The following is a 104,336-nucleotide window of genomic DNA, read 5'->3' on the forward strand; positions in this document are numbered from 1 at the left end:
GCCGCGCCCCCCCTCCCCCCCCCCCCGCCCCGGGGCCTGTCCAAGGGCGCTCGGGCGCGCTCGGGTGCTCATTCCGTCCCAGCGGGCGGGCGCCGACAGGCCCGTACCCCCCGGGCGGTTAGGCTCGTGCCGCAAGGCCAATGAGGCCCTGCACTCCACGCGTCACATCCCAGAAGGAGATGCTCGTGCCGTCCATCGACGTCGTCGTAGCCCGGGAAATCCTGGACTCCCGAGGCAACCCCACGGTCGAGGTCGAGGTCGGCCTCGACGACGGCAGCACCGGCCGTGCTGCCGTCCCCTCCGGTGCCTCCACCGGTGCGTTCGAGGCCGTGGAACTCCGTGACGGAGACCCCAAGCGCTACCTGGGCAAGGGGGTCGAGAAGGCCGTCCTCGCGGTCATCGAGCAGCTCGGCCCGGAGCTGGTGGGCTACGACGCCACCGAGCAGCGTCTGATCGACCAGGCCATGATCGATCTGGACGCCACCGAGAACAAGGGCTCGCTGGGCGCCAACGCGATCCTCGGTGTCTCCCTCGCCGTCGCGCACGCCGCCTCCGAGGCCTCCGACCTCCCGCTCTTCCGCTACCTGGGCGGCCCGAACGCGCACCTGCTGCCCGTTCCGATGATGAACATCCTGAACGGTGGCTCGCACGCCGACTCCAATGTGGACATCCAGGAGTTCATGATCGCCCCGATCGGCGCGGAGTCCTTCTCCGAGGCGCTGCGCTGGGGCGCCGAGGTCTACCACACCCTCAAGAAGGTCCTGAAGCAGAAGGGCCTCTCCACCGGCCTGGGCGACGAGGGCGGCTTCGCGCCGAACCTGGAGTCCAACCGCGCCGCGCTCGACCTGATCCTCGAGGCCATCAAGGAAGCCGGTTACGTTCCCGGCCGCGACATCGCGCTCGCGCTCGACGTCGCCGCGTCCGAGTTCTACAAGGACGGCTCGTACGAGTTCGAGGGCAAGTCGCGCTCGGCCGCCGAGATGACCGAGTACTACGAGGAGCTGGTCGCCGCGTACCCGCTCGTCTCCATCGAGGACCCGCTCTTCGAGGACGACTGGGCCGGCTGGAAGGTCATCACGGACAAGCTCGGCTCCAAGGTGCAGATCGTCGGCGACGACCTGTTCGTGACCAACCCGGAGCGGCTGGCGCGCGGTATCGAGGAGGGCTCGGCGAACGCCCTGCTCGTCAAGGTCAACCAGATCGGCTCGCTGACCGAGACCCTGGACGCGGTCGAACTGGCGCAGCGCAACGGCTTCAAGTGCATGATGTCCCACCGGTCCGGCGAGACCGAGGACGTCACGATCGCCGACCTGGCCGTCGCGGTGAACTGCGGCCAGATCAAGACCGGCGCCCCGGCCCGCTCGGACCGCGTCGCCAAGTACAACCAGCTGCTGCGGATCGAGGAGATCCTCGACGACGCGGCGGTGTACGCGGGGCGCAGCGCGTTCCCGCGGTTCCGCTCCGCGTAAGGCCGCACGGCCCGCGCAGGGCTTGCGCTCCGCATGAGCGCCGGCGCGGCGCGGTCGCGGCAGCCGGGGGGCGTCCCGCCGGTGCCCTCCTGCCCGTCCCGTACCGCCCGTCGTCGTACGTCCCCGGCCCCGGTCCCGTACCGTGTCCGGGGACGTACGTACATGACAGGGGAGGCGAGCCATGGCCGGGAACCGGGACCGGTTCTCCACCGCGACCAGGCTGCGGCTGCTCGGCGAGCAGACCGCCGCCCGTGTCTACCGCTCGCAGAACCGCCGCCAGGACCGCCGCTCCCGGCTCACCGGCCGGGCGGCCTTTCTCGCCCTGGTCATGTGCACACTGGTGGTGGCGCTCGCGTATCCGACACGGCAGTTCGTGTCGCAGCGGAACGAGATCGCCGAGCAGGAGCGGCTGACCCGCGAGGCCCGGCAGCGGGTCGAGGAGCTGCGCGACGAGAAGGCGCGGCTGCAGGACGACGCGTACATCCAGCGGCTGGCCCGGGAGCATCTCCACTATGTGATGCCGGGGGAGACCGGATACACCATGATCGACCCGGACGCGGCGCGGAAGCGCCAGGAGGACCGGGAGGCGACGGACCGCCCCTGGTACTCGAATGTCCTGGAGGACGTGGACAACGCGGACCGCCCGGAGCGGTAGCACACTCGTAGCCACGACTCGCAGCCACCACTCGCAGCCACCACTTATGGACGGCACCACTCGTAGACAGTCGGGTCCTTGAGACATCTCAGGACCGGTACGTACGCACAATCGCACGCAGAACCAAGGCAGGCATGGACACCCCTCCCCCGCAGACCGAACGCACCGAACCCACCGAGGCGGACGTCGCCGCGTTCGAGGAACAGCTCGGCCGCCCGCCGCGCGGCCTGCGGGCCATCGCGCACCGCTGCCCCTGCGGGCAGCCGGATGTGGTCGAGACCGCGCCCCGGCTCCCCGACGGCACGCCCTTCCCCACGACGTACTACCTGACCTGCCCGCGCGCCGCCTCGGCCATCGGCACGCTGGAGGCGAACGGCGTCATGAAGGAGATGACCGAGCGCCTCGCGGCCGACCCCGAACTGGCGGCGGCGTACCGCGCGGCGCACGAGGACTATCTGGCGCGCCGTGACGCCATCGAGGTGCTGGAGGGCTTCCCCAGCGCGGGCGGGATGCCGGACCGGGTGAAGTGCCTGCACGTCCTGGTCGGGCACTCGCTGGCGGCGGGGCCCGGGGTGAACCCGCTGGGGGACGAGGCGCTGGCGATGCTGCCGGAGTGGTGGGCGAAGGGGCCGTGCGTGACGCCGTGTGCGGCCTCGGGGGTTTCCCGGCATGGGCAGGAGGAGCGCGCGTGACCCGGGTCGCCGCCGTCGACTGCGGTACGAACTCGATCCGCCTGCTGGTCGCCGACGTCCCCTCCGGTACGGGCGAACGTACGGGCCAACTGACCGATCTCGACCGGCGGATGAGGATCGTCCGGCTCGGCCAGGGCGTGGACAGGACCGGCCGGCTCGCCCCCGAAGCGCTGGAGCGTACCTTCGAGGCCTGTCGTGAGTACGCCGCCGTCATCAAGGAACACGGCGCCGAGCGGGTCCGCTTCGTGGCCACCTCCGCCTCGCGCGACGCCGAGAACCGCGACGAGTTCGTCCACGGGGTCCTGGACATCCTGGGCGTGGAGCCCGAGGTGATCACCGGCGACCAGGAGGCGGAGTTCTCCTTCACCGGCGCCACCAGGGAACTGCCGGGCCGGGACAGCTATCTGGTCGTGGACATCGGCGGCGGCTCGACCGAGTTCGTGGTGGGAGACGACCGGGTACGGGCCGCGCGCTCGGTGGACATCGGCTGCGTACGGCTCACCGAGCGGCACCTCCTGCGGAACGGTGTCATCAGCGATCCGCCCAGCGCGGCCGAGATCGCCGCCATACGCGCGGACATCGACGCGGCCCTCGACCTCGCCGAACGTACGGTCCCCCTGCGGGAACCCCGCACCCTGGTCGGCCTCGCCGGCTCGGTGACCACGGTGGCCGGTATCGCCCTGGGGCTGCGCGCGTACGACCCGGCCGCGATCCATCACGCCCGTATCCCCTACGAGCAGGTCAGGTCCATCACCGATCACCTGCTCACCGCCACCCACGCCGAACGCGCCGCCATCCCCGTCATGCACCCGGGCCGCACCGACGTCATCGGCGCCGGCGCCCTCGTCCTCCTGTCCATCATGGAACGGACGTCCGCCCCGGAAGTCGTCGTCAGCGAACACGACATCCTGGACGGCATCGCCTGGAAGGCCGCGGAGGACGCGCGCTAGCTGCCCGGCCGCGATGAGCCGGGTCGGCTCAGTTGTGCCACAAAATTGTGATACCTTTGCTGCATGGTAGCCCTTAACGAGCATGCCGTGGGTCTGCGGGAGCTGCGCCACAGGACGAGTGAGGTGCTGGCTCGGGTCCGGCACGGCGAGACGGTCGACGTGACCGAGTACGGTCGCCTGGTGGCGCGGATCGTGCCGGTGGAGGAGCGGGAGGCGACGCCGGTGCTGGACCGGCTCGCGGCGGAGGGCAAGGTGCGGGCCGCGGTGCGCCCCGGCTACCGGCCGCGGATGCGGGCGGGTGACGGCACTGACCGGCTGGGTGACGCGCTGGCCGCGTTGCGGGACGAGGAGCCCTGGTGAGTCTCTATTACGTCGACACCTCCGCGGCGCTGAAGCTGCTGGTGGAGGAGAGCCACTCCAAGGCGTTCGCCGAGTTCTACGACAGAGCCACGGGTGCGACATGGGTGAGCTCGACGCTTCTCCGCATCGACGTGATGCGAGCGGTCACAAGGGTGTTCCCGGCCTTGCTGCCCGACGCGCGGGATCTGCTTCTCGCCTTCGACTTCGTCAGCATCGACGACGACATTGTGGACGCGGCGATGAACGAACCGGATCGCATGCTGCGTTCACTGGACGCTGTCCATCTGGCCACCGCCCGGGTGCTCGGGACGGATGTGACGGGCCTGGCGACCTACGACGACCGGTTGGCCGCCGCCGGCAAGGACGCCGGCTTCGAGATCGTCAGCCCGCGCGGCTGACGGGTGCGCGACCTCGTTCCGGGGGTGGCTCGGGCGTTCGCGGCGGGGCCCGGAAGAAAGTTCGTGAAGTTCTTCACAAGGAATTCGATCCTCTTGGGTGCCGTGGGCGATCCATGTGGTCGCTCAAGGGTGTTGGAGGGGCACCGGGGCCTTATACCGGGCGGTTCCGGACTCGTTACGGGCGGATGAACCGGATGGGTGGTTCGGGGGCCCGCGAGGGCGGAGGGCCAGCTCACAAGGGGTGAGCAACGACCGGGCGGGGCGCGTGGTTCCCCGGGGTCGGCATGATGTCGATCACGTGAGCCGCGCAGTGTAGCACCATAGAGCGATGACCTTGTGAAGGGGCTCACGAGCACCCCCTCCGAGGGGGGTGGATACTCGATGGCATGAGCACCACGGAGCGTCCCAGGATCCTCGTTGTAGGCGGTGGGTACGTAGGCCTGTACGCAGCTCGTCGCATTCTGAAGAAGATGCGCTACGGGGAGGCGACCCTCACGGTCGTGGACCCGCGCTCGTACATGACGTACCAGCCCTTCCTCCCCGAAGCCGCCGCCGGCAGCATTTCGCCTCGGCATGTCGTCGTACCGCTGCGACGCGTGCTGCCCAAGGCTGAGGTGCTCACCGGCCGAGTCACCACCATCGACCAGGACCGCAAGGTCGCCACGGTCGCCCCGCTCGTCGGCGAGGCGTACGAGCTGCCCTTCGACTATCTGATCGTGGCGCTCGGCGCGGTCTCCCGTACCTTCCCGATCCCCGGCCTCGCCGAGCAGGGCATCGGTATGAAGGGGATCGAAGAGGCCATCGGGCTGCGCAACCACGTTCTGGAGCAGCTCGACAAGGCCGACTCCACCACCGACGAGGACGTCCGCCGCAAGGCGCTCACCTTCGTCTTCGTGGGCGGCGGCTTCGCCGGCGCGGAGACCGTCGGTGAGGTCGAGGACCTGGCGCGCGACGCGGCCAAGTACTACACCAGCGTCAAGCGCGAGGACATGCGCTTCCTGCTCGTTGATGTCGCCGACAAGATCCTTCCCGAGGTCGGCCCGAAGCTGGGCACCTGGGGCAAGGAGCACCTTGAGAGCCGCGGTGTCGAGGTCTACCTCAAGACCGGTATGGACTCCTGCGTCGACGGCCATGTCGTGCTGAACAACGGCGTGGAGGTCGACTCCAACACCATCGTGTGGACCGCCGGCGTCAAGCCCAACCCGGCGCTCACCCGGTACGGTCTGCCGCTCGGCCCGCGCGGCCATGTCGACACCAGCGAGAAGCTCCAGGTGCGCGGCACCGACTACATCTGGGCCGCCGGCGACAACGCCCAGGTCCCGGACGCCGCCGCCCGCCGGGCCGGGGTCGAGAACGCCTGGTGCCCGCCGAACGCCCAGCACGCCCTGCGCCAGGCCCGTGTCCTCGGCGACAACGTCATCTCCGGTATGCGGGGCTTCCCGCAGAAGGAGTACAGCCACGCCAACAAGGGCGCCGTCGCCGGTCTCGGTCTGCACAAGGGCGTCGCGATGATCGTCATGGGCAAGATGAAGATCAGGCTCCGCGGCCGGCTCGCGTGGTACATGCACCGCACCTACCACGGTCTGGCCATGCCGACCTGGAACCGCAAGATCCGGGTCTTCGCCGACTGGACGCTGGCGATGTTCCTCAAGCGCGAGGTCGTCTCGCTCGGCGCGATGGAGACTCCGCGCGAGGAGTTCTACGAGGCCGCCAAGCCCAACCCGCCGGCCGTCGCCGCCGTCACGCAGACCCCGGAGAAGGCCAAGGCGTCCTGACGCCGGGTCCGGCAACCGCGTACGGCACAACAGCGCGTACGGCACAACAACTGGCATACGAGTACGAGAAGGGCCGCCCGCCATCCGTGGTGCGGGCGGCTTTTCTCGTATCTGCCTCGTGTCCGCCTGGTGTCCGCCTCGAATGTGCCTCGCGTCCGCCTCGTGTCCGCCCGCCGTGGCGGGGGATAAACAGCGCACACCGCCACGAAAGTGTGTGGTGGATGCAGCCATTTTGCCCGCCCATTGCGAGCCGCCGGGACTGCATCCGTACCCGACCGGTGTTTACGTGGTGTTGAGCATGTCCGTATCCGCCACCACGGAGGTGTGCGCCATGGCCGACGCCGCGCTGCGGCTGACCACTCTCGCCGAAGAGTTGCTGGGAGCCCCGCTCCCGGTCCGTATCCGCGCCTGGGACGGCAGCGAATCGGGTCCCCCGGACGCCCCGGCCCTGATCATCCGTAACCGCCGTGCCCTGCGCCGGCTCCTGTGGAAGCCCGGCGAGCTGGGACTCGCCCGCGCCTGGGTGGCCGGTGAGATCGATGTGGACGGCGATCTGTACGCGGTCCTCGACCGGCTCGCCGGGCTCCTCTGGGAGCGGGGCGCCGACGCCAAGGACACGGTCCATCCCGTACGCGACCCCCGGATGCGCGCCGCCGGGGCCGAACTGCTGCGCATCGCGGGACCCTGGCCGCCGCCCGCCCCGCCGGCCGAGGAGGTACGGCGGCGCTCCGGAGCCCTGCACACCAAGCGCCGCGACAGGCAGGCGATCAGCCACCACTACGACGTGGGCAACGACTTCTACGAGCTGGTGCTCGGCCCGTCCATGGTCTACTCGTGCGCCTACTGGGACAACGGCGGCGGCAGCGACGGCGGCAAGGATGCCGACGGCGGCGAGTTCACCCTCGAAGACGCACAGCGCGACAAGCTCGACCTGATCTGCCGCAAGCTCGCACTGACGGAGGGGCAGCGGCTGCTCGACGTGGGCTGCGGCTGGGGCTCCATGGCCATCCACGCCGCCCGCGAGTACGGCGTCCGCGTCACCGGGGTCACGCTCTCCCGGGAACAGGCGACGTACGCGCGCAAGCGCATCGCGGAGGAGGGGCTGGCCGACCTGATCGAGATCCGCGTCCAGGACTACCGGGACGTCAGGGACGGCCCGTACGACGCGATCTCCTCCATCGGCATGGCCGAACACGTCGGCTCCGTCCGCTACCGCGAGTACGCCGACGACCTCTACGCCCTCCTCAAGCCGGGCGGGCGGCTGCTCAACCACCAGATCGCCCGCCGCCCCGAACCGGACGAAGAGGCCTACCGCGTCGACGAGTTCATCGACGCGTACGTCTTCCCCGACGGCGAGCTGGCCCCGCTCGGGCGGACCGTGGCCACGCTGGAGGAGGCGGGCTTCGAGGCCCGCGACGTGGAGTCGATCCGCGAGCACTACGCGCTGACCCTGCGCCGCTGGGTGGCGAACCTGGAGAAGCACTGGGACCGGGCGGTACGGAGCACCTCCCCCGGCCGCGCCCGGGTCTGGCGCCTCTACATGGCCGCGTCGGCGGTCTCCTTCGAGCACAACAGGATCGGCGTCAACCAGATCCTGGCCGTGAAGACCCCGGAGAACGGGGTCTCCGGGATGCCGAGGCGCGCCCGGGTCTGGGGGGCATAGTCCGTGTGTGACACGGCCTAGCAGGAAGGGCCGGAACGGAAGGGCCGGACCCCGTGCGGGGATCCGGCCCTTCGTACGGCACATCACCTACCGGCTGCGCCGTGCCCATCCGTGCCTGTCCGTGCCATCCGTGCCTACTCCGTCTTGATCGCCGTCAGCATGTTCAGCCTCGCGGCGCTGCGCGCCGGCCAGAGCGCGGCCAGCACTCCCACCAGCCCGGCCAGCACCAGGAAGATCCCGATCCGGTCCCACGGGATGACCAGGGCGTACCCCGGGATCGAGTCCTTGAAGGTCTCGCCGATCGCCCAGGCCAGGAAGGACCCGAGCCCCACCCCGATCACCGCGCCGAAGAGCGAGATCACCACGGCCTCCAGCCGGATCATCCGCTTGACCTTGCGGCGGTCCAGGCCGATCGCCCGCAGCATGCCGATCTCCTGCTGCCGCTCGAAGACCGACATCGCCAGGGTGTTGACGACTCCGAGGACGGCGATGATCAGGGCCATGCCCAGCAGGCCGTACAAGATGTTCAGCGCGGTGTTGATGAAGCCGCCGAAGGTGTTCCTGATGTCCTGCTGGTCGTTGAAAACGATGCCCGGGTTGTCGCCCAGCGCGTCCACCAGCGCCTGCTCATGGGCGGCGCTCGCGCCCCCGTCCATCTTCACCCAGATCTCGGGTATGTGCGGCTTGGTCTCGTGCGGGGTGATCAGGTCGCGGGAGATCAGCAGCGGCGACAGGAACTCGTTCGCCTGGTAGACCGCGCCGACCTTCAGCCGCGCGGACTTGCCGTCGACGTAGGTCACTTCGACGGTGTCGCCGGGGTTCCAGCCGTTGGACTCGGCGGTCTTGTCGGCGACCGCGATCGCGCCCTCCTTCAGGGAGTCCAGCGAACCGGAGAGACCGTTGAAGGCAAAGACCTGCTCGATGTCGCCGGGGGTGACCGCGGAGGCGGCGCTGAACTGCCCCTTGATCTCCAGTGAGGTGGCCTGCTGCGGGGAGAGCGCGGTCACGCCGGGGACCTTCTCCAGCGCGGTCAGCGCCGACTGGTCCAACGGGCCGCCGCTCGCCATGGTGACCATGTAGTCGGCCCTGATGTTGTCCGTGGTCATCTTGTCCACGGCCTGGCCGATGGTGACACCGATCACGGTGAGACCGGTGACCAGGGTGAGCCCGATGGCCAGTGCGGAGGCGGTGGCTCCGGTACGGCGCGGATTGCGGACCGCGTTCTGCCCCGCCAGCTTGCCGGCGACCCCGAACACCCGGTGCAGCAGCGGCCGTACGAGCGCGATCACCGGCCGTGAGAGCAGCGGGATCAGCACGATGACACCGATCATCGTCAGGAACGCGCCGCCGCCGATCAGCAGCCGGCCGTCGTCGGCGCCCGCCGCCGCGCCCCCGATGATCAGGGCCGCGCCGAGCAGAGTGAGCACCCCGCCGATGGAGTTCCGTACGACCAGCGACCGGGTGGTGGCCACCGCGTGCACACTGCTCATCGCCGCCACCGGCGGGATCTTCGCGGCCCTGCGGGCGGGCAGCCAGGCCGCGATCAGGGTGATCAGCACACCGACCGCGAAGGCCGCGCCGACCGCGGTCGGCGAGACCACCAGCGGACCTGCGGGCATCCGCGCGCCGAACGCGCCCAACGCGGACCGCAGTCCGGTCGCCAGACCGAGACCGAGCAGGAAGCCGACCGCCGAGGCGATCGCGCCGACGACCGCCGCCTCGGCCAGCACCGAGCGCTTGACCTGGCGGCGGGAGGCGCCGACGGCGCGCAGCAGCGCCAGCTCCTTGGTGCGCTGGGCGACCAGCATGGTGAAGGTGTTGGAGATCAGGAACACCCCGACGAACAGGGCGATGGCGGCGAAGGCGAGCAGCATCTGATTGAGGGCGGAGAGCCCCGACTCGATGTCCGCGGCCTGCTGGTCGGCGAGCTGCTTGCCGGTCTGCGCCTCGGCGTTGTCGCCGAGCAGGCCCTTGACCTGGCTCAGGATCGCGCTGTCGGAGGCGCCGGGCGCCGCGGCGACCGTGGCGTCCATGAAGTAGCCGGGCTCCAGATAGAGCTTCTGGGCGACGGCGGTGTCGAAGAGTACGAGGCTGCCGCCCGCGTTGACCGCGCCGTCCTCGGTGGTGAAGATGCCGGCGAGGGTGAACTCCTGTACCGGACCGTTGGTGGCGACACGCACCCGGTCGCCGACCTTGTACTCGCCCGTCGCGGCCGTGGCCTTGTCGAGCGCGATCTGGTCGTCGCGGACGGGGCCCGAGCCGGTGGTGAAGGTGTACGCGGGGTCCTTGCCGTCCGCGCCGGGCGCGAAGTTGCCACCGGTGGTGGCCCAGCCGTTGCCGATGAGCTTGCCGTCCGGGTCGGCGACCCCGGCGAAGCCGTCGACACGGCCGGTGACCGAGGCGACGCCCTCGACGGCGCCGATCTTCTTCAGCGTCTGCTCGCTGAGGCCGGGGCTCTTCTTCTCCCCGCCCTTCTTCTCGCCGTTGACGGGGCGTCTGCCGTTGTCGCGGCTGTCGTGCGACGAGACGGCGACGGCGACGTCCTTGTAGCTCTTGGCCGACTGGTTGCGGAAGGCGTTGCCGATGGTGTCGGTGAAGACCAGGGTGCCGGAGACGAAGGCCACGCCGAGCATGACGGCGAGCACGGTCATCAGCAGTCTGGCCTTGTGCGCGAGCACAGTGCGCAGGGCGGTACGGAACATGGTGGGAGTCCTGGTGGAATGGGCCGGGCGAGTGAGGTACGGGAGAGCGCGCGGGTGTGGGGCGCGGGCGGCCGGTACGGGTGCGCGGGTACGGATACGGGGCGGGGGCCGTGGGTGCTACGGGCGTGCGGGTGCCGTGGGTGGAAGGTGCCGGGTGATCCGGCGTCAGCTCGTACGGCCCTTGGCGTCGAAGGCCTTCATCCGGTCTAGTACGCCCTCGGCGCTCGGGTGCAGCATCTCGTCGACTATCTGGCCGTCGGCGAGGAAGATCACCCGGTCCGAGTAGGAGGCGGCGACCGGGTCGTGGGTCACCACGACGACCGTCTGCCCCAGCTCCCGTACCGAGTTGCGCAGGAAGCCCAGCACCTCGGCGCCGGCCCGCGAGTCCAGATTGCCGGTCGGTTCGTCGCCGAAGATGATCTCCGGCTGGGAGGCCAGCGCGCGGGCGACGGCCACACGCTGCTGCTGACCGCCGGAGAGCTGGGTGGGCCGGTGACTGAGCCGGTCGGCGAGACCGATCATCGCGATCACCTGGTCGAGCCACTGCTTGTCCGGCTTGCGGCCGGCTATGTCCATCGGAAGCGTGATGTTCTCCAGAGCCGTCAGCGTCGGCAGCAGATTGAACGCCTGGAAGATGAAGCCGATCTTGTCCCGGCGCAACTGGGTGAGCTGCTTGTCCTTGAGCGTGGACAGTTCGGTGTCACCGAGCCGTACGGACCCGCTGCTGAAGCTGTCGAGACCGGCGACGCAGTGCATCAGGGTGGACTTGCCGGAGCCCGAAGGCCCCATGATCGCGGTGAATTCACCCTGGACGAAGTCCACGGTGACCCGGTCGAGGGCGACCACCTGGGTCTCGCCCTGTCCATAGACCTTCGACAGCTCGGAGGCGCGCGCGGCCACCGCGGTGGCGCGGTGGGCGATCGGGGTGGTGGTCACGGGGGAACTCTCCTGTCGGATGCGCTGTGGGAACGTCTCCATCCTCTTGGGCGCCGGAGCGCGAGTCGTCCGTCCCGATGCCCGTTCCCGGGGCCCTCTTGGGTCTGACCGCCGGGCGCCGCCCTCCTCCTGCGGTATGACACAGCCCCTGAGACGCCTTCACCCGGAGTTGGAGGCCCACTGCGGGGCCGGCGGGGACCGATGGAGGACCCACGGAGGACCCGCGAAGGACCCGCAGTGAACCCGCGACTGTGCCAAATGAGTGACCGGGCGGCGACTTTTCGTCATTCCTGCGGGCAGGAGGACGAGATGACCACCCGCGCCCGGCATGTGCGGATGGCTCCGTACGTGCCCTGACGCACCCTCAGACGTCAATAAAATAAGACAACATCGGGTTGCCGCTCGGCTGTTCGAGTGGTGTGTCCCGATAGGCTCATGTGCCAACGCGGCGTCGCGCGTGCCCGGATGGTGGAATGCAGACACGGCGAGCTTAAACCTCGCTGCCCCTCGGGGGCGTACCGGTTCAAGTCCGGTTCCGGGCACATCACACGCGAAACGGTCGGCGGTGTTGGACGGTCAGCGCTCGGTGGGGATCCGCTCCAACCAGCGCAGTAGCGCCATCATGATCCGTCCCTTGCCCGACATGCTCTTGAGCATGTACAGCGCGTCCTCGTTGTTCGGTTCCTCGGACAGCAATCGGCGCAGGAGCCGGATGCCGGCCTTCCTGTCCCCGTCGTGCCAGTACCAGTGGGCGAGTTCGATCTGGGTTCCCGCGTGCCATGGATCGAGCCCCAGTGCGATGTCGAACGATTCGCGCGCGGTGTCCCACCGGTCGAGCATCCGGGCCGCGGTGCCGCGGATCATGTGCGCCTCGGGGTCGTCGGGGCCGAGCCGGACCGCGCGGCCGGCCACTTGGAAGGCCTCGTACGGGCGTCCGTGGTACGCCAGCCAATGGGACAGGCTGACATGGGCCCGCACGTCGTCAGGGTCCAGCCGTACGGTCTCACGGGCGGCCGCCACGGCCTCGTCGAGCCGGCCGAGGTGCCCGAAAGCCTGGGCCCGCTGCCACCAGGAGCAGGGATGCTCGGGGTCGAGGCGGAGTACCTCGGCGGCTGCCTCAAGGGTGCTTTCGTAGTCACGGCATTCGAGGTGACAGCGTGCCAGCATGCATCTGGCGCCCACGTCGTCAGGTTGCGCCGCGAGCAGTCTCGCCAGCTCCGCCCGTGCCCGGTCGGCACGGCCGCTGTCGACGAGAAGTTCTATCCGTTCGAGCTGCACGAGGCGACATCCTAGGCAGACGCATCAGCCGCCGGACGGGCTGAGGCTGCCGATGAAGCCCCACCGTTGGCCCCACCGCCGTTGGAGTGAGGCGTCGCACCCGTGTGACGTCACGATCCCGGAAAGATCCTCCCCCAGCACTAGGGCGTACCCTTTGCGTCCCTATTACTCTTGTGGCAAGGCCGCGCAGGGTGGCCATGGAGGAGTGAGATGAGGAGCAGTAACCCGGTCTTCTCGCGACGGGGCTTCAGCCGCGACAACGGTCACGCGGGCTTCAACGCGGCGCCGGCCGGGGGCCCCGCCGTAGGAACGAACCCGTACGCGACCAACCCCTACGCGACCAACCCGTACGCCCCGCAGCAGGGCGCTCCGTACGGTGCGGGGCCGCAGGCGCCCGCGCGCACCGACGTCATGACGATCGACGACGTCGTGACCCGTACCGGCATGTCGCTGGGCACGGTCGTCCTCACGGCGGTTCTCTCGTGGGTCCTTCTGCCGGTCGACGAGGCCAACCTCGGCAAGTCGTACGGCATCGCGATCGGCGCCGCCCTGATCGCGATGGTCCTCTCGCTGGTCCAGTCCTTCAAGCGCCGGCCGACTCCGGCGCTGATTCTCGCGTACGCCGCCTTCGAGGGCGTCTTCCTCGGCGTCATCAGCAGCGCGGTGAGCACGTACATCTCGCCGGGCGTGGTGGTCCAGGCGGTCATGGGCACGATGGCGGTCTTCGCCGGTGTGCTCTTCGCGTACAAGATGCGCTGGATCCGGGTCACCCGCCGCTTCTACGGCTTCGTGATGGCCGCAGCCATGGGCTTCCTGCTCCTGATGGCCGTCAACCTGCTGTTCACCGTCTTCGGCGGCGGTGACGGCCTCGGCTTCCGCAGCGGCGGTCTGGGCATCATCTTCGGCATCATCGGAATCATCCTCGGCGCGTGCTTCCTGGCGCTCGACTTCAAGCAGGTCGAGGACGGCATCGCGTACGGCGCTCCGCGCGAGGAGTCCTGGCTGGCGGCCTTCGGCCTCACGCTGACCCTGGTGTGGATCTACCTGGAGATGCTGCGGGTCCTGTCGATCCTGCAAGGCAACGACTGACGCGGCAACAGGGCAAAGCAGTAAGCGCAAAGGGAAGGGGTCCGTGGGCGACAAGCCCGCGGACCCCTTCCGCTTTGTATCTGTTTGTATTCGTTGACTGGCCGGTCGGTTCAGAGCAGGCGGCGGGCCGCCCGCCTCAGGTCGTACTCATGGACGATCGCCTTCGCGTGCCCATAGGCGAGATTGTGCTCGCTCCTCAGCCAGCTCACCTTCTCCTCGAAACGGACGAGGGCGGGGCCTTCCTCGACGGCGCGCAGCCAGTCGGAGATCTCACGACCGGTGCAGTGAGGGATGCGGGAGAGCATATTGCGATGGGTTTCTTCGGAGAAGACAAGGGACATCGGCGCCTCCGGACGCTCTGCGCGTACTGGTCCTTAACGCCACCGTGCCCGAGCATTGGCCTGTTGGCAACAGTCCCGTAGCCGTTGGCGGCACCGGTCCCGGTCCGGCGGGCGGGCGCGTAGGGTCTGCGGCGTGCTCGATACAACGTCGCTGACGGCCGCCGTGGACCGATTCGCCGACCGGCTGCGGGCCGCTCCGCAGAGCCGGCTCCGGCGCGGGGCGGCGGCCGAGGCACTGGCTCTGGCCAGGGAACTGTCCGTACGCGCCCAGCGGCTGGACGCCCCCGGCGAGGAGCCGCGGATCATGCCGGACGCGGGGGTGTTCGCGGTCGCGGACCAGCTCACGGTCGCGGCGGAGGATCTGGCCGAGGCACTGCGGACGGCCCCGTCCGTGGGGGAACTGGACGAGGCCGTACGGTCGGTCGAGCGGGTGGCCCGCCGTGTGACGCTCTGACAGCGGGCCGCGAACGACAGCGGGTCGCGGGCCGCGAGCTGTGCACTCGTGCGGGTGATGGTTACAGCGAGGCGATGACGCGGTCCGCGAGGACGTAGACGTGCTCGCCGGCCCCCTCGCCGCTCCCGCCGTCGGCGTGCGGGTCCGGGTCCGAACCGCCGCCGTACGAGAACGTCAGGGTGTACGCGCCGGAGACACCCGATCCGCCCAGCAGGTACGGGGCGTCGCCCGCGCGCACCGCCTCGGCGAGCCGTTCGGCGGTCTCGCGGTGGCCCGGGGTCATACAGAGCGTCGTACCGTCCGCGAACACATAGACGTCGAGCGTGCCCAGCGGGCCCGGCCGTACATCGGCGAGCGCGGTACGGGTCTCCGCCAGCTCTTCGAGCCGGGTGATGGTGCGCTCATGGTCGGTGACGACGGGCGTCTGCACCGGTACGAAGTCGGGGTGCGAGGGGTGCCTGCGCCGGGCGGCGGCCAGCTCCGGCGAGTCCTCCGTGAACTCGCCGGCCTCGCCGACACCACCGGACCCGCCCACACCGCTCACCTCATTGATCTCGCTGACCTCATTGATCTCACTGCTGATCCCGCTGAGGTCCGGGTAGCCGGTGAACTCGTCGAGCGCCTCGGCGGCTTCGAGATCCAGGGACTCAAGACCCACGAAGTCCATCTGGCGCGGTACGTAGAACGGCCCGTCCTCGGCGCCCAGACCGCCGAGCCCGCCCAGCAGCGAGGGGGTGTCCGCGGCGTCCCGGGCCTCCTGCGCGGCCCAGAAGGCGCGCGCCTCGGCCAGCTCGCGCTCGCGCTCCTCGGCGAGGGCCTCGGCGACGGCGGTGCGTATGGCGTCGGTATGGGTGGCATGACTGGCGCTTCTGGCCTGCGGTACGGCGCCGGTGAGGCCGCCCGGGTTCGCCGCGGCCAGTTCGCCACGCAGGGCGCTGACCTGCCTGCGCAGCCCGTGGGCGGCGTGCAGAGCGGCGACACCCACGGCTGTGGCGGCGGCTGTGGTCAGCAGCAGGGCAAGAGACATGGCGCTCACTGACTACTCCCGTTCCGATCGATACCCCCGACTTCCTACCTCAGCTTGTCGTGGGCGGGATCCCACTGTCAGTGCATTACGTCACGAAATGGACAGGTCTTTGGGCCTGCTGATTAGCCTCATTGTGGCGCTGACCTGGACAAACAAATCTCCCCCGGGACTAGGTCACATCCTGGGGGAGATTCAGTCACGACTGGGGATCGGTGGGGGTTATCCATCCGATTCCGGACGGAGCGGCTACTCTCCGCGACGGCGGCGCCGATTTGGGGGCTTCTGGGCTGCCCTTCGGCTCCCGGTCCGGGGGCCGTCCGTCACCTGCTTTCGCTGCTCGTCTCGCTGCTCGGCTCGGCGGTCAGCTCAGGCGCTCGATGACCATGGCCATGCCCTGGCCGCCGCCGACGCACATGGTCTCCAGGCCGAACTGCTTGTCGTGGAACTGGAGGCTGTTGATCAGCGTGCCGGTGATCCGGGCGCCCGTCATGCCGAAGGGGTGGCCGACGGCGATGGCCCCGCCGTTGACGTTCAGCTTCTCCAGCGGGATGTCCAGGTCCCGGTAGGAGGGGATCACCTGGGCCGCGAAGGCCTCGTTGATCTCGACCAGATCGATGTCGCCGATGGTCAGCCCGGCGCGCGAGAGCGCCTGCCGGGACGCCTCGACCGGTCCGTACCCCATGATCTCCGGCGACAGGGCGGTGACCCCGGTGGAGACGATCCGGGCCAGCGGGGTCAGCCCCAGCTCGCGGGCCTTGGTGTCGGACATGATCACGAGGGCGGCGGCGCCGTCGTTGAGCGGGCAGCAGTTGCCGGCCGTGACCAGACCGTCGGGGCGGAAGACCGGCTTGAGGCCCTGTACGCCCTCCATGGTGACGCCGGGGCGCGGTCCGTCGTCCTTCGCGACGACCGTGCCGTCCGGCGTTGTCACGGGCGTGATCTCCCGCTCCCAGAAGCCGTTCTTGAGGGCCTCCTCGGCGAGGTTCTGGGACCGTACGCCGAACTCGTCCATCTCCCGGCGGGTGATGCCCTTGTACCGGGCCAGGTTCTCGGCGGTCTGGCCCATCGCGATGTACGCGTCGGGGATCAGCCCGTCCTCGCGCGGGTCGTGCCAGTCCGCGCCCTCGCTCTGCGCGACGGCGGCGGTACGGGCCTCGGCGTCGGCGAAGAGCGGGTTGTGGGTACCGGGCATACCGTCCGAGCTGCCGTTGATCTGGCGGGAGACCATCTCGACCCCGGCCGAGATGAAGACGTCGCCCTCGCCGGCCTTGATCGCGTGCAGCGCCATCCGGGACGTCTGGAGGGAGGAGGAGCAGTAGCGGGTGATGGTGCAGCCGGGGAGGTGGTCCATTCCGAGCTGTACGGCGACGATCCGGCCCAGATTGTGCCCCTGCTCGCCACCGGGCAGACCGCAGCCGAGCATCAGATCGTCGATGTCACGCGGGTCCAGCCCGGGGACCTTGGCGAGCGCGGCCTCGATGATCGTGGCGGTGAGATCGTCGGGCCGCAGCTCCTTGAGCGACCCCTTGAAGGCCCGGCCGATGGGGGAGCGGGCAGCAGAAACGATCACGGCTTCGGGCATCACGGCTCCTGAAGGAGAGAGGGCGGGGCTGAGGTGGAAGTTACCGGCCCGTAGCCCGGGGGTCACCGGGCGGGGCGTGTGATGAGGACCTCTTCACTGAGCGCTTGCTCAGGGGGCGCGGCCTCATACCTCCCGCGGCACCTGGCTCGGTTCCGTCGGGGTTGCCTCCGTGGGGGTGGGGAGGTGGCGGCGTCTGCGGTGGCGGAGCAGGGCCCAGGGGGCGCGGGCCGCCGTCACCTCCGTACCGGCTTCGGAGGCCGCCGCCGAGGCCGCCTGTGCCACCGGCAGCATGTCCTCGTCGCGCGCCGCGTCCAGGCGGTCCGACTCCGGCCAGACGCCCAGCACCGCGCAGAGCGTGGGCAGGACGGCCATCGCGGCGGTCGCGTACCCCTCCGCCGAGGGGTGGTAGTTGTCCGGGCCGAACAGCTCCCGCGGGTTCGCCGCGAACTCCGGCCCCAGCAGATCGCCCAGCGAGACCGTACGCCCGCCCTGCTCGACCGCCACGATCGTCTGCGCCGCGGCGAGCTGGCGGCTCACCCGGCGCGCCAGCCAGCGCAGCGGCTGGTACACCGGCTCGATCGTGCCGAGATCCGGGCAGGTGCCGACCACCACCTCAGCGCCGGCCGTGCGCAGCCGCCGTACCGCCGCCGCGAGATACCGCACCGAACGCGTCGCCGGCATCCGGTGCGTCACATCGTTCGCGCCGACGATGATCACGCAGACGTCCGGGACCCGTGCCGAGTCCGACAGAAGCTGGGTCACCTGGCGGTCCAGATCGTCGGACTGGGCGCCGGGGAGGGCCACGTTCCGCAGGTCCACGGGCCGTTCCGCGACCGCCGCGAGCCCCGAGGCGAGCAGCGCCCCCGGGGTCTGGCCCGCGCGCCGTACGCCCTGTCCCGCCGCCGTGGAGTCGCCGAGCATCCCCATCCGCAGCGGCTCGGAGTGCCCGTACGCCAGTCCGTACCACCCGTCGCCGCTCGGCGGTACGGGTGCCACCCCGCCGCCCACCGACCGCTTCGCCAGTTGCAGCTCCGCCAGCACCACTCCGACGCCCGCCGCTCCCAGCAGGCCGATGCCGCCCCCGCCGTAGGCCGCGCCCGCGGCGATCCGCCGTGCCACCCTCGCCCTCGACACAGTCCGAGTCACCTCCTCCTCGCCGTGCGCACACGTTCGTACGCACGCACTGACCGCTGCACTGAGCACCGTGCGACTGAGTACCGCGCGCTCGCCGTGCACACGCGCTCGTACGCACTCGCCGTACGTACGAGTATGGGTACGTACGCACACCAGCTAACTGCCCCGTAAGGACTGCCGCCCAATCTCGCCCGCGTACGCATACCCTGGCCGGACCATCACGGAGACCCCGGAGACTACGGTGCAATTCCACGACTCGATGATCAGTCTGGTTGGCAATACCCCCCTGCTGAAGCTGACCAGCGTGACCGCAGGCATTCAGGCGACCGTCCTTGCCAAGGTCGAGTACTTCAACCCCGGCGGCTCGGTCAAGGACCGGATCGCGCTGCGCATGATCGAAGCCGCCGAGGAGAGCGGTGAACTGCGGCCCGGCGGCACGATCGTCGAGCCGACGAGCGGCAACACCGGCGTCGGCCTCGCCATCGTGGCCCAGCGCAAGGGCTACAAATGCGTGTTCGTGTGCCCCGACAAGGTCTCCACGGACAAGATCAACGTACTGCGGGCGTACGGCGCCGAGGTCGTGGTCTGCCCGACGGCGGTCGACCCCGAGCACCCCGACTCGTACTACAACGTCTCCGACCGGCTGGTCCGGGAGACTCCGGGCGCCTGGAAGCCCGACCAGTACAGCAACCCGAACAACCCGCGCTCGCACTACGAGACGACCGGTCCCGAGCTGTGGACGCAGACGGACGGGCGGATCACCCACTTCGTCGCGGGCGTCGGTACGGGCGGCACGATCACCGGCACCGGCCGCTACCTCAAGGAGGTCAGTGACGGGCGCGTACGGATCGTGGGCGCCGACCCCGAGGGGTCGGTCTACTCCGGCGGCTCCGGGCGGCCCTATCTGGTCGAGGGGGTCGGCGAGGACTTCTGGCCGACCGCGTACGACCGTACGGTCACGGACGAGATCGTCGCCGTGTCCGACAAGGACTCCTTCCAGATGACCCGGCGGCTGGCCAAGGAGGAGGGCCTGCTCGTCGGCGGCTCCTGCGGAATGGCGGTCGTGGCGGCGCTGCGGGTCGCGGAGGGGCTCGGCCCGGACGACGTGGTGGTCGTCCTGCTGCCGGACAGCGGCCGCGGCTATCTCAGCAAGATCTTCAACGACGAGTGGATGAACGACTACGGCTTCCTGGACCAGGACGGCGGCGCGGCCAGCGTCGGCGATGTCCTGCGGCACAAGGAGGGCGCCATTCCGACGCTTCTCCATATGCACCCGGAGGAGACGGTCGGGCAGGCGATCGAGGTGCTGCGGGAGTACGGCGTGTCGCAGATGCCGATCGTGAAGCCGGGGGCCGGGCATCCGGATGTGATGGCCGCGGAGGTCATCGGGTCGGTGGTGGAGCGGGATCTGCTGGACGCGCTCTTCACCCAGCGGGCGTCGCTCGGTGACCCGCTGGAGAAGCACATGTCCTCGCCGCTGGCGCAGGTCGGCTCGGGCGAGCCGGTGGCGGATCTGATGGCGGCGCTGAGCGGTTCCGACGGCGCGGACGCGGCGATCGTCCTGGTGGAGGGGAAGCCGACAGGGGTTGTGAGCAGGCAGGATCTGCTGGCGTATCTGTCCAAGGCCTGATCTCGCCGGTTGCGTGGCGGGTGGTGCAATGGGCGGTGGCGCGTATCCGCGAAAGTGGTACGAGCGCGACACGTCCGCGCAGCACCCGCTTAACACGCGTCCTGCACAGTAGTGGTTGTCGGCGTCAAGGACCTCCGGAGCGGCTCCCGGACCTCCATGGACGCCCGGACACGAACACCGGCCCTGACCCGGACCGTGTCCCTCGCGGGGACCGCCGTCGTCCCGCCCCCCGGTAACGGGGGTGCGGCGGTCCCCGCGACTATCTCTTTTGTGCCCCCTCTTCTGGGTCCCCCCTTGTGCTCACTCTTCGTGCTCACTCTTCCCAGTCGGAGGAGCGGCGGCGCTTGCCGAATATCCAGGGCAGGCCGCGGGAGGCATGGACGGCATTGACGCCGAAGATGCCGAGCCAGCAGACGACCAGGCCCTCGATGTCGGCGTTCACCGCGGCGATGGCGGAGAGCGGGATGGCGAGGATCAGCGAGATCACGCCGAACCCGAAGCGCTCCCCGAACCCCTCGCCACTGCCGGGCTTGCCGGTGCCCCGGGCGGCGGCCATCTGCCGCTCGGCCATCTCACGCCGGACACGGCGGTCGACCGTACCGTCCAGGCGCTGTTCGATCTTCTCCAGGAACGACTCGACGAGCGCGGGCTCATACTCGGCCCCCAGCTCATGACGCGCCCGGAGGGTCGCGTCGAGTTCCTTCTTCAGCTCAGGGTCGCGGGCTTCCATACCCGCCACGGTACGAACACGGTCGCCCGGGGGTCATTGGGGCTAACCCCCCACTTCCCCTCGGGCTCCCACCAGCCCGGCGCGGGCGCGGGCCGCACTCGCCCGCCGGTCACTTCTTGGTGAGGCCGTGGGTGGTGGCCCAGGTGTGGGCTGCGTCTTCGGGGTCTTTTTTGTCTTTGTCGACCTGGCGGTTGAGTTCGGTGAGGGCTTCTGTGGTGAGGGTGTTGCCCAGGCGGGCGAGGGCCTTGCGGACGGTGGGGTCGGCTTTGCGGTCGGCTATGAGGGGGACGATGTGCTGGCCCGGGACCAGGTTCTTGGGGTCGGCGAGGACCACCCAGCCTTCGGTGGCGATGTCGGTGTCCGTGGTGAAGAGGTTGGCGACGTCGACGTCGCCCTTCTTGAGGGCCGCCTTGACCAGGGGGCCCGAGGAGTCCAGCGACTTGAACTCCTTGAACTCCACTCCGTACACGTCCTTGAGCCCGACCACGCCGACCACCCGGGTCTTGACCTCCGGCGCGGCGCCGATGATCAGTTGGCCGTTGCGCTTCTTGAGGTCGGCCAGGGTGGTGAGGCCGTACCTGTCGGCGGTCTCGCGGGTGACGGCAAAGGCGTCGGAGTCCTCGGCCTGGCCGTACGGGAGGACCTGGAGGCCGGGCGGGAGGGCGATGGCGAGGGCGTTCTGCATCTCGCCCTCCTCCGTCGCGGTCGCCTTCGGGTCGAGGTAGTGGAGCAGCGCGCCCTGGTACTCGGGGAGCAGGTCGATGTCACCGCCCTTGAGCGCGGGGATGAGGATCTCGCGGGTGCCGAGATTGGGGCGGACGGTCGTCTTCACGCCGGCGGCTTCGAGGACGGCCGCGTAGAGGAAGCCCAGGATCTGGTTCTCGGTGAAGTTGGCCGTGCCGATCGTGACGCCGCCCGCGCTGGAGCCGGCCGCGCCGCCGGTGCCGGTGTTCTGGCCGTCCAGGGACGTGATGCCGCTGCTGCACGCGGCCAGTACGGGTACGGAGGCCGCGGCGAACATGCCGGCCAGGACCGCCCGGCGAGTTGTCGGTGAGTTCTGTGGGTTCGGTGAGGTCATCGGAGTCGTCTCCCTGGGAGGCGGTACGAGCGGCGGCGGACAGGGGCCTACGCGGCGGTGCGGTGGCGGAACAGGACGCGCTGAAGGCCCGACAGCGCCAGGTCCAGTACGACGGCGACGACCGCCACCAGCACCGCCCCGCCCAGCACCTGGACGAGATCGCGCTGGGCCAGGCCGTCGAAGACGTACCGTCCGAGCCCGCCGAAACTGACGTACGCGGCGATGGTCGCCGTCGCCACCACCTGGATCAGCGCCAGCCGCAGCCCGGTCATGATCAGCGGCAGCGCGAGCGGGATCTCGACCCGGAACAGCACCTGGTGGCCGCGCATGCCCTGGCCGCGCGCGGCGTCCCGTACCTCCGGATCGACGGCGGACATCCCCGCGTACGTATTGGTCACGATGGACGGGACGGCGAGGGCGACCAGCGCCACGTACACCGGCGTCATGGACAGACCGCTGGCCAGGAAGACCAGCACGACCAGGCCGACCGTGGGCAGGGCCCGCCCGAACGAGGCGAGGTTGATGGCGAGGAACGCGCCCCGGCCCGTGTGCCCGATCAGCAGGCCCAGCGGCAGCGCGATCGCCGCGGCGATCAGGGTCGCGAGGAGGGAGTACTGGAGGTGTTCGGCGAGGCGGTGCCCGATGCCGTCGGGGCCCGTCCACTGTTCGCCGGACACCAGCCAGGCGCCCAGGTCCTTGAAGAGTTCGTACATGGTGTGTCAGGCCCTTCCGCGCGCGAGGCGCCACTGCCGGGGCTGCCCGGTCCCCCGGTCCTGCCTGGGCTTTCTCCGCCAAGGGGTGAGCACGTACTGCACCGCCACCAGCAGCGTGTCCGCGACCAGCGCGAGCAGCAGGGTCAGCACCACGCCCACCGCCACCGGGGTCGGGAAGTCCCGCTGGAAGCCGTCGGTGAAGAGCTGCCCGAGGCCGCCGTCACCGATGTACGTGGCGACGCTGACCAGCGAGATCGACATGACGGTCGCGATCCGTACCCCCGCCATGATCACCGGGAGCGCCAGCGGGAGTTCGACGGTGAGGAGCGTACGCAGCGGTCCTGTGCCCATGGCGACGGCGGCCTCACGGGCCTTGGCCGGTACGGAGTCGAGCCCTTCGACCGTGTTACGGAGCAGCACGACCAGCGTGTAGATGGTCAGGCCGATGACGGTGGTGGTCCTGGTCAGCCCCGAGACCGGCAGCAGGAGCACGAAGACGGCGATGGACGGGATCGTGAACAGGACGTTGGAGAGTCCGAGGAGAAAGCCGCGCAGGGGGCGGACGCGGTGGGCGAGCACGGCGAGGGGGAGGGAGATCAGCAGACCGAGGAGCACGGCGGTGAGGGCGGCCTGGAGGTGGGAGAGGGCGAGGGTGGTGAGATCGCCCGCGTGATCGGATATCCAGCCCCATTCGATGGTCATGGGGTCCCGCCCGCGGTCGCGGCGGCGCTGGTGCCGGCACTCGCGTCCGCGCCGGCGACGGCGTTCGCGCCCAGGGGCGCGGCTGCCTTCGCCGCCTCCCGGTGGCTGCGCCCCGCGTACTCGTGGATCGTCTCGCGCGCGGTCACCCCCGTCAGGACGCCCTCGGCGTCGACGCGCACGATCAGGCCCGTCGGCGACGCGATCGACTCGTTCAGCGCCGCGAGCAGCGAGTCCGTGTCACGCAGCGGCCGCACCGGCACCGGCACCTCCGGGCCGCCCGGCTCCGGGCCGAGCCAGCCGAGCGGTTCGTTCGCCGCCGACACCACCAGATACGGCCCGCCGTCCGCCCGCGGCGCCGGCTCGCCCTCCCGTACCACCTGCGCCCGCTCCACCGGCACCTCCGCCAGCGTCGTCAGCGACAGCAGCTTCAGCTCCCGCTCCGCGCCGAGGAAGTCCGCGACGAAACCGTCCGCCGGACGGGCCAGCAGCTCCGCGGGCGAGGCGCACTGGACGAGATGCCCGCCCGTACGGAACACCGCGATCCGGTCGCCGAGCCGTACCGCCTCGTCGATGTCGTGCGTGACAAAGGCGATGGTCTTGTTCAGCTCCTTCTGGAGGCGCAGCAGTTCGTCCTGGAGCTGGGTCCGTACGACCGGGTCCACCGCGCCGAACGGCTCGTCCATCAGCAGCACCGGCGGATCCGCCGCCAGCGCCCTGGCCACCCCGACCCGCTGCTGCTGGCCGCCCGAGAGCTGGTGCGGGTAGCGCTTGCCCGCCTCCGCCGTCAGCCCGACCGTCTCCAGCAGCTCCGCCGCTCTCGTACGGGCCTTCCTGCGGCCCCAGCCCAGCAGCAGCGGCACGGTCGCGATGTTGTCGAGGACCGTGCGGTGCGGGAAGAGCCCCGACTGCTGGATGACATAGCCGATACCGCGCCGCAGCTCGGCGGCGTCCTGCTCCAGGACGTCCCGGCCACCCAGCAGGACGGTGCCCGAGGTGGGCTCGACCATCCGGTTGATCATGCGGAGCGTGGTGGTCTTACCGCATCCGGAGGAACCGACCAGGACGGTGATCCCGCCCTCCGGCAACTCCAGGTCGAGGTTGTGAACCGCCGTGGTGCCGTTGGGGAAGCGTTTGCTCACCGCGTCGAATCTGATCATCAGTCGTCCCTTGCCCGGCCTGCATATAGTCATGCAGAGTTCTTGGTGGCTGAATAGATTGTCAATGCCCCGAGGTAAATCACTCGTTACTGATGGTCGCGGGGTGAGACGTAACGTCCGGAATGGAGGCGTTCGCGCATGATGTCGTCCCACATGGTGGACCCGTCGGGTGGGCACGCACCGGCCCCTGGGCATGTACCGGCCCCGGCAGGCACCTCCCTCGTCGTTCTGGACGGACAGAGCCTCCCGGTCGCCGATGTGGTCCGGCTGGCGGACGGCGCCGCCCGTCCCGTACCCGGCACCGAGGCGATGAAGCGCGTCGAGCAGAGCTGGCACGCCGCCCGCGAGCTGGCGGGCTCGGGCCGGGTGTACGGGCGCTCCACCGGCGTCGGCGCCAACCGCACCGAGGCCGTGCCCACCGAGGCCGCCGCCGACCACGGGCTGCGGCTGCTGCGCAGCCATGCCGGCGCCATCGGCGAGCCGCTGCCCGCCCGGCAGGTCCGCGCCATGCTCGCCGTCCGCGCCAACCAGCTCCTGGCAGGGGGTGCCGGACTGCGCCCGACCGTCGTCACCGCGCTGTGCGACGCGCTGGAGTCCGGCGCGTACCCGGTCGTCAACGAGTACGGCTCGGTCGGTACGGGCGACATCGCGGCCCTCGCGCAGATGGGTCTCGCGCTCGTCGGGGAGCATCCCTGGGAGCAGGCGTGGACGGCCCCCGGCCGGGCGGAGGGGCTCGCGCCCGCCGGCGGTGGTGACCGGGCCCCGGCGCCCCAGCCGCTCGACAACAATGACGCCCTCGCACTGATCAGCAGCAACGCCCTGACCCTCGGTCAGTCCGCCCTCGCCCTGCACGAGCTGCGCGGCCTCGTGGCCGCCACCGAACTGGTCGCCGCGCTCTCCCTGCTGGCCGTCGACGGCTCGTACGAGGCGTACGCGGAGCCCGTGCACGCCGCGCGCCGCCACCCCGGTTCGTACGCCGTCGCCGCCGACATGCGGCGCTACCTCGGCGCCCCCGAGCGGCCCGGGCCGCCGCTGGGCCGGATCCAGGACCCGTACGGTTTCCGCTGTGTGCCGCAGATACACGGCCCCGCGCGCGACGCCGCCGACGCGCTGGAGCGCACGCTCTCCGTCGAGATCAACTCGGCCGCCGAGAACCCGCTGATCTGTCCGGGCACGGAGGCGGACCCGGTGCCCGCCGCGTACCACCACGGCGGTTTCTATCTCGCCCAACTCGCCCTGGCGCTGGACCACTTCAGGCTTTCGCTGGTGCAGACCGCGCGGCTGTCCACCTCCCGGCTCTCCGCGCTCAACGAGCCGGCCTTCACCCGGCTGCGGCCCTTCCTCGCCGACGCCGAGCCCGCCAGTTCCGGTGTGATGATCCTGGAATACGCGGCCGGGGCCGCCCTCGGTGATCTGCGGGCGTACTCGGCGCCCGCCTCGCTGGGCCACGCGGTACTGTCCCGGGGCGTGGAGGAGCAGGCCAGCTTCGCCTCGCTGGCGGCGCGTCAGACGCTGCGGGCGGGGAGCGCGTACCGGCTGGTCGTCGGCTGCGAACTCGTCGCCGCCGTACGGGCCCTGCGCCAGCGCGGACTCCGTCCCGAGGCCGGGCTGCCGGCCGGGCGGGCCTTCGCGCTGGCCGAGACCGTACTCGACGAGGAGGTCGGCGACCGTCCGCTGACCGATGATGTGACGGCGGCGGCCGCGCTGCTGGACCGGTTCACGGAACTGGCCGCCGAGTCCGCGCGTACGGATTCCGTGCGTGCGGATTCCCCGCGTACGAGTACGGCCACCGCATGAGCACCGCCACCCGTATGAGCATCGACTGAGCAACGACCGGACAGAGCCGCCCGCATGAGTACCGCCACCCGCATGAGTACCGACCAGACCGACCGGACAGGTCAGACAAGGGGGATCGCATGAGCGACAGCCCTGCCGCCCGACTTCAGCAGCTCTTCGAGGGCCACCGGCTGACCCCCACCCAGCGGCGCATCGCGCACAGCATGGTGCGGCGGGCCGGGGACGCGCCGTTCCTGTCCAGCGTCGAACTGGCCGAACTGGCCGGAGTCAGCCAGCCCTCCGTCACCCGCTTCGCGGTCGCCCTCGGCTTCGACGGCTACCCGGCCCTGCGCAGGCATCTGCGCGAGGTCGCGCCGGGCGCCCCGACGCCGGGCGAGGCCGACCGCAACGAATACCAGCAGGCCGTACGCGGGGAGATCGAGAATCTGCGGCAGCTCGCCGATCTGCTCGCCGACCCCGGTCCCGTCGAACGGGCCGGCCGGCTCCTCGCCGCCTCCCGCCCGCTGCCGGTGCTCGGGCTGCGCGCGGCGTCCTCGCAGGCGCGCGGCTTCGCGTACTTCGCGGCCAAGGTCCATCCGGACGTACGGCTGCTCGACGAGGGCGGCACGATGCTCGCCGACCGGATCGACGGCGCGCGCGGCGCGGGCGCGAGCACCCTGCTCTGCTTCGCGCTGCCGCGCCATCCCAAGGAGGTCGTGGACGCGCTGGCGTACGCCCGGGCGGCCGGGCTGACGGTGGTGACGGTCGCCGACTCGGCCTTCGCGCCCGTCGCCAAGCACAGCGACCTGCTGATCCCCGCGGCCGTCGGCACCGGGCTCGCCTTCGACACGGCGTGCGCGCCGATGCTGCTGGGGCGGGTGCTGCTGGAGGCGATGTGCGACGGGCTGCCGGAGGCGCAGGCGCGGCTGGAGGAGTTCGACGCGCGGGCGGCGGCGCGGGGGCTGTTCGCGGAGTAGCCGGTTCGCGTGGTTCACCGGTTCTTCTGGTTCACGGGGTGGCCGGTGGTTCATGAGGTGGCCGGTGGTTCACGGGGTGGCCGGGCCGGTTCCGTGCGTGGCCGGGCCGGTTCCGCGCGTTCCCTCGATCTCGCCGACTTCTGCCGTTCTCAGGAAATGTTCAGAGAACGTCATTAATCTGCCCGCCAAACTCACCGGTACGGGCCGGTACGAGTCTCCAGGCATTTCCAGGTATCAGGAGGCGGGCAGTGGGGCGTGGAGGGCAGTCTCTGGCACGCGTGGCAGTGATCGTACGGGCCGGTGCGGTCCCCTTGTGGTGGCTCGGGGTGCTGGCCGCCGCCTTGGGCGTGCTGCTGCCCGGGCTGACCGGCCGCAGGATCGGTGTCTACGCGGGGGCCGCGCTCTTCGTGGTGTGCGCTGTCGCCGTCGCGCTCGTACGCCGCGGCCGGTACACCGCGTGGGAGGAGCGCGCCGAGCGGGCCGGTACGTACGACTTCCTCCAGGACCGTGCCGTGACCGCGCGGAACTGGCGGCGGGCGCAACGCTGGTGGCTGCTGGGTGCTTTCCTGGCCGCCGTCGCGAGTTCGCTGGCGCTGCCCGCCGCCGGGGGCCTCGCCCTGGCGGGCGCGGGTGCCGGGCTCTGGCTCAAGGCCGGCTGGCTGGGGCGGCGCGAGCGCCGTGAGGACCAGTTGCTGTGGGTACGGACCGACTGGGCCGGTACGGGCGCGCCGGCCGGCAAGCGCGTGAAGGGCTACCGGACGACGGGCGTCGGCGCGGGCGACGCGGCCCCGGGCGGCGCGCGCCGCCGCTGAGGCGTTTTATAGGTCTTATACGTCTGACCGGCTGTAAAGCAGTGCGTCCGCGTACGCGCCGCCCGACTCCCCGACGATCTCGTCGGCCGTCTGCGCTGCTCGTACGGTCATGAAGCGCACCGCGCCCGGCTCCGGCTCGCCGCTGTCCGGCTCCTTGTCGCCGTCCGGCGGCAGGACCGTGAAGCCGTGAACGCCGGGCCTGGCAAGGCTGTTGTAGGCGTAGTGGTTGGTGAAGTAGTACGCCCCGGTGTCCAGCGCGGCGACGAGATCGCCCTGCTCCAGCAGCGGCAGCGGGCGGTTCTCGGCCAGCAGGTCGCCCGCGAAACAGGCCGGGCCCGCGATGTCCTGTGCGACGTCGGGCCCCGGCTTGGGCCGTCCCTCCGCGTCGTACGCGGCGATCCGCAGCGGCCAGGACACGGGGTTGTACACCGTACGGGTCGCGATCTGCGAGCCCGCGTGCGTGACCGCGATGGGACGGCCCCCGGCGGACTTGGCGTACTCGACCCGCGCGAGGACCGTGCCGTGCTTGGCGAGCAGGGAGCGGCCGAACTCGGTCACCAGCCCGTACCGCCCGTCCAGCAGCCCGGGGACGGTGTCCTTGAGGAGCCGGGCGTACTCCGCGTACGTCGGCGTCGCCTCGTCGGAGGCGTAGTTGACCGGGAGGCCGCCGCCGATGTCGATTGTGTCGATCTGCCGCCGCCCGGCCGCCGCGTTGATCTCCTCGGCCAGGCCGTATACCTCCCGTACGCCCCGGACCATCAGCTCCAGCGGCAGACCCTGCGAGCCGGAGTGGGTGTGCAGCCGGGTCATCCAGGGGCGGTCGAGATACGCCCGTACGACCCAGGCGCGGGCGCCCTCGTCGCGCAGCGCGACTCCGAACTTCGAGGTCGCGGTCGCGGTGGACAGCGCGCCGATCGCACCGCCCCCGATCTGTGGATTGACCCGCAGCCCGAACGGCGAGGCGGCCGGTCCCCGGCCGACCAGGGCGTCGATACGGTCCAGCTCCTGCGGATTGTCGGCGTTGACGGCGATCCCGAGGGCGATGGCCTCGCGCAGCTCGGCGGTGGTCTTGGCGGGGGAGTCCAGGACGATGCGCCCGGCCCGGATGCCCGCCGCGCGAGCGAGCGCCAGCTCGCCGGGGCTGGCGACCTCGGCGCCGATGCCCTCCGCGTCCAGCAGGCGCAGCACGGGCACGAGCGCGGTCGCCTTCACTGCGAAGGCGTGCAGGACCGGGGTGCCGGGCGGGGTGACCTCGTCGAAGGCGGCCCGGAGCGCGGCGGCGGACAAGCGGATTCCGGCCACATCGAGCAGCGCCACGACCGGCTCGGCCTCGCCGACCAGCCCCTGCGCCACGGCGGCCCGTACGGCCAGGTCCCGGCGCGCGGACGCGCTCGTACGGGCATCCGCGCCGGTACGGGCGTCCCCGCCGTGTCGTGTGCCGTGATCGGCCTTCCGGCTGTTGTGCTCGACCGAGGTCATGGGCTCCAGCCAATCATCCGGCGGGCGGCCGCGCACTGGTTGACTACATCTATTCATCCGGACAGGATGTGAATAGATTGGCCAACATTCGAGAGCACATCGAGGAGGCGACATCGCCATGTCGGGACCCCGCCCCGTACGGGCACCGCGCGGTACGGAACTGAGCGCCCTGGGATGGCAGCAGGAAGCCGCCCTCCGCATGCTTCAGAACAATCTCGACCCCGAGGTCGCCGAACACCCCGACAGACTCGTCGTCTACGGAGGCACCGGCAAGGCCGCCCGCGACTGGCGTTCCTTCGACGCCATGGTCCGTACGCTGCGCACGCTCAAGCAGGACGAGACGATGCTCGTCCAGTCCGGCCGTCCGGTGGGCGTGATGCAGACCCACGAGTGGGCGCCGCGGGTGCTGCTCGCCAACTCCAATCTGGTCGGTGACTGGGCGAACTGGGAGGAGTTCCGGCGCCTCGAAGCCCTGGGGCTCACCATGTACGGGCAGATGACGGCCGGGTCCTGGATCTACATCGGCACCCAGGGCATCCTCCAGGGCACCTATGAGACCTTCGCCGCCGTCGCCGCCAAGCTGCACGCGAGCGGCAGGGGCGGGACCGACGGGACGCTCGCGGGGACGATCACCCTCACCGCCGGGCTGGGCGGGATGGGCGGCGCCCAGCCGCTGGCCGTGACCATGAACGGCGGGGTCGCGATCTGTATCGACTGCGACCCGCGCGCCATCGAGCGCCGTATCGGGCACCGCTATCTCGATGTGAAGGCCGACAGCCTGGCGCACGCCCTCCAGCTCGCGACCGAGGCGCGCGACGCGCGCCGGCCGCTCTCGATCGGCCTGCTCGGCAACGCGGCGGAGCTGCTGCCCCGGATGCTCGCCGAGGGCGCTCCCGTCGACATCGTCACCGACCAGACCTCGGCCCATGACCCGCTGGCGTATCTGCCGCTCGGTGTCGACTTCGACGACATGGCCTCGTACGCGGCCTCGAAGCCCGCCGACTTCACCCGGCGCGCCCGGGAGTCGATGGCCCGGCATGTCGAGGCGATGGTCGGCTTCATGGACGCGGGCGCCGAGGTCTTCGACTACGGCAACTCGATCCGCGGCGAGGCCCAACTCGCGGGATACGACCGGGCCTTCGCCTTCCCCGGCTTCGTACCCGCCTATATCCGGCCGCTGTTTTGCGAGGGCAAGGGGCCGTTCCGCTGGGCGGCGCTGTCCGGCGAGGCGTCCGACATCCACAAGACCGACAAGGCGATCCTCGATCTCTTCCCGGAGAACGAGTCGCTGCGCCGCTGGATCACCATGGCGGGCGAGCGCGTCCACTTCCAGGGACTGCCCGCCCGGATCTGCTGGCTCGGCTACGGCGAGCGCGACAAGGCGGGCGAGCGCTTCAACGACATGGTCGCCTCCGGCGAACTCGCCGCTCCGGTTGTCATCGGCCGCGACCACCTCGACTGCGGCTCGGTCGCCTCCCCGTACCGCGAGACCGAGGCGATGCTCGACGGCTCCGACGCGATCGCCGACTGGCCCCTGCTCAACGCCATGGTCAATGTCGCCTCCGGCGCCTCCTGGGTCTCCCTCCACCACGGCGGGGGCGTCGGGATGGGCCGCTCGATCCACGCGGGCCAGGTCACGGTCGCGGACGGTACGCGGCTCGCGGGCGAGAAGATCCGCCGCGTCCTCACCAACGACCCGGGCATGGGCGTCATCCGCCATGTCGACGCGGGCTACGACCTCGCGGAATCGGTCGCCGAGGACCGCGAGGTCCGCATCCCGATGCGCGAGCACGCCACCGCGGCGGGCACGCCCCAGGAAGGCCCGGCGTGACCGCCGGGACCCCGAACGGCACGGCTCCCGCCGCCGGAACGCCCGGCCCGGGGCCGGGCGCCCAGGGCGTGGCGGCGTCGGGCCCGGTGGCCCCGGGAGCGGCGGCTGCCGGAGCGGGCGTGGCCGCAGTGGGGGCCGGCCGCTCGCCGCGGGGTGATGAGCCGGTGGCACGGGTTTCCTCCTTCCATGAGATGTGGCGCGAACTCGCGCCGCTCGGGCGGGACTCCGGCAGCGGCGGCTACCGGCGTTACGCCTGGACCGGAGCCGATGCCGACTGCCGGGCATGGTTCCGGGCGCAGGCCGAGAGCCGGGGGCTGGGGTACGAGGCCGACCGGAACGGCAATCAGTGGGCCTGGCTCGGCGATCCGCTCGCCGGGGACGCCGTGGTCACCGGCTCGCATCTCGACTCCGTACCGGACGGCGGCGCCTTCGACGGGCCCCTCGGCGTGGTGTCCTCCTTTGCCGCGCTCGATGAACTGCGCCGCAGGGGAGCGCGGTTCACCAAGCCGGTCGCCATCGCCAACTTCGGCGACGAGGAGGGCGCCCGCTTCGGGCTCGCCTGCGTCGGCTCCCGGCTCACCGCCGGACAGCTCACCACTGACCGGGCCCACGAACTGCGCGACGCCGATGGCGTCCCGCTGCCCCGGGCGATGGAGGCCGCGGGATACGACCCGTCCGCCATCGGGCCCGACCCCGAACGGCTCGCCCGTATCGGCGCGTTCGTCGAGCTGCATGTCGAACAGGGCCGCGCCCTCGATCTCTCCGGCGATCCCCTCGGTATCGCGTCAGCGATCTGGCCGCACGGCCGCTGGCGGTTCGACTTCCACGGCGAGGCCAACCACGCGGGCACCACCCGCCTCGCCGACCGCCGCGACCCGATGCTGACATACGCCGAGACCGTCCTCGCGGCCCGTCGTGAGGCCGAACTCGCCGGAGCCGTCGCCACCTTCGGCAAGGTCTCCGTCGAGCCCAACGGTGTCAACGCCATCCCCTCCCTCGTCCGTGGCTGGCTGGACTCCCGCGCCGCCGACCAGTCCGCGCTGGACACCGTGGTCGCCGGGATCGAGGCCGCCGCCCGTGACCACGCCGAGCGGGCCGGTATCGATCTGCGGGTCGTACGCGAGTCCTTCACCCCCGTCGTCGAATTCGAGCACGCCCTGCGGGACGAACTCGGTCGGATCCTGAGCCGGCGCACCGGCGCCCCCGTCCCCGTCCTCGGCACCGGCGCGGGACATGACGCGGGTATTTTGTCCGGCTCCATCCCCACCGCCATGCTGTTCGTACGGAACCCCACCGGCGTCTCGCACTCCCCGGCCGAGTCCGCGGCCGAGGACGACTGCGTGGCCGGGGTCCTGGCACTCGCCGACGTACTGGAAGGACTCGCGTGCACATGACGCACCCGACACCGGCAGCACGAGCGGCGGCACCCAACACCCCCCGGGCGGCGGCCCGGTCCAGGCCCGCGCGGCCGACTGCGGCACCCGGGCGCACCCGGATCACGGTGCCCGGCGAGATCGCCGAGGCCACCCAGGTCACCGGCAGCGCCCCCGACCCCCGCCCGGCCCAGGACCCGTCCGGCGCGCCCGGTGTCACCTACTGGCTGGAACACGCCTGGCTCGACAGCCATGTCGAACCGGGCGTCGCCGTCCGCGTCAACACCGGGAACGGGCGGATCACCGAGGTACGCACCGGTGTCACCGCCCCGCCTCCCGGCGCGGCCGTACTGCGCGGACTGACCGTCCCCGGTCTGGCCAACGCGCACTCCCACGCCTTTCACCGCGCCCTGCGCTCCACCGTCCAGGTCGGCTCCGGCACCTTCTGGACCTGGCGCGATGTCATGTACGGCTTTGCCGCCCGGCTCACCCCGGACTCGTATCACGCGCTCGCCCGCGCCGTGTACGCCGAGATGGCGCTGGCCGGCATCACGGCCGTCGGTGAGTTCCACTATCTGCATCACGCGCCGGACGGCACGCCCTACGCCGACCCGAACGCGATGGGCGAGGCCCTGATCGCCGCGGCCGCCGAGGCCGGGATCCGGATCACGCTCCTCGACACCGCCTATCTCTCCTCCGCCATCACCGAGCGGGCCGGCGGGGCGCCGCCCGAGCGCCACCAGCTCCGCTTCTCCGACGGCACCGCCGACGCCTGGGCCGAGCGGGCCTCCGCGCTCAAGGACAGCGACCATGCCCTGATCGGCGCGGCCATCCATTCCGTACGCGCGGTCCCCGCGGACCAGCTCGCCACCGTCGCCGCATGGGCCGAGGCGCGCCGGGCCCCGCTCCATGTCCATCTCTCCGAGCAGACCGCGGAGAACGAGGCCTGCCTGGCCGCCCACGGCCGCACCCCCGCCCGGCTCCTCGCCGACCATGGTGTCCTGGGCGCCCGCACCACCGGCGTCCACAACACCCATCTCACCGACGAGGACATCGCCCTGCTGGGCACCACCCGCACCGGCACCTGTATGTGCCCCACGACGGAACGCGATCTGGCCGACGGCACCGGTCCAGCGGGCCGCCTCCAGCGCGCGGGCTCGCCGCTGTCGCTGGGCAGCGACAGCCATGCCGTGATCGACCTCCTCGAAGAGGCCCGCGCCATGGAACTCAACGAGCGGCTGCGCTCCCGCACCCGCGGCCACTGGACCGCGGCGGCCCTCCTGCACGCCGCCACGGCCGGCGGTCACGCGGCGCTCGGGCGCCCGGAGGCGGGCCGGATCGAGACCGGCGCGCTCGCGGATCTCGCGACGATCGCGCTGGACTCGGTCAGAACAGCGGGACCACTGCCCCGGCTCGGAGCGGAGACCGCCGTATTCGCCGCCTCCGCGGCGGATGTACGCCACACCATTGTGGGCGGCCGCCATCTCGTACGCGACGGAGTCCACTCCCTCGTCCCCGACGTGCCCGCGGCCCTCGCCACGGCCATCGGAGCCCTGCGCGGCTGACCCTGCCGATACCGCCCGTACCGCAGAGACCGCCCGCGCCGCCGACACCGTCCGTACGCCCCACAGCGCCCGTGACGCGGCTGCCGAAGCCACGGATCCCGAAGCCGCCGGAGGAGAGAACCCCCGCCATGAGCAGCCCCACCACGGCCGACACCCCGGCCGCGACGACCACCGCCATCACCAACATCGCCACACTGGTCACCAACGACCCCTCCCTCGGTGACGGAACCCCCATCGGTCTGATCCAGGACGCGGCCGTCGTCATCGACGGCGACCGCATCGTCTGGGTCGGTGAATCAAGCAAAGCACCCGCCACTGACAATGCCGTCGACGCGGGCGGCCGGGCCGCCGTCCCCGGCTTCGTGGACTCCCACTCCCATCTCGTCTTCGCGGGCGACCGCACCCAGGAGTTCAACGCCCGGATGTCGGGCCGCGCCTACTCCGCGGGCGGCATCCGCACCACCGTCGCCGCCACCCGCGCCGCCACCGACGCCGAGCTGGACGCCAATGTCGCGCGCTATCTCGGCGAGGCGCTCCGCCAGGGCACCACCACCCTGGAGACCAAGTCCGGTTACGGCCTGACCGTCGAGGACGAGGCCCGCGCCCTCCGTATCGCCCGCGAGCGCACCGAGGAGGTCACCTACCTCGGCGCGCACATCGTCCCGCCCGAGTACGCGGACGACCCCGCCGCGTATGTCGCCCTCGTCACCGGCGAGATGCTCGACGCCTGCGCCCCGTACGCCCGTTGGATCGATGTTTTCTGCGAGGAGGGCGCCTTCGACGGCGACCAGGCCCGCGCGATCCTCACCGCGGGCCTGGCCAGGGGGCTGCACCCCCGTGTCCACGCCAACCAGCTCTCCTACGGCCCCGGCGTACGGCTCGCCGTCGAACTCGACGCCGCCTCAGCCGACCACTGCACCCATCTCACCGACGCCGACATCGACGCCCTCGCCCACAGTGGCACCGTGGCCACCCTGCTCCCCGGCGCGGAGTTCTCCACCCGCGCCGCCTGGCCGGACGCCCGCCGGCTGCTCGACGCGGGCGCGACCGTCGCGCTCTCCACCGACTGCAATCCGGGCTCGTCGTTCACCTCGTCCATGCCGTTCTGTATCGCCCTCGCCGTGCGCGACATGGGCATGACCCCGGACGAGGCGGTCTGGTCGGCCACCGCGGGCGGCGCGGCGGCCCTGCGCCGCCAGGACATCGGCCGTATCACCCCCGGCGCCCGCGCCGATGTCGTCCTCCTCGATGCCCCCAGCCATGTCCATCTCGCCTACCGCCCGGGAGTCCCCCTCGTCTCCTCCGTCTGGCAGCGCGGCATCCGTACTCACTGACCCGCCGGCCCACTTGTCCGCTGACGTCGGCCCCACGACCCCGGGACCGGCCCAGCCGGACCGGTGAATTCAAGTCACCCTTTCAACACGGCTACTTCGTCGATCCTCGGCCGCAGCCGCTGCACCGCGCGCGTCTTCGCGTACGGCTTCAGCCGCCGCCGCATCGTTTCGAAGTGCTCGTCTCCGCGTGCCGAGGACACGTGTTCGTAGTCGTCGAGGAACTGCCACCAGCTTCCGCAGGCCGCCTCAAGATGGCCGAGTTCCAACTGGCGCTGGGCCAGTACGGCGAGGAAGTGCACCCTGCCCTGGCGCTCGTTCTTCTGCTGCGCCTTCAACGACTGCTGGAGCGCCGAGATCGACCCCGGCAGGTCCTTGAACTCGTAGAGGACGTGCGACACATGGAACAGATAAGCGGTCTGGTCGTAACCGCCGATCGACTCGCGCCGGTTGTCCGCCTTGGTCAGCGCGGTCTCGGTCTCGCGCAGCCGCGTGAAGGCCTGGCGCTTGTCGCCGACCATCGAGGCGGCATGGGCCTGCTGCCCCGACAGGAACGCCTGAAGGCGCGGCTCCGCCTTCGGTGAGGCCTCGGCCGCCGAGTCGGCGAGTTCCAGGGCGCGTCTCCCGTACCCCAGATTCGACGCCTGGAGGGACATGCCACGCAGGGTGCGGCAGTACGTGACGTGATCCCCGGCGGCGCCGGCCAGTTCGAGCGCCCTGAGGTAGTACCGCTGCCCCAGCCCGTGCGCGCGCTCGTACATCGCCATCCACCCGGTCAGATAGACGAGATCGGACGCGGCGGCCAGCATGTCGTTCCGTACCCCCTCCGCGGCCTCCGCCTTCAGCCAGGGCATCACCGTGTTCACCAGGAAGGCGGCGGCCATCGGGCGTGCGTGACCGCCCCCGAGTTCATCCAGGATGTCGGCGATACGATCCGTCATTGTCCGTACGGCCTGTACCTGCGGGGCGCCGATGCGGACCGTCCGCTTCCCTGGAGCGGCGGGCGGCGGCGTCGCGGCCTGGGCCAGATCGGGGAAGAGCGGGACGACCACGGCGGCCGAAAACAGACCCGCCGCGATCAGGCCACGTCGCGACGGATCCATGTCCGCCCGCCCCATGTCCACAAGCTCTTCAAGGGTGTTGAGACGGGCCTGGTCGGGGCCCGTCGGCGAGGTGTGAACCGACGTTTCTGCAGAGCCGGTTGAAGCTGTTCGACCCGCGGAATGACCCGCCGACGCCACCGCGAGACCGGCTTCCGAGTGGGTCACCGGCCGGTTGAGCTTACGGGCGAACGCCTCCAGTATCAGAGGCCTGACCTGCTCCTTCGGCATGGTGCCGGCGACCCAGTGAGACACCGCGGACTGGTCGTAACGAAGTTCGAGACCAGCTTCCGCCCCCATGCGGTTGATGATCTGTGCGAATTGTGAACGGGACCACTTCGCCTGCTCAAGCAGGCAGGCCAGCCCGGTATTGGGTGTGCGTGAGTTACTCGCCATGCTCTCAACTCCCCCAGTGCGTTCATGGCTTTCATTCTCAGACCTTCTTCCACGGTACTCGTGAAGGCTGATAACGCGGTTTTCTCTTCGTAGACGCCGATCACACGAAGACGGGGGCCAGGGTGACCACAGTGACAGACCACAGAGCCGGCAGCACAGACGAAAACGCGCACACCGAGGCCATGGCCCACGATGCCATCGCCATAACCGTGGCCTTTGACGCGATCGCCTTCGACGCCGACCGCGCCCTGGCCCCCCACCGTCTGATGCCGCCGCCGGAGGAGATCGCCGATCTCACCGACCGGCTCGTCGCCCATGGAGCGCGGCTCGTGGGCGTTGTCAAGACCGTCCCCGAGGCGGAGCACTCGGTACGGGCCAAGGGCGCGCTCAAGGACTGGTACGACCTGACGGAGAGCGGCCCCGGCGACGGGGCGATGGCCAACTGGGTGCACATGCGCGCCATGGCACGGATGTGCCGCACATTCATGGACTATCTGCGTGAGCGCGAAGGGCGAGGCCGACCATGACTCCCGAAGCGAAGCATCAGACCTGGTTCGTCGTCGCGGTCTGCACGCTCGGGCTGACGATCGCGCTGGCCGTGGGGCTGCGGCTATGACATCCGGGGCCAGGGCTGCCGGTGACTATCTGTGCCGTCTATGACTACCCGAGATGAGTACAGTCGGATGAGTACGTGAGCTGACCACCCGAACCGAACTGGGGGCCGACTGCCCCGGGTTCCTGACGCACGACCCCGGACGCGGCTTGTGATGCGGCCCGGGGCGCGGCCCCCTGCCCGGACGGCGCGGCACTGACCGCGCACGGACAACCGGCTGCCGGGTCTATTCGGTGTGACGCCGTCAAGGGAACCTCCTCCCGAACTCTCGAACGAGTGAACGCGTGCTGAATCGCGCATGGAATGACTCGTGCGAGCCGATCCTATGAGCGATCGGCCTGCTTCGGACAGTAGTTGTTCGGCCTTTGGCGAGTGGTCGCCGGACACTATCCCGGAGCGATTTGGGTCGGTACCGTCCTTTCGGTGGGGTTGGGGACCGGGGGGTCGAAATGAGTGAGGCACGCAGTGCCGCGCGCGGCCGGGCGCGCATCCGCATTACCGCGCCGGGGGAGCTGGACGAGACCGAGATCAAGGCCTGGCGCGCGTTACGGTCCATGTCGGGGTCGCCCGCGAGCCCTTTCATGGAACCGGAGTTCGCCTGCGCCGTCGGCCGCGTACGGCCCATGGCGCGCGTGGCCGTCATACGGCAGAGCGGGGACGGATACGGGGACGGGGGCGCGTACGGGAATGGGTACGGCGGTGGGGACGGGAATGGGTACGACGGTGGGGACGGGCAGGGGTACGGCGAGCCCGTCGGCTTCTTCCCTTACGAGACGGGCCCGTTGGGGCAGGGCAGGGCCATCGGCTCAGGGGTGTCCGATGCGCAAGGGGCCGTGTGCCGTGCCGGTCTGGGGCTGTCCGCGCCCGAACTGCTGAAGGCCTGCTCCCTCTCCGCCTGGGAGTTCGACAATCTGGAAGCGGGCCAGGAACTGTTCGTCCCTTCGGCGGCCGAGGAGTTCGAGTCCCCGGTCATCGATGTCCGCGAGGGGTACGAGGCCTATGCGGCGGGGCTGCGCACGAGATCGCCCAAGTTCTTCAGGACGACGGCCGCGAAGGAGCGCAGACTCGGCCGCCAGACGGGCGAGGTCCGCTTCGTCTTCGACGAGCGCGATCCGGCGGCGCTGCGCACGCTCATGGAGTGGAAGTCCGCGCAGTACCGCAGGACGGGGCGGCGTGACCGGTTCGCCAAGGAGTGGATCAGCACGCTCGTACGGCAGTTGGCCGAAACCCGCACGCCGGGCTGCTCGGGGGTGCTCTCCGTGCTGTACGCGGCGGAGCGGCCGGTCGCCGCGCACTTCGGGCTGCGTTCGCGCACGGTACTGGCCTGCTGGTTCCCGGCGTACGACACGGAGTTCGCCAAGTACTCGCCGGGGCTGATCCTGCATCTGCGGATGGCCGAGGCCGCGGCGGAGGCGGGGATAGGCCTGCTCGATCTGGGGCGCGGGGCCGCCGAGTACAAGGACGCGCTCAAGACGGGCGGGCTGCGGGTGTACGAGGGCTCGGTGGCGCGGCCGGGCGCGCGGGCGGCCCTGCACTGGCTGAGCAGGGAGCCGTCCCGCCGGGCGCACAGCTTTGTACGGAACAGGCCGAGGCTGGCGGGCTATGCGCAGCGGACGCTGAACCGGGTGGGTCGGCTGCGCGCGAAGTGACCGGGGGAGTGACCGGGTTACCGGGTGACCGGGTGGAATGAGGGGGGAGTTGATGACGTACACATCCAGCACGGCGCGGACGGTCGGCGGTGCGCGTCGGGGAGCCGGTGCGCGTCGGGGGGTGCGGCGGGAAGTGGCCGAGCTGCCGCCCATCGCCGTCGCCGAACTCGATCTCGACGGACCGGATGGCGAGGTGCTCTCCCTGAGCCCGGCGCCGGGCGGTCCGCCGCTGGGCGCGGGGGACATCTTCGCGCTCGTACGGTTACGGGGCCGGCCGGCCGCCACCGTCCTCGGGCATGTCGGGACGGGGGAGGACCCGGCCGAGGTGCTCGCGGCGGCTTTCCGCGCCCGGAGGAATCCGCCGGGCGCCCCGCCCACGCTGGAGCCGGTGGCCGAGCCGCCCGTACCCGAAGGGCCAGTGGCCGAGCCGCCCGTGTCTGACGAGTCCGCCGCGCCTCCTCGTACCACCGTCGTTGTCGCGACCCGGGAGCGGGCCGGGCAGCTCGGGCGGGCGGTGGACTCGCTGCTCGCGCAGGACCACCCGGACTTTCGCGTCCTTGTCGTCGACAACGCGCCTGTCACCACCGCCACCCACGATCTCGTCGCCTCGCGCTATGCCGACCGGGTCGATTACGTCCGGGAGCCACGGCCCGGACTGGCCGTGGCGCACAACCGCGGGATCGTCGCCGCCGACGCCGACAGCGCGGTCATCGCCTTCACCGATGACGATGTGATCGCCGACCCGCACTGGCTGACCGCACTCACCGCGCCCTTCGCGGCCGACCCCGGGCTCGGCTGTACGACCGGGCTGATCCTGCCCGCCCGGCTGGCCACCACCGCGCAGATCCTGCTGGAGAGCCATGGCGGCTTCGCCAAGGGCTTCGATCCCCGGCTGTACGACCCGGCCAGGCCGCCCGCGGACGAACCGCTCTTCCCGTTCACCGCTGGCAGTTTCGGCTCCGGCGCCAATATGGCGTTTCGGGCGGAGGCACTGCGGGCAGTGGGCGGCTTCGACCCGGCCACCGGCACCGGCACGCCTGCCAGGGGCGGCGACGACCTCTACGCGTTCGTACGGATCCTGGCCGCCGGGCACCGGCTGCGGTACACCCCGGAGGCGCTCGTCTGGCACCACCACCGCGAGACCTGGCAGGACCTGAGGAACCAGGCGTACGGCTACGGCGCCGGGCTGACCGCCTATCTCACCGCGATCCTGGTCCGCCGCCCGGCCCTGCTGCCCGCGTTGCTCGCGAGGCTGCCGCGCGGCCTCGCCCACGCCCGCGCGATCACGGCCCACCGCCCGGACGGGGCACACGATCCAGGCAGGGCCCAGGGAGGCGAGCCGGCCCCCGGGGCCCATGGCGCGCAGACCCATCCCTGGCCGCGCGGCCTCTCCCGGCTGGAGCGCAGAGGGATGCTGTACGGGCCGCTCGGCTACGCGAAGGCACGCGTACGAGTACGCCGCCAGGCACGCGACCAGGCGTACGAAACGCAGGTGCACGAGACCTACGAGGCGCGCGGGACGTACGACGAGATGAACGGTCAGGCGCGCCCGCCGGGACACACCCGGATACGCAGGGGGCGGCCATGAGCGGCACCACACCCGGCTCCGGCTCCGCCCCCAGCCCCATTCCCGTGCTTCTCTATCACGCCGTGATGGACGACCCGCCCGACTGGATCGCCGAATTCACCGTCACGCCGAGGGACTTCGCCGCCCATCTCGATGCCGTGGCCGCCAGCGGCCGTACGCCCGTCACGATCAGCGCCCTCACCGGCCGGGGCACGGCACGTCAGGGCGGGACGCCCCAACCGCCCCTGCCCGCCCGCCCCGTGGTTCTCACCTTCGACGACGGCTTCGCCGATCTCCCCGGCCCCACCGCCGAGGCGCTTGCCGTCCGCTCCCTGCCCGCCACCGCGTATCTGACCACCGGAGCGATCACGCCGGGCCTGACCAGCCTGCTGCCGCCCGGACCGATGATGACGCTCGCGCAGGCTCCGGCGCTGGAGGGGTACGGCATGGAGGTGGGCGCCCACACCGTCACCCATGCCCAGCTCGACACGCTCCCGCCCGCCGCCCTCCACCGTGAACTGCGCGACGCCAAGGCCGCGTTGGAGGACACCCTCGGCCATGAGGTCGCGCATCTCGCCTATCCGCACGGCTACAGCAGCCGTGCCGTACGGAGGGCCGCCGCGCGCGCCGGATACGTCTCCGCCGTCGCCGTACGCCATGCGCACAGCTCGCAGCGGGACGAGCCGTACCGCATCGCCCGGCTGATCGTGCGCCGTACGCACACCGCGGCGGATGTGGAGTCCTGGATGGCGGGCGGTCCCGCGGCGGGCGAGCGGGCGAGGGTCGCGCCCTTCCCCGAATCGCCGCTCACGCTGGGGTGGCGGCTGTACCGGGGCGCGCGGGCGCGGATACGGGGCCCGGAGTTCGCCGGATAGACCGAAACAAACACGTGAAGAGTTCCTATACTTCGCTTCAGGGACAGCGGCGTGACGGCCGTGACCACATCTGTGGGGGGAGTCGCACTGTGCAGCAGCCCGTGCCCGTACCAGAGCTGCGACCCGCGCCCGAACCGCCGCCATCCGTGCCCGAAACCCCGCGCCGCAGCGGTCCCGGCCGGACCGTCGCCGCCCTGTTCCGTCCTCAACTCCTGTTCTCCTGGCTGCCATTGGCGGTCGCCGCTGCCCTGTGGAGCTGGTCCTTACCCCGTATCGACTTCCACGACATGGGGGACTTCGGCCTACTCGACCGCTTCCCGGTCGCCTACTACGCCGCGCTCGCCGCACTCACCGCCGGTTTCCTGGCCGGCCTGCGCCGGGCCGGGACCGCCCCCTGGTGGCCGCTCGCCCACTGCGTCGCCCTGCTCGTGGCGCTCAAGGCGCCGCCCGCCCTGCTGTACGACTCGGTCCGCTACCCCTGGGCGTCCAAGCACGACGCCGTGATCGACCGGCTGCTGGCCGAGGGCACCGTCCATCCGACCGTCGAACTCTCCGGCGGGATGTCCGCGTACGACCAGTGGCCCGGCTTCTTCTCGCTCAACGCCGCACTGGTCCGCTCGTTCGGGCTGGAGGGCGCGGCGGTCTACACCAACTGGGCGCCCGTCGCGTTCGGTCTGCTGCTGATACCGGTCCTGGTGCTGATCTACCGCACCTTCACCGACGACTGGCGTCTGGTGTGGACCGCGGTCTGGATCTTCCAGCTCGCCAACTGGGTGGGGCAGGACTATCTCTCTCCGCAAGGTTTCGCCTACCTCCTCTTTCTGACCGTGTTCGCCGTGGTCGTACGCCATTTCGTCCGGCCGGGATCGGCGCGGCGGCTGCGGGACCGGTCGTATCTGGACCCGGCCGCGGCCTCCGTACCGCCGCCCACCGGGCTACGGCAGCGGGCGGTCTGTGTGGCGGTCCTCGCGCCGCTCATCGCGGCCGTCAACGCCTCGCACCAGCTCACCCCGGTCATGCTCTGTATGACCCTGACGGCGCTCTGCCTCACCCGCCGCTACCGCAATCTCGGGCTGCTCGCGGTCGCCGGGGTCATCATGCTCGTCTGGGATCTGACGATGGGCCGGGTGCTGTTCCTGGAGACGCTGGGCTCGCTGCGGGAGACGGCGGGCGATCTGCTGAGCAACTCCCGCGCCGGGTTCGCTGGCGAACCGACCGGCCCGGGGCCCGAGCTGGTGGGCGACGCCAACATCCTGATGGTGCTGGTGCTCGGCGGACTGGCCGGTACGGCGGTGGTGCTGCGGCGCGCGCTGACCCGGAGCGCGCTGCCGCTGCTGCTGGCCGCCGCCGCGCCCGTACCGCTGTTCGCGGTCAATGACTACGGCGGCGAAATGCTGTTCCGGGTCTATCTGTTCGGGCTGCCCGGTACGGCGTTTTTCGCGGCGGCGGCGCTCGTCCCGGCCGCGGCGGGAACGGGGAAGGCGCGTCGGCCGGCCCGGAAAACCGGCGCGGTGGCACTGCCGGTGGCGCTGGCCGCGCTGCTGGCGGGCTTCCTGCCCTCGTACTACGGCAAGGAGGCGATGCAGTACGCGCCGCCGGTGGAGACCGCGCTGGTGGAACGGGCGTACGACCGGGCCCCGGAGGGCGCGCTGATCCTGGCCACGACCGGGTCCTTCCCCGGCGCGTACCACCGCTACGACCGGTACGAGCGCTGGTTCTTCACGGAGCAGGAGGTGCCGGAGAACCTGAAGATGCTCAAGGACCCGGCCGGTTATCTGACGGAGGGCCTCCCGGACGACCGCCCGGTCTATGTGATCCTCACCCCGGCCCAGGACCGGGCCACGGCCGGCGAGGGCTATCTGCCGGCGGGCGGCTTCGCCCGGCTGCGCGAATCGCTGAAGGCGTCGCCGCGCTTCCGGGTCGTGGAGGAGAGCGAGCACGGACTCGTACTGGAACATGTCCCCCCGGAGGCCGCCCGATGAGCGACGAGACGGAGGCCGCGGTGCCGGACGAGAAGCGGGGGCAGGGCCGGCGGGAGGCACCGGAGCCGAACCGGGCCCGGAATTCCCCCCGCCGGAAAGCAGCGGAGCCGGGCGAGGCTGTCGCAGTGGGCCTCGACCGGTCGTCGCCACGCGTGCGAACACCGCGATCCGTGCGCCTCCGCGCCCGGTTCTGGCCGCGCGTCGGGCTCGCGCTGTCCGGGTGGGGTGCTCTCGCCGTCACCGGCCTGCCCGGGGGTTCGCCTCTTCGCTGGGTCCCCGTCCTGCTCTTCGTCGCCCTCGGGCCCGGGTTCGCCCTGCTGCTGCCCCGGCCGGCCGGTGCGCGGCCGCGGCCCGGTGCGCGGCTGGAGGTTCTCGCGCTGGCCGCGCCCCTGAGTCTCTCGCTCGCCGCCCTCGTCGCGACCGTCCTCTATGTGCTGGCCTTCTTCTCGGTCGCGCTCTTTCTGGGGGCGCTCGCCGCCTTCTCTACGGTGGCGGCCGCGCTGCCCGCCGTACCGTTGCCCGCGAGCGTCGTACCCGGCCCCCGGAAGGACCCATGACCGGGCGGGGGTTCACCTGCCTCGTGCTCGTACTGGTCACCGTGGGCGCCCTGTTCGCCGGGCTCGCGGTCCGGCTCGGCCGGGAGGCGTCGCCGCCGGGCGGGCGGTGCGCGCCGGACGCCGTGCTGGAACCGCCCTGCGGCGCCTGGTGGGGCGCGTACGTCCCGTACGCCGAGAACGGCTCACTCAAGGACGCCGTCCTGGACTTCGAGCAGAAGATCGGCCGCAGACTCGATCTCGTCTACAACTACCACGACATGTCGAACACCCAGCGGGACGGAGTGCTCCTCACCCCCGACGAGCGGGAGCTGGGCCGGGACCGGATGCTGATGCTGGCCTGGGAGTCCACCGTATGGACCGAGCCGCACCACGAGAACTGGACCGAGACCCAGCTCGGCTGGCGCAATGTCGCGGCCGGGACCTTCGACGAGGAGATCATCGATCCGCAGGCCCGCCGGCTCAAGGCGTACGGGAAGCGGGTCTTCCTCTCCTTCGACCAGGAGACCGACTTCCGCACCCCGGACGCGGGCACGCCCGAGGAGTTCATCGCCGCCTACCGCCATGTCCACGACCGCTTCAGGGAACTGGGCGTGGACAACGTCGTGTGGGTGTGGACGGTCTCCGGCTATCTGGGCAACGCCGAGCTGATGAAGTCGCTGTATCCGGGCGACGACTACGTCGACTGGATCGGCATGGACCAGTACAACTACTTCGCCTGCCACGACTCCGAGAACTGGCTGGACTTCGAGCGCAGCCAGCGGCCGTCGTACGACTGGCTGCGCGCCAATATCTCCGACCGGAAGCCCGTCATGCTCGCCGAGTTCAGTACGGCGCCGGACCCGGGCCGGCCCGACCGGCAGCGCGGCTGGTACGAGGAGATCCCGGAGGTCGCGCCGACGCTGCCCCGGGTGCGGGCGCTGGTGCACTGGAACCGGCCGGTGCCGGGCGAGCACTGCGATCTCACGGTGAACAAGGGCCCGGCGCTGGAGGGTTACCGGGAGGCGGGCCGCGCCCCCTACTTCCGTCAGCCCGTCCCCTCGCGCTGAGCGTACGTACGCCGTCGGCGGCGGACGGCGAGGGCAACCGCCGGCACCGCCACCGCACACAGCCCCGCCGACACCGGCAGCGCCACCGCCGCGAACGGGTGCTGCGCCGCCCAGCCCGCCACCGCGAGCCCCCACGCCACGCCCGTGACGACCCGTCCGTCCGTGCCCAGCGCCCAAAGGGCCAGCGCCGCCAGCCCCAGACAGAGCAGTTGCAGCGCGACGGGCAGGGCACGCAGCACCCCGTCCGGACTCGCCGGCCACGCGGCCCGGGCGAGCAGGTCCTCCATGTGCGTGTGCCAGGGACCGGACAGCCGGTCCGGTGGTACGCCCAGGAGTACGGGCGCGGAGTGCAGCGCGGCGAAGGTGACCAGGGGGCCGAGCGCCAGGAGCGCCGGGCCTGCGCGGTCCAGCGAGATGGCCGCGCATTGGACGACGATCAGGAGCAGGACGGCGGCGAGGGTCAACGGGGGCAGCGCGTCGAGGAACTGGACTCCGGTGAGGCGGTCGCGGCCGAGGTCCTGGGCGCGCGCGAGCGGGGACCAGAACAGCCCGGCCGCGATTCCCAGCAGCAGCCACAGCACACTGACCGCGCGGCTCTCGTCCCGGCCCTGGTCAGCGGTCTGAGGGGGCTGAGGAGCCGGGGCCGCCGCCCTGCGCGCCCACTCGGTCCCGTACTCGTCCCGCTGCTTCCGGCGCCCCGCCCTCCGGCGTTCCGTACGGGCAGCACGGCCCGTACGGTGGTGACCGTCCCGTACCGCCGCTCGCAGCCCCGGCGCTGCCACCAGCGCGACCAGCGTCATGGACAGCAGCATCGCCAGCCCGGCGCCGGAGATCCCCGTGGGTCCCAGCAGGAGCAGCGCGCTGCCCAGGACCAGTACGCACATGGCGCCCTGGAGGGCGGCGAGCATGCCCGTACGCCCCTGGACCCGCAGCACCCCGATGTACAGCTCCACGACGACCCGGGGCAGCGTGGCGGCGGCCAGCAGCCGCAGGACGTCCGTGCCGTGGCGCGCGTAGTCGCCGCCGAAGGGCGCGAGGATCTGCGGCGCGAAGACCACCAGGACCAGCACCACCGGCACGAGCAGCACCGTCATCCGGCGCAGTGCCCCGCGGACGCCCTCGGCGAGCCGGTCCGGGCTGTGCGAGGCGTGCGCGGTGAGCGAGGAGGCCATGTTGATGGCCATGAACTCCATCGTGCCGCCGACGGTGTAGGCGGTGTAGAAGAAGGCGTTGTGGGCGGCGTCGAAGCGGACCGCCACCAGCACCGGCAGCAGATTGATCATCGCCAGACTGAACAGCGCCCCGACCGAGTCGCCCGCCAGGAACCGCGCGATGTCGGACGCCCGCGGCGGCTCCCGGTCGCGGTCGGCCGCCGCCTGCCGGGGGATGAGCCGACGGAAGACCAGCCAGCCCAGCGGTACGACGGACAGGGCGATGGCCGCCGCCCAGGAGACGAAGACCCCGAGGACGGGCAGGGCGGTGGCGAAGACGATGAGCAGCAGCAGCTTGCCGATGGAGAACACGGCGTTGCCGACGGGCACCCAGAACGCCTTGCGCAGCCCGGTCAGGACGCCGTCCTGGAGGGTGAGCAGCGCCCAGGCGACGCAGGAGGCGGTGAAGACCAGGCCCGCGGTGACGCCGTCGAGCGGGGCGTAGGACGGGCCCCACAGATCGAGGGTCAGCAGGAACACCACACAGGCGGCGCACACCACCAGCGAGCTGATGGCGTACGCACGCCACACCAGCGGTCCGGTGGCGCGTCCGGCCCGGGGAACATAGCGGACGACCGCGCCGATCATGGTGGTGGCGGTGATCGAGGCGAGCAGCCGCATGGCGGCGATGGCGGCGGAGCCCTGGCCGACCGCCTCGGGCGTGTAGTAGCGGGCGGCGACCAGCCAGAAGCCGAGGCCGAGTGCGGCGGAGACCCCGGTGGAGAGCATCAGGGCGTAGGCGTTACGGAACATCGAGTCGCCGCCGGAGGCCCCGGAGGCCCCGGAGGCCCCGGTGTCCGCCGGTCGGGCGGGCGGTCCCGAGGAGGATCCGGCAGCCGGTCCTGCGGGCGGGCCGGGGTCGGAGTCGGCGCGCGGTCCGGGGGCAGGCGGTCTGGGGCCGGGCCGTCCCTGGCGCGGCTTCCGTAACCGGGCGGTGCTGCCGGTGCCGGCGGTGTCAGCGGTTTCAGCCACCGCCGCCGGGCCCTTCCCCCTCCCCGCCCCTCATATCCGGCGGCTCGGCCCCCAGCGCGGTGAGCACCGGGATCACCCGGTCCGCCAGGCGCGGGTCCACCGGCAGCGCGTGCCGCGCGAAGCGGGCGGCCGGACCCGGCGCGGGCGAAGGATCGGTGAACTCCCCGCCCGCGTAGGCGTCCAGCGGCGGATCGTAAAGATAGCCGGTGGTGATGCGGTGCCGGGCGAGGGCGGCGATCGCCGCGTCACGGTCCTGGACCAGCAGCGGTACCCGGAAGAGCGGCTGTACGGGCCCTCCGCCGGCGGTGGCCGGGGCGCCCCAGGGAGTGGCCAGCAGCTTCTCCGTACCCCGCCGGTGCGCGTCGAGCCGCTCGTCCAGACCGGCGAGGAGCCGTTCCGTACGCGCGAGCCGCACCCGGCCCGGTCTGCGGCGGTAGTCGTGCAGATCGACCCGGATCCAGGGATGCAGCGCCGCGAGCCCGCCGCCGTTCGCGCGAACCGCGCCCGCCGCGCCCCCTTCCGCCACCGCCCGCCTCAGCTCCGCCGGCCGCAGCGGCATCCTGATCTCCGTACGCTCCTGCTGCCCGAGCAGCCGCAGCGTGGCGCGCGCGGCCCGTACCAGCCGCAGTCCGCGGACCCCTGCCTCGGCGTACGGGCGTACCGCGTAGGCGAGTTCGGAGTGCGGCCGGGCCGGTTCGAGCAGGGCGTCCCGGGCCCGCGCCAGCTCCGTACGCAGCCCGGGCCCCGGGTCCGCGACCGCGACGAACCCGCCCGTCCTGGCCCCCACATGCTTGGAGAGGCTGAACACGGACGCGTCGCCGAAGCTGCCGACCGGGCGCCCCGCCACCTCGCTGCCCAGCGCGTGTGCGCCGTCCTCGATCAGCGGGATCCCCAACGCGTCGCACCGGGCGCGCAGTTCGGGCGCCGGATCGGGGTTCCCGTACAGATTGGTGGTCAGTACGGCGGACAGCCCGCGCCATACCGAATCCGGCACCGCGGCCGGGTCGAGGGACCCGTCCCGCTCGTTCACCGGCGCCTGTACGGGACGCAGCCCGGCCGCGAGCACCACAAAGAAGATCACGTCATCGGTGACCGGCGACATGAGGATCCGCCCGCCGCGCGGGCACCAGTGGCGCAACGCCACATACAACCCCAGACGGCATGAGGGCATGTACACACACTCCCGGCCGAGGCGCTCGCGCATCAGTGACTCCAGCGCGGCGTACGGACCATGTGCCGTCTGTGCGGCATGTGTTGAGCGCACACCAAGAGCCATACGGTTCCCCCCTGCCCCGGGCTCAATGTGTCCCATACCGGACGTCCCGTCAATGGGGCGGCGGGAGGCGGCGGGAGGCCGCGCGGCGCGGGCGCGCGGCGGGCGCGGGGCGGCGGGCGGTCCCGGACGGGTGCTACTCCTCCAGCGTCAGGCCCTCTCTGAGCCTGCTCAGGGTGCGGGAGAGCAGTCGGGACACATGCATCTGCGAGATGCCCAGTTCCTCACCGATCTCCGACTGGGTCATATTGGCGACAAAGCGCAAGGACAGGATTTTACGGTCCCGTTGCGGAAGGCACGCGATCATCGGCTTCAGCGACTCGACGTACTCGATGCCTTCGAGACCGTGGTCCTCGTAGCCGATCCGGTCCGTGAGCGCGCCCTCGGTCTCATGCTCCTCGGGCTGCGCGTCCAGCGAACTCGCGGTGTACGCGTTGCTCGCCGCCATCCCCTCGACGACCTCGTCGTGCGAGATACCGAGACGGTCGGCGAGTTCGGTGACGGTCGGCGCGCGGTCAAGCCGCTGGCTCAGCTCGTCGCCGGCCCGTGCCAGATCGAGCCGGAGTTCCTGGAGTCTGCGCGGCACCCGCACCGACCAGGAGGTGTCGCGGAAGAAGCGCTTGATCTCGCCGACGATGGTCGGCATCGCGAAGGTGGGGAATTCGACGCCCCTGCTCAGCTCGAACCGGTCGATGGCCTTGATCAGGCCGATCGTGCCGACCTGGACGATGTCCTCCATCGGTTCGCTGCGGCCGCGGAACCGGGCGGCGGCGAACTTCACCAGGGCGATGTTGAGTTCGACCAGGGTGTTGCGGACGTACGCGTACTCGTGGGTGCCTTCTTCGAGGGACTCCAGCCGGGCGAAGAGGGTCTTGGACAGGGCCCGGGCGTCCATGGCGCGGACCTCGTCGAAGGGCGGGATCTCGGGCAGGTCCTCCAGCCCGGCCGGACCTTCCGGATATTCCGGAGCAGCCGGGTCCACGGGGCTCCGGGCGTCTTCGAGAGCTGTGGCCGGCTGTACGGGGACCTGTGGTGCGGGGAGCTGTGCTGCCGACGGCGCGTGGGGGGTACGCGGTGCGTCGAGCCGGGGTGACATGGTCTCCTCCATCGTTCTCGGCGTGTGGGGGCCGCCGATGGTCGGTCGATCGGATGTGTCTCTCCTGGCCTTCTAGCCCTACCCGCTCCTTCCCGCCGTTGCAAGTGTAAATTGCTTAATTTGTCCGGATTGAGGGGGACTTCGAGTACCGGTGGCCGGATGAAAGGCGTAAAGTTCGAGCGGCGATGGCAGGTGACAGACCCCATCCGTGACCCCCATCCGGCACATCCGACAACGGCGAAGAGGACGGGCATGGACCGCCAGACGGTCGGCAGCACGAACCGGGGCCGGCTCCGCGTCGAGGTCAGGACCGAGGGCCGGAGCGAGGTAGTGGCCGTGGCGGGTGAGCTCGATCACCACACGGCGGAGCTGTTGCGGGCGCCCCTGGACGATGCCCTCGGGCGCGGCCGGGCGCGGCTGGTCATCGACTGTTCTGAGCTGGAGTTCTGTGATTCCACCGGACTCAATGTGCTGCTCGGCGCCCGCCTGAAGGCGGACGCCGCCGGGGGAGGGGTTCATTTGGCCGGCATGCTGCCCGTCGTGGCGCGGGTCTTCGAGATCACCGGCGCGGATGCCGTGTTCACCGTGCATGACACCCTCGAAGACGCTCTGGCCGGCTGAGCCCGGGCCTCTCTTTCTTCCCCCATCGCGACCGGCCGCCGTTCTCCCACGGGAGAAGTGGGTGTTGTCACGATTCGGACGGGCAGAAGATCCCGGGCAGGCCGCACAGGAATCCGCACTCTCTGTAGTGATGTACTTCTCTCTGCGCTGATGTGCAGATGTTTTGATGAACTCGCGAACTGGTGAATCGGTGAGGTGAAGCGCTGATGAGCACCACCCGGCAGCCTCAGCCGGGCGACCTCGGCCCCGAGCCGCGGGAGCGGACGCTCGCGCTCTTCGGTGCCAGTGGTGTCGTCCCGCTGTCGCGCGACTTCACCCGCCAGGCGCTGCACGACTGGGGATGGCTCCCCGCCTCGACCGCGGACCGGCGGGCGGCGGCGGAGGATGTGCTGCTGGTCGTCTCCGAGCTGGTGACCAATGCCTGTCTGCACACCGAGGGGCCCGAGGGGCTGCGGGTGAGCTGTACGGCCAAGGTGCTGCGGCTGGAGGTCACCGACCGCGGTACGGGACAGCCGGCGCCCCGTACCCCGCACCGCGCGGGGCGGCCCGGCGGGCACGGCATGTTCATCGTCCAGCGGCTCTGCCTGGACTGGGGCGTGCTGAGGACTCCCGGCGCGGCGGGCAAGACGGTGTGGGCGGAGCTGGCCGCGCCTCCGGCGTGACGCGCGTATACGCCCCGGTGGGGGCGCGTACGCGAACGTGAACGTGCACAGCCGGGCCGCACCGCGATGCCGGGCCGACGTCGGGGGCTTCACCGCATCGCCGGGGCCGACGCCGGGGGCCTCAGCGCGGCGCTGGGGCAGGCGTGGCGCCCGGCCTCCGCGCCGGCGCCGTGGTCGGCACCGGGCTGAGTGATCCGTACGCCGACCTGCACACCGATTCGTACAGCGACCGGCTCACCGATCCGTACACCGGCCCGTACCGGGATCGTTCCTGGCCGGCTCGGTACGCGCGGCCCGGGGGCGGCCCTCCGCGGACTACCATCACCCCATGACCCGTGTACTGCTCGCCGAGGACGACGCTTCCATCTCGGAGCCGCTGGCCCGTGCCCTGCGTCGGGAGGGTTACGAGGTCGAGGTCCGCGAAGACGGCCCGACCGCGCTGGACGCCGGCCTCCAGGGCGGTGTCGATCTGGTCGTCCTCGACCTGGGCCTGCCCGGTATGGACGGCCTCGAAGTCGCCCGCAGGCTGCGCGCCGAGGGCCACGCCGTACCGATCCTGGTGCTGACCGCCCGCGCCGACGAGGTCGACACGGTGGTCGGCCTGGACGCCGGGGCCGACGACTACGTGACCAAGCCGTTCCGGCTCGCCGAACTGCTCGCGCGGGTACGGGCGCTGCTCCGGCGCGGCGCCGCCGACCCCGTCCCCGCTCCCGCCACCCATGGCGTACGGATCGATGTCGAGTCGCACCGCGCCTGGATGGGCGACGAGGAACTCCAGCTCACCGCCAAGGAGTTCGACCTGCTGCGGGTCCTCGTCCGGGACGCCGGCCGGGTCGTCACCCGTGATCAGCTCATGCGCGAGGTCTGGGACACCACGTGGTGGTCCTCGACCAAGACCCTGGACATGCATATCTCCTGGCTGCGCAAGAAGCTCGGCGACGATGCGGCGAATCCGCGCTACATCGCCACCGTGCGGGGCGTCGGCTTCCGTTTCGAGAAGAGCTGATTCTCGGAGATCCGAGAAGAGCTGACGCCCACGCCCACGGGCCGTCACCGCACCACCCCGCCCGGAGGGCACCATGCGCCGTCGTCTGATCAGCTCCACGCTCGCCGTCGTGCTGGTGGTCATCGCCGTTTTCGGGGTGTCGCTCGTCATCGTCGAGACCCGGACGATCAGCAGCAGCGCCCAGGAGAGCGTGAACTACGAGGCCGGGCGGCTGGTGAGCATCGTCGACAGCCGGCTCCTCGGCGGCGACAGCATCTCCGCCAAGATCCTCTCCGAGCAGATCGACGCGACCCGGTACGCCAGGATCGAGATCCCCGGGCGGGCCCCGGTCGAGATCGGGAAGCGCCCCGTCGGCAGTGTCATCCGCGGCAGGGCCGAGGGCGAGGAGGGCGAGACCGTCGTCGTCGAGGAGGCGCGTTCCACCATCACCCGCGAGGTCGGCAGAACCCTGCTGATCATCGGCGCGGTGGCCCTGCTGGCCGTGGTCGCCGCCATCCTGCTCGCCGTACGGCAGGCCAACAAGCTGGCCTCCCCGCTCACCGATCTCGCGGAGACCGCGGAGCGCCTCGGCTCGGGCGACCCGCGCCCCAGACACCGGCGGTACGCGGTGCCCGAGCTGGACCGGGTCGCCGATGTCCTCGACTCCAGCGCCGAGCGCATCGCGCGGATGCTCACCGCCGAGCGGCGGCTCGCCGCGGACGCCTCGCATCAGCTCCGTACGCCCCTGACCGCGCTGTCCATGCGGCTGGAGGAGATCTCCGCCACCGATGACCTGGACACCGTGAAGGAGGAGGCGATGATCGCGCTGGCCCAGGTGGAGCGGCTGACGGATGTGGTGGAGCGGCTGCTCACCAATGCCCGCGACCCGCGGACCGGCTCGGCCGTCGCCTTCGATCTCGACGAGGTCGTCAAGCAGCAGATCGAGGAGTGGCGCCCGGCCTACCGCAGCGCCGGGCGCGCCATCGTCTGCTCTGGCCGGCAGGGCATGCGGGCCGTCGGCACCCCGGGCGCGGTGGCACAGGTGCTGGCCGCGCTGATCGAGAACTCACTGATGCACGGCGGCGGTACGGTCGCCCTGCGCACCCGGGTCACCGGCAACCAGGCCGTGATCGAGGTGACCGACGAGGGCCCCGGCGTACCGGCCGACCTCGGGGCGCGTATTTTCGAGCGGACCATCAGCGGGCGCAACTCGACCGGGATCGGGCTGGCCGTGGCACGCGATCTGGCGGAGGCGGACGGCGGGCGGCTGGAGCTGCTCCAGCAGCAGCCGCCGGTCTTCGCGCTGTTCCTGAGCCGGGAGGCCGGAGCGCGCAAGGCGCAGAAGGATCAGGACCGCCCGGTCCGCTGAAGGCTGCTGAGGTCCGCTGAGCCAGGGCCGTCCGGTGAGTCAGGACCGCCCGGTCCGCTGACGCGCCAGCGCCCGGTCCCGTGCGTTCCTGGCGTTCGTCACGGACGCGCTCCGCGGTGGAGCGGTGGCCGCCGCCGGCTCCGTACCGGGCAGGGTCCTGAACACCCACGTGCGGTACGACCAGAAACGGAAGAGCGTGGCGACACCGATGCCCAGGAACTTGAACACATTGCTCAGGAGCGGGCTGTCCCAGCCGAATCCGTATGTCGCGGTGTAGAGCACGCCGTTCTCGATCACCAGACCCGCCGCGCTGAACAGCAGGAAGAGCGAAAGCTCCTTCGTACGGCGGTTCTTGTCGCGGTCCCGGTACGTGAAGTAGCGGAAGCCCACGTAGTTGAAGGCGATCGCCACGATCGTCGCCAGGACACTGGCCCGTACCACGGGCAGTTCGGTCGTGTGCCGTACGAGATTGAAGACCAGCAGATTGACCAGCAGGCCCGCGCCGCCCACCGCCCCGAACTTGGCCACCTCGCGTACGAGCCGGTCCAGTCGCACGCGGAGTGCGCCCCGTTCGCTCATATGCCTGCTCAGCCCCGTCCGGTAGACGTCAGTTCCGACCATGCTAACCAGCGCTTCTGAGAGCCGCCTGAGCGACCGTACGTAACGTAAAGCGACGGTACGTGACAGCTTGCAGCGGGTGACGAACGGGCGCTCGTGGCCTGGTGAGGCCCAGTGCGGTCCGGTGCGGTCCGGTGCGGCGGGGGCCGTGGACGCGCTCGCGGTCCGGGTCCGTCGGCTGCGGATACCCTGGGTGCGTGACGTTCCCGGTAGTCGGCATGGTCGGCGGCGGTCAGCTCGCCCGTATGACCCACGAGGCGGGCATCCCCCTCGGCCTCAGATTCAAGCTCCTCAGTGACACCCCCCAGGACTCCGCGGCCCAGGTGGTGAGCGAGGTCGTCATCGGCGACTATCGCGATCTGGACACGCTGCGTGACTTCGCGCGCGGTTGTGACGTGATCACCTTCGATCACGAACATGTCCCGATCGAGCATCTGCGGGCGCTGGAGGCGGATGGCATCCCCGTACGACCGGGTTCCGAGGCGCTGGTGCACGCCCAGGACAAGGGCGTGATGCGCGCCCGTCTCACCGAGCTGGGCGCGCCCTGCCCGCGCCACCGCATCGTCGCCGACCCGGCGGATGTCACGGCCTTCGCGGCCGAGGTGGGCGGCTTCCCGGTGGTCGTCAAGACGGTGCGCGGCGGCTACGACGGCAAGGGCGTCTGGCTCGTACGGTCGGAGAGCGACGCCGAGCAGCCGTTCCGGGCCGGGGTGCCGGTGCTCGCCGAGGAGAAGGTCGACTTCGTACGCGAGCTGGCCGCGAACATCGTCCGCTCCCCGCACGGACAGGCCGTGGCCTATCCGGTCGTCGAGTCGCGGCAGGTCGACGGCGTGTGCGACACGGTCATCGCGCCCGCGCCCGGGCTGCCGGACGAACTGGCGGGCGAGGCCCAGCGGCTCGCGCTGCGCATCGCCGCCGAACTGGGGGTCGTCGGCCATCTCGCGGTGGAGCTGTTCGAGGTCCGCGGCGAGGACGGGACCCCCGGCATCCTCGTCAACGAACTGGCGATGCGCCCGCACAACTCGGGCCACTGGACCCAGGACGGCTCGATCACCTCGCAGTTCGCCAACCATGTACGGGCCGTGCTGGACCTGCCGCTCGGCGATCCGCGTCCGCGCGCGCCCTGGACGGTCATGTGCAACGTCCTCGGCGGCGACTATCCCGATATGTATGCCGCGTATCTGCACTGCATGGCCCGCGACCCGCAGTTGAAGATCCATATGTATGGCAAGGACGTGAAGCCCGGCCGCAAGGTGGGTCATGTCAACACCTACGGCGACGACTTGGACGACGTGCTGGAGCGCGCCCGCCACGCCGCCGGCTACCTCCGAGGAACGATCACAGAATGAGTTCTTCTCTCGCCGGACCTCCGACCGGACCTCCGACCACGGGACCGGCCGGGGAACCGCCGGCCGGGCCGCTCGTCGGCGTCGTCATGGGCTCGGACTCCGACTGGCCCGTCATGGAGGCCGCCGCGAAGGCCCTGCACGAGTTCGAGATCCCGTACGAGGTCGACGTGGTCTCCGCGCACCGGATGCCGCGCGAGATGATCGCGTACGGCGAGGAGGCCGCCGGGCGCGGGCTGAAGGCGATCATCGCGGGTGCGGGCGGCGCGGCACATCTGCCGGGCATGCTGGCCTCGGTGACCACGCTGCCGGTGATCGGCGTTCCCGTACCGCTCAAGTACCTGGACGGGATGGACTCGCTGCTGTCCATCGTGCAGATGCCGGCCGGGGTGCCGGTCGCGGCGGTCTCGGTGGGCGGTGCCCGGAACGCGGGGCTGCTGGCCGCCCGTATCCTCGCGGCCCACGACCCCGAACTGCGGTCCCGGATGCGGGAGTTCCAGCAGGAGCTGAACGACCAGGCGACGGAGAAGGGCAAGCGGCTGCGCGCCAAGGCCGAGGGCGCGGACCACTTCGGATTCGGAAGGTGACGGACGTGAACGCGCAGGACGCCACGCAGTCCCCCGCTGCCTCTTCCCCCGCGGTCTCCTCGGAGTTCCTGGGCGAGGCGATCGCGCTGCTCTCCGAGTTCCCCGTGGTCGACGGCCACAACGATCTGCCGTGGGCGCTGCGCGAGCAGGTCCGCTACGACCTGGACGCCCGCGACCTCGCCCGCGACCAGTCCGCCCGGCTGCACACGGACATCCCCCGGCTGCGGCGCGGCGGTGTGGGCGGCCAGTTCTGGTCCGTGTACGTACGGTCCGACCAGGCCGGCGACGACGCGGTCAGCGCGACGCTCGAACAGATCGATGTCGTCGGGCAGTTGATCGCCCGCTACCCGCGCGATCTGGTCCGCGCGCTGACGGCGGACGACATGGAGGCCGCGCGGCGCGGCGGCAGGATCGCCTCGCTGATGGGCGCCGAGGGCGGCCACTCGATCAACAACTCCCTCGCCACGCTGCGCGCCCTCCACACGCTGGGCGTCCGCTATATGACCCTCACCCACAACGACAATGTGGCGTGGGCGGATTCGGCGACCGACGCGCCGGGTGTGGGCGGGCTCTCCGCCTTCGGGCGTGAGGTGGTCCGCGAGATGAACCGGACCGGCATGCTGGTCGACCTCTCGCATGTCGCCGCGACGACGATGCGGGACGCGCTCGCGGTGACCGAGGCGCCGGTGATCTTCTCGCACTCGTCGGCGCGCGCGGTCTGCGACCACCCGCGCAATGTCCCGGACGATGTGCTGGAGCTGCTGCCCGCGAACGGCGGGGTCGCGATGGTCACCTTCGTACCGAAGTTCATCCTGCCCGCGGCGGTCGACTGGACGCGTGCGGCGGACGAGAACATGGAGTCGCACGGGCTGCACCCCCTGGACACCACGCCCGCGGCGATGAAGATCCACGAGGCCTTCGAGGCGGCCAACCCGCGCCCGGTCGCCACGGCGGCCACGGTCGCGGACCACCTGGACCATATGCGCGCGTGCGCGGGGATCGACCACCTCGGTATCGGCGGCGACTTCGACGGTACGCCCTTCACCCCGAGCGGCCTGGACGATGTCTCGGGCTACCCGAACCTGATCGCGGAGCTTCTGTCACGTAAGTGGTCCACGGCGGATCTGGCCAAGCTGACCTGGCAGAACGCGGTGCGGGCGCTGCGCGGCGCGGAGGACGTGGCGCGCGCGGCACAGTCGGAGCGGGGTCCGTCGAGGGCGACGCTGGAGGAACTGGACGGTGAGGCGGCGGCCTGAGCGGCGGGGTGCGGGGCGCGGCTGTTGGGCGCCCCCCGCACCGGCTTGAGCAGCCATGCGTCGTCATGCGTCGTCAGTCGGTGCAGAGGCAGAACGGGTGCCCCGCCGGGTCCGCGGCCCCTTTTTTTGCCGTTCTTGCACCGTTCGGCCCTGGGGGCCTCTCGGGCTTCGAGCGGCTGCGCCGGACTCCGTCCGCCGGTCCGTGATCCGGCCTCAGTCGGTGCAGAGACAGAACGGGTGTCCCGCCGGGTCCGCGTAGACGCGGAAGGAGCGGGTACGGTTCGCCGCGTCCAGTACGGTCGCGCCGAGGGCCAGCACCTCCTTCTCCGCCGTGTCCAGATCCGTGACGTCCAGATCCAGATGGAACTGCTGCGAGCTGTCCGGCGCGGGCCAGGCCGGGGGTACGAAGCCGGGCGCGAGCTGGAACGCGAGCGTCGTCCCGGCTGTTCCGGTCAGCTCCACCCATTCCTCGCCGTCGTCCTCGATCTCCTTGATCTCGCCGCCCAGCACCTGGGCGTAGAAACGGGCGAGCGCGACGGGGTCGGGGCAGTCCAGGACGACGGTACCGAGCGTGGCGATGGCCATGACGTTCTCCTTCTCGTGTGTGACCGCCCCTGTACGGGACCGCCAGGGGGCGTCACCGCTGGAGGCCGTTACCGCTGGAACGGCTCAACCGGTAACGGTCGTGGTTACTGCATGCTCCCGTACAGGAGGTAACGTCGCAACCATGAATGACAGGCTGTCCGCACCCGGAGGCCTCGCCCTGATCGAGGCCCTGGTGAACACGCTGGACATCGAAACGGGCGTCGACTCCCTCGACACCCCGGACGGCCGCGCCGCCTTCGGCCTGACCGAGCGGGATGCCGCCGGGGCCCGTGAACTCCGTGAGGCCCTGCGTACGGTCTGTCTCGCCCACGCAGGCCACCGCCCGGCGGACCGCTCGACCGCCGACCTGGACCGGCTCCTGGCCGACGCCCCGCTCCGGGTCGCCGTCGACCCCGACGGCGGCGCCGCACTCCGCCCGGCCGCGGCCCGCGACGCGCTGGTGTCCCGGGTCGCGGCGGCGATCGCGGCGGCGGTCGCGGAGGGTACGTGGCTCCGCCTCAAGGCGTGCGAGGCCGAGGACTGCCAGTGGGCGTACTACGACCGCAGCCCGGCGGGGCGTGGCCGCTGGTGCTCGATGTCGGTGTGCGGCGCCCGCGCGAAGATGCGCGCGTACCGCGCGAGAAGGGGCCCGGCCGTCTGAGGGCGCCCGGGCCGCCCCGGCCGCTTGGGGTACGGAGGCGAACCGAGCCCTGAAAAATCACGCCCGGGGGCGGCCCATCGCCCGGTACGTCCAGCCCGCCGCGCGCCAGCGGGCCGGGTCCAGGGCGTTGCGCCCGTCCAGCACCAGGCGGCGCGCCGCCACCTCGCCCAGCGCCGCCGGGTCCAGCTCGCGGAACTCGCGCCACTCGGTCAGATGCAGCACCACGTCCGCGCCGCGCACCGCCTCCACCGCCGAGCCCGCGTACCCCAGCGTCGGGAAGAGCCGCTTCGCGTTCTCCATGCCCTTGGGGTCGTACACCGTCACCTGGCCGCCCTGGAGATGGATCTGCCCGGCGACATTGAGCGCGGGAGAGTCCCGTACATCGTCCGAGTCCGGCTTGAAGGTCGCGCCCAGCACCGCGACCCGCTTGCCGAGGAACGACGAGTCGCCGCCCACCGCCTCGCGCGCCAGCTCCACCATGTCGCGGCGGCGGCGCATATTGATCGAGTCGACCTCGCGCAGGAACGTCAGCGCCTGGTCCGCGCCCAGCTCGCCCGCCCGTGCCATGAACGCCCGGATGTCCTTCGGCAGACAGCCGCCCCCGAAGCCGATCCCCGCGCGCAGGAACTTGCTGCCGATGCGCTCGTCGTACCCGAGCGCCTCCGCCAGCTTCGCCACATCGCCGCCCGCCGCCTCGCAGACCTCCGCCATCGCGTTGATGAACGAGATCTTCGTGGCCAGGAACGAGTTCGCGGAGGTCTTCACCAGCTCGGCGGTCGGGAAGTCCGTCACCACGAACGGCGACCCTTCCCCGACCGGCGTCTCGTACACCTCGCGCAGTATCCGCTCGGCGCGCTCGCTGCGTACGCCCACCACGATGCGGTCCGGGTGCAGGGTGTCCGCCACGGCGAAGCCCTCGCGCAGGAACTCCGGGTTCCACGCCAGCTCCACCTGGCCGCCCGCGGGCGCCAGTTCGGCGATACGGGCCGCCAGCCGCTCGGCGCTGCCCACGGGCACCGTGGACTTGCCGACGACCAGCGCGGGCCTGCCGAGATGCTTGGCGAGGCTGTCGACCGCGGAGTCGACGTACGACATGTCGCAGGCGTACTCGCCGTGCTTCTGGGGGGTGTTCACACAGATGAAGTGCACATCGCCGAACTCCGCGACCTCCGCCCAGTCCTGCGTGAACCGCAGCCGCCCGCTCGACCCCTCGATCCCCGCGACGTGCTTGCGCAGCAGCTCCTCCAGACCCGGCTCGTACATCGGCACCCGGCCCGCCGAGAGCATCTCGATCTTCTCCGGCACCACATCGAGACCGAGGACCTCGAAGCCCAGCTCCGCCATGGCCGCGGCGTGGGTGGCGCCGAGATAACCGGTGCCGATCACTGTGATCTTGAGGGCCATGGGGTGCTCCAGGGGGACGTGGGCGGGGAGTGCGGGCCCGAGCATAGCCGCGCGTAGTGACAGCTCAGCAGGGCACTCGTACCCCATGTTCGAGTGGTGTCGGCAACCATGGTCGAACGGTGTCGGCAAACTCACCTGTACCCGCGGAGGCCGCGCCCCTAAGATTGGGTTACTTAACGGTAGTTAGCATCGTGGGGAGTGGAAGACCGTGGCCGGACCGGCTGATTTCGACCTTTATCGCACGTCCGAAGAGCACGACATGCTCCGTGAGGCCGTGCGCGCGCTCGCCGAGGCGAAGATCGCGCCCCACGCCGCCGCGGTCGACGAGGAGGCCCGCTTCCCGCAGGAGGCGCTCGACGCGCTGGTCGGCTCCGACCTGCACGCCATCCATGTCCCGGAGGAGTACGGCGGGGCCGGCGCCGACGCCCTCGCCACCGTGATCGTGATCGAGGAGGTCGCGCGGGTCTGCGCCTCGTCCTCCCTGATCCCGGCCGTGAACAAGCTCGGCTCGCTGCCCGTGATCCTCTCCGGCGGCGAGGACCTCAAGAAGAGGTATCTGGGGCCGCTGGCCAAGGGCGACGCGATGTTCTCGTACTGCCTCTCCGAGCCGGACGCGGGCTCCGACGCCGCCGGGATGAAGACCCGGGCGGTACGGGACGGCGACCACTACGTCCTCAACGGGGTGAAGCGCTGGATCACCAACGCCGGCGTCTCCGAGTACTACACGGTGATGGCCGTCACCGACCCGGAGAAGCGCTCCAAGGGCATCAGCGCGTTCGTGGTCGAGAAGGGCGACGAGGGTGTCTCCTTCGGCGCCCCGGAGAAGAAGCTCGGCATCAAGGGCTCCCCGACCCGCGAGGTCTACCTCGACAACGTCCGTATCCCCGCCGACCGCCTGATCGGCGCCGAGGGCACCGGCTTCGCCACGGCCATGAAGACCCTCGACCACACCCGCATCACCATCGCCGCCCAGGCCCTCGGCATCGCACAGGGCGCGCTCGACTACGCCAAGGGGTACGTCCAGGAGCGCAAGCAGTTCGGCAAGCCGATCGGCGACTTCCAGGGCGTCCAGTTCATGCTCGCCGACATGGCGATGAAACTGGAAGCGGCCCGCCAACTCACGTACGCCGCCGCAGCCCGCTCCGAACGCACCAGCGCAGGCGCCACCAAGGAAGACCTCACCTTCTTCGGCGCCGCAGCCAAATGCTTCGCCTCCGACGCGGCCATGGAAATCACGACGGACGCGGTCCAACTCCTCGGCGGCTACGGCTACACCCGCGACTACCCGCTCGAACGCATGATGCGCGACGCCAAGATCACCCAGATCTACGAGGGCACGAACCAGATCCAGCGCATAGTGATGGCGCGGAACCTGCCGTAAGGCCGACCGGGCGGGACAACTGCCAGGTCGGAGCCTATATATCCTCGCGGGAAGGCCCCTTGCGATCGATCGCGGGGGCCACGGTCCAGCGTCCTCCAAGGTCGGATCGTACGCAGCGATTCAGTCCGTGCGGGCACAAGAGAAACGCCCTGCCCCATACCCTGACAGTGACGAGCTGTTCAGAGAGGGGCAAGGCCGTGCCATCTGACGCTACCCCGGACCCGTACAACAACCCGATTGCTTTCGGGCAACGGCTGAAGATCCTCCGCACCCGTCGAGGCATGACCCGCGCCCAACTCGGCGGGCTCGTCGGCGACAAGTCCGCCTCCTGGGTGCGCGCGATGGAAGAAGGCCGGCTCCAGACACCGAAGCTGGCGACCTTCCTGCGCCTGGCGGAGATCCTGCGGGTCCGGGACCTCTCCGAACTCACAGGGGACCTCTCCGTGCCCATCGCTCTGTTCACCGGCCCCGGCCACCCACGGCTCGCCGCCGTCAAAGCGGCCGTTGATGCTTTTCCTCTCACAACACGGCGCCAGGCGCCGCCGATCAGCCATATTCAGGTCCGGCTCGCACGCGCCTGGGAGTCACGGCATTCGGCGCCGAACCATCGCGAAGCCGTCGGAGCCCTCCTGCCGGATCTCATCCGGGACGCCCAACTGGCTGTACGGCAGGCCGACAGCGCGGCCGAACGCCGAACCGCGCAAGGCGCGTTGTCCGAGGTGTACAGCCTGAGCCAGTTCTTCGTGGCCTACCAGCCGGACGCGCCGCTGCTGTGGCGCGTTGCCGAGCGCGGCATGGTCGCGGCCCAGGAGTCCGAGGACCCCCATGCGATCGGTGTTGCCGCGTGGCTCACCGCCCAGGCGCACCGGGACTCAGGACCGGGCCACTACGACGCCGCGGACTCCGTCACCAAGGAGGCACTGGAGTTCCTCACACCCTTGCTGCCGGACGCTTCGGACGATGTCCTGGCCATCACCGGTGCCTTGACCTTCGAGGCCGGGTACACGGCTGCACGGCGCCGTGAGACGGGCACGGCGTGGCGCTACTGGGACCAGGCCCGTGTCATGGCCGACCGGCTCCCTCGCGAGTACTTCCATCCCGTCACGAGCTTCTCTCAGGCCATCATGGGCGCTCACGCTGTCACCGTGGCCGTGGAACTGCACTCCGGCGGCGAGTCGGTCCGTCAGGCCACACAGTCCGACGCCGCCACGATCCGGTCCCGGCCGCGCCGCGCCCGCCATCGGATCGAAGAGGCGCGTGGCTACCACCTGGACGGGCAGCCGGACGTGTCGCTGGACATGCTGGCGCGCGCGCACGAAGCCGCCCCCGAAACGATCAAGTACAACGGGTACGCCAAGGCCATCGTCCTTGAGCAGACCGAATCAAAGCTGCCCGCACGGCGTCGGCGCGCCTCTGAACTCGCGGTCAAGCTGGGTCTGCTGTCCGCCTGAGCAAGGGCGCACAATCTGTGCGCCTGCTCCGTGCCGTCCGCTCCTACCGTCGTCGTCAGAGCTGAAGAGCCGCTGACGAAGGGGTAGTTGTGCATGCCGGAACACCGGGACAGCCATCACCCGTTGGCTGCTGTCGTCCAGCAAGGCGCCCTCGAAGGCTGTGCCGGCCGGATGACCTAGCCGAGCAAATTCCGTCCTGGCGGGTCCAGGGCGCCGTCACCTATCTGCCTATCTCCCCACGAAACCCCGGCGACCGCGGACACGGTCCCGGGGCATGGCCAACGCCAGAACCAGAAAGAGCGTCGACATGCCTGAACCTACAGCCAGAACAGCAGCTCCCGACATCGATTGCCTGCCGCTCGACTTCGTCACGATGGGAGACACGGCCCGGAGCGTGATCGACTCGGATGTCCGACTGTCGGACGAGGATCTGGAGATGTACACGCTCCGGCTGCGCGCCCACTTGGCGCTGCTGATTCCGGAGGCGGAGCGGCAGTTCGGACGTCTTGCCCCGGTAGGTGTCGAGGAGGCCCGACAGCGGCTGGACGCCGGGCCCGGGTCGCTCGGGCTCGTGCGGTACGCGCACTGCCTGGCGCGGTCCGTCCTCTCGCTGTGCGCGCGCCTGGGCCATGGCGGGGAGGACCACGATGCCTGAGTCCGGCGGGAGTGTTGTGCTGCGGTGGAGTAGTCATCCGCGGTGTGTGGCTTTGGCGCGGATGGAGTTGCGGAAGGCGTTGGCGGATTGGGGGCTGTCCGGCCTGGAGGATTCCGCCGTTCTGATTCTGTCCGAGCTGCTCAGTAATGCCGGGTTGCATGCCAGGGTCTCGCCGGAGCAGGTCATCGAGACGCACTACTTCCGCAGCTCGGGCGGCTTACGGATCGAGGTGCACGATGGTTCGCCGGAGCGGCCTCGGCCTCGGCCTGCCAACCTGGAGGCGTCGGACGGGCGGGGGTTGCTGTTGGTGGAGGCGCTGGCGGACGCGTGGGGTGTGGCCGACCGCGCCGGGCCGGGGAAGGTGGTTTGGGCGTCACTTTCGGTGCCGGTCGTGCGGCCCAGTGAGAGGGGCTGCTTATGACCGCGCCCGTCGTTCCGTATATCGCCTGTTGGTCCTCGGAGCACCGGCCCCAGGGCACGCTGGTCGTCCGGGGCGGCGGCATCGCGTACGTCGATGAGGGACCGTACGAGCGTGACGACTTCGGCGTGCTCTGGAAACGGGTGGGGCTGAGCCCGGGGAAAGGGCGGCCGGAGTTCGGGAATGTGCACTTCCTGCGGCAGCGGCGGGCCATGCGGAAGCTGCTGTGTCAGATCTGTGGCGGGCCGTCCGACCGTACCGACAACGGCACGTTGTGGGTGGTCGGCGAGGACGCCGACTATCCGGAGTTGAGCAAGCCCGGCTACGTCACCACGCATCCGCCGCTGTGTGTACCGTGCGCCGTTACGTCGGTGGGAGCGTGTCCGCACTTACGTAAGCGCTATGTCGCCTTGCGGGTGCGGACGTTTGTGGTGGCGGGGGTGCATGGTGTCGTGTATCAGCCGGGCGGGGTGTTCCCGGTGATGTGCGACGCGGGCGGGGTCGCGTTCGAGAGCCGGCGGCTCCCCTGGGTGCTCGCGGGGCAACTGATCATGGAGTTCCAGGAGTTCACCATCGTGGATCTGGCAGCGGAACACGCCGCCTACCTGAAGCGAACCTAGGCGCGCAACCACTCCCAGCCCGGGTTCACAGCCCGAGTGATTCCGCCGCGTACAGGCCCCCGACCCCCGTGGCCAAGGTCGCCAGGAGCAGGCGTAGGGCCGTTTCCGGGAGGTGGGGGTGGAGGCGGGCGCCCAGGTAGCCGCCCGCCAGGCCGCCCACGCCGCAGGTGAGGCCCAAGTACCAGTCCGGGGCGATGTCTCCCGGCGTGGTGAGTGCCAGCAGGGCGTACGTGAGGGCCCCTACGACCGAGGTCAGGAAGGTGGCGGCCAGGGCGGCCGGGGCTACCTTTGTCACCGGGACGCCCCGGCCGACCAGCACCGGGCCGAGGAGGGAGCCGCCGCCGATTCCGTAGATCCCGCCGACGATGCCGACGACCAGGGCCAGTGCGACCGTGGCGCGTGCGGACGGTTCGCGGCCCTCGCGGTGGTGGCGGGCCGGGCGAAGGGTATGTATGCCCAGCCACAGGCCCAGGGGCAGCAGCAGAAGCGCCACGAACAGCCGGAAGATCCCCGGGCCCGGCACGGCGTATACGCGGATGACCGCGCCGATCACCACACCCGGGAGCGTGCCGAGCACCAGCAGGCGGGTGAGCGGGCCGCGGAGATGACCGTTCGAGCGGTAGCGCAGCAGGGCGCCCGGCCCGGCCACCACGTTGAAGAGCAGGTTCGTCGGGGTCACCGCCGGGCTCGGCACCCCCAGCACGCTGAGCTGCACCGGCAGCAGAAAGACCGCCCCGGACACTCCGACCGGGGCGGTCACCATCGCTATCAGCAGGCCCGCGGTGAGCCCGAGCAGCCCTGTCGACCAGACCAACTCGGGCCCCTCCTGTGCCGTACGCGCGGAGCCGTACGCGCTGAGCCGTACGCCGGAACTCAGTCGCCCGAGACCGTGACCTTCTCGTCGTTGTTGAGCTGGTTCACCAGTTCCTTGACCTTGGCTTTGTCCCAGACCAGGTTGCCGCCGACGCTGCCCGAGATCGGCATGTTCATGGACTTGCCGTCGCCGCCCGTGACGCCCTTCATCGCGAAGAACATCTGGCCCAGCGACCACAGGGACATGTCCTTGTCCACGATCAGCGTGTCCAGGCCCGCGCCCATGGTCGGGTAGAGCTTGAACGGGTTGAGGATCGTGCCCGGGGTGGCGGTCTGTGAGGCGAGGGCGGCGAGGAACTTCTGCTGGTTCTTCGTACGGTCCAGGTCGCTGTTGGCGAACGCGTACCGGGTCCGTACGAAGGCGAGGGACTGCTCGCCGTTCAGGGTCTGCTTGCCCGCCTGGAAGTCGGCGCCGGACTTCTTGTCCTTGAACGCCTTGGGGATGTCGATCTCCACCCCGCCGATCGCGTCCACGATGTTGGCGAAGCCCGCGAAGCCGATCTCGACGTAGTGGTCGATGTGCAGCCCGGTGTTGTACTCGACGGTACGGACGAGCAGTTCGGGGCCGTCCTCCGCGTACGCCGCGTTGAGCTTGGTCTGCCGGCCGGTGTTCGGGAAGAGCTTGCCGGACTCGGAACCGCGGAACGAGGGGATCGTCACATTCGAGTCGCGCGGCAGCGAGATCAGCGTCGGCCCGTTCGACCCGTCGTGCAGGATCATCATCGAGTCGGTGCGCTTGCCCTCGGCTGAGCCCGTGTGCAGCTTCTTCTTCTCCTCGGCGGACATGCCGTCACGGCTGTCCGAGCCGACGATCAGATAGTTGGTGCCGTCGCCCTCCGCCGGGCGCTCGATGACCTTGGAGAGATCGACCTCGCGCTTGAGCTTGCCGTCGGCCCAGAAGTACGTACCGATGGTGACGCCGAGGAACACCACGACCAGCACCAGCGCGCCGACCTTGATACGGCGGCGCCAGTCCGGGGCGTACCGGGGCCCGGGAGGGCCGCTCGGCGGGGGCGGGGGGCCGCCGCCGTTGCGGCCGCCGCCACCGGGGGGCGAGCCGTACACCTGGCCCGTGTTGTAGCCGCTGTCGTACCCCGGGTCATACCCCTGGTCGTACCCCTGCGACTGCTGCGGGACGCCACGCGGCTGCACATGCGGCATCACACGCGCGCCCTCGGGCTGCGCGCCCGCGCTGCCGCGCCCGTAGCGGTCGCCGCGGCTGCCGCGGTCGCCGGTCCATCCGTCGGGCCAATCATTCATACGGACCAGTGTGCCGGGCAGGGCTGTCGGCCAGACAGGGGAGAGGGGAAATCGGGTCGGGCCTGTTGCCAAGCTGATGCAATGCGAACCGTGTCCTTACCCGGCCACGCTCGTACCCGGCCAGGACCGCGCCAAGGCTCCCGCCTGGCCACGACCGCGCCAAGGTTCCCGCCCGGCCCGTACCCGCCCGGCCCGTACCCGCCCGGCCCGCACCCGGCCCCCGCCAGGCCCGCACCCGCCCGGACCGCGTCCGCCCCGGCTGCCGCTCAGCCGCCGCGCGACCCGCCCAGGGCCCCGCCTGCCCCAGGCCCCTGCCCGGCCGCCGCACAGACGCCGCATAAGGTGGGGCGCATGACAGATCAGGCCACCCGGCCGGAGTCCGGGATACCGGGCAAGCCCACCTCCGCCTCCCGTACCACGCTCAGCCACATCATGACCGCCAGTGACACGAACCTGCTCGGTACGGTGCACGGTGGCGTGATCATGAAGCTCGTGGACGACGCGGCGGGCGCCGTCGCGGGGCGCCACTCCGGCGGCCCCGCGGTGACCGCCTCCATGGACGAGATGGTGTTCCTCGCCCCGGTCCGCGTCGGCGACCTGGTCCACGTACGCGCGCAGTGCAACTGGACCGGGCGCAGCTCGATGGAGATCGGTGTACGGGTCCTCGCCGAGCGCTGGAACGAGTCGACCCCGGCGACCCAGGTCGGCAGCGCCTACCTGGTCTTCGCCGCCGTCGACGCGGACGGCAGGCCCCGGCCCGTACCACCGGTGATCCCGGAGACCGAGCGGGACGAGCGCCGCTACCAGGAGGCCCAGATCCGCCGTACGCACCGGCTGGCCCGCCGCCGCGAGATCCAGGAGCTACGGGAGAAGCGCGCGGCGGAGGGCATCGACGAGTAGGCCCTGGCCCTGTCCACCGTGCCATGGGCGCCCCTCACGGGCACACGACCTCGTCCCCCGTCACCGTCCCGAACTGGTCGTCCTGCCCGTCCTTCGGCGGCTCCCCGGCCCGTACCGGAGTCGCCGGAGCCACCGGGGTCACCGGAGTCACCCCCTTGTAGTCCGTGCCGATCATCACCTTGAGCGTCGGGCCCTGCTGCCGTGCCGGGCGCAGTTCGCTGCCGGGCAGGGCCGCCGCCAGGGACTTCGCCGAGCGGTCCCAGCGCGGGTCGTACAGCACGACCGTCCGCGCCAGATCGCGTTCGTCGGCGTTGAGGGGGGAGCCGGTGGTGGCGAAGCCGGTGGCGCGCAGGGCTTCGTCGGCGCGGCGGCCGAGCCCGTCCTTGCGCGTCGCGTTGTAGACCTGCACCCGGATCTGTTCGGGCGCCACCTCGACCAGCACTGCCTGCCGCCCGTTCCCCTGCTGCCCGCCCCCCGCCGCCGAAGGCACCGGCACCGGCTCCTGCCGGCTCTTCCGGCTGGTCAGCGGTCTGTCCTCGCGCAGCGCCCGGAACAGCGCCTTCGACTTCACCGGATCCCACTTCACCGTCGAGCCCACCCCCTTGACCGCGACCCCGGACCCCTTGCCCGCCAATGGCACCGAGGTGAATTCGGACGATGAGGGTGAAAAGCCGCGCATCGCCTCGTTGAGGGCCAGCATCTGCTCCGTACCGAACCCCGCGTCCGCCCGTACGGAGCTGAGCATCGTCGTGGTGACATCCCGGAACTTCACCGGGTTCAGCAGCACACCGCTGGAGGTGGCCTGGCTGATCAGCGCGGCCAGGAAGCGCTGCTGGCGCCGCATCCTGCCGAGGTCGGCCGCGCCGTCGACATGCCGGGACCGTACGTACTGCAACGCCTGGCCGCCGTTCAGCTTGTGCGTGCCGGGCGTCAGATCGAGGCCGGTGTACGAGTCCTTGAGCGCCTTGGGCGTACAGATCTCCACCCCGCCCAGCGCGTCCACCGTCTTCATGAAGCTCGCGAAGTCGACCTCCAGATAGTGGTTGATCTTCACGCCCGTCATGTGCTCAAGGGTCCTGACCGTCAGATTCGGCCCGCCCTCCGCGTACGCCGCGTTCAGCTTCACCGCGTGCGAGCGGTGCTGCTTGCCGGTGGCGGGGTCGGTGTGCTCGGGCAGCTGCGCGTAACTGTCGCGCGGCACGCTCACCACGCTCGCGCGCTCCCCGTTCTCCGAGAGGTGCACCAGCATGATCGTGTCGGTGCAGTGGCACGGTGCCCCGCCGAGCCGGTAGGCCCGCCGCTCGTCCTGGGTGATCCGGTCGCGGCCGTCGGTGCCGACGAGCAGGAGATTCAGCCCCTGGCCGGCTGCGGGCCGGTTCTTCATGTCCTTGAAGGCGTCGACCCGGCCGATCCCGGTGTCCAGACTGGTCACCACCGCGTGGCCGATCCCGCCGGCCGCCAGCACCAGCACGGAGAGCGTCGTCGCCGCCCGGGTCCCCCAGCGCGGCCGCTCCCGCCGGGGCCCTCCCGCGTCCGGCAGGTTGCGCACCGGCCGGTAGACGGGAGCGGGGACGGCCGGGCGGGGCGGACGGCGGGGGGAGCGGGGCGGGGTGGTCAACGGGGTACACCTCTGCGGCAGTAGGGCAGTAAGCCCATACGATCAGCGCCACCGGGTGCCGCACGGGCGGCGCGCGTCGCTGTCCCCCGTACGCGGTAACGTGGCTGGCCGTACCGCCGTCTCCCGAAGGACCCAGAAGCCTCCATGCCTGCCCAGCCCCCCGCGGTCTCCGTGATCATGCCGGTGCTCAACGAGGAACGTCATCTCAGGAACTCGGTCCGGCACATCCTTGAGCAGGAGTACGAAGGCGAGATGGAGGTGGTGATCGCGCTCGGGCCCTCGACGGACCGTACGGACGAGATCGCCGCCGAGCTGGTACGGGAGACCGCGTCGCACCCGCGCGCCAGCGTCCGTACCGTCCCCAACCCCACCGGCCGCACCCCCGCCGCGCTCAACGCCGCGATCAAGGCGTCCAGGCACCCGGTGGTGGTACGGGTCGACGGCCACGGCATGCTCTCGCCGAACTACATCGCGACGGCGGTACGGCTGCTGGCGGAGACCGGCGCGCAGAACGTCGGCGGGATCATGCACGCCGAGGGCGAGAACGACTGGGAGAGCGCGGTCGCCGCCGCGATGACCTCGAAGATAGGGGTCGGCAATGCGGCGTTCCACACCGGAGGCGAGGCCGGGCCCGCGGAAACCGTGTATCTGGGCGTCTTCCGGCGGGAGGCCCTCGAACAGCAGGGCGGCTACAACGAGGAGTTCATCCGCGCCCAGGACTGGGAGCTGAACTTCCGTATCCGCGAGGCCGGCGGCGGGATCTGGTTCTCGCCCGAGCTGCAGGTGCAGTACCGGCCACGGCCCTCGGTCCGTGCGCTCGCCAAGCAGTACAAGGACTACGGGCGCTGGCGCCATGTCGTCGCCCGCTACCACTCCGGCTCGATCAATCTGCGCTATCTCGCCCCGCCGACGGCCGTCTGCGCGATCGCCGCGGGCATCGTGGTCGGCCTGGTGCTCACCCCCTGGGGGCTGATCGTCCCGGCCGGCTATCTGGCGGCGATCGCCGCGGGCTCGGTGCCCGCGGGCAAGGGGCTGCCGCTGAAGGCCCGGCTCCAGATCCCGGTGGCGCTGGCGACCATGCACATGTCGTGGGGGTACGGCTTCCTGACCAGCCCGCGGTCCCTGGCGAAGAAGGTCATCGCGAGCCGCCGCCCGGCGGTACGGCCCACGGTCGAGGCGTAAGCCCCGTAACACCCCCGTACCGCCGCCCCGTACCCCCGCGGTCAGAAGCGGTACGGCGCGTACACCGGCATGCACTTGTCCTTCTCCGAGCCGTTGAGCGGGTCCGCCGACTTCGGTATCCCGCCCGCCACCGGCTTGGACGCCTTCGGGTACGAGGCGCCTTCGCGCCAGTCCGCGCCCACCACCAGCGTGACACCCGAGACATCCGTCGACCGCTTCACCGAACTCAGCGGGATTCCCAGGGACTTGGCCACCGCCTGCGCGTCCCCCTCCAGATCCGCGCTGGGGAAGGTGACGGACGTACGCTCCTGCGGGCTGGGCGTGGAATCCGCCTGGGCCAGCGTGTAGCCCTTGGCGTTGAGCCGCGCGGCGATGTCGGCGGCGCGGCGCGGCACCGCGCTCTGCTGCTCGCTGCCCGTGCCGTTACGTACGATCACGCCGGTCTCGGCGGGCGGCGCCGCCGGGTCCTTGGAGAGCGGCTCGGCGGGCTCGGCGGTCTTCTTGGCGTCGTCCGGGCCGCCGTTGCTGTCGAAGGCGACATCCTCGCGGAGCATCTCCCAGACCTTGTCGGCGTCGGGCTCCAGGGGTATGAGGTGGTTACGGTCGAGGGGGTCCTCGACGGACGGCATGGTCGTCATGGTGAGCCGGTTCGTCGGCACGCTCTTGAGCTGCATGGCCAGGTCGTACAGCTTCTTGACCGTACCGATCTCCTCGGACACCTCAAGCGACTTGGTCGCCGCCTCCGCGAGACCGGTCAGCCGCATAGTGTCGGTGAAGATGTTCTGCGACTTCAGCTCGCGGATCATCGCGTTCATATACATGTGCTGGGCCTTGGCGCGGCCGAGGTCGCTCTCGAAGGCGTGCCGGGTGCGCAGCCACTGGAGGGCCTGCTTGCCCTGGATCTGATGCGTACCGGCCGTGAGTTTCAGCCCGGAGCCGCCCGGGACGCCGGGCAGCGGCCTGTCCCAGACATTGTTCTCGACGCAGACCTCGACGCCGCCTATCGCGTCGGCCATGCTCACCACACCGGAGAAGTCGATCGTCATCCAGTGGTCGATATAGACGCCGGTCAGCTTCTCCCAGGTGCTGAGAGTGCAGCCGGCGCCGCCGCGCGCCAGGCTCTCGTTGATGATCGCGTTGGTCTTGGGCCAGACCTTGCCGGTCTTGGCGTCCTTGCACTCGGGGATGTCGACGCGGGTGTCGCGCGGGATGCTCACGACCGAGGCGTTCTTCCGGTCGGCGGAGACATGGACCAGCATCTGGACATCGCCGAGGGGCGGGTTGCCCGCGGTGTCCTTGCTGCCGCCGAGCTTGACGTTCTCGGCGGTGGCGCGGCTGTCGGAGCCGATCAGCAGGATGTTGAGGGGGGTCTGGCCGGCGCCGTTGGCGTCGGGCTTCTTGACGCCCGTGGCGCCGTTGCTGCGGTCGCCGCTGCGGATATTGGCGTTGAGGTGCCGGTAGTAGAGATAGCCGGCGCCGGCCGTGCCGAGCAGGAGGAGTACGAGAGCGCCGGCGATCCAGCGGAGTATTCGCCAGGGACCGCGCCTGGAGCGGCGGCGGGCGGAGGCGGCGCGGACGGTCTTGCGCCGGCCGCCCTCGGGCTGGGTGCCGGAGTCTGCGGTGGTGTCCTCGGTGTCCGCCGCCGCGGTGTCACTGGCCGCGCCCTGGGCCGGAACCGCCGGGCCGGCAGCCTCGGGACTCCCGGGACTCCCGGGATTCTCGCGATCCGCCGCGCCGCTCCCGTCGTCCTCGTAAAGACTGTCGTCCCAGCCCAACTCCCGGGGGTGCGGTACGCGTTCGTCCGCACCCTCCCGTCTCACACTGCTCTGACGCACCCAGACCCCCCTTTCTCAGATCGTCCGTACGAGCCGGAATCCCGGCGTCACTTGGCGCAGACCTGCTTGTCGGCTTCCACCTTCTGCACACCCTCCGGCGCCTTCGCCGGTCCGGTGATGGGTATCCCCGCGCCCTTGAAGTCCGCCCCGAGGGTCAGCGTCATCGCCTCAAGCCCCACGGCGTCCTCCGTACCCGGCTTCATGGCCGCGGCGGGCAGCCCCATCATCGCGGCGAGCGCGCGCGCCTGGTCCGCCTGGTTCGGCGCGTACTCCAGGGTCGTCTTGGGCAGGTCGGGGCCGGGGGAGTTGCCCTTGTTGGTGGACTTCGGCACGCCCTCGCTGTTCTGGAGCCAGGCCAGGGTCTCCTGCGCGGAGCCCTGCGGGCCGCCGCCGTTGTACACATCGACGCGTACGTCCTCGGCGGCGGCCTTCGGGCCCTTCAGCAGCGCGGCCTGCTTGCTCTTGGCCGCCGCCTCCTGCTGCTTCACCTCGGTGAGCGACGTGTCGCTCTGCATCATCGCGAACAGCGGCTTCGCCTTGGCCTCGTCGACGACCACCGTGGCCTTGACGATCTCCGCCGGGTTGTCGAGCACCGGCAGTGTGGTGAAGGTGATGTTCTTCGGGTTGACCTTGGCGAGTTCCTTGGCCAGGTCGCTGAGCTTCTGGATGCTGCCGATACCGGTGTCGACGGTGAGAGCCTTCGTCGCGGCCTCCGCCAGACCGAACAGCTTCTGGGGATCCGTGAGGGTGTCGCCGGACGTGATCTTCCGGATCATCGAGCTGAGGAACTGCTGCTGCGTCTCGATCCGGGTGAGGTCGCTCCCGGTGCCGAACGCGTGGCGCGTACGGACGAAGGCGAGGGCCTGCTCGCCCTCGATGGTGTGCGTGCCCTTGCTCAGCTTGAGATGCGACTTCGGGTCGTCGACGTCCTTGGCCACGCACACCTCCACACCGCCGACCGCCGTGGACAGTGTCTTGACCGCGTTGAAGTCGGCCATCATGAAGTGGTCGACGGTCAGCCCGGTGAGTTCCGTGACCGTACGCATCGTGCAGCCCGGGTCCCGGCCGTTCTGGCCGAGGCTGGTGTTGAAGTGCGCCTGCGAGGCGCCTGGGATGACCTCGGTGCCCTCGGCGGTCTTCGTCTCGCAGTCGGGGATGTCCGTGATCAGGTCGCGCGGAATCGACAGCACCGTCGCGTTCGTACGGTCCTTGGAGACATGGAACAGGAGATTGGTGTCGGCGTGGCCGACGCTGCCCGCGTCTCCGTAACCCTCGTTGCCGGCGCCGGTCCGTTTGTCCGTGCCGATCAACAGTATGTTGATGGCCTGGTCCTTCTTGAAGCCGCCGCTGCCCGCGTTCCCGACATCGATCTTCGCGATGTTGCTGTTGAGGTGCTGGTAGTAGGCGTATCCGCCGATGGAACCGGCGATGAGCAGGACCGCCAGCGCGCCGCCGGTCCAGACCAGCACCTTCTTCTTGCCCGACTTCTTCGCCTTGCGCTTGCGCCGGCCGGCCGCGGCGGGCGCGCTGTCGGGCTGGCCCTTGCCCGCGCGGCGGCTGCGCTGCCCGGGTACGTCGGCGCGGGTGCCCGTGCCGGTGGACCTGCTCTCGGTGGCCGTGCTCGTACCCGTACCGGCACCCGTACGCGCGGAACCGTTTCGGGCGGCGCGAGGGGCACCGGTACGTGGCGCCGCACCGCTACGGGGAGTGCCGCCGGCCGGTGTGGCGTTCTCGGCGCTCTCGCGCCGGGCGCCCGCTCTCCGGGCCCCCGGCTGCCCGGCGCCACCGCGTCTGCCGGCGCCTCGTGGGCGGGGGGAGGGCGGCTGCCCTGTGGAGTGGTCCAGTCGCAGTTCGTAGTTACCGGTCTGCGGGTTGAGGACCCACTGGTCGGCGGGGTCGATTTCGTCCGCCTGTCCACGGCTTTGCGCATCCACGGTTGCTTGAATCCTCCGTCGGTGCCACGCGAGGCGCCTCCCCCAAGGCGCTCGGTCTTTCGATCCATCAGTGCACGGCCTCGTGGGCCAAAACACCGGATCGCGTCACACTATCCGCCCGGTTCAGTGTCGAGCGACGCCAGTGACAAATTCCACGATCCTTACAAGCGGGCAATCCACCCAATCTTCATAGACTGAAGGTCTCTCTTTGGGCATCGTTTTACTCACACAGGCTTGCCGCGGCATTTGAGCCCTCGAAAGTGGGGGTGGAGCTGGGACTTGGGGCGGCGGTGGGAGTGGGGCTGTTCCGCTCCGTACCGGTCTCCGTACCGGTCTCCGTGGGGGACGGCGAGGGCGTCGAGACGGACACGGGTTCGTCCTCGCGCAGCCGCTCGAAGAGATTCTTCGCGTCGGGCTCGACGAGTTCGTCGCGATTCGGGTCCGCGCTGTACGGCTGGCGCGGCACCGTCATGAATTGCACCTTTTCAGTCGGTACGCTCTGCATGGAGCGCGCCAGTTCATAAAGGTCTGGCAGGGTGGCGAGACCCGGATCGGTGGTGATGGACTTCGTCGCCGCGTCCAGCACCGGATAGAGCCGGGTCGGATTGAGCAGCACGCCATTGCTCCGCACCTTCTTGAACAGCGCCCCGAGGAAACGTTGCTGCCGCTCCATGCGCTGGGTGTCGCTGCCGTCGCCGATGCCGTGGCGCGCCCGTACGAAGCCGAGCGCCTGCTCGCCGTCCAGGGTCTGCGTACCGGCCGGCAGGCGCAGCAGCGCCTGTACGTCGTCGACCGGCTCCTTGAGGCAGACCTCGACGCCGTCCACCGCGTCCACCACGTCCTTGAAACCTGTGAAGTCGATCACCATGTGGTGATCGACCCGTATGCCCGTCAGCTTCTCGACCGTACGTATGGTGCAGGCGGCGCCACCGAACTGGAACGCCCAGTTGAACTGCGCGAACTGGGCCGTGCTGCGGGTGCCGTCCGGCTTGCGGCAGCTCGGGATGTCCACCATCAGATCGCGGGGCAGGGACACGGCCGTGGCGCTCTGCCGGTCGGCGGCGAGATGCAGCAGGATCGTGGTGTCGGAGCGCTGTGAACCGCCGTCGTCCTGCCCGTACTTGCCGTTGCCCTCGCCTGAGCGGGTGTCCGAGCCGATGAGCAGGATGTTCTTGGCGTCGAGCACGATCGGGGTGGGGCGCTCCTTCTCGTACGTACGCAGCTCGGCGGCGGCGGTGGTGTCGGTCCTTATGTTGCCGTCGAGTTTCTTGTAGAACCACCAGCCCGCACCGGCGGCGGCGAGCACGACGACGGAGGTGCCGAGCGCGGTCCAACGCAGCCAGTGGTGGGTGCGGTTGGGGCGCGATGCGGTGGTCCCGGCATCGTTGTCGTCATCGGCGCCGTCGCCGGTACCGGCCGGTTCGGCCGGCGCTTTGCCAGCACTGTCGGTCACGTCTGCGTCCATCCTTCAAGGCGTCGGCGGCGCGCTGAGCCGCCGGTTGCAGGGGTAGACGGGCGAACATGGCGGTTGGTTGTGCTGCAAGTTCTGTGAGTTGCTGTGAATCGCAGGTATCTCCGGTCATATATGGCGCGGTGACGGTGCGTGTTACGGGGAGGTTCGAGGGTGATGACGGCGGTGTGTTGGCGGTGACGGGGCGTGGTGATGTCGGTGTGTGTTGTGACGGTGACGGTGTGTTTTCCGTCGGTGACGGCTGAGCGCTGATGACCGCTGTCCGCTGTCCGCTACCCGCTGTCCGGTGTACGGCTCGGCCGGCCGCTCAGAGCGCGCGGTGGGTCACCCGCTCGCTCTCGGCGCGCTTTTCGAGTCCGTCGGCCGGGAGCCGGTCGAGGTGGCGGCAGAGTACGGCGGAGGCGCCCGCCGCGAGCGGTGCGTACAGCCCGGCCGACAGTCCGTCCCAACTCCCGTACGAGAGGCCCGACATCAGCCGGGATCCCGCCGTGAGACCGCGCGCGTCGGCGTCCTCGCGCGCCCGCGCGACGAGTTGGGCCGAGGTCAGTTCCGTACCGTCCACGCTCAGCGCGGGCTCGTCCGGGTCCACCGGGGCGTACGGTACGAAACGGTCGCCCTGGCCCGGCACCTCGACCGCGTAGTCGATGAAGCCCTGCGGCGGCTGCGGGAACCGGCCGCCCAGCGGACGCAGCGCGAGTGCCACCCGCTCCCCGCCGCAGGCGCGTGCCGCGTCGAGTGTGTCCGGGCCGCTGACGACGAGATCGGCGCCGGCCGGGTCGCCGCCGATCTCGACGGTCACACCGACCGAGGAGCAGGCGAGCAGCCACACCGCGCTCTGCCAGTGCGCGGGCAGCAGCAGCGCGAGCCGGTCGCCCGGGGCGGCGGCGAGATCGCCCTGGAGGAGGTTCGCGGTCTTGGACACCCAATTGGCGAAGGTGGCGACGGACAATTCGACGCGCTCACCGGTGGCATCGTCGTAGAAGGTGATCAAGGGGCGGGCCGGATCCGTGGCGAGAGCGGATCGCAGCAGGTCGGCGGGGGTGCGGTCGCTGGCATTCATCCGGGAAAGGGTACGCGGCGGCGCGCGGCGGCCACCGCCGTACCGGTGACGCGGTCCACCGGTTGGACCGCCGCGCGCCCGGCTTTCCGGCCGCTCCCCGGCGGGCGGGTACGGCGGCCCGCCCCCAGGATCGGCACATGCGTGCCTACCTCGCCTCCCCGATCGCCCTGACGTACACCGTCACCCTGGCCCTTCCGCTGGCCCTGCCACTGTCCCTGCTGTCGGCGAACGCGGTCGCCGCGGACCGCGCGGCTGCGAGGGCCGCCACGTCGGCGGCGGTGGCGTTACGGCATGACGAGGGGCGGGAGGCCGATGCGGCGGCGTCGCGGACGGCGCTCTCGAATCCTGGGCGTGAATCCGGCGTTGAATCCGGCGCCGAATCCGGCTCCGGTTCCACGCAGTCGCTTCCGCTGGCGGCCTTCGGTTCCGCCGACCGGTTGCCGGCCACCGCCCCCGGCATGGGGCTGGCCCGCCAGGATGTCCAGCCGTTCTCCCTGCTCGGTGTCGTCTGGGACGACGCCGACGCGGAGCTTCAGGGCACCGTCGAGGTGCGTACCCGCGCGGCCGGCACACGCGCCTGGTCCGGCTGGCAGAGTCTGCGGACCCACAACCAGGAGCACGGCGCCGACCCCGGTACGGCGGAGCGCACCGCGGCCCGTGTGCACGGGGCCACCGCGCCGCTCTGGGTGGGGCGTTCGGACGGCGTCGAGGTGCGCGTACGGCAGACGGAACGGCCGGACACGGCAGGACCGTCCCACGAACCGCTGCCGCAGGGCCTGCGGCTGGACCTGGTCGACCCGGGCGACGAGCCCGTACGCCAGGGCCAGGCAGGACCCCCGGCCGAGGGCATCTCCGCCGCGTCCATCCCGACCGAGAGCATCCCCGCGTCCGTCTCCTTCGCGCCCACCTCCGCTGTGTCCGTCTCCGCCGCGTTCGCGAAGCCGTACGTCGGACCCCGCCCCCGGATCGTCACCCGCGGTGGCTGGGGCGCCGACGAGTCGCTGCGCGAGCGGCGGTTCGGCTACAGCGGCACGGTCACGGCGGCCTTCATCCACCACAGCGCGACCGGGAACAACTACACCTGCCGGGAGTCCGCGTCCGTTCTGCGCGGTATCTACCGCTACCACGTCAGAAGCGCCGGCTGGCGCGACTTCGGCTACAACTTCGCCGTCGACAAGTGCGGAACGATCTACGAAGGCCGCGCGGGCGGCGTCGAGAAGCCCGTCCTGGGCGCGCACACGCTCGGCTTCAACAGGAACACGGTCGGCATCGCGGTGCTCGGAACGTACAACGGCACCCAGCCTCCGGCGGCCGCCACGACCGCCGTCGCCAAACTCACCGCGTGGAAGCTGGGCCTCCACGGCATCAACCCACGCGGAAAGGTCACGCTGACGTCCGCGGGCAGCGGCAAGTACAAGAAGGGGACGAGGGTCGGCCTCCACGCCATCGCCGGGCACCGCGACGGAGTCAACACCGACTGCCCGGGAAGCCGGCTGCACGCGAAGCTCGGCACGGCGCGGAACAAGGCGGCGCAGTACCAGGGCCGTTGACCCGGCGGCGTGCCGAAACGCGGCAAACACTGGTCGGTTCCGTGTGCGGACGCCGGTATCCATGTACGTACGGATCCATGTACGCACGAACGCAAGCCGTACGGCGGCCCCAGCGGGAAGCGGAGACGACACGGTGACAGAAGCGATCCTCCTGGTCGGCGGCAAGGGCACCCGGCTGCGGCCGCTCACGGTGCGCACGCCCAAGCCGATGGTGCCCGCGGCGGGCGTGCCGTTCCTGACCCATCAGCTCGCCCGCGCGCGTGAGGCGGGCGTCGAGCACATAGTCCTCGCGACCTCCTACCTGGCCGAGGTGTTCGAACCGTACTTCGGCGACGGTTCGGCGCTCGGCCTGGAGCTGGAGTACGTGACCGAGCGCGAGCCGCTCGGTACGGGCGGGGCCATCCGGAACGTCGCCTCCCGGCTGCGCTCCGGGCCCGGCGACCCCGTACTGATCTTCAACGGCGACATCCTGACCGGCCTGGACATCCGCGCTCTGGTCGGCACCCATACGCGGTCGGGCGCCGACGTCTCCCTCCACCTCACCCGGGTCGAGGACCCGCGGGCGTACGGGCTGGTGCCGACGGACGCGAACGGGCGGGTGACGGCGTTCCTGGAGAAGCCGCAGACGCCGGAGGAGATCGTCACGGACCAGATCAACGCGGGCGCGTATGTCTTCCGGCGCTCGGTGATCGACGCGATTCCGGAGGGGCGGCCGGTGTCGGTGGAGCGCGAGACCTTCCCCGACCTGCTGGCCGCGGGCGCGCATCTCCAGGGCATGGTCGACTCCACGTACTGGCTGGACCTGGGCACCCCGCACGCCTTCGTCCGCGGCTCCGCCGATCTGGTTCTGGGGCGCGCGCCGTCCCCGGCGGTCCCGGGCCGCTGCGGCGAACACCTGATCCTTCCGACGGCCTCGGTGGCCCCGGACGCGAAACTTTCCGCGGGTACGGTGATCGGCCCCGGAGCCGTCATCGGCCCCGGCGCCCGCCTCACCGCCACCGCGGTCCTCCCGGACGCCGTCATCGAACCGGGCGCCCTGATCACCCACTCCCTCATCGGCACCAAGGCCCGCGTGGGCGCCCGCACGATCCTGGCGAACGCGGTGATCGGCGACGGCGCGACGATCGGCGCGGACAACGAACTGCGGGACGGCATCAGAATCTGGTGCGACCGCGTCCTCCCCCCGGCAACGATCAGATTCTCCCCGGACGAGTAGCCGCGCAGCGGAAAACCAGCCCGTCCGGACGGGCCAGAACAAGCCCGTCCGGCGATTGAGGACACAGCACAGCAGCCCGTCCGGCGATTGAGGACAAACCGGGGGCCCGGGGGCCCGCCCCCGGTTTCGGGAAGGGGCGGGTCAGGGGAAAACCCACCGGGTCGTACCCTCGGCGGAGACATTGACCCCGACCCCCAGGACCGGACCCCACCCGTGGCAGGCCGATTCGTACCCCGCCCCGCACACCCGCCCCCGCCCCCGCACCCCACCCCGCCCACACCAGCCCCACCCGCCCCGGTCGCACCACACCGCACCCGCCGCTGGGTACCCCCCACCCCCCACAACCTCGCCCTCGTCCTCGCCCCCCTCCGCCGCGGCCCCGCCGACCCCGCCTTCCGCGCCGTGCCGGACGGCTCGTACCTGCGGGCCGTCCGTACGCCCGCAGGCCCCGGCACCCTCCGGCTCAAGGCCGCCGACGGCGCCGTGGAGGCCGAGGCCTGGGGCCCCGGCGCCGGCTGGACGCTGGAGCAGCTCCCCGACCTGCTCGGCGCCGCGGACGACCCCGACGCCTTCACCCCCCGTCACCGCCTCCTCGCCGAGACCCTCCGCCACCGCCCAGGCCTGCGCCTCTGCCGTACCGGACTCGTACTGGAATCACTGATTCCGTCCGTCCTGGAGCAGAAGGTCACCACCGTCGAGGCGTACCGCGCCTGGCGCACGCTCGTACGGAAGTACGGCGAACCCGCCCCCGGCCCCGCCCTGCCCTCCGGCGAGCGGTTGTACGTGATGCCCGACGCCCGGACCTGGTCGCTGATCCCCTCCTGGGAGTGGCACAAGGCAGGCGTCGACGCCAAACGGTCCGCCACGATCCTGCGCGCCGTCCGCGTCGCCCGCCGTCTGGAGGAGGCCGCGGCCATGGACCCGGTCCAGGCCGCGGCCCGGCTGCAACTGATCCCCGGCATCGGCCCCTGGACCGCCGCGGAGGTCGTCCAGCGCTCGAACGGCGCCCCGGACGCCGTCACCGTCGGCGACCTCCACCTCCCCGGCATCATCGGTCACGCCCTCGCCGGCGACCGGTACGCCGACGACGCGGCGATGCTGGAACTCCTCGCCCCCTACGCGGGCCAGCGCCACCGCGCGACCCGGCTGATCCTGCTGTCGGGCCGCACCCCCGCCCGCCGGACCCCGCGCACCCCGATCAGGAACATCGCCCGTCTGTGAGCGGACAAGTCGCCCTGCCCGCAGGCCGGTTCAGCGCGGTACGGGCTCAGCGGACCTCGATGTACTGCCCCGCGTCCCGCTCCGCCCGCTCCTTCGGCGCCTCCGCCGCATGCCCCACCGCCACCGCGCCCATCGGGTCCCAGTGCGCCGGCAGCGACAGCACGTCCCGTACGACCTCGCGGCAGAACATGGTCGACGAAACCCAGGCGGAGCCCAGCCGTTCGCCCGCCAGCGCCACCAGGAAGTTCTGCACGCCCGCGCCCATGGAGACCGTGAACATCTCGCGCTCCGCGGTGTCGCGGCGCGCGTCTCCGTAGCTGTGCGAACCGTCCATCATCAGGCAAGGAACCACCAAGTACGGCGCCTTGCGCAGCACATCGCCGCGCCGGACGCGCTTGGCGACCGCCTCCTCCGACCTGCCGTCCGCGCGCAGATCGGCGATCCAGGCGTCGCGCATCGCGTCGAGGAGGCGCAGCCGTGACTCCGGCGACTCCAGCAGGACAAAGCGCCACGGCGTCGTGTGGTGCGGCGCCGGAGCCGTGATGGCCGCCGCGACGGCGCGGCGGACCGCGCCGGGGTCGACCGGTTCGCCGGTGAAGTCACGGACGGTACGGCGCTGGGTGACGGCTTCCCGTACCGCCTCGGACGTCCCGAGCCGGAACATGTCGTCCGCCGCGCCCCGCACCAACGCCCGCGCGCCGTCAGCACCATCCGTATCCGCGCCCGCGTCGCCCACGAGATGCGCCAGACCGCTCACCACCGCCACCGGCAGCCCCGCGGCCTTGCCCTTCACCAGGTCGCCCGCGGCGGCCAGTTCATCGGCGAGGGCGACCACCGTCGCGCTCAGCGGATTGCCGTACGCGTCCGTCCCGCCGCGCAGATCGTCCAGCACCCGCACCCCCGCGGCCCCGATCGCCACATCGGTCAGGCCATTGCGCCACGGCCGCCCGAAGGTGTCCGTGACGATCACACCGATGTCCACCCCGAGCGCGTCCCGCAGCCCGTCCCGCAGCGCCCGCGCCGAGGCATCGGAGTCCTCGGGCAGCAACAGCACTGTTCCGGCGGGGGTGTTGGAGGCGTCCACCCCGGCCGCCGCCATCACCAGACCCTGCCGGTTCTCGACGATACGCAGGGGCCCGCGCCGCGCCACGACCCGTACCGTCTCCGCGTCTATCGCCGCCTCGCGGTCCGCCGCCTCGACGATCCTGCCCTCGGCCTTGGAGACGATCTTCGAGGTCACCAGCAGGACATCCCCGTCGGCCAGCCCCGGCTCGGCGGCCGCGATCAGCTTCGCGAGATCGTCCCCGGGCCGCACCTCCGGCAGCCCGGCCAGGGCGCGCACACGGTACGAAGCGACGGCCCCCGGAGCATGGCCCGCGCCCGGGTCCGCCGACCTGCCGGAAGACCCGCCCGAAGCCGAAGCCGAAGCCGAAAACGCAGACGAGGGTGTCGTCATGCCCGTACCTCCTCGGCCAGCTTCAGCGCCTCGCGCGCCATCTCCGCCGCCGCGTCCACATCCGTCATCATCAGCGGCACCGCCCGGCTGCGGATGCCCGCGCTCTCGATCTCCGGCACCGCCCCCGCGTCCACCGTGTCCACGAGCCAGCCGTCGAGCAGCCCCGAGCCGTAGTGCAGCGCGACCGCCGCCGCCGTCGCCTCGACACCGATCGCGGCGAGCACCTTGTCGGCCATCCCGCGCACCGGCGCGTCCCCCACGATCGGCGACAGCCCGACGACCGGCACCCCCGCCTCGGCGATGGCCTCCCGGATCCCCGGAACGGCCAGGATCGTGCCGATGCTCACCACCGGGTTGGACGGCGGGAAGAGAATGACATCGGCGGCGGCGACGGCCTCCAGCACCCCCGGCGCCGGCTTGGCCTGGTCCGCGCCGACCGGCACGACCGCCTTCGCCTCGACGGAGGCCCGCATCCGCACCCAGTACTCCTGGAAGTGCACGGCCTTGCGCTCCCCGTCCACATCGACCGCGACATGCGTCTCGATACGGTCGTCCGACATCGGCAGCAGCCGCACCCCCGGCTGCCAGCGCGCACAGAGCGCCTCGGTGACGGCGCTCAGCGGATAGCCCGCGCCGAGCATCTGCGTGCGGACGATATGGGTGGCGAAGTCCCGGTCGCCGAGGCCGAACCACCCGGGTCCGACGCCGTACGCCGCCAGCTCCGCCTTGACCTGGAACGTCTCGTCCGTACGCCCCCAGCCCTGCTCTTCATTGATGCCACCGCCCAGGGTGTACATCACCGTGTCGAGGTCGGGGCAGACCTTCAGCCCGAACAGATGGATGTCGTCACCGGTGTTGCCGATCACTGTGACGTCCGCGTCAGGCGCGGCCTGCTTGAGGCCACGAAGGAAACGGGCGCCGCCGATACCGCCGGCCAGAACCACAATGCGCATAAAGACAGTCTCTCAGCCGCAGGCTGATCGTTGAGGGGCGGTGGTCGGGCGGCGGGCGGGCCTCTCAGGCGGGTACGACATCCTCCTGGGCCGCCGGGGAGCACAGAGCCGCGTGCATGGGCATCTCGGTCAGACCCGGGTAGTAGATGTGCAGACTCACGGCCGGTTCGATCGAGTCATTGACGACTTCATGCACATACCCGGGCGCGAAGACCCGCTGCGCCCCCGGAGCCAGTGAGCGGCTGCCGCTCCGCGAACGCTCCGTCAGTTCCCCCGCCAGTACGGTCAGTACGCCCGAGGACGGGCCGTGGTCGTGCGAACCGGTGCCCTGGCCGGGCACCCAGGACAGCAGCCACACCTCATATCCGGGTCCGGTGCGCAGCCGGTGGTACCAGCGGCTCGCGGCGTCGTACCGGACGAGCGGCGCCCACCCCGCCCGGTCGGCGGCGAGCGCCCGGGCGAGACCCGCGAACTCGGCAACGGTGGCGGGGTGCTGACGGGCCGGCTGGAGAAGATGCCGGACCTCAAGGAGGTCGCCGGCGATCTGGAGGTCGCTGTCGCTGTTCATGGGTGCGGTGGTTCCTCGGCAGAAACGACAAAGAAGCGCGATCGACTGTGCACAGCGTGTGTGCCGACAGTGGTCGCGGTGATCAGGATCAATCAAAGAGAGAAGAAGACCGGGGGGCGATCAGAACGATCGCGGCTTCCCCGTCAACAGCCGGAGCGGCGACAGCGACAGCGAGCCTGAACAGCGCTGCGGAATCCACGGACGTGGGTCGCGGTGTGCGCGGGGATCACTGGCATGGGTTCAAAGGTGGCGAACCCGGTTGCCAGTGTCAACTCGATGGCCGATTTGGCGGCAATGTTTCACCTCATCCGGTTACTCCGATGAGGGAAAGGTTTGTCCGCCCTCGCTCGCGGAGACATGGGGCAGCGACTGTGCTCGCAAACATCGTCATGCCCTTGTGATCAGACTGTGATCCGGATCGCTTCCGCGGCCGGAACGGCACCGGAGTCGTGGTCCGTGGCGTCTCTCGTGGTGAGAGGAGGTGGGTGTGGGCAGGCCAATGGCATGTGTCAGGTTTTTGGTGATTTGAACACTTTCCGCATAGCCTTGGTTCCGCAGAGTGAATACCGGGCCCAATAGCAGATCTCGGCTTGACCGGCCCAGAGCACGCACTTGTAATTTCACTCGTGTCGTTCGGCCGAAATCGACAACGGCCAGATCACGGGGACGCAAAGACAGACGAGGGGCGCACATGACCGAGCTGTTCCAGCAACTGCTGGTCGAGGACGCGGACGAGGAACTCGGCTGGCAGGAGCGCGCCTTGTGCGCCCAGACCGATCCCGAGTCCTTCTTCCCCGAGAAGGGCGGGTCCACCCGCGAGGCCAAGAAGGTCTGCCTTGCCTGTGAGGTCCGTTCCGAATGTCTTGAGTATGCCCTCGCCAACGACGAGAGATTCGGTATCTGGGGCGGACTGTCCGAACGTGAACGGCGGCGACTGAAGAAGGCCGCGATCTGACCGCTCGCGCCAACGCGCGACAGTTCCCCGCCCGTTTCCGGCCGCCGCCCGCACACCCCTGCCGGGCGCGCCCCGCCTCGTCACCACCGGCCCACCCCGTGCCGGCCGAGGCGCTGACTGAGGCGCTGACTGAGGTGTTGACCACGGCGTTGACCGAGGTGCTGACCGAGCCGCCCGTCGTCACCGCACCCGAGCGCCGTTCACCCCGCCCCGGCACGCTCCTGCCGGCGCCATTCCCCGCCAAAGCGCCCATTCACCACCATCACCACCAGCCCCAAACGTCACAACCTCGTACCTGTCGAACGGTCCGCCGCCCGCGCCTTCCCCCGCGGGCGGCGGACCGTCCTGTTGCCAGCCGTTAGTGTGGGGCCCCGTCCCAGACGCTCCACGCCCCTTCGGGGCGACCCCTCGGCCGGAGGGCCCGTTACCTCAATGTCCCCCACCACCGCCGCGTTCGTTCCCGCCACCGCCCCGGAGTTCCCGAGGCACGTCGTGACCGCCGTGCTCGTCTCGCACGACGGCGCGCGCTGGCTGCCCGACGCCCTCGCCGGGCTGCTGGGCCAGGAACGCCCCGTACAGAACGTCATGGCAGCCGACACCGGCAGCGCCGACGACTCCGCCCGGCTGCTCACCGAGGCCCTCGGCGCCGACCGCGTCCTGCATCTCGCGCGCCGCTCCGGATTCGGTACGGCCGTCGACGAGGCGGTCCGTACCGCCGGGGTGCTCACGCCCGACGATCTGCCGTATCTCAAGCGGCCCAGCGGCTGGGACCCGGTCACCAGGAGCTGGCGCGACGACACGTACGACATGCCGGAGCTGCCCCACGGCGAGCCCGTGCAGTGGCTCTGGCTCCTGCACGACGACTGCGCGCCCGAGCCGGACGCCCTCGCCGAGCTGCTGCGTGTCGCCGACTCCGACGAGTACGCCGCCGTCATCGGCCCCAAGCTGCGCGGCTGGTACGACAGGAAGCAACTCCTCGAAGTCGGCGTGTCCATCGCCAACAGCGGCCGCCGCTGGACCGGGCTCGACCGGCGCGAACAGGACCAGGGCCAGCACGACCAGGTCCGTACCGTCCTCTCCGTCTCCAGCGCCGGCATGCTCATCCGCCGCGATGTGTGGGAGGAGCTGGGCGGCTTCGACCGGCGGCTGCCGCTCATGCGCGACGACGTCGACCTGTGCTGGCGCGCGCACTCCGCGGGCCACCGCGTCCTCGTCGCCCCCGACGCCGTCCTGCGGCACGCGGAGGCCGCCGCCCGCGAGCGCCGAACGGTCGACTGCGCGGGCCGCTCCGTCGTCAACCCGCACCGGGTCGACAAGGCCGGCGCCGTCTACACCATGCTCGTCAACGCGCGGGGCGCCGTCCTCCCCTACGTGCTGCTCCGTCTGGTCGTCGGCACCCTGCTGCGCACCCTCGCCTACCTGGTGGGCAAGGCGCCGGGGCAGGCCGTCGACGAGGTCATGGGTCTCTTCGGCACGCTGCTGAGGCCCGGCAGGATCATCGGCGGCAGGCGCCACCGCGGCAAGGGCGTCGTCGAGCCCGCCGAGCTGCGCCCGCTCTTCCCGCCGCCCGGCGCGACCGTACGGGCCACCGTCGAGCAGATCGCCGCGAGCCTCGGCACCGGCAGCGAGGCCGACGCGGGCGGCTCACGGCACGGCGCCGTCGAGTCGGGACCCGGCGGGGACGACGCCGACTTCCTGGAGATCGAGCAGTTCGCCCGGCTGAAGAAGCTCGCGCACAAGCCCGGGCCCGTCCTCTTCGCGATCCTTCTTGTCGTCTCGCTCGTCGCCTGCCGCGGACTGCTCGGCGGCGGCGCGCTGGCGGGCGGCGCGCTGCTGCCCGCGCCGGGGGACGTCTCGGACCTCTGGTCGCGGTACGCGGACGGCTGGCACGCCGTCGGCACGGGCAACACCGAGACCGCGCCGCCCTATCTCGCCGTACTCGCCGCGCTGTCCGCGCTCTTCCTCGGCTCCACCGGCTTCGCGCTGACCCTGCTGCTCGTCTGCTCGGTGCCGCTCGCCGGACTGACCGCCTACTTCGCCTCGCGCCCGCTCGTCGAGTCGCGGCTGCTGCGCGCGTGGGCGAGCGTCGCGTACGCCTTCCTGCCCGCCGCGACCGGCGCACTGACGACCGGGCGGCTCGGTACGGCCGTCCTCGCCATCCTGCTGCCGCTGATCGCGCGGGCCGCGGTCGCCGCGTACGGCATGCGCGCCGGAGCGTACGCCGAGGGCGTGCGCGGAAGCTGGCGCGCCACCTGGGCGTACGCCTTCCTGCTGACCTTCGCGATGGCCTTCACCCCGGTCGTCTGGCCGCTGGCGCTGCTGCTCGGCCTCGGGGTGCTGGTGCTGCGCCGCGACGACATCGCCGCGTACGGCGCGCGCGTCCTGGCCGGGCTCGGCACGCCCGTGCTGATGCTCGCGCCCTGGTCGCTGTCGGTGCTGACGAGTCCGTCCGCGTTCTTCCGCGAGGCGGGCCTGGAGTTCGGTACGGGCGCGGCCTCCGCGTTCGATCTGCTCGGGATGAGCCCCGGCGGCCCCAAGGCCGCGGGCGGTGTCCTACTGATCGGGATCGTGCTGGCCGCGCTGGCCGCCCTGCTGCGCGGCGAGCGGAGCTTCGCCATCCGTACCGCCTGGGCCGTCGCGCTCCTCGGGCTGGTCTTCGCGGTGATCTCCAACAACTCCGGCTGGGCCGGACCCGCCACCCTGGTCTACGGCATCGCGCTGATCGCGGCCGCCGTGCTCGGCGCGGACGGCGCCCGCGAGCGGGTCGCCGCCGAGAACTTCGGCTGGCGGCAGCCCGTCGCCGTACTGATCGCCGCCGCCGCGGTCCTCGCCCCGCTGATCGGGGCCTTCGGCTGGATGATCAGCGGCGCCGCAGGACCGCTGGAGCGCCGCGACCCGGTGCAGGTCCCGGCGTTCGTCGCGGAGGAGAGCATCACCCGCGACCAGCCGCGCACCCTGGTCCTCGGCGGCACCTCGCCCGCGGAGGTCTCGTACGCCCTGGTCCGTGGCTCGGGCGGCCGCCTCGGCGACGCCGAGCTGGCCGAGTCGGGCGGCAGCGACCCACGGCTCGACAAGATCGTCGCGAATCTGGTCGCGGGCTCCGGCGCGGACCAGACCGACCAGCTCAGCGGGTTCGCGATCCGCTATGTACTGGTGCGGGACGGGGCGCCGCGGCAGATGAGCCGCGTGCTCGACGCCACCCCGGGCCTGACCCGGCTGAGCCAGCTCGACGGCAGCGCGCTGTGGCGCGTGGACCGGCAGATCTCCCGGGCCGTGATCGTCGACGGCAAGGGCGCGGGCGAACCGCTGGCCGTGGCCGCCGGGCCGGTCGAGGCGCACACGGAGATCCCGGCGGGCGCCGCGGGCCGCGTGCTGCGGATCGCGGACCGGGCCGCCGAGGGCTGGCAGGCCACGCTCGACGGCGAGGTCCTGCCCAAGAAGACCGTCGACGGCTGGGCGCAGGGATTCGAATTGCCCGCCGAGGGCGGCCGGCTGGACCTCACCTACGAGGACCCGATCACCCACACCGCGTGGATCTGGGCGCAGGGCGCGCTCGCCGTCGTCCTGCTGGTCCTCGCGCTGCCGGGGCGCCGCCGGGAGATCGACGACGACCTGCCCGAGGAGGAGGCGGAGATTCCGGCGGAGGCGCTGGTGGGCGAGGGCCGCAGGGCCCGGAGGCTACGGGCGGCGGCGGAGGCCGCGGATGCCGTGGACACCGGGGATCCCGAGGAGACTGGCGCCGCGTCTGAGAACGGTGAGGCTCCTGAGGCCGGTGAGCCTGTGGAGACCGGGACCCGGGAGTACGGCGGGGAGTACGGGACCGGTCAGCAGGCGGCCGTTCCGCCCATGCCCGACGCGGCTCCGGCGGCCGACCCGTACGGCTCGGTGCCTCAGCAGCAGACGTACGACTGGGAAGCCAACGCCACCGCGGGCGCGGGTGTCGGCTACACGCAGGACCCGTACCAGAACGGCCAGCAGAACGGCCAGCACGGCCAGTACGCCGACGGCGGTCAGTACACCGACGGCCAGTACCAGCAGCCGTACCAGCAGTACCCCACGGGCCAGTACCAGGACGGCCAGTATCAGCAGGGCCAGTACCCGGCCGGTACGTACGAGCAGGGCCAGTACCCCGACGGCTCGTACCAGCAGGGCCAGTACCAGGACGGCCAGGCGCAGATCCCCGGCCAGTACGACCCGTCCCAGTACGACCCCTACGGCTACGGCCAGCAGCAGCCCTACGCCGACGGCCACGAGAACGACCGGCGTCCGCGCCCCGACGGGAGCAGCAACCAGTGAACCGTACGACCCTCTCCCTCATCGCGGCCGCCACCGCCCTCGCCGCCGTCACCGGATTCGCCTCGCTCACCGCGCCGGACTCCACGGACACGGCGGTCGCGCAGGTCCCGGCACTGCTGCCCGTGGAGCGCACCACCCAGCTCTGCCCGGCTCCGAGCGTGTCCGACGTCGCCGAGACGACGTACACCTCCTTCACCCCCGCGGGTACGGCAGGCACCTCCGGCGGTGACGCGGCCGGCTCCGCCGAGCTGCGGGAGTCCGTGGTCACCCTGGCCGACGCGGCGGACGCCACGGCCAAGAAGGACGACAAGAAGAAGGACCCGGCGAAGGCTCCCGCGCAGGACAAGGCCTTCATCGCGCTGAAGGAGCCCGGCAAGCCCGTCTCCGGTGAGGCGAGCGGCGCCGACGCCCCCGCCCTCGTCGGCAGCGCCACCGGCCGCTTCGCCCCCGGCTGGACCACGCAGCAGACCACCGTCGTCGGTGTCGGCGGCGCGCGCGGGCTGCTCGGGACGGCCTGCGCGGCACCGGACACCGACTTCTGGTTCCCCGGCGCGAGCACCGAGGCGGCACGCCAGGACTATGTCCACCTCACCAACCCCGACGACACCGCCGCCGTCGCCGACATCGAGGTGTACGGGAAGGACGGCGTCCTCAAGTCGGATGTCGGCGAGGGCATTCCGGTGCCAGGGAAGTCGAGCGTGCCGGTGCTTCTCTCCACGCTGACCAGCGAGGCGGCGCCCGATGTGACCGTGCATGTCACCACCCGTACCGGCCGGGTCGGTGCCGTGCTGCGGGTCGCCGACGAGAAGGCGGGCAGCGACTGGCTGGCGGCCTCGGGCGATCCGGCGGGCCGTGTGGTGCTGCCCGGTATCCCGGCCGACGCGACGGATGTACGACTCGTGGCCTTCGCGCCCGGCGAGGACGACGCCGATCTGAAGGTGCAACTGGCGGGCGCCGACGGCACGATCGTCCCCGCCGGAAACGAGACCCTGCACGTCAAGTCCCGGATGACCGCGTCCGTCGACCTCGCCGACGTCACCAAGGGCGAGGCCGGATCGCTGGTCCTCAGCCCGGCCCAGAGCGGGCGCGCGACCCCGGTGGTGGCTGCGCTGCGTGTGGTCCGCGGCAAGGGTTCGTCGCAGGAGATCGCCTTCATCCCGGCGACCGCGCCGATCGCCTCGCGCGCGACCGTGGCCGACAACCGCGCCAAGGGCACGACACTCTCGCTGACCGCGCCGGGCGCGACCGCGAAGGTCAAGGTCACGGCCTCGGCGGGGACCGGCGGCGGCGAGCAGGCCGAGAAGACGTACACCGTCAAGGGCGGTACGACCCTGGCCTTCACCCCGCCGGTGCCGGCCGGGCTGAAGGGCTCGTACGCGCTGACGGTCGAGCCGGAGCCGGGCGGCGGCCCGGTCCACGCGGCGCGCACGCTCGCGCTGCCGGAGGACGGCGTGCCGATGTTCACGGTGCAGACGCTGCCGGACGACCGGGGGACGGTATCCGTACCGAAGGCACGAGAGGATCTGTCGATCCTGGGCGACTGAGACGGCGAGGGGCCCGGGGCGGCGGGCCGGCGGTTGCGGGTGTCGAGAGTGGGGCGGCGGGGCTCCGGCCGGGGGCCGGCCGCCTCCGCGCTACTCCTGCCCGTACCGCGGGTCGACCGACTCCGGCGCCAGCCCCAGCAGCTCCGCCACCTGCTCGACCACGACCTCGTGCACCAGCATGGCGCGTTCGTCACGGTTCTTCGTCCGGATCTCCACCGGCCGCCGGAAGACGAGGATGCGCGCGGGCTGCTCCTTGTCCGCGGGCACCGAACTGCCGAGCGGTACGGTCTCCTCCTGCGTGGTGGGCACGTCCATCACCATGAACTCGACATCCGCGAGCTGCGGCCAGCGCCGTTCGAGCCGGTCCACGGAATCCCGTACGAGATCGCGGAACGACTCCGAGCGACTGGTGGAGAGCGGCACCTGCGGAGGTGCGACGGGCCCGCGCATTCCGCGGCCATGGCGGTCGCGCCGGCGCGGTCGTGGTTCGATCGGGCGGGGCGGTACGGGACTGTCCATCACTGACGCAGGGTAGCCCTCCCCGGCCCCCGCCGAACGCGCCGTCGTCCCGCTCGTACCTCATGTCGCATATTGAGCATTCCGGCCAAGGTTGGGCTCGAATGCATACGGTGCTGCGATCACCGATCTCATCGCTCTTGACAGGTTTTGTACCGAGTGGTGACTGGGTGACAGCTTGTGGCCTTCCCGTCACACGTCTTCCCATGCAGGTCAGGGGGGTTGCTTCCAGCCAAGTTGTGGCCGAAGTCACGGTGCGACACGGGGGAGTGACCTGGTGGAGAGTCGTCGCGGCCCGCTCAAGAGTGCGGTACCGTCCAACGTCGTGAGCCCTGTACGTCGCTGTTCGCGCACCGCGTGCGGCCGCCCTGCTGTCGCGACACTGACGTACGTCTATGCCGACTCGACCGCGGTCCTCGGCCCGCTCGCCACCTACGCCGAGCCTCACTGCTACGACCTGTGCGCGGAGCACAGCGAGCGGCTGACGGCACCGCGCGGCTGGGAGGTCGTCCGGCTGACGGACCCCTCGGCTCCGGCGCGCCCGAGCGGGGACGATCTGGAGGCGCTCGCCAACGCCGTACGGGAAGCCGCCCGCCCTCAGGAGCGCGCGGCCGAGGGCGGTGGCAAGCCGGCACGCGGGGCGGATCCGATGGAGGTCGGGCGCCGGGGGCATCTGCGGGTGCTGCGCTCGCCCGAGTCCTGAGCCGCTGTCTCCCCGGCCGGTTCCCCCGAGCCCGCTCCCTGATGCCGGGGGTTTCGGGCCCGCTCCCCGATTTCCGCTACGGATCCTGTGCGGACCATTGACCTCCGCTTGTCGCGGACACGACCATTCCTGCACTCGTGAGAGATCAGTTTCCGTATCGCGGAATCCGGAGGACTGTCGTGTTCGTACAGCAACTCGAACCTGTCGCCGACTCACTCGCACTCTCCGCACTCGTCGCCGCGTTACCTCTGGCCACCGTGCTGATCCTGCTCGGTGCCGTACGGATGAAAGCGCACCTCGCGGGGCTCATCGGCCTCGCCGTCGCGGTCGTGGTCGGCTGGCTCGCGTACGGAATGCCCCTCGGCCAGACCCTCTCCGCCGGCGCGCAAGGGGTGCTGTTCGGGCTCTTCCCGATCATGTGGATCGTCGTCAACGCCCTGTGGGTGTACCGGATGACGGTCCGAACCCAGCACTTCGACATCCTGCGCCGCTCCTTCGGGCGCCTCTCCGACGATCCCCGGATCCAGGCGCTCGTCATCGCCTTCTGCTTCGGCGCGCTGCTCGAAGCGCTGGCCGGTTTCGGGGCGCCCGTCGCGATCTGCTCGGTGATGCTGGTCGCGCTCGGCTTCGACCCGGTGAAAGCCGCAGTCGTTTCGCTGGTCGCCAATACCGCGCCCGTGGCCTTCGGCGCGATGGGCACACCGGTGGTGACACTCGCTCAGGTCACGGGACTGCCGCTGGACACGGTCGCGTCGGTCGTCGGCCGGCAGACCCCGCTGCTCGCCCTGGTCGTACCACTCGTGCTGATAGGGCTCGTCGACGGCAGGCGCGGGCTGCGCGAGACCTGGGTGCCCGCGCTGGCCTGCGGAGTCGCCTTCGCCGTCGCACAGTTCGCCGCCTCCAACTTCGTCTCCGCCCAGCTCGCCGACATCGGCGCCGCGCTGGCGGGGGCCGCGGCCCTGGTGGCGGTCCCCTCGGCGCGCAAGCCCGCGGCGGAGCCGGTACGGGCGGCGGTCCTCACGGGCGTACGGAGCGAGGACCTGGACCGCGAGGACCCGCGCCCGGAGGTGCTGCGGGCCTACGCCCCGTACGGACTGATCGTGGTGATCTTCTCGGCCGCCCAGATTCCGCCGGTCAAGGACCTGCTGGCGAAGGCGACCCGGCTCTTCGACTGGCCCTTCCTCGATGTCGCCGACTCGGCAGGGAAGCCGGTCGGCGCCAATGTCTTCTCCCTGCCACTCATCGCCACGGGCGGCACCCTCGTCCTGCTCGCCGGTCTGTTGACGGCCGCCGTACTGGGCGTACGGGCGGGGGACGCGGCACGGGAGTGGGCGGGCACGGTGCACGAACTGCGGTACGCGATCCTCACCGTCACCTCCGTACTGGCCCTCGCCTATGTCATGAACCTCTCCGGACAGGCGGCGACCATCGGCCACTTCGTCGCGGCGGCGGGCGCCGGGCTGGCGTTCCTCTCGCCGATCCTGGGGTGGTTCGGAGTCGCGGTCTCGGGCTCGGACACCTCGGCCAACGCGCTCTTCGGCGCGCTCCAGGTCACGGCGGCGAACGAATCCGGCCTGTCGCCCGCGCTGCTGGCCGCGGCGAACAGCTCCGGGGGAGTGCTCGGCAAGATGATCTCGCCACAGAATCTGACGATCGCGTGCGCGGCGGTGGGGCTGGCGGGGAAGGAGGGGGATCTGCTGCGCAAGGTGCTGCCGTGGAGTCTGGGGCTTCTCCTCGTGATGTGCCTGATCGTGGTCGGACAGAGCACGGCTGTGCTGGGATGGATGCTGCCCTGACGTCCCTGGGTCCGCGGCTTGACGTCCTTGGGTTGGGTCCTTGGCCTGACGTCCTTGGGTACCCGGCCTGACGCGTGCGGGGCCCAGGCTTGACGTCCTTGGGGCCCCGGCTTGGGTAGTTTGGCGTGGGCTCTGTCGTGGGCGCAGTGGCAGCACATATGGAGGGGTGGCCGTGGCCGATTTGTCGCAGCTCGTGAAGGCGTACGACGTGCGCGGGGTGTACCCGGACCAACTGGACGACCGGCTCGCGGAACTCTTCGGTGCCGCCTTCGTCCAGGTCACCGGGGCCGACGCGATCGTCATCGGCCATGACATGCGGCCCTCCTCGCCCGGACTGGTGTCGAGCTTCGCGCGGGGAGCCGTCTCGCGCGGAGCGGACGCCACGGTCATCGGGCTGTGCTCCACCGACCAGTTGTACTACGCGTCGGGGAGTATGAAGCTGCCGGGCGCGATGTTCACGGCGTCGCACAACCCGGCCCAGTACAACGGCATCAAGATGTGCCGGGCGGGCGCGGCGCCGGTGGGGCAGGACACGGGGCTGGCGGAGATCCGTACGCTGGTGGAGGGGTGGCTGGACGCGCTCGACGCGGGCGCGGCGGCTTCCGTACCCTCCGCACTCTCCGTAGCCGACTCGTCCGCGCGGCCGGGAACCATCACGCAGCGTGACACGTTGTCCGAGTACGCCGCGCATCTGCTGTCCCTGGTCGACCTCTCCGCGATCCGCCCGCTGAAGGTCGTCGTGGACGCGGGGAACGGCATGGGCGGACACACGGTCCCCACCGTGTTCGCCGGCCTGCCGCTCGATGTGGTGCCGATGTACTTCGAGCTGGACGGCACGTTCCCGAACCACGAAGCCAACCCGCTGGACCCGAAGAACATCGTGGACCTCCAGGCCCGCGTCCTGGCCGAGGGCGCGGACCTAGGCCTGGCCTTCGACGGCGACGCCGACCGCTGCTTCGTCGTCGACGAGCGCGGCGCGGGCGTCTCCCCGTCGGCGATCACCGCGCTGGTGGCGGCGCGCGAGCTGGCCAAGCACCCGGGCTCCACGGTGATCCACAACCTGATCACGTCCTGGTCGGTCCCCGAGGTCGTCAGGGAACAGGGCGGCACCCCCGTGCGCACCCGCGTCGGCCACTCCTTCATCAAGCAGCAGATGGCCGCCACCGGCGCGGTCTTCGGCGGCGAGCACTCCGCGCACTACTACTTCCGCGACTTCTGGAACGCCGATACGGGCATGCTCGCCGCGCTCCATGTCCTGGCGGCCCTCGGCGGCCAGGACGGACCCCTGTCCGCGCTGGTCTCCTCGTACGACCGCTACGCCGGCTCCGGGGAGATCAACTCCACGGTGGACGACCAGAAGGCCCGTACCGCCGCGGTCCGCGAGGCCTTCGCGGCGCGGGAGGGCGTCACCTTCGACGAACTCGACGGGCTGACGGTGACAGGCGCGGACTGGTGGTTCAATCTGCGGCCGTCCAATACGGAACCGCTGCTGCGCCTGAACGTGGAGGCACGCGACCAGGCGACGATGGCGAGGATCCGGGACGAGGCGTTGGCGCTGATCCGGGCCTGAGCTGGCGGAACGGGCTTCTGATCCGGGGCAGGGCCTTGAAACGGGGCCGGGCCCTGATCCGGTGGGCGGGCCCTGAACCGGGGCCGGGCGCGCCAGGAGTTCAGGAGGCGGTGTGCGGGCGGCAGTGCCCGGAGACGGGCAGGTGGGGCGGCCGACCCGTCGTCAGTCGCCTCCGTCAGGTGGTGCGGAAACCATCGGGTGAGCCCCACCCCGGCCCTCGGCGGTAGGCTGACGTGGCCCGATCCACCCGTTCCTGATCCACCCGTTTCTGCTCGCCTGTTCGAAGGGAACCACTCCATGCCGCTCGAAGCCGGCCTCCTGGAGATCCTCGCCTGCCCGGCCTGCCACGCGCCGCTGAGCGACCGCACGGCGGCCGACACCCCCGAGCTGATCTGCACCGGTGAGGACTGCGGCCTGGCCTATCCGGTACGGGACGACATCCCCGTCCTCCTCGTGGACGAGGCACGCCGCCCCGCCTGACCCGGCCCTTCCAGGCCAGGCGCCCCACCCAAGCGCGCCACGGCGTCCCGCGCCGGGCGATCGGAGGCCCCATCCCATGCTCGACGAGTCGCTGCTCGACGCTCCCGACGCGCTGGCCCGCGCCGACCGCCGCGGACTGCTCCGCGGCGCCGCCGAGGCCGGGGCCCGGGTACGTACCGCCCTGCGGCACACCGCCGAGGCCGGAATCGCCGCGCTCGCCCCCGAGGGCCGACCCCGCGCCGTACTGATCGCGGGCTCCGGAGCCGCCGCCACCGGTGTCGCCGATCTGATCGGCGCCCTGGCCGGCGGCACCGCGCCCGTCACCCGGCTGCGCCCCACGGGTGTCGCCCCCGCCGCCGGGGCGCTGCGCTGGGCCCTCCCGGGCTGGGCCGGCCCGGTGGACCTGCTCCTGATCGTCACCACCGAGGGCAGCGAACCCGGCCTCGCGCTCCTCGCCGAACAGGCCTACCGCCGCGGCTGTACGGTCGTCGCCGTCGCACCCCGGCAGTCGCCCCTGACCGAGGCGGTCGACGGTTCACGCGGTCTCCTCCTGCCGATGGCGGCCGCGCCGAACGAATGGCTTGAGCGGGAGCCCGTCCAGGTCGCCGGACCCGGCGCGCTCTGGGCCCTGCTCGTCCCGCTGCTCTCTCTCCTCGACCGCGTCGGCCTGATCAGCGCGCCCGTTGGCACGCTGCAACTCGTCGCCGACCGGCTGGACCGTACGGCCGAGCGCTGCGGCCCCGCCATCGCGACGTACAGCAACCCGGCCAAGACCCTCGCCGCCGAACTGGCCGACAGCCTCCCGCTGATCTGGACGGAGGGCACCGCCGCGGCCCCCGCCGGGCGCCGCTTCGCCGCCGTACTGGCCGAGCTGGCCGGCCGGCCCGCCCTCGCCGCCCAGCTTCCGGACGCCCTCCCCGCCCATGGCGCTCTCCTCGCCGGTGACTTCGCGGGCGGCGCCGACCCCGACGACTTCTTCCGCGACCGGGTCGAGGAGCGCCAGCCCCTGCGCGCCCGGGTCGTCCTGCTCCGCGACCGCCCGGTCGGCGGGCTCACCGCGGCCCCCGCGGCCCGCGAACTCGCCCTCGGCCACGACACGGCCATCAGCGAACTCGAACCCGAAGAGGGCAGCGAACTCGAAGCCCTCGCTGAACTGATCGCCGTCACCGACTTCGCCACCGTCTATCTGGCCCTCGCCGGAAGCGTCCCCGTATGACCCGTTTCCGTACGACATGATCCGCCTCCCGTAGGGCCCTTCGCGCGGCGATCGTTCGCGCGGCGACCGTACGTACGGCACGGATACCTTCGCCGGCACCACACCCGCGCCGCCGGCGTACGCCCCAACTCGGCACCCTCAACTCGTCAATTCGTCACCTCGTACCAGAAAGCTCACCCCATGGACCGCCTCTCGAACACCGTGCGCCCCTACGCCTGGGGCTCCACGACCCTCATCCCGGAACTGCTCGGGACCGCCCCCACCGGCGAGCCCCAGGCCGAGATGTGGATGGGCGCCCATCCGGGAGCCCCCTCGCGCCTCGACCGCGGCTCCGGCTCCGGCGAGCAGGCGCTGTCCGACCTCATCGACGCCGACCCCGAGGCGGAACTCGGCACGGCAGCGGCCCGGAAGTTCGGCCCCCGCCTGCCGTTCCTCCTCAAACTCCTCGCCGCCGCCTCTCCCCTCTCCCTCCAGGTCCACCCCGATCTCGCCCAGGCGAAGGAGGGGTACGAGGACGAGGAGCGCCGGGGCGTCTCCGTCGACGCCCCGCACCGCAACTACAAGGACGCCAACCACAAGCCCGAACTGATCTGCGCACTCACCCCCTTCGACGGCTTGTGCGGCTTCCGCGCCCCCGCCGAAGCCGCCGAACTGCTCGCGCGCCTGGACGTCGACTCGCTCAAGCCGTACGTCGATCTCCTCCACGCCCACCCCGAAGAGGCCGCGTTGCGCGAGGTCCTGACCGCCGTCCTCGGCGCCGACCCCGCCGCGATGGCCGCCACCGTCGCCGAGGCGGCCATGGCCGCCGAGCGGCTCGGCGGAGACTACGCGCCGTATGTGTCGATCGCGCGTCACTACCCCGGCGACCCCGGTGTCATCGCCGCCATGCTGCTCAACTACGTACAACTCCAGCCCGGCGAGGCCCTCTTCCTCGGCGCGGGCGTCCCGCACGCCTATCTCAGCGGCCTCGGCGTCGAGATCATGGCCAACTCCGACAATGTCCTGCGCTGCGGCCTCACCCCCAAGCATGTGGACGTTCCCGAACTCCTCCGGATCGTGCGCTTCGAAGCGAGCGAGCCGGATGTGCTGCGCCCGCAGGCATCCCCCTCCGGTGAGGAGCTGTACGAGACGCCCATCGACGAATTCCGGCTCTCCCGCTTTGCTCTCGCGCCGGGCGCCGCACCGCGCGACCTCACGGCCGGCACCCCCCAGATACTTCTCTGCACGGAGGGCACCCCCCGGGCGAACGATCTCGGCCTGACACCCGGCACCTCGGTCTTCGTCCCGGCGGGCGAGAAGGCCGAACTGTCCGGTACGGGCACTGTGTTCCGTGCCACAGTGGTGGTCTGATTCACCGTCCCCGTCCACGGCTGCAACAATGTCCCGCCGTACCGCGGCGCCAGGGCCGCAGCACCGAGGAAGGGACACCACGCACGCATGAGCGCGTCAGGCGGAACCAAGGCGATCGTGGCGGCACTGGGCGCCAACCTCGCGATCGCAGTAGCGAAGTTCGTGGCGTTCGCGTTCAGCGGTTCGTCGTCGATGCTCGCGGAGGGCGTGCACTCCGTCGCGGACTCCGGCAACCAGGGGCTGCTCCTTCTCGGCGGCAAGAAGGCACAGCGGGAGGCGACACCGCAGCACCCCTTCGGCTATGGACGCGAGCGCTACATCTACGCCTTCCTCGTCTCCATCGTGCTGTTCTCGATCGGTGGCATGTTCGCCATCTACGAGGGCTACGAGAAGATCAAGCACCCCCATGAGATCGAGGCCTGGTACTGGCCGGTCGGGGTGCTCGTCTTCGCGATCATTGCCGAGTCGATCTCGTTCCGTACAGCCATAAAGGAGTCCAACGCCACCCGTGGCTCGCTCTCCTGGACCCAGTTCGTCCGCCGCGCCAAGGCCCCCGAACTCCCCGTCGTACTCCTGGAAGACCTCGGCGCGCTCGTCGGCCTGATCCTCGCGCTCGGCGGTGTGGGTATCTCCCTGGCCACCGGCGACGGCGTCTGGGACGGCATCGGCACCCTCTGCATCGGCGTCCTTCTCATCCTGATCGCGCTGGTCCTGGCCGCCGAAACGAAGTCCCTGCTCCTCGGCGAGTCCGCGGGCACGGAGGACGTCGAGAAGATCGAGGCCGCGCTCGTCGACGGCGACGTCGTCACCGGCGTCATCCACATGCGTACGCTCCACCTCGGCCCCGAGGAACTCCTGGTCGCCGCCAAGATCGCGGTACAGCACGACGACACGGCCGCCGAGGTGGCGCGCGCGATCGACGCCGCCGAGTCGCGGATCCGCGAGGCGGTCCCGATCGCCCGGGTGATCTACCTGGAGCCGGACATCTACAGCGAGTCGGCCGCCGCCGCGGGCACCAACCCCGGCAAGGCACCCGGCGGCCCCGGTGCCGCCGCTTCGGACGCCGCTCACTGACCCTGCTGGTCCTGCTGATCCCGCTGTGACTCGATCTTGTCCTTTGACTTGAACTCATCTGACTTGATCTCATCGCCCTCTCTTCCTCGTTCGACTGTGGGCCGCTGGGCCGATCGGTGTAGATTCGTGACCAGTGCCAGACGTCGCTGCTGATGGCGGTCGGGCGGTCCGCCAGCGGACCGGCCGAGGGAGAGAGGGCCTCCGACGGACTGACCCGTGAGCGCTCGGGCATTCGTATGCCCTGCGCCGCAGAGCCAGCCGTACGCACCCACCCTCGACCCGATTCACGAGGAGCAGCTCGTTATGACGACTGTCGCCAACCGACAGGACTTCAAGGTCGCCGACCTCTCGCTCGCCGAGTTCGGCCGCAAGGAGATCACGCTCGCCGAGCACGAGATGCCCGGTCTGATGTCGATCCGCAAGGAGTACGCGGAGGCCAAGCCGCTCGCCGGCGCCCGTATCACCGGCTCCCTGCACATGACCGTGCAGACCGCGGTCCTCATCGAGACGCTGACCGCCCTCGGCGCCGAGGTCCGCTGGGCGTCCTGCAACATCTTCTCCACCCAGGACCACGCCGCCGCCGCCATCGCGGTCGGCCCCGAGGGCACCCCGGACAACCCCCAGGGCGTCCCCGTCTTCGCCTGGAAGGGCGAGACGCTGGAGGAGTACTGGTGGTGCACGGAGCAGGCCCTGACCTGGCCGAACACCCCCACCGGCGGCCCGAACATGATCCTGGACGACGGCGGTGACGCCACCCTCCTCGTCCACAAGGGCGTCGAGTTCGAGAAGGCCGGCGAGGCCCCGGACCCGGCGACCGCGGACAGCGAGGAGTACGGCCACATCCTGACCCTGCTCAACCGCACCCTCACCGAGAACCCGCAGAAGTGGACCCGCCTGGCGTCCGAGATCCGCGGTGTCACCGAGGAGACCACGACCGGTGTCCACCGGCTGTACGAGATGCAGCGCGACGGCGTCCTCCTGTTCCCGGCGATCAACGTCAACGACGCCGTCACCAAGTCGAAGTTCGACAACAAGTACGGCTGCCGCCACTCGCTGATCGACGGCATCAACCGCGCCACCGACGTCCTCATCGGTGGCAAGGTCGCGGTCGTCTTCGGCTACGGCGATGTCGGCAAGGGCTGCGCCGAGTCCCTGCGCGGCCAGGGCGCCCGCGTGATCATCACCGAGATCGACCCGATCTGCGCGCTCCAGGCGGCGATGGACGGCTACCAGGTCTCCACGCTCGACGACGTCGTCGGTATCGCGGACATCTTCGTGACCACGACGGGCAACAAGGACATCATCATGGCCTCGGACATGGCCAAGATGAAGCACCAGGCGATCGTCGGGAACATCGGTCACTTCGACAACGAGATCGACATGGCCGGCCTGGCCAAGATCGAGGGCATCGTCAAGGACGAGGTCAAGCCGCAGGTCCACACCTGGACCTTCCCGGACGGGAAGACGATCATCGTCCTGTCCGAGGGCCGTCTGCTGAACCTGGGCAACGCGACCGGTCACCCCTCGTTCGTGATGTCCAACTCGTTCGCCGACCAGACCCTGGCCCAGATCGAGTTGTTCACCAAGCCGCAGGAGTACCCGACCGATGTCTATGTGCTGCCCAAGCACCTGGACGAGAAGGTCGCCCGCCTCCACCTCGACGCGCTCGGTGTGAAGCTCACGACGCTCCGCCCGGAGCAGGCCTCGTACATCGGTGTCCCCGTCGAGGGCCCGTACAAGCCGGACCACTACCGCTACTGATCCACCCCGATCCACCCCCGCTGACGCACTGCCACTGATCCGCGGCAGCGGACCCCAGCGGTACCGGACAGGCCCCCGCACCCCCGTGTCGGGGGCCTGTTCCGTGCACCGACGAGCCGCAGCCGAGGCCCGCGCGTCCGCGTACGTGTGCGTGTACGCGGAAGAACGTCAACGGGCGCGTCAGTCGGCGAGGACCCGAAGGACCCGGAAGACCCCATGCCCCGCGGCCGTTATTCGCTCCATGATCCGCATGATCACTCCCCTCTCGGTGATGAGCACTTCCACTGCGCGCCAGGCCCCTCCGGCTGGCGCTACGTCTCCCAGATCACCACTCCCTCCGGCGGCCACGCCGGCTCCGTCGATCTGGCCCTCGACGAACTCGGCCGCCCCATCCGTCTCGAACTCCACGCCGCGAGCTGGCAGGTCCGAGGTGCCGCCCTGGACGGCGTCACCTGGGTCCGTACCGACCCCACCGGCGCCCATGCCACCGAAGGCACTGTGCGCGCCCATGCCTTCACCGGCATGTCCCCCGCCTTTCTCATCGCGACAGCGAGGCTTCTGCGGCTCACCCCCGGATCCCCCGCGACCCGCGTCCGCCTCGTCGCCTTCACCCAGCCCGTGCTGGCACCCCGGACCGTCGATCAGTCCTGGGCGCTGGTGAACAGTGAAGCGCACGCCACTGACAATGGCCCCCTGATCGTGGACGAGTACCAGGTCAGCGCCCTGGACACCGGTGAACAGCACACCGTTCACCTCGCCGGGGACGTCGTCGTATCGGCCCCCGGCATCGAACTCGAAGACCTGGAAACCCCGCCCTCCGCCATGCCCTGACGGCAGTCGGCCGCAGCTACGCCGGCGGCGCGAACCCGGTGGCCGGGGGCGCCTCGGGCGACGAGGGCCCAGAAGGCGTGGGACGGGGCGTGGACGTCGGATTCGACACCGGCACCGGATTGGGCACAGGCGGCGTAGGCGCGGCCGAGGGCCAGGTCGGGCCCGCAAGCCCAGCCGCAGGCGCAGGTGCGGTCACGGGCGCCGCGCCGGCGGAAGCCCCGAACGCCCGCCGTGCGTCCCGCGCCTGCCGCTCATGAACCACGGCCGCCAGATACGCCCCAGCGGCCACCCCCTGCGGCACCGGAGCCCCCGTACGGGCCGCCAGATCATCCGCGAGCCGCTCCGCCATCGACTGGCTCACCCCCGCGTCGAGCTGCTCCAGCCGCGTCAGGTACTGCCGTATCGCCAGCCACAGATCGTCCGGTACAGCAGAGAGGTCCAGCTCCGCGAAACGCCCCGCCAGCCACGGCGGAGGCGGCGGCACCATCGCCATACGCCCGGCCGGAACCCTCTCCCGTACGACCAGCGTCCCCGCGAAGACATCGCCGATCCGCCGCCCCCGCGCCGACACCAGCGACGCGATACAGGCGATGACCCCGAACGACATCAGGACCTCCACCACGCCCATCGCCCCCCGCACCAGCGCGTGCCGGAACCGTATGGGCCCGCCGTCGTCCCGTACGACCCGCAGCCCGCAGGCCAGCTTCCCCAACGAGCGGCCATGGCTCAGGGTCTCCACCGCGATCGGACCACCCACCAGGATCAGCAGAAACGATGCAATGGCCAGCGCCGTGATCGCCGCCTCGTCCAGCGAACCCGTCGACAGGGCGAGCACGAACGTCACCAGTAGGTAGACGACCCACACCGCCACCAGGTCGATCGCCAGCGCCAGAGCCCGGCTCGGCAGCTTCGCCGGGCGCAGCCCCAGTACGACCGCGTCGCCCGTCACAAGCTCATCCACCGAAGCCACCCTTCGCCCACCTTCCCTGCCCCTGAAACCATCAGTCTGCCAAGCTGACCCGGAGCGCGTACCAGCAGTGCAGCAGAGGTAGTGCGGCAGAGCAGTAAGTAGTACGGACCGACCGTACGCATCCAGTGCCTGGAGCAGCAGCCGACCATGGATCTCGATGTCTTCGTGACCGCCCACCGCGCCGAGTGGGAACGCCTGGAGCATCTCCTGCGTCGCGGCCGCCGTCTCAGTGGTGCCGAGGCCGACGAACTCGTCGCCCTCTACCAGCGCACGGCCACCCATCTCTCGCTGGTCCAGTCCACCGCTCCCGACCCGATGATCACGACGCGCCTCACCCAGCTCGTGGCCCGGGCCCGCGCTACCGTCACCGGCACGCGCCGTGCCACCTGGCGTGACGCCGTGCGCTTCCTGACCGCGGGCTTCCCCGCCGCCGTCTACCTGTCGCGGCGCTGGTGGATACCGACCGCGGTCCTCTCCACGCTCCTCGCCGCAGTCATCGGCTGGTGGGTCGGCGCCCACCCCGAGATCCAGTCGGCGATAGGAGCGCCGGACGAGCTGCGCCAGATGACGCGGCCCGGTGGCGAGTACGAGACGTACTACTCAAGCCACCCCGCGGCCTCGTTCGCGGCCCAGGTGTGGACGAACAACGCCCAGGCCGCCGCCATGTGCCTGGTCCTGGGTGCCTTCCTGTGCCTCCCGGTGATCTGGGTCCTCTTCATGAATGTGCTCAACCTGGGAGTCGGGATCGGGCTGATGTCCTCGGCCGGACGCCTCGACACCTTCCTCGGGCTGATCCTTCCGCACGGTCTGCTCGAACTGACGGCCGTCTTCGTAGCCGCCGGTACGGGCCTGCGTCTCGGCTGGACCCTGATCGACCCCGGGCCGTACAGCCGTCGTACGGCGATGGCCCAGCGGGGCCGCGCCGCACTCGGCATGGCCATTGGTCTGGCCCTGGTCCTGTTCGTATCGGGCCTGATCGAAGGCTTCGTGACCCCGTCGGGCCTGCCCACCTGGGCGCGCATTGCCATCGGAATCGCCGCTGAGCTGCTGTTTCTGGTGTACGTGTATGTCCTCGGCGGCCGCGCGGCACGGGCGGGCGAGGTGGGCGATGTGGAGGCGGCGGACCGGAGCGCGGAGCTGCCCACCGCCGCCTGATGTGCGCATCGCGTCTCCGACCTGTTAGTCTCCTCTTCGCCCCACAGGGACCGTTGACACGGTCTGGGTGGGGAGGTAGATTTGAACGGTTGCCTCGGAGTCGGTATAGATGCCGAGAGCACCGGAACATCTCTACGCGGCTCCCGACGGAATGAAGTTCCGTGGAGCCCCTCTCGATTCGCCTTTCAGATCATCAAGGCCGATGTGAGTCGGCCCGAATGTTTCTGATAAAGTCGGGTCAAGCCGAAAGGCAAAAGACCAACTTCGAAGGTCGCTGGAATTCACGAGGCGGAAGACGCCGAATGGATCTGGTAAAGTCGGAGACGCAAGACCGGAGGGAAAAGCCCGGAGGAAAGCCCGAGAGGGTGAGTACAAAGGAAGCGTCCGTTCCTTGAGAACTCAACAGC

The 104,336-nt window shown here is 70.9% G+C and carries 88 protein-coding genes and 1 tRNA gene; 57 read left to right on the forward strand and 32 right to left on the reverse strand.

The annotated features are described in order from the left end of the window. The first annotated feature begins 179 nt into the window (after window positions 1-179). From eno to ACFU9P_RS25030, 8 genes are all read left to right on the forward strand, one after another. Complete coding sequence (gene eno / locus ACFU9P_RS24995; RefSeq protein WP_217308316.1) at window positions 180-1,469, forward strand: phosphopyruvate hydratase; 1,290 nt, start codon at window positions 180-182, stop codon at window positions 1,467-1,469. Between the two features lie 181 nt (window positions 1,470-1,650). After that, window positions 1,651-2,124, forward strand: a complete 474-nt coding sequence (locus ACFU9P_RS25000) for a septum formation initiator family protein (protein ID WP_384084605.1) — start codon at window positions 1,651-1,653, stop codon at window positions 2,122-2,124. 134 nt (window positions 2,125-2,258) lie between these two features. After that, complete coding sequence (locus ACFU9P_RS25005; protein ID WP_384084608.1) at window positions 2,259-2,816, forward strand: DUF501 domain-containing protein; 558 nt, start codon at window positions 2,259-2,261, stop codon at window positions 2,814-2,816. Beyond that, on the forward strand, window positions 2,813-3,766 hold the full coding sequence (locus ACFU9P_RS25010) for an exopolyphosphatase (protein ID WP_384084611.1): 954 nt from the start codon (window positions 2,813-2,815) through the stop codon (window positions 3,764-3,766). Before ACFU9P_RS25005 ends, ACFU9P_RS25010 begins: the two co-directional genes overlap by 4 nt. Before the next feature lie 63 nt (window positions 3,767-3,829). Further along, window positions 3,830-4,126, forward strand: a complete 297-nt coding sequence (locus tag ACFU9P_RS25015; protein WP_384084614.1) for a type II toxin-antitoxin system Phd/YefM family antitoxin — start codon at window positions 3,830-3,832, stop codon at window positions 4,124-4,126. Then, window positions 4,123-4,524 (forward strand): type II toxin-antitoxin system VapC family toxin, encoded by a 402-nt coding sequence (locus ACFU9P_RS25020; protein ID WP_384084617.1) that lies wholly within the window; start codon window positions 4,123-4,125, stop codon window positions 4,522-4,524. Before ACFU9P_RS25015 ends, ACFU9P_RS25020 begins: the two co-directional genes overlap by 4 nt. Window positions 4,525-4,910: 386 nt before the next feature. Beyond that, window positions 4,911-6,299: an NAD(P)/FAD-dependent oxidoreductase gene (locus tag ACFU9P_RS25025; protein ID WP_376375936.1), complete on the forward strand. Its 1,389-nt coding sequence runs from the start codon at window positions 4,911-4,913 to the stop codon at window positions 6,297-6,299. Window positions 6,300-6,630: 331 nt separating this feature from the next. After that, the gene (locus ACFU9P_RS25030; RefSeq protein ID WP_384084807.1) at window positions 6,631-7,962 is read left to right on the forward strand and encodes a class I SAM-dependent methyltransferase; all 1,332 of its coding nucleotides are present in this window, start codon (window positions 6,631-6,633) and stop codon (window positions 7,960-7,962) included. 134 nt (window positions 7,963-8,096) lie between these two features. Here the strand turns inward: ACFU9P_RS25030 and ACFU9P_RS25035 are convergent, their stop codons facing one another. Together ACFU9P_RS25035 and ACFU9P_RS25040 are read right to left on the reverse strand one after the other, a co-directional pair. After that, window positions 8,097-10,664, reverse strand: coding sequence for an ABC transporter permease (locus ACFU9P_RS25035; RefSeq protein ID WP_384084620.1), 2,568 nt, complete (start codon window positions 10,662-10,664; stop codon window positions 8,097-8,099). A 165-nt stretch (window positions 10,665-10,829) separates the two neighbouring features. Then, on the reverse strand, window positions 10,830-11,600 hold the full coding sequence (locus ACFU9P_RS25040; protein ID WP_384084623.1) for an ABC transporter ATP-binding protein: 771 nt from the start codon (window positions 11,598-11,600) through the stop codon (window positions 10,830-10,832). Between the two features lie 459 nt (window positions 11,601-12,059). On the opposite strand from ACFU9P_RS25040, the gene ACFU9P_RS25045 reads away from it, so the two are divergent. Beyond that, window positions 12,060-12,142, forward strand: a tRNA-Leu gene (locus ACFU9P_RS25045). A 34-nt stretch (window positions 12,143-12,176) separates the two neighbouring features. Here the strand turns inward: ACFU9P_RS25045 and ACFU9P_RS25050 are convergent. Then, a complete protein-coding gene (locus tag ACFU9P_RS25050; RefSeq protein WP_384084626.1) occupies window positions 12,177-12,878 on the reverse strand; it encodes a tetratricopeptide repeat protein in 702 nt (233 codons plus the stop codon). Window positions 12,879-13,088: 210 nt separating this feature from the next. Here ACFU9P_RS25050 and ACFU9P_RS25055 point away from each other — a divergent pair, with 210 nt between their 5' ends. After that, the gene (locus ACFU9P_RS25055) at window positions 13,089-13,967 is read left to right on the forward strand and encodes a Bax inhibitor-1/YccA family protein (RefSeq protein ID WP_376375928.1); all 879 of its coding nucleotides are present in this window, start codon (window positions 13,089-13,091) and stop codon (window positions 13,965-13,967) included. 110 nt (window positions 13,968-14,077) lie between these two features. On the opposite strand, the gene ACFU9P_RS25060 is transcribed toward ACFU9P_RS25055, so the two are convergent. Beyond that, a complete protein-coding gene (locus ACFU9P_RS25060) occupies window positions 14,078-14,308 on the reverse strand; it encodes a DUF4287 domain-containing protein (protein WP_376375926.1) in 231 nt (76 codons plus the stop codon). A gap of 133 nt (window positions 14,309-14,441) precedes the next feature. Between ACFU9P_RS25060 and ACFU9P_RS25065 the strand changes: the two genes are divergently transcribed. Next, a complete protein-coding gene (locus tag ACFU9P_RS25065; protein ID WP_384084629.1) occupies window positions 14,442-14,762 on the forward strand; it encodes a hypothetical protein in 321 nt (106 codons plus the stop codon). Between the two features lie 61 nt (window positions 14,763-14,823). Here the strand turns inward: ACFU9P_RS25065 and ACFU9P_RS25070 are convergent, their stop codons facing one another. From ACFU9P_RS25070 to ACFU9P_RS25080, 3 genes are all read right to left on the reverse strand, one after another. Further along, window positions 14,824-15,798, reverse strand: coding sequence for a hypothetical protein (locus tag ACFU9P_RS25070; protein ID WP_376375922.1), 975 nt, complete (start codon window positions 15,796-15,798; stop codon window positions 14,824-14,826). 352 nt (window positions 15,799-16,150) lie between these two features. Continuing rightward, the gene (locus ACFU9P_RS25075) at window positions 16,151-17,371 is read right to left on the reverse strand and encodes an acetyl-CoA C-acetyltransferase (protein WP_384084633.1); all 1,221 of its coding nucleotides are present in this window, start codon (window positions 17,369-17,371) and stop codon (window positions 16,151-16,153) included. 123 nt (window positions 17,372-17,494) lie between these two features. Continuing rightward, entirely contained in the window at window positions 17,495-18,490 is a 996-nt protein-coding gene (locus tag ACFU9P_RS25080; protein WP_384084810.1) for an SGNH/GDSL hydrolase family protein, read from the reverse strand. A 256-nt stretch (window positions 18,491-18,746) separates the two neighbouring features. On the opposite strand from ACFU9P_RS25080, the gene ACFU9P_RS25085 reads away from it, so the two are divergent. Beyond that, window positions 18,747-20,135 (forward strand): cystathionine beta-synthase, encoded by a 1,389-nt coding sequence (locus ACFU9P_RS25085; RefSeq protein WP_384084636.1) that lies wholly within the window; start codon window positions 18,747-18,749, stop codon window positions 20,133-20,135. Between the two features lie 313 nt (window positions 20,136-20,448). On the opposite strand, the gene ACFU9P_RS25090 is transcribed toward ACFU9P_RS25085, so the two are convergent. The 5 genes from ACFU9P_RS25090 to ACFU9P_RS25110 form a co-directional block, all read right to left on the reverse strand. Next, window positions 20,449-20,865 carry a hypothetical protein gene (locus ACFU9P_RS25090; protein ID WP_376375916.1) on the reverse strand — a complete coding sequence of 139 codons (417 nt, stop codon included), beginning with the start codon at window positions 20,863-20,865 and terminating at the stop codon, window positions 20,449-20,451. Between the two features lie 109 nt (window positions 20,866-20,974). Further along, window positions 20,975-21,943 carry an ABC transporter substrate-binding protein gene (locus ACFU9P_RS25095; RefSeq protein WP_384084639.1) on the reverse strand — a complete coding sequence of 323 codons (969 nt, stop codon included), beginning with the start codon at window positions 21,941-21,943 and terminating at the stop codon, window positions 20,975-20,977. Window positions 21,944-21,990: 47 nt separating this feature from the next. Next, the gene (locus ACFU9P_RS25100; protein WP_376375911.1) at window positions 21,991-22,656 is read right to left on the reverse strand and encodes an ABC transporter permease; all 666 of its coding nucleotides are present in this window, start codon (window positions 22,654-22,656) and stop codon (window positions 21,991-21,993) included. A gap of 6 nt (window positions 22,657-22,662) precedes the next feature. Beyond that, window positions 22,663-23,358: an ABC transporter permease gene (locus ACFU9P_RS25105; RefSeq protein WP_376375909.1), complete on the reverse strand. Its 696-nt coding sequence runs from the start codon at window positions 23,356-23,358 to the stop codon at window positions 22,663-22,665. Further along, window positions 23,355-24,515 carry an ABC transporter ATP-binding protein gene (locus ACFU9P_RS25110; RefSeq protein ID WP_384084643.1) on the reverse strand — a complete coding sequence of 387 codons (1,161 nt, stop codon included), beginning with the start codon at window positions 24,513-24,515 and terminating at the stop codon, window positions 23,355-23,357. Before ACFU9P_RS25110 ends, ACFU9P_RS25105 begins: the two co-directional genes overlap by 4 nt. 141 nt (window positions 24,516-24,656) lie before the next feature. On the opposite strand from ACFU9P_RS25110, the gene ACFU9P_RS25115 reads away from it, so the two are divergent. The 3 genes from ACFU9P_RS25115 to ACFU9P_RS25125 all read left to right on the forward strand — a co-directional run bounded on the left by ACFU9P_RS25115 (window position 24,657) and on the right by ACFU9P_RS25125 (window position 28,080). Continuing rightward, window positions 24,657-26,312, forward strand: coding sequence for an aromatic amino acid ammonia-lyase (locus ACFU9P_RS25115; protein ID WP_384084813.1), 1,656 nt, complete (start codon window positions 24,657-24,659; stop codon window positions 26,310-26,312). Window positions 26,313-26,431: 119 nt separating this feature from the next. Continuing rightward, on the forward strand, window positions 26,432-27,268 hold the full coding sequence (locus ACFU9P_RS25120; protein ID WP_384084646.1) for a MurR/RpiR family transcriptional regulator: 837 nt from the start codon (window positions 26,432-26,434) through the stop codon (window positions 27,266-27,268). Between the two features lie 248 nt (window positions 27,269-27,516). Next, window positions 27,517-28,080, forward strand: coding sequence for a hypothetical protein (locus tag ACFU9P_RS25125; RefSeq protein WP_384084647.1), 564 nt, complete (start codon window positions 27,517-27,519; stop codon window positions 28,078-28,080). Window positions 28,081-28,095: 15 nt separating this feature from the next. On the opposite strand, the gene ACFU9P_RS25130 is transcribed toward ACFU9P_RS25125, so the two are convergent. Then, window positions 28,096-29,559, reverse strand: a complete 1,464-nt coding sequence (locus ACFU9P_RS25130) for a diaminopimelate decarboxylase (RefSeq protein WP_384084650.1) — start codon at window positions 29,557-29,559, stop codon at window positions 28,096-28,098. Between the two features lie 118 nt (window positions 29,560-29,677). Here ACFU9P_RS25130 and hutU point away from each other — a divergent pair, with 118 nt between their 5' ends. From hutU to hutI, 4 genes are all read left to right on the forward strand, one after another. Continuing rightward, window positions 29,678-31,390: a urocanate hydratase gene (hutU, locus tag ACFU9P_RS25135; protein WP_384084653.1), complete on the forward strand. Its 1,713-nt coding sequence runs from the start codon at window positions 29,678-29,680 to the stop codon at window positions 31,388-31,390. 119 nt (window positions 31,391-31,509) lie between these two features. After that, window positions 31,510-32,784 (forward strand): allantoate amidohydrolase, encoded by a 1,275-nt coding sequence (locus ACFU9P_RS25140; protein ID WP_384084816.1) that lies wholly within the window; start codon window positions 31,510-31,512, stop codon window positions 32,782-32,784. Then, window positions 32,781-34,328 (forward strand): formimidoylglutamate deiminase, encoded by a 1,548-nt coding sequence (locus tag ACFU9P_RS25145; protein ID WP_384084656.1) that lies wholly within the window; start codon window positions 32,781-32,783, stop codon window positions 34,326-34,328. The genes ACFU9P_RS25140 and ACFU9P_RS25145 overlap by 4 nt, the downstream gene beginning before the upstream one ends. A 128-nt stretch (window positions 34,329-34,456) precedes the next feature. Beyond that, window positions 34,457-35,662, forward strand: a complete 1,206-nt coding sequence (hutI, locus tag ACFU9P_RS25150) for an imidazolonepropionase (protein ID WP_376375894.1) — start codon at window positions 34,457-34,459, stop codon at window positions 35,660-35,662. A gap of 74 nt (window positions 35,663-35,736) precedes the next feature. Here the strand turns inward: hutI and ACFU9P_RS25155 are convergent, their stop codons facing one another. Next, window positions 35,737-37,155 carry a hypothetical protein gene (locus ACFU9P_RS25155; protein WP_376375892.1) on the reverse strand — a complete coding sequence of 473 codons (1,419 nt, stop codon included), beginning with the start codon at window positions 37,153-37,155 and terminating at the stop codon, window positions 35,737-35,739. Window positions 37,156-37,286: 131 nt separating this feature from the next. On the opposite strand from ACFU9P_RS25155, the gene ACFU9P_RS25160 reads away from it, so the two are divergent. The 7 genes from ACFU9P_RS25160 to ACFU9P_RS25190 all read left to right on the forward strand — a co-directional run bounded on the left by ACFU9P_RS25160 (window position 37,287) and on the right by ACFU9P_RS25190 (window position 45,444). Next, window positions 37,287-37,682: a DUF6415 family natural product biosynthesis protein gene (locus ACFU9P_RS25160; RefSeq protein ID WP_376375889.1), complete on the forward strand. Its 396-nt coding sequence runs from the start codon at window positions 37,287-37,289 to the stop codon at window positions 37,680-37,682. Window positions 37,683-38,217: 535 nt separating this feature from the next. Beyond that, a complete protein-coding gene (locus ACFU9P_RS25165; protein WP_384084660.1) occupies window positions 38,218-39,417 on the forward strand; it encodes a GNAT family N-acetyltransferase in 1,200 nt (399 codons plus the stop codon). Window positions 39,418-39,559: 142 nt separating this feature from the next. Then, on the forward strand, window positions 39,560-41,005 hold the full coding sequence (locus ACFU9P_RS25170) for a glycosyltransferase (protein ID WP_384084819.1): 1,446 nt from the start codon (window positions 39,560-39,562) through the stop codon (window positions 41,003-41,005). Next, window positions 41,002-41,859 carry a polysaccharide deacetylase family protein gene (locus ACFU9P_RS25175; protein WP_384084663.1) on the forward strand — a complete coding sequence of 286 codons (858 nt, stop codon included), beginning with the start codon at window positions 41,002-41,004 and terminating at the stop codon, window positions 41,857-41,859. The genes ACFU9P_RS25170 and ACFU9P_RS25175 overlap by 4 nt, the downstream gene beginning before the upstream one ends. A gap of 89 nt (window positions 41,860-41,948) precedes the next feature. Continuing rightward, window positions 41,949-43,841 carry a hypothetical protein gene (locus ACFU9P_RS25180; protein WP_384084666.1) on the forward strand — a complete coding sequence of 631 codons (1,893 nt, stop codon included), beginning with the start codon at window positions 41,949-41,951 and terminating at the stop codon, window positions 43,839-43,841. Window positions 43,842-44,011: 170 nt separating this feature from the next. Further along, window positions 44,012-44,398, forward strand: coding sequence for a hypothetical protein (locus tag ACFU9P_RS25185; protein ID WP_384084669.1), 387 nt, complete (start codon window positions 44,012-44,014; stop codon window positions 44,396-44,398). Next, the gene (locus ACFU9P_RS25190; protein WP_384084671.1) at window positions 44,395-45,444 is read left to right on the forward strand and encodes a glycoside hydrolase family 26 protein; all 1,050 of its coding nucleotides are present in this window, start codon (window positions 44,395-44,397) and stop codon (window positions 45,442-45,444) included. The genes ACFU9P_RS25185 and ACFU9P_RS25190 overlap by 4 nt, the downstream gene beginning before the upstream one ends. Here the strand turns inward: ACFU9P_RS25190 and ACFU9P_RS25195 are convergent. From ACFU9P_RS25195 to ACFU9P_RS25205, 3 genes are all read right to left on the reverse strand, one after another. Beyond that, entirely contained in the window at window positions 45,423-47,408 is a 1,986-nt protein-coding gene (locus ACFU9P_RS25195; protein WP_384084822.1) for a lipopolysaccharide biosynthesis protein, read from the reverse strand. The genes ACFU9P_RS25190 and ACFU9P_RS25195 overlap by 22 nt on opposite strands. Window positions 47,409-47,619: 211 nt before the next feature. After that, a complete protein-coding gene (locus ACFU9P_RS25200; RefSeq protein WP_384084675.1) occupies window positions 47,620-48,891 on the reverse strand; it encodes a DegT/DnrJ/EryC1/StrS family aminotransferase in 1,272 nt (423 codons plus the stop codon). 145 nt (window positions 48,892-49,036) lie between these two features. Then, window positions 49,037-50,008 (reverse strand): SigB/SigF/SigG family RNA polymerase sigma factor, encoded by a 972-nt coding sequence (locus ACFU9P_RS25205; protein ID WP_384084678.1) that lies wholly within the window; start codon window positions 50,006-50,008, stop codon window positions 49,037-49,039. A 240-nt stretch (window positions 50,009-50,248) separates the two neighbouring features. Between ACFU9P_RS25205 and ACFU9P_RS25210 the strand changes: the two genes are divergently transcribed. The 4 genes from ACFU9P_RS25210 to ACFU9P_RS25225 all read left to right on the forward strand — a co-directional run bounded on the left by ACFU9P_RS25210 (window position 50,249) and on the right by ACFU9P_RS25225 (window position 53,633). After that, window positions 50,249-50,617, forward strand: a complete 369-nt coding sequence (locus tag ACFU9P_RS25210; protein ID WP_376375873.1) for an STAS domain-containing protein — start codon at window positions 50,249-50,251, stop codon at window positions 50,615-50,617. A 206-nt stretch (window positions 50,618-50,823) separates the two neighbouring features. Further along, window positions 50,824-51,279, forward strand: a complete 456-nt coding sequence (locus ACFU9P_RS25215; RefSeq protein WP_046504324.1) for an ATP-binding protein — start codon at window positions 50,824-50,826, stop codon at window positions 51,277-51,279. A 328-nt stretch (window positions 51,280-51,607) separates the two neighbouring features. After that, window positions 51,608-52,285 (forward strand): response regulator transcription factor, encoded by a 678-nt coding sequence (locus tag ACFU9P_RS25220; RefSeq protein WP_046504321.1) that lies wholly within the window; start codon window positions 51,608-51,610, stop codon window positions 52,283-52,285. Window positions 52,286-52,358: 73 nt separating this feature from the next. Continuing rightward, window positions 52,359-53,633 carry an ATP-binding protein gene (locus tag ACFU9P_RS25225; protein WP_376375870.1) on the forward strand — a complete coding sequence of 425 codons (1,275 nt, stop codon included), beginning with the start codon at window positions 52,359-52,361 and terminating at the stop codon, window positions 53,631-53,633. Between the two features lie 39 nt (window positions 53,634-53,672). Here the strand turns inward: ACFU9P_RS25225 and ACFU9P_RS25230 are convergent, their stop codons facing one another. Continuing rightward, the gene (locus ACFU9P_RS25230; RefSeq protein WP_384084825.1) at window positions 53,673-54,212 is read right to left on the reverse strand and encodes a GtrA family protein; all 540 of its coding nucleotides are present in this window, start codon (window positions 54,210-54,212) and stop codon (window positions 53,673-53,675) included. A gap of 236 nt (window positions 54,213-54,448) precedes the next feature. Between ACFU9P_RS25230 and ACFU9P_RS25235 the strand changes: the two genes are divergently transcribed. The 3 genes from ACFU9P_RS25235 (at window position 54,449) to ACFU9P_RS25245 (ending at window position 57,440) form a co-directional block, all read left to right on the forward strand. Further along, window positions 54,449-55,600: a 5-(carboxyamino)imidazole ribonucleotide synthase gene (locus tag ACFU9P_RS25235; RefSeq protein WP_384084683.1), complete on the forward strand. Its 1,152-nt coding sequence runs from the start codon at window positions 54,449-54,451 to the stop codon at window positions 55,598-55,600. Window positions 55,601-55,686: 86 nt separating this feature from the next. Then, window positions 55,687-56,184, forward strand: coding sequence for a 5-(carboxyamino)imidazole ribonucleotide mutase (gene purE, locus ACFU9P_RS25240; protein WP_376376100.1), 498 nt, complete (start codon window positions 55,687-55,689; stop codon window positions 56,182-56,184). Between the two features lie 68 nt (window positions 56,185-56,252). Further along, window positions 56,253-57,440, forward strand: coding sequence for a dipeptidase (locus ACFU9P_RS25245; RefSeq protein ID WP_384084829.1), 1,188 nt, complete (start codon window positions 56,253-56,255; stop codon window positions 57,438-57,440). A gap of 213 nt (window positions 57,441-57,653) precedes the next feature. Here ACFU9P_RS25245 and ACFU9P_RS25250 read toward each other — a convergent pair whose 3' ends face one another. Further along, a complete protein-coding gene (locus ACFU9P_RS25250) occupies window positions 57,654-58,025 on the reverse strand; it encodes a VOC family protein (RefSeq protein ID WP_384084686.1) in 372 nt (123 codons plus the stop codon). A gap of 142 nt (window positions 58,026-58,167) precedes the next feature. Between ACFU9P_RS25250 and ACFU9P_RS25255 the strand changes: the two genes are divergently transcribed. After that, window positions 58,168-58,686, forward strand: coding sequence for a CGNR zinc finger domain-containing protein (locus ACFU9P_RS25255; protein ID WP_384084689.1), 519 nt, complete (start codon window positions 58,168-58,170; stop codon window positions 58,684-58,686). Window positions 58,687-58,743: 57 nt separating this feature from the next. Here ACFU9P_RS25255 and ACFU9P_RS25260 read toward each other — a convergent pair whose 3' ends face one another. Further along, window positions 58,744-60,090 carry a UDP-glucose dehydrogenase family protein gene (locus tag ACFU9P_RS25260; RefSeq protein WP_384084692.1) on the reverse strand — a complete coding sequence of 449 codons (1,347 nt, stop codon included), beginning with the start codon at window positions 60,088-60,090 and terminating at the stop codon, window positions 58,744-58,746. Between the two features lie 208 nt (window positions 60,091-60,298). On the opposite strand from ACFU9P_RS25260, the gene ACFU9P_RS25265 reads away from it, so the two are divergent. The 5 genes from ACFU9P_RS25265 to ACFU9P_RS25285 all read left to right on the forward strand — a co-directional run bounded on the left by ACFU9P_RS25265 (window position 60,299) and on the right by ACFU9P_RS25285 (window position 64,615). Next, window positions 60,299-61,471, forward strand: coding sequence for an acyl-CoA dehydrogenase family protein (locus ACFU9P_RS25265; RefSeq protein WP_384084695.1), 1,173 nt, complete (start codon window positions 60,299-60,301; stop codon window positions 61,469-61,471). A 197-nt stretch (window positions 61,472-61,668) separates the two neighbouring features. Continuing rightward, the gene (locus ACFU9P_RS25270) at window positions 61,669-62,922 is read left to right on the forward strand and encodes a helix-turn-helix domain-containing protein (RefSeq protein ID WP_376375855.1); all 1,254 of its coding nucleotides are present in this window, start codon (window positions 61,669-61,671) and stop codon (window positions 62,920-62,922) included. A gap of 307 nt (window positions 62,923-63,229) precedes the next feature. Beyond that, window positions 63,230-63,577: a DUF6415 family natural product biosynthesis protein gene (locus ACFU9P_RS25275; RefSeq protein WP_376375852.1), complete on the forward strand. Its 348-nt coding sequence runs from the start codon at window positions 63,230-63,232 to the stop codon at window positions 63,575-63,577. Further along, window positions 63,570-63,998: an ATP-binding protein gene (locus ACFU9P_RS25280; RefSeq protein ID WP_384084699.1), complete on the forward strand. Its 429-nt coding sequence runs from the start codon at window positions 63,570-63,572 to the stop codon at window positions 63,996-63,998. The genes ACFU9P_RS25275 and ACFU9P_RS25280 overlap by 8 nt, the downstream gene beginning before the upstream one ends. After that, window positions 63,995-64,615 (forward strand): hypothetical protein, encoded by a 621-nt coding sequence (locus tag ACFU9P_RS25285; RefSeq protein WP_376375847.1) that lies wholly within the window; start codon window positions 63,995-63,997, stop codon window positions 64,613-64,615. Before ACFU9P_RS25280 ends, ACFU9P_RS25285 begins: the two co-directional genes overlap by 4 nt. A gap of 25 nt (window positions 64,616-64,640) precedes the next feature. Here the strand turns inward: ACFU9P_RS25285 and ACFU9P_RS25290 are convergent, their stop codons facing one another. Both ACFU9P_RS25290 and ACFU9P_RS25295 read right to left on the reverse strand, forming a co-directional pair. Then, window positions 64,641-65,429 (reverse strand): TSUP family transporter, encoded by a 789-nt coding sequence (locus tag ACFU9P_RS25290; protein ID WP_384084702.1) that lies wholly within the window; start codon window positions 65,427-65,429, stop codon window positions 64,641-64,643. Between the two features lie 59 nt (window positions 65,430-65,488). After that, window positions 65,489-66,748, reverse strand: a complete 1,260-nt coding sequence (locus ACFU9P_RS25295) for an LCP family protein (protein ID WP_376375844.1) — start codon at window positions 66,746-66,748, stop codon at window positions 65,489-65,491. A 351-nt stretch (window positions 66,749-67,099) separates the two neighbouring features. Here ACFU9P_RS25295 and ACFU9P_RS25300 point away from each other — a divergent pair, with 351 nt between their 5' ends. After that, window positions 67,100-67,648 carry an acyl-CoA thioesterase gene (locus ACFU9P_RS25300; RefSeq protein WP_376375841.1) on the forward strand — a complete coding sequence of 183 codons (549 nt, stop codon included), beginning with the start codon at window positions 67,100-67,102 and terminating at the stop codon, window positions 67,646-67,648. A gap of 34 nt (window positions 67,649-67,682) precedes the next feature. Here the strand turns inward: ACFU9P_RS25300 and ACFU9P_RS25305 are convergent, their stop codons facing one another. Next, window positions 67,683-69,266: an LCP family protein gene (locus tag ACFU9P_RS25305; RefSeq protein WP_376375839.1), complete on the reverse strand. Its 1,584-nt coding sequence runs from the start codon at window positions 69,264-69,266 to the stop codon at window positions 67,683-67,685. A gap of 144 nt (window positions 69,267-69,410) precedes the next feature. On the opposite strand from ACFU9P_RS25305, the gene ACFU9P_RS25310 reads away from it, so the two are divergent. Beyond that, window positions 69,411-70,448 (forward strand): glycosyltransferase family 2 protein, encoded by a 1,038-nt coding sequence (locus ACFU9P_RS25310; RefSeq protein WP_384084708.1) that lies wholly within the window; start codon window positions 69,411-69,413, stop codon window positions 70,446-70,448. A 41-nt stretch (window positions 70,449-70,489) separates the two neighbouring features. On the opposite strand, the gene ACFU9P_RS25315 is transcribed toward ACFU9P_RS25310, so the two are convergent. From ACFU9P_RS25315 to ACFU9P_RS25330, 4 genes are all read right to left on the reverse strand, one after another. Next, a complete protein-coding gene (locus tag ACFU9P_RS25315; RefSeq protein WP_384084711.1) occupies window positions 70,490-72,283 on the reverse strand; it encodes an LCP family protein in 1,794 nt (597 codons plus the stop codon). A gap of 47 nt (window positions 72,284-72,330) precedes the next feature. Next, the gene (locus ACFU9P_RS25320) at window positions 72,331-74,217 is read right to left on the reverse strand and encodes an LCP family protein (RefSeq protein ID WP_384084714.1); all 1,887 of its coding nucleotides are present in this window, start codon (window positions 74,215-74,217) and stop codon (window positions 72,331-72,333) included. 220 nt (window positions 74,218-74,437) lie between these two features. Beyond that, complete coding sequence (locus ACFU9P_RS25325; RefSeq protein WP_384084717.1) at window positions 74,438-75,682, reverse strand: LCP family protein; 1,245 nt, start codon at window positions 75,680-75,682, stop codon at window positions 74,438-74,440. Between the two features lie 313 nt (window positions 75,683-75,995). Next, the gene (locus tag ACFU9P_RS25330) at window positions 75,996-76,748 is read right to left on the reverse strand and encodes a TIGR03089 family protein (RefSeq protein ID WP_384084720.1); all 753 of its coding nucleotides are present in this window, start codon (window positions 76,746-76,748) and stop codon (window positions 75,996-75,998) included. Between the two features lie 137 nt (window positions 76,749-76,885). On the opposite strand from ACFU9P_RS25330, the gene ACFU9P_RS25335 reads away from it, so the two are divergent. The 3 genes from ACFU9P_RS25335 to ACFU9P_RS25345 all read left to right on the forward strand — a co-directional run bounded on the left by ACFU9P_RS25335 (window position 76,886) and on the right by ACFU9P_RS25345 (window position 80,735). Next, complete coding sequence (locus ACFU9P_RS25335) at window positions 76,886-78,298, forward strand: peptidoglycan recognition protein (protein WP_384084723.1); 1,413 nt, start codon at window positions 76,886-76,888, stop codon at window positions 78,296-78,298. Window positions 78,299-78,431: 133 nt separating this feature from the next. After that, a complete protein-coding gene (locus ACFU9P_RS25340; protein ID WP_384084726.1) occupies window positions 78,432-79,514 on the forward strand; it encodes a sugar phosphate nucleotidyltransferase in 1,083 nt (360 codons plus the stop codon). A 213-nt stretch (window positions 79,515-79,727) separates the two neighbouring features. Beyond that, the gene (locus tag ACFU9P_RS25345; RefSeq protein ID WP_384084728.1) at window positions 79,728-80,735 is read left to right on the forward strand and encodes a DNA-3-methyladenine glycosylase family protein; all 1,008 of its coding nucleotides are present in this window, start codon (window positions 79,728-79,730) and stop codon (window positions 80,733-80,735) included. Between the two features lie 46 nt (window positions 80,736-80,781). Here ACFU9P_RS25345 and ACFU9P_RS25350 read toward each other — a convergent pair whose 3' ends face one another. From ACFU9P_RS25350 to ACFU9P_RS25360, 3 genes are all read right to left on the reverse strand, one after another. Continuing rightward, window positions 80,782-82,191 (reverse strand): coenzyme F420-0:L-glutamate ligase, encoded by a 1,410-nt coding sequence (locus ACFU9P_RS25350; RefSeq protein WP_384084731.1) that lies wholly within the window; start codon window positions 82,189-82,191, stop codon window positions 80,782-80,784. Beyond that, entirely contained in the window at window positions 82,188-83,144 is a 957-nt protein-coding gene (gene cofD / locus ACFU9P_RS25355) for a 2-phospho-L-lactate transferase (protein WP_376375813.1), read from the reverse strand. The genes ACFU9P_RS25350 and cofD overlap by 4 nt, the downstream gene beginning before the upstream one ends. Window positions 83,145-83,208: 64 nt before the next feature. Further along, on the reverse strand, window positions 83,209-83,712 hold the full coding sequence (locus tag ACFU9P_RS25360) for a cysteine dioxygenase (RefSeq protein WP_384084734.1): 504 nt from the start codon (window positions 83,710-83,712) through the stop codon (window positions 83,209-83,211). A 691-nt stretch (window positions 83,713-84,403) separates the two neighbouring features. Between ACFU9P_RS25360 and ACFU9P_RS25365 the strand changes: the two genes are divergently transcribed. From ACFU9P_RS25365 to ACFU9P_RS25375, 3 genes are all read left to right on the forward strand, one after another. Next, complete coding sequence (locus tag ACFU9P_RS25365; protein WP_014046372.1) at window positions 84,404-84,667, forward strand: WhiB family transcriptional regulator; 264 nt, start codon at window positions 84,404-84,406, stop codon at window positions 84,665-84,667. A 432-nt stretch (window positions 84,668-85,099) separates the two neighbouring features. After that, a complete protein-coding gene (locus ACFU9P_RS25370) occupies window positions 85,100-88,963 on the forward strand; it encodes a glycosyltransferase (protein ID WP_384084737.1) in 3,864 nt (1,287 codons plus the stop codon). Then, window positions 88,960-90,507, forward strand: coding sequence for a DUF5719 family protein (locus ACFU9P_RS25375; protein ID WP_384084740.1), 1,548 nt, complete (start codon window positions 88,960-88,962; stop codon window positions 90,505-90,507). Before ACFU9P_RS25370 ends, ACFU9P_RS25375 begins: the two co-directional genes overlap by 4 nt. A gap of 90 nt (window positions 90,508-90,597) precedes the next feature. Here ACFU9P_RS25375 and ACFU9P_RS25380 read toward each other — a convergent pair whose 3' ends face one another. Next, the gene (locus ACFU9P_RS25380; protein ID WP_384084832.1) at window positions 90,598-91,026 is read right to left on the reverse strand and encodes a metallopeptidase family protein; all 429 of its coding nucleotides are present in this window, start codon (window positions 91,024-91,026) and stop codon (window positions 90,598-90,600) included. A gap of 274 nt (window positions 91,027-91,300) precedes the next feature. Here ACFU9P_RS25380 and ACFU9P_RS25385 point away from each other — a divergent pair, with 274 nt between their 5' ends. From ACFU9P_RS25385 to ACFU9P_RS25425, 9 genes are all read left to right on the forward strand, one after another. Then, window positions 91,301-91,726 carry a DUF3499 domain-containing protein gene (locus ACFU9P_RS25385; protein ID WP_376386702.1) on the forward strand — a complete coding sequence of 142 codons (426 nt, stop codon included), beginning with the start codon at window positions 91,301-91,303 and terminating at the stop codon, window positions 91,724-91,726. Between the two features lie 179 nt (window positions 91,727-91,905). Continuing rightward, the gene (locus ACFU9P_RS25390; protein ID WP_384084743.1) at window positions 91,906-93,522 is read left to right on the forward strand and encodes an L-lactate permease; all 1,617 of its coding nucleotides are present in this window, start codon (window positions 91,906-91,908) and stop codon (window positions 93,520-93,522) included. A gap of 172 nt (window positions 93,523-93,694) precedes the next feature. Beyond that, the gene (locus tag ACFU9P_RS25395; protein ID WP_384084746.1) at window positions 93,695-95,092 is read left to right on the forward strand and encodes a phosphomannomutase/phosphoglucomutase; all 1,398 of its coding nucleotides are present in this window, start codon (window positions 93,695-93,697) and stop codon (window positions 95,090-95,092) included. A 297-nt stretch (window positions 95,093-95,389) separates the two neighbouring features. Then, complete coding sequence (locus ACFU9P_RS25400; RefSeq protein ID WP_046508144.1) at window positions 95,390-95,572, forward strand: Trm112 family protein; 183 nt, start codon at window positions 95,390-95,392, stop codon at window positions 95,570-95,572. A gap of 76 nt (window positions 95,573-95,648) precedes the next feature. Then, window positions 95,649-96,788: an SIS domain-containing protein gene (locus ACFU9P_RS25405; protein WP_384084749.1), complete on the forward strand. Its 1,140-nt coding sequence runs from the start codon at window positions 95,649-95,651 to the stop codon at window positions 96,786-96,788. Between the two features lie 180 nt (window positions 96,789-96,968). After that, window positions 96,969-98,138 (forward strand): mannose-6-phosphate isomerase, class I, encoded by a 1,170-nt coding sequence (gene manA, locus ACFU9P_RS25410; protein ID WP_384084752.1) that lies wholly within the window; start codon window positions 96,969-96,971, stop codon window positions 98,136-98,138. Window positions 98,139-98,225: 87 nt separating this feature from the next. Further along, the gene (locus ACFU9P_RS25415; RefSeq protein WP_376386712.1) at window positions 98,226-99,212 is read left to right on the forward strand and encodes a cation diffusion facilitator family transporter; all 987 of its coding nucleotides are present in this window, start codon (window positions 98,226-98,228) and stop codon (window positions 99,210-99,212) included. A 303-nt stretch (window positions 99,213-99,515) separates the two neighbouring features. After that, complete coding sequence (gene ahcY, locus ACFU9P_RS25420) at window positions 99,516-100,973, forward strand: adenosylhomocysteinase (protein ID WP_384084756.1); 1,458 nt, start codon at window positions 99,516-99,518, stop codon at window positions 100,971-100,973. A 216-nt stretch (window positions 100,974-101,189) separates the two neighbouring features. Continuing rightward, window positions 101,190-101,804 (forward strand): hypothetical protein, encoded by a 615-nt coding sequence (locus ACFU9P_RS25425; protein WP_384084759.1) that lies wholly within the window; start codon window positions 101,190-101,192, stop codon window positions 101,802-101,804. A 16-nt stretch (window positions 101,805-101,820) separates the two neighbouring features. On the opposite strand, the gene ACFU9P_RS25430 is transcribed toward ACFU9P_RS25425, so the two are convergent. Then, the gene (locus tag ACFU9P_RS25430; protein ID WP_384084762.1) at window positions 101,821-102,765 is read right to left on the reverse strand and encodes an RDD family protein; all 945 of its coding nucleotides are present in this window, start codon (window positions 102,763-102,765) and stop codon (window positions 101,821-101,823) included. A 156-nt stretch (window positions 102,766-102,921) separates the two neighbouring features. On the opposite strand from ACFU9P_RS25430, the gene ACFU9P_RS25435 reads away from it, so the two are divergent. Then, the gene (locus tag ACFU9P_RS25435) at window positions 102,922-103,929 is read left to right on the forward strand and encodes a stage II sporulation protein M (RefSeq protein WP_384084765.1); all 1,008 of its coding nucleotides are present in this window, start codon (window positions 102,922-102,924) and stop codon (window positions 103,927-103,929) included. The last annotated feature ends 407 nt before the right edge of the window (window positions 103,930-104,336 follow it).

Source organism: Streptomyces sp. NPDC057617 (assembly GCF_042800555.1).
Classification (GTDB): domain Bacteria; phylum Actinomycetota; class Actinomycetes; order Streptomycetales; family Streptomycetaceae; genus Streptomyces.

Excerpts from the sequence above, each read along its gene's own strand:
- eno (WP_217308316.1), top strand. The coding sequence starts at position 180 with ATGCTCGTGCCGTCCATCGACGTCGTCGTAGCCCGGGAAATCCTGGAC.
- ACFU9P_RS25000 (WP_384084605.1), top strand. The coding sequence starts at position 1,651 with ATGGCCGGGAACCGGGACCGGTTCTCCACCGCGACCAGGCTGCGGCTG.
- ACFU9P_RS25005 (WP_384084608.1), top strand. The coding sequence starts at position 2,259 with ATGGACACCCCTCCCCCGCAGACCGAACGCACCGAACCCACCGAGGCG.
- ACFU9P_RS25015 (WP_384084614.1), top strand. The coding sequence starts at position 3,830 with ATGGTAGCCCTTAACGAGCATGCCGTGGGTCTGCGGGAGCTGCGCCAC.
- ACFU9P_RS25025 (WP_376375936.1), top strand. The coding sequence starts at position 4,911 with ATGAGCACCACGGAGCGTCCCAGGATCCTCGTTGTAGGCGGTGGGTAC.
- ACFU9P_RS25030 (WP_384084807.1), top strand. The coding sequence starts at position 6,631 with ATGGCCGACGCCGCGCTGCGGCTGACCACTCTCGCCGAAGAGTTGCTG.
- ACFU9P_RS25035 (WP_384084620.1), bottom strand. The coding sequence starts at position 10,664 with ATGTTCCGTACCGCCCTGCGCACTGTGCTCGCGCACAAGGCCAGACTG.
- ACFU9P_RS25055 (WP_376375928.1), top strand. The coding sequence starts at position 13,089 with ATGAGGAGCAGTAACCCGGTCTTCTCGCGACGGGGCTTCAGCCGCGAC.
- ACFU9P_RS25060 (WP_376375926.1), bottom strand. The coding sequence starts at position 14,308 with ATGTCCCTTGTCTTCTCCGAAGAAACCCATCGCAATATGCTCTCCCGC.
- ACFU9P_RS25075 (WP_384084633.1), bottom strand. The coding sequence starts at position 17,371 with ATGCCCGAAGCCGTGATCGTTTCTGCTGCCCGCTCCCCCATCGGCCGG.
- ACFU9P_RS25090 (WP_376375916.1), bottom strand. The coding sequence starts at position 20,865 with ATGGAAGCCCGCGACCCTGAGCTGAAGAAGGAACTCGACGCGACCCTC.
- ACFU9P_RS25095 (WP_384084639.1), bottom strand. The coding sequence starts at position 21,943 with ATGACCTCACCGAACCCACAGAACTCACCGACAACTCGCCGGGCGGTC.
- ACFU9P_RS25100 (WP_376375911.1), bottom strand. The coding sequence starts at position 22,656 with ATGTACGAACTCTTCAAGGACCTGGGCGCCTGGCTGGTGTCCGGCGAA.
- ACFU9P_RS25105 (WP_376375909.1), bottom strand. The coding sequence starts at position 23,358 with ATGACCATCGAATGGGGCTGGATATCCGATCACGCGGGCGATCTCACC.
- ACFU9P_RS25110 (WP_384084643.1), bottom strand. The coding sequence starts at position 24,515 with ATGATCAGATTCGACGCGGTGAGCAAACGCTTCCCCAACGGCACCACG.
- ACFU9P_RS25115 (WP_384084813.1), top strand. The coding sequence starts at position 24,657 with ATGTCGTCCCACATGGTGGACCCGTCGGGTGGGCACGCACCGGCCCCT.
- ACFU9P_RS25120 (WP_384084646.1), top strand. The coding sequence starts at position 26,432 with ATGAGCGACAGCCCTGCCGCCCGACTTCAGCAGCTCTTCGAGGGCCAC.
- ACFU9P_RS25130 (WP_384084650.1), bottom strand. The coding sequence starts at position 29,559 with ATGACCTCGGTCGAGCACAACAGCCGGAAGGCCGATCACGGCACACGA.
- hutU (WP_384084653.1), top strand. The coding sequence starts at position 29,678 with ATGTCGGGACCCCGCCCCGTACGGGCACCGCGCGGTACGGAACTGAGC.
- ACFU9P_RS25145 (WP_384084656.1), top strand. The coding sequence starts at position 32,781 with ATGACGCACCCGACACCGGCAGCACGAGCGGCGGCACCCAACACCCCC.
- hutI (WP_376375894.1), top strand. The coding sequence starts at position 34,457 with ATGAGCAGCCCCACCACGGCCGACACCCCGGCCGCGACGACCACCGCC.
- ACFU9P_RS25155 (WP_376375892.1), bottom strand. The coding sequence starts at position 37,155 with ATGGCGAGTAACTCACGCACACCCAATACCGGGCTGGCCTGCCTGCTT.
- ACFU9P_RS25165 (WP_384084660.1), top strand. The coding sequence starts at position 38,218 with ATGAGTGAGGCACGCAGTGCCGCGCGCGGCCGGGCGCGCATCCGCATT.
- ACFU9P_RS25175 (WP_384084663.1), top strand. The coding sequence starts at position 41,002 with ATGAGCGGCACCACACCCGGCTCCGGCTCCGCCCCCAGCCCCATTCCC.
- ACFU9P_RS25190 (WP_384084671.1), top strand. The coding sequence starts at position 44,395 with ATGACCGGGCGGGGGTTCACCTGCCTCGTGCTCGTACTGGTCACCGTG.
- ACFU9P_RS25195 (WP_384084822.1), bottom strand. The coding sequence starts at position 47,408 with ATGTTCCGTAACGCCTACGCCCTGATGCTCTCCACCGGGGTCTCCGCC.
- ACFU9P_RS25205 (WP_384084678.1), bottom strand. The coding sequence starts at position 50,008 with ATGGAGGAGACCATGTCACCCCGGCTCGACGCACCGCGTACCCCCCAC.
- ACFU9P_RS25210 (WP_376375873.1), top strand. The coding sequence starts at position 50,249 with ATGGACCGCCAGACGGTCGGCAGCACGAACCGGGGCCGGCTCCGCGTC.
- ACFU9P_RS25215 (WP_046504324.1), top strand. The coding sequence starts at position 50,824 with ATGAGCACCACCCGGCAGCCTCAGCCGGGCGACCTCGGCCCCGAGCCG.
- ACFU9P_RS25220 (WP_046504321.1), top strand. The coding sequence starts at position 51,608 with ATGACCCGTGTACTGCTCGCCGAGGACGACGCTTCCATCTCGGAGCCG.
- ACFU9P_RS25225 (WP_376375870.1), top strand. The coding sequence starts at position 52,359 with ATGCGCCGTCGTCTGATCAGCTCCACGCTCGCCGTCGTGCTGGTGGTC.
- ACFU9P_RS25230 (WP_384084825.1), bottom strand. The coding sequence starts at position 54,212 with ATGAGCGAACGGGGCGCACTCCGCGTGCGACTGGACCGGCTCGTACGC.
- purE (WP_376376100.1), top strand. The coding sequence starts at position 55,687 with ATGGGCTCGGACTCCGACTGGCCCGTCATGGAGGCCGCCGCGAAGGCC.
- ACFU9P_RS25250 (WP_384084686.1), bottom strand. The coding sequence starts at position 58,025 with ATGGCCATCGCCACGCTCGGTACCGTCGTCCTGGACTGCCCCGACCCC.
- ACFU9P_RS25255 (WP_384084689.1), top strand. The coding sequence starts at position 58,168 with ATGAATGACAGGCTGTCCGCACCCGGAGGCCTCGCCCTGATCGAGGCC.
- ACFU9P_RS25260 (WP_384084692.1), bottom strand. The coding sequence starts at position 60,090 with ATGGCCCTCAAGATCACAGTGATCGGCACCGGTTATCTCGGCGCCACC.
- ACFU9P_RS25275 (WP_376375852.1), top strand. The coding sequence starts at position 63,230 with ATGCCTGAACCTACAGCCAGAACAGCAGCTCCCGACATCGATTGCCTG.
- ACFU9P_RS25280 (WP_384084699.1), top strand. The coding sequence starts at position 63,570 with ATGCCTGAGTCCGGCGGGAGTGTTGTGCTGCGGTGGAGTAGTCATCCG.
- ACFU9P_RS25285 (WP_376375847.1), top strand. The coding sequence starts at position 63,995 with ATGACCGCGCCCGTCGTTCCGTATATCGCCTGTTGGTCCTCGGAGCAC.
- ACFU9P_RS25295 (WP_376375844.1), bottom strand. The coding sequence starts at position 66,748 with ATGAATGATTGGCCCGACGGATGGACCGGCGACCGCGGCAGCCGCGGC.
- ACFU9P_RS25300 (WP_376375841.1), top strand. The coding sequence starts at position 67,100 with ATGACAGATCAGGCCACCCGGCCGGAGTCCGGGATACCGGGCAAGCCC.
- ACFU9P_RS25310 (WP_384084708.1), top strand. The coding sequence starts at position 69,411 with ATGCCTGCCCAGCCCCCCGCGGTCTCCGTGATCATGCCGGTGCTCAAC.
- ACFU9P_RS25325 (WP_384084717.1), bottom strand. The coding sequence starts at position 75,682 with ATGGACGCAGACGTGACCGACAGTGCTGGCAAAGCGCCGGCCGAACCG.
- ACFU9P_RS25330 (WP_384084720.1), bottom strand. The coding sequence starts at position 76,748 with ATGAATGCCAGCGACCGCACCCCCGCCGACCTGCTGCGATCCGCTCTC.
- ACFU9P_RS25335 (WP_384084723.1), top strand. The coding sequence starts at position 76,886 with ATGCGTGCCTACCTCGCCTCCCCGATCGCCCTGACGTACACCGTCACC.
- ACFU9P_RS25350 (WP_384084731.1), bottom strand. The coding sequence starts at position 82,191 with ATGACGACACCCTCGTCTGCGTTTTCGGCTTCGGCTTCGGCTTCGGGC.
- cofD (WP_376375813.1), bottom strand. The coding sequence starts at position 83,144 with ATGCGCATTGTGGTTCTGGCCGGCGGTATCGGCGGCGCCCGTTTCCTT.
- ACFU9P_RS25360 (WP_384084734.1), bottom strand. The coding sequence starts at position 83,712 with ATGAACAGCGACAGCGACCTCCAGATCGCCGGCGACCTCCTTGAGGTC.
- ACFU9P_RS25365 (WP_014046372.1), top strand. The coding sequence starts at position 84,404 with ATGACCGAGCTGTTCCAGCAACTGCTGGTCGAGGACGCGGACGAGGAA.
- ACFU9P_RS25370 (WP_384084737.1), top strand. The coding sequence starts at position 85,100 with ATGTCCCCCACCACCGCCGCGTTCGTTCCCGCCACCGCCCCGGAGTTC.
- ACFU9P_RS25380 (WP_384084832.1), bottom strand. The coding sequence starts at position 91,026 with ATGGACAGTCCCGTACCGCCCCGCCCGATCGAACCACGACCGCGCCGG.
- ACFU9P_RS25400 (WP_046508144.1), top strand. The coding sequence starts at position 95,390 with ATGCCGCTCGAAGCCGGCCTCCTGGAGATCCTCGCCTGCCCGGCCTGC.
- ACFU9P_RS25405 (WP_384084749.1), top strand. The coding sequence starts at position 95,649 with ATGCTCGACGAGTCGCTGCTCGACGCTCCCGACGCGCTGGCCCGCGCC.
- manA (WP_384084752.1), top strand. The coding sequence starts at position 96,969 with ATGGACCGCCTCTCGAACACCGTGCGCCCCTACGCCTGGGGCTCCACG.
- ACFU9P_RS25415 (WP_376386712.1), top strand. The coding sequence starts at position 98,226 with ATGAGCGCGTCAGGCGGAACCAAGGCGATCGTGGCGGCACTGGGCGCC.
- ahcY (WP_384084756.1), top strand. The coding sequence starts at position 99,516 with ATGACGACTGTCGCCAACCGACAGGACTTCAAGGTCGCCGACCTCTCG.
- ACFU9P_RS25425 (WP_384084759.1), top strand. The coding sequence starts at position 101,190 with ATGCCCCGCGGCCGTTATTCGCTCCATGATCCGCATGATCACTCCCCT.
- ACFU9P_RS25435 (WP_384084765.1), top strand. The coding sequence starts at position 102,922 with ATGGATCTCGATGTCTTCGTGACCGCCCACCGCGCCGAGTGGGAACGC.